At 63.7% G+C, this 115343-nt stretch carries 95 protein-coding genes, 2 tRNA genes and 3 pseudogenes (2 of these 100 only partly in view); 43 read left to right on the top strand and 57 right to left on the bottom strand.

Features of this window, described 5'->3' with window-relative positions:
* The 17 genes and pseudogenes from KI242_RS03305 to KI242_RS03225 form a co-directional block, all read left to right on the top strand.
* Positions 1-1484, top strand: partial view of a TonB-dependent receptor gene (locus KI242_RS03305; RefSeq protein WP_212805898.1) — the 3' portion only. It extends 646 nt beyond the left edge of the window; only the last 1484 of its 2130 coding nucleotides appear in the window; the start codon falls outside the window, past its left edge; its stop codon occupies positions 1482-1484.
* A 41-nt stretch (positions 1485-1525) separates the two neighbouring features.
* Positions 1526-2314, top strand: coding sequence for an ABC transporter ATP-binding protein (locus tag KI242_RS03300; protein WP_011059013.1), 789 nt, complete (start codon positions 1526-1528; stop codon positions 2312-2314).
* Positions 2311-3270 (top strand): ABC transporter substrate-binding protein, encoded by a 960-nt coding sequence (locus tag KI242_RS03295; protein WP_015633976.1) that lies wholly within the window; start codon positions 2311-2313, stop codon positions 3268-3270. The genes KI242_RS03300 and KI242_RS03295 overlap by 4 nt, the downstream gene beginning before the upstream one ends.
* Entirely contained in the window at positions 3267-4277 is a 1011-nt protein-coding gene (locus KI242_RS03290) for an iron ABC transporter permease (protein WP_011059011.1), read from the top strand. The genes KI242_RS03295 and KI242_RS03290 overlap by 4 nt, the downstream gene beginning before the upstream one ends.
* Positions 4278-4426: 149 nt before the next feature.
* A complete protein-coding gene (locus KI242_RS03285) occupies positions 4427-4726 on the top strand; it encodes a hypothetical protein (RefSeq protein ID WP_015633974.1) in 300 nt (99 codons plus the stop codon).
* A gap of 225 nt (positions 4727-4951) precedes the next feature.
* Entirely contained in the window at positions 4952-6217 is a 1266-nt protein-coding gene (gene urtA / locus KI242_RS03280) for an urea ABC transporter substrate-binding protein (RefSeq protein ID WP_019094029.1), read from the top strand.
* 147 nt (positions 6218-6364) lie between these two features.
* Positions 6365-7867 carry an urea ABC transporter permease subunit UrtB gene (gene urtB, locus KI242_RS03275; RefSeq protein ID WP_011059008.1) on the top strand — a complete coding sequence of 501 codons (1503 nt, stop codon included), beginning with the start codon at positions 6365-6367 and terminating at the stop codon, positions 7865-7867.
* Positions 7867-8946 carry an urea ABC transporter permease subunit UrtC gene (urtC, locus tag KI242_RS03270; RefSeq protein ID WP_011059007.1) on the top strand — a complete coding sequence of 360 codons (1080 nt, stop codon included), beginning with the start codon at positions 7867-7869 and terminating at the stop codon, positions 8944-8946. The genes urtB and urtC overlap by 1 nt, the downstream gene beginning before the upstream one ends.
* The gene (gene urtD, locus KI242_RS03265; protein ID WP_011059006.1) at positions 8943-9803 is read left to right on the top strand and encodes an urea ABC transporter ATP-binding protein UrtD; all 861 of its coding nucleotides are present in this window, start codon (positions 8943-8945) and stop codon (positions 9801-9803) included. The genes urtC and urtD overlap by 4 nt, the downstream gene beginning before the upstream one ends.
* A 103-nt stretch (positions 9804-9906) precedes the next feature.
* Positions 9907-10604: pseudogene (gene urtE / locus KI242_RS03260) on the top strand (urea ABC transporter ATP-binding subunit UrtE).
* Positions 10605-10634: 30 nt separating this feature from the next.
* The gene (locus KI242_RS03255; RefSeq protein ID WP_015633968.1) at positions 10635-11474 is read left to right on the top strand and encodes an urease accessory protein UreD; all 840 of its coding nucleotides are present in this window, start codon (positions 10635-10637) and stop codon (positions 11472-11474) included.
* A 57-nt stretch (positions 11475-11531) separates the two neighbouring features.
* Entirely contained in the window at positions 11532-11834 is a 303-nt protein-coding gene (ureA, locus tag KI242_RS03250) for an urease subunit gamma (RefSeq protein WP_011059003.1), read from the top strand.
* 9 nt (positions 11835-11843) lie between these two features.
* Positions 11844-12377: a GNAT family N-acetyltransferase gene (locus KI242_RS03245; RefSeq protein ID WP_011059002.1), complete on the top strand. Its 534-nt coding sequence runs from the start codon at positions 11844-11846 to the stop codon at positions 12375-12377.
* A 7-nt stretch (positions 12378-12384) separates the two neighbouring features.
* Entirely contained in the window at positions 12385-12918 is a 534-nt protein-coding gene (locus KI242_RS03240) for a GNAT family N-acetyltransferase (protein ID WP_011059001.1), read from the top strand.
* Positions 12915-13220 carry an urease subunit beta gene (locus tag KI242_RS03235; RefSeq protein ID WP_011059000.1) on the top strand — a complete coding sequence of 102 codons (306 nt, stop codon included), beginning with the start codon at positions 12915-12917 and terminating at the stop codon, positions 13218-13220. The genes KI242_RS03240 and KI242_RS03235 overlap by 4 nt, the downstream gene beginning before the upstream one ends.
* A 108-nt stretch (positions 13221-13328) precedes the next feature.
* Complete coding sequence (gene ureC, locus KI242_RS03230; protein ID WP_011058999.1) at positions 13329-15029, top strand: urease subunit alpha; 1701 nt, start codon at positions 13329-13331, stop codon at positions 15027-15029.
* A gap of 98 nt (positions 15030-15127) precedes the next feature.
* Positions 15128-16261, top strand: a complete 1134-nt coding sequence (locus tag KI242_RS03225) for a HAMP domain-containing sensor histidine kinase (protein WP_053148822.1) — start codon at positions 15128-15130, stop codon at positions 16259-16261.
* A gap of 87 nt (positions 16262-16348) precedes the next feature.
* Here KI242_RS03225 and KI242_RS03220 read toward each other — a convergent pair whose 3' ends face one another.
* Positions 16349-16651, bottom strand: a complete 303-nt coding sequence (locus KI242_RS03220) for a chaperone modulator CbpM (protein WP_011058997.1) — start codon at positions 16649-16651, stop codon at positions 16349-16351.
* A 23-nt stretch (positions 16652-16674) separates the two neighbouring features.
* A complete protein-coding gene (locus KI242_RS03215; RefSeq protein WP_011058996.1) occupies positions 16675-17616 on the bottom strand; it encodes a DnaJ C-terminal domain-containing protein in 942 nt (313 codons plus the stop codon).
* A gap of 297 nt (positions 17617-17913) precedes the next feature.
* Here KI242_RS03215 and KI242_RS03210 point away from each other — a divergent pair, with 297 nt between their 5' ends.
* Positions 17914-19179: an Hsp70 family protein gene (locus KI242_RS03210; protein ID WP_212805897.1), complete on the top strand. Its 1266-nt coding sequence runs from the start codon at positions 17914-17916 to the stop codon at positions 19177-19179.
* A 66-nt stretch (positions 19180-19245) separates the two neighbouring features.
* On the opposite strand, the gene KI242_RS03205 is transcribed toward KI242_RS03210, so the two are convergent.
* The 8 genes and pseudogenes from KI242_RS03205 to KI242_RS03170 form a co-directional block, all read right to left on the bottom strand.
* On the bottom strand, positions 19246-20256 hold the full coding sequence (locus KI242_RS03205) for a membrane protein (RefSeq protein WP_011058994.1): 1011 nt from the start codon (positions 20254-20256) through the stop codon (positions 19246-19248).
* A 125-nt stretch (positions 20257-20381) separates the two neighbouring features.
* A complete protein-coding gene (locus KI242_RS03200) occupies positions 20382-20564 on the bottom strand; it encodes a hypothetical protein (RefSeq protein ID WP_172621738.1) in 183 nt (60 codons plus the stop codon).
* Between the two features lie 8 nt (positions 20565-20572).
* Complete coding sequence (locus KI242_RS03195) at positions 20573-21040, bottom strand: hypothetical protein (protein WP_212805896.1); 468 nt, start codon at positions 21038-21040, stop codon at positions 20573-20575.
* Between the two features lie 71 nt (positions 21041-21111).
* Positions 21112-21849 (bottom strand): hypothetical protein, encoded by a 738-nt coding sequence (locus KI242_RS03190; protein ID WP_244868162.1) that lies wholly within the window; start codon positions 21847-21849, stop codon positions 21112-21114.
* 95 nt (positions 21850-21944) lie between these two features.
* The gene (locus KI242_RS03185) at positions 21945-31583 is read right to left on the bottom strand and encodes a hemagglutinin repeat-containing protein (RefSeq protein ID WP_244868161.1); all 9639 of its coding nucleotides are present in this window, start codon (positions 31581-31583) and stop codon (positions 21945-21947) included.
* Positions 31584-31603: 20 nt separating this feature from the next.
* Positions 31604-33306, bottom strand: a pseudogene (locus tag KI242_RS03180) (ShlB/FhaC/HecB family hemolysin secretion/activation protein).
* Positions 33307-33551: 245 nt separating this feature from the next.
* Positions 33552-33851 (bottom strand): PsiF family protein, encoded by a 300-nt coding sequence (locus KI242_RS03175; RefSeq protein ID WP_011058988.1) that lies wholly within the window; start codon positions 33849-33851, stop codon positions 33552-33554.
* A 71-nt stretch (positions 33852-33922) separates the two neighbouring features.
* Positions 33923-34711 (bottom strand): helix-turn-helix domain-containing protein, encoded by a 789-nt coding sequence (locus tag KI242_RS03170; protein WP_011058987.1) that lies wholly within the window; start codon positions 34709-34711, stop codon positions 33923-33925.
* A 96-nt stretch (positions 34712-34807) separates the two neighbouring features.
* On the opposite strand from KI242_RS03170, the gene KI242_RS03165 reads away from it, so the two are divergent.
* Positions 34808-35713, top strand: a complete 906-nt coding sequence (locus KI242_RS03165) for a DMT family transporter (RefSeq protein ID WP_212805894.1) — start codon at positions 34808-34810, stop codon at positions 35711-35713.
* Between the two features lie 2 nt (positions 35714-35715).
* Here the strand turns inward: KI242_RS03165 and KI242_RS03160 are convergent, their stop codons facing one another.
* From KI242_RS03160 to KI242_RS03150, 3 genes are all read right to left on the bottom strand, one after another.
* Entirely contained in the window at positions 35716-36606 is an 891-nt protein-coding gene (locus tag KI242_RS03160; RefSeq protein WP_212805893.1) for a triacylglycerol lipase, read from the bottom strand.
* 120 nt (positions 36607-36726) lie between these two features.
* The gene (locus KI242_RS03155; RefSeq protein WP_011058984.1) at positions 36727-37032 is read right to left on the bottom strand and encodes a multidrug efflux SMR transporter; all 306 of its coding nucleotides are present in this window, start codon (positions 37030-37032) and stop codon (positions 36727-36729) included.
* A gap of 12 nt (positions 37033-37044) precedes the next feature.
* The gene (locus KI242_RS03150) at positions 37045-37683 is read right to left on the bottom strand and encodes an NAD(P)H-dependent oxidoreductase (protein WP_015633958.1); all 639 of its coding nucleotides are present in this window, start codon (positions 37681-37683) and stop codon (positions 37045-37047) included.
* 125 nt (positions 37684-37808) lie between these two features.
* Here KI242_RS03150 and KI242_RS03145 point away from each other — a divergent pair, with 125 nt between their 5' ends.
* Positions 37809-38732 (top strand): LysR substrate-binding domain-containing protein, encoded by a 924-nt coding sequence (locus KI242_RS03145; RefSeq protein ID WP_162470465.1) that lies wholly within the window; start codon positions 37809-37811, stop codon positions 38730-38732.
* 110 nt (positions 38733-38842) lie between these two features.
* Positions 38843-39373 carry a ferritin-like domain-containing protein gene (locus KI242_RS03140; RefSeq protein WP_015633957.1) on the top strand — a complete coding sequence of 177 codons (531 nt, stop codon included), beginning with the start codon at positions 38843-38845 and terminating at the stop codon, positions 39371-39373.
* 66 nt (positions 39374-39439) lie between these two features.
* On the opposite strand, the gene KI242_RS03135 is transcribed toward KI242_RS03140, so the two are convergent.
* Positions 39440-41515 carry an AsmA family protein gene (locus KI242_RS03135; protein ID WP_125062439.1) on the bottom strand — a complete coding sequence of 692 codons (2076 nt, stop codon included), beginning with the start codon at positions 41513-41515 and terminating at the stop codon, positions 39440-39442.
* Positions 41516-41900: 385 nt separating this feature from the next.
* Between KI242_RS03135 and KI242_RS03130 the strand changes: the two genes are divergently transcribed.
* The 7 genes from KI242_RS03130 to KI242_RS03100 all read left to right on the top strand — a co-directional run bounded on the left by KI242_RS03130 (position 41901) and on the right by KI242_RS03100 (position 47164).
* On the top strand, positions 41901-42368 hold the full coding sequence (locus KI242_RS03130; protein ID WP_011058979.1) for a hypothetical protein: 468 nt from the start codon (positions 41901-41903) through the stop codon (positions 42366-42368).
* Between the two features lie 168 nt (positions 42369-42536).
* Complete coding sequence (locus KI242_RS03125; RefSeq protein ID WP_011058978.1) at positions 42537-43169, top strand: TetR family transcriptional regulator; 633 nt, start codon at positions 42537-42539, stop codon at positions 43167-43169.
* 280 nt (positions 43170-43449) lie between these two features.
* Positions 43450-43950 (top strand): urease accessory protein UreE, encoded by a 501-nt coding sequence (gene ureE, locus KI242_RS03120; RefSeq protein WP_011058977.1) that lies wholly within the window; start codon positions 43450-43452, stop codon positions 43948-43950.
* The gene (locus tag KI242_RS03115; protein WP_053148798.1) at positions 43947-44621 is read left to right on the top strand and encodes an urease accessory protein UreF; all 675 of its coding nucleotides are present in this window, start codon (positions 43947-43949) and stop codon (positions 44619-44621) included. Before ureE ends, KI242_RS03115 begins: the two co-directional genes overlap by 4 nt.
* Positions 44622-44630: 9 nt before the next feature.
* Complete coding sequence (gene ureG / locus KI242_RS03110; RefSeq protein WP_212805892.1) at positions 44631-45245, top strand: urease accessory protein UreG; 615 nt, start codon at positions 44631-44633, stop codon at positions 45243-45245.
* Between the two features lie 38 nt (positions 45246-45283).
* Positions 45284-45856 (top strand): HupE/UreJ family protein, encoded by a 573-nt coding sequence (locus tag KI242_RS03105; RefSeq protein ID WP_015633953.1) that lies wholly within the window; start codon positions 45284-45286, stop codon positions 45854-45856.
* 168 nt (positions 45857-46024) lie between these two features.
* The gene (locus KI242_RS03100) at positions 46025-47164 is read left to right on the top strand and encodes an AGE family epimerase/isomerase (RefSeq protein WP_053148795.1); all 1140 of its coding nucleotides are present in this window, start codon (positions 46025-46027) and stop codon (positions 47162-47164) included.
* Between the two features lie 73 nt (positions 47165-47237).
* Here KI242_RS03100 and KI242_RS03095 read toward each other — a convergent pair whose 3' ends face one another.
* From KI242_RS03095 to KI242_RS03055, 9 genes are all read right to left on the bottom strand, one after another.
* The gene (locus tag KI242_RS03095; protein ID WP_011058972.1) at positions 47238-48143 is read right to left on the bottom strand and encodes a cation diffusion facilitator family transporter; all 906 of its coding nucleotides are present in this window, start codon (positions 48141-48143) and stop codon (positions 47238-47240) included.
* A 247-nt stretch (positions 48144-48390) separates the two neighbouring features.
* Positions 48391-49158: an SDR family oxidoreductase gene (locus tag KI242_RS03090; protein WP_041115482.1), complete on the bottom strand. Its 768-nt coding sequence runs from the start codon at positions 49156-49158 to the stop codon at positions 48391-48393.
* 872 nt (positions 49159-50030) lie between these two features.
* Positions 50031-50747, bottom strand: a complete 717-nt coding sequence (locus KI242_RS03085) for an ABC transporter ATP-binding protein (RefSeq protein WP_011058970.1) — start codon at positions 50745-50747, stop codon at positions 50031-50033.
* The gene (locus tag KI242_RS03080; RefSeq protein ID WP_011058969.1) at positions 50744-51616 is read right to left on the bottom strand and encodes an ATP-binding cassette domain-containing protein; all 873 of its coding nucleotides are present in this window, start codon (positions 51614-51616) and stop codon (positions 50744-50746) included. The genes KI242_RS03085 and KI242_RS03080 overlap by 4 nt, the downstream gene beginning before the upstream one ends.
* A complete protein-coding gene (gene livM, locus KI242_RS03075; RefSeq protein ID WP_015633950.1) occupies positions 51613-52908 on the bottom strand; it encodes a high-affinity branched-chain amino acid ABC transporter permease LivM in 1296 nt (431 codons plus the stop codon). Before livM ends, KI242_RS03080 begins: the two co-directional genes overlap by 4 nt.
* A gap of 2 nt (positions 52909-52910) precedes the next feature.
* Complete coding sequence (locus KI242_RS03070; RefSeq protein WP_011058967.1) at positions 52911-53825, bottom strand: branched-chain amino acid ABC transporter permease; 915 nt, start codon at positions 53823-53825, stop codon at positions 52911-52913.
* A gap of 161 nt (positions 53826-53986) precedes the next feature.
* Positions 53987-55123, bottom strand: coding sequence for a branched-chain amino acid ABC transporter substrate-binding protein (locus tag KI242_RS03065; protein ID WP_011058966.1), 1137 nt, complete (start codon positions 55121-55123; stop codon positions 53987-53989).
* A 364-nt stretch (positions 55124-55487) separates the two neighbouring features.
* Positions 55488-56771, bottom strand: coding sequence for an FAD-binding oxidoreductase (locus KI242_RS03060; protein WP_053148791.1), 1284 nt, complete (start codon positions 56769-56771; stop codon positions 55488-55490).
* Between the two features lie 113 nt (positions 56772-56884).
* Positions 56885-58375, bottom strand: coding sequence for an aldehyde dehydrogenase family protein (locus KI242_RS03055; RefSeq protein ID WP_011058964.1), 1491 nt, complete (start codon positions 58373-58375; stop codon positions 56885-56887).
* Positions 58376-58545: 170 nt separating this feature from the next.
* Between KI242_RS03055 and KI242_RS03050 the strand changes: the two genes are divergently transcribed.
* The 3 genes from KI242_RS03050 to nadE all read left to right on the top strand — a co-directional run bounded on the left by KI242_RS03050 (position 58546) and on the right by nadE (position 61696).
* The gene (locus KI242_RS03050) at positions 58546-59448 is read left to right on the top strand and encodes a LysR family transcriptional regulator (protein WP_015633948.1); all 903 of its coding nucleotides are present in this window, start codon (positions 58546-58548) and stop codon (positions 59446-59448) included.
* A 202-nt stretch (positions 59449-59650) separates the two neighbouring features.
* A complete protein-coding gene (gene pncB, locus KI242_RS03045) occupies positions 59651-60865 on the top strand; it encodes a nicotinate phosphoribosyltransferase (protein ID WP_015633947.1) in 1215 nt (404 codons plus the stop codon).
* Between the two features lie 3 nt (positions 60866-60868).
* The gene (gene nadE, locus KI242_RS03040; protein WP_015633946.1) at positions 60869-61696 is read left to right on the top strand and encodes an ammonia-dependent NAD(+) synthetase; all 828 of its coding nucleotides are present in this window, start codon (positions 60869-60871) and stop codon (positions 61694-61696) included.
* A gap of 153 nt (positions 61697-61849) precedes the next feature.
* Here nadE and azu read toward each other — a convergent pair whose 3' ends face one another.
* Complete coding sequence (azu, locus tag KI242_RS03035) at positions 61850-62296, bottom strand: azurin (protein ID WP_011058960.1); 447 nt, start codon at positions 62294-62296, stop codon at positions 61850-61852.
* A 351-nt stretch (positions 62297-62647) separates the two neighbouring features.
* Between azu and KI242_RS03030 the strand changes: the two genes are divergently transcribed.
* Complete coding sequence (locus KI242_RS03030) at positions 62648-63235, top strand: TIGR00730 family Rossman fold protein (RefSeq protein WP_011058959.1); 588 nt, start codon at positions 62648-62650, stop codon at positions 63233-63235.
* A gap of 68 nt (positions 63236-63303) precedes the next feature.
* Positions 63304-63480, top strand: coding sequence for a hypothetical protein (locus KI242_RS03025; RefSeq protein WP_011058958.1), 177 nt, complete (start codon positions 63304-63306; stop codon positions 63478-63480).
* A gap of 109 nt (positions 63481-63589) precedes the next feature.
* Here the strand turns inward: KI242_RS03025 and KI242_RS03020 are convergent, their stop codons facing one another.
* From KI242_RS03020 to rnr, 13 genes and pseudogenes are all read right to left on the bottom strand, one after another.
* On the bottom strand, positions 63590-64480 hold the full coding sequence (locus KI242_RS03020) for a transglutaminase family protein (RefSeq protein WP_011058957.1): 891 nt from the start codon (positions 64478-64480) through the stop codon (positions 63590-63592).
* Positions 64480-66966: a circularly permuted type 2 ATP-grasp protein gene (locus KI242_RS03015; protein WP_053148784.1), complete on the bottom strand. Its 2487-nt coding sequence runs from the start codon at positions 66964-66966 to the stop codon at positions 64480-64482. The genes KI242_RS03020 and KI242_RS03015 overlap by 1 nt, the downstream gene beginning before the upstream one ends.
* A gap of 87 nt (positions 66967-67053) precedes the next feature.
* Positions 67054-70329: a transglutaminase family protein gene (locus KI242_RS03010; protein WP_212805891.1), complete on the bottom strand. Its 3276-nt coding sequence runs from the start codon at positions 70327-70329 to the stop codon at positions 67054-67056.
* 171 nt (positions 70330-70500) lie between these two features.
* Complete coding sequence (locus KI242_RS03005) at positions 70501-70950, bottom strand: hypothetical protein (RefSeq protein WP_011058954.1); 450 nt, start codon at positions 70948-70950, stop codon at positions 70501-70503.
* Positions 70947-71879, bottom strand: coding sequence for a hypothetical protein (locus tag KI242_RS03000; protein ID WP_011058953.1), 933 nt, complete (start codon positions 71877-71879; stop codon positions 70947-70949). Before KI242_RS03000 ends, KI242_RS03005 begins: the two co-directional genes overlap by 4 nt.
* Before the next feature lie 181 nt (positions 71880-72060).
* Positions 72061-74357 (bottom strand): annotated as a pseudogene (locus KI242_RS02995) (YgiQ family radical SAM protein).
* A 180-nt stretch (positions 74358-74537) separates the two neighbouring features.
* A complete protein-coding gene (gene dnaB / locus KI242_RS02990; protein ID WP_011058951.1) occupies positions 74538-75935 on the bottom strand; it encodes a replicative DNA helicase in 1398 nt (465 codons plus the stop codon).
* 124 nt (positions 75936-76059) lie between these two features.
* On the bottom strand, positions 76060-76506 hold the full coding sequence (gene rplI, locus KI242_RS02985) for a 50S ribosomal protein L9 (protein WP_007921484.1): 447 nt from the start codon (positions 76504-76506) through the stop codon (positions 76060-76062).
* A 21-nt stretch (positions 76507-76527) separates the two neighbouring features.
* On the bottom strand, positions 76528-77427 hold the full coding sequence (locus KI242_RS02980) for a hypothetical protein (protein WP_011058950.1): 900 nt from the start codon (positions 77425-77427) through the stop codon (positions 76528-76530).
* 36 nt (positions 77428-77463) lie between these two features.
* Complete coding sequence (gene rpsR, locus KI242_RS02975) at positions 77464-77694, bottom strand: 30S ribosomal protein S18 (RefSeq protein ID WP_002551829.1); 231 nt, start codon at positions 77692-77694, stop codon at positions 77464-77466.
* A 28-nt stretch (positions 77695-77722) separates the two neighbouring features.
* Entirely contained in the window at positions 77723-78148 is a 426-nt protein-coding gene (gene rpsF, locus KI242_RS02970; protein WP_011058949.1) for a 30S ribosomal protein S6, read from the bottom strand.
* Between the two features lie 250 nt (positions 78149-78398).
* Positions 78399-79166: a 23S rRNA (guanosine(2251)-2'-O)-methyltransferase RlmB gene (gene rlmB, locus KI242_RS02965; protein WP_015633942.1), complete on the bottom strand. Its 768-nt coding sequence runs from the start codon at positions 79164-79166 to the stop codon at positions 78399-78401.
* Positions 79163-81790, bottom strand: coding sequence for a ribonuclease R (rnr, locus tag KI242_RS02960; protein ID WP_015633941.1), 2628 nt, complete (start codon positions 81788-81790; stop codon positions 79163-79165). Before rnr ends, rlmB begins: the two co-directional genes overlap by 4 nt.
* Positions 81791-82016: 226 nt before the next feature.
* Between rnr and KI242_RS02955 the strand changes: the two genes are divergently transcribed.
* From KI242_RS02955 to KI242_RS02940, 4 genes are all read left to right on the top strand, one after another.
* Positions 82017-82103: transfer RNA gene (locus tag KI242_RS02955), tRNA-Leu, on the top strand.
* Between the two features lie 165 nt (positions 82104-82268).
* Positions 82269-82355 (top strand) — tRNA-Leu (locus KI242_RS02950).
* Positions 82356-82540: 185 nt separating this feature from the next.
* Positions 82541-83566: an extracellular solute-binding protein gene (locus tag KI242_RS02945; protein ID WP_019093050.1), complete on the top strand. Its 1026-nt coding sequence runs from the start codon at positions 82541-82543 to the stop codon at positions 83564-83566.
* Positions 83566-85131: an iron ABC transporter permease gene (locus tag KI242_RS02940; RefSeq protein WP_011058945.1), complete on the top strand. Its 1566-nt coding sequence runs from the start codon at positions 83566-83568 to the stop codon at positions 85129-85131. Before KI242_RS02945 ends, KI242_RS02940 begins: the two co-directional genes overlap by 1 nt.
* Positions 85132-85188: 57 nt before the next feature.
* Here KI242_RS02940 and KI242_RS02935 read toward each other — a convergent pair whose 3' ends face one another.
* From KI242_RS02935 to KI242_RS02880, 12 genes are all read right to left on the bottom strand, one after another.
* A complete protein-coding gene (locus KI242_RS02935) occupies positions 85189-87123 on the bottom strand; it encodes a methyl-accepting chemotaxis protein (RefSeq protein WP_011058944.1) in 1935 nt (644 codons plus the stop codon).
* Positions 87124-87262: 139 nt separating this feature from the next.
* Positions 87263-88555 (bottom strand): adenylosuccinate synthase, encoded by a 1293-nt coding sequence (locus KI242_RS02930; protein WP_011058943.1) that lies wholly within the window; start codon positions 88553-88555, stop codon positions 87263-87265.
* Between the two features lie 54 nt (positions 88556-88609).
* The gene (locus tag KI242_RS02925; RefSeq protein WP_011058942.1) at positions 88610-89797 is read right to left on the bottom strand and encodes an ATP phosphoribosyltransferase regulatory subunit; all 1188 of its coding nucleotides are present in this window, start codon (positions 89795-89797) and stop codon (positions 88610-88612) included.
* A gap of 292 nt (positions 89798-90089) precedes the next feature.
* Complete coding sequence (gene hflC, locus KI242_RS02920) at positions 90090-90959, bottom strand: protease modulator HflC (protein ID WP_011058941.1); 870 nt, start codon at positions 90957-90959, stop codon at positions 90090-90092.
* A complete protein-coding gene (gene hflK / locus KI242_RS02915) occupies positions 90959-92137 on the bottom strand; it encodes an FtsH protease activity modulator HflK (protein WP_011058940.1) in 1179 nt (392 codons plus the stop codon). The genes hflC and hflK overlap by 1 nt, the downstream gene beginning before the upstream one ends.
* Before the next feature lie 96 nt (positions 92138-92233).
* Positions 92234-93535 carry a ribosome rescue GTPase HflX gene (hflX, locus tag KI242_RS02910; RefSeq protein ID WP_011058939.1) on the bottom strand — a complete coding sequence of 434 codons (1302 nt, stop codon included), beginning with the start codon at positions 93533-93535 and terminating at the stop codon, positions 92234-92236.
* 12 nt (positions 93536-93547) lie between these two features.
* Positions 93548-93808, bottom strand: a complete 261-nt coding sequence (gene hfq, locus KI242_RS02905; RefSeq protein WP_007921378.1) for an RNA chaperone Hfq — start codon at positions 93806-93808, stop codon at positions 93548-93550.
* 92 nt (positions 93809-93900) lie between these two features.
* A complete protein-coding gene (gene miaA / locus KI242_RS02900) occupies positions 93901-94872 on the bottom strand; it encodes a tRNA (adenosine(37)-N6)-dimethylallyltransferase MiaA (protein WP_011058938.1) in 972 nt (323 codons plus the stop codon).
* Positions 94872-96782 (bottom strand): DNA mismatch repair endonuclease MutL, encoded by a 1911-nt coding sequence (gene mutL / locus KI242_RS02895; protein ID WP_015633938.1) that lies wholly within the window; start codon positions 96780-96782, stop codon positions 94872-94874. The genes miaA and mutL overlap by 1 nt, the downstream gene beginning before the upstream one ends.
* Entirely contained in the window at positions 96779-98206 is a 1428-nt protein-coding gene (locus KI242_RS02890; RefSeq protein WP_197731927.1) for an N-acetylmuramoyl-L-alanine amidase, read from the bottom strand. The genes mutL and KI242_RS02890 overlap by 4 nt, the downstream gene beginning before the upstream one ends.
* A gap of 3 nt (positions 98207-98209) precedes the next feature.
* A complete protein-coding gene (gene tsaE / locus KI242_RS02885) occupies positions 98210-98680 on the bottom strand; it encodes a tRNA (adenosine(37)-N6)-threonylcarbamoyltransferase complex ATPase subunit type 1 TsaE (RefSeq protein WP_015633937.1) in 471 nt (156 codons plus the stop codon).
* Complete coding sequence (locus tag KI242_RS02880) at positions 98668-99528, bottom strand: NAD(P)H-hydrate dehydratase (RefSeq protein ID WP_011058934.1); 861 nt, start codon at positions 99526-99528, stop codon at positions 98668-98670. The genes tsaE and KI242_RS02880 overlap by 13 nt, the downstream gene beginning before the upstream one ends.
* Positions 99529-99591: 63 nt before the next feature.
* Here KI242_RS02880 and queG point away from each other — a divergent pair, with 63 nt between their 5' ends.
* Positions 99592-100671, top strand: coding sequence for a tRNA epoxyqueuosine(34) reductase QueG (gene queG, locus KI242_RS02875; RefSeq protein ID WP_011058933.1), 1080 nt, complete (start codon positions 99592-99594; stop codon positions 100669-100671).
* On the opposite strand, the gene KI242_RS02870 is transcribed toward queG, so the two are convergent.
* Positions 100653-101267 carry a trimeric intracellular cation channel family protein gene (locus KI242_RS02870; protein WP_169893104.1) on the bottom strand — a complete coding sequence of 205 codons (615 nt, stop codon included), beginning with the start codon at positions 101265-101267 and terminating at the stop codon, positions 100653-100655. The two genes, queG and KI242_RS02870, sit on opposite strands and share 19 nt — an antisense overlap.
* A 117-nt stretch (positions 101268-101384) precedes the next feature.
* Positions 101385-101927 carry an oligoribonuclease gene (orn, locus tag KI242_RS02865; RefSeq protein ID WP_011058931.1) on the bottom strand — a complete coding sequence of 181 codons (543 nt, stop codon included), beginning with the start codon at positions 101925-101927 and terminating at the stop codon, positions 101385-101387.
* A gap of 108 nt (positions 101928-102035) precedes the next feature.
* Between orn and rsgA the strand changes: the two genes are divergently transcribed.
* Complete coding sequence (gene rsgA / locus KI242_RS02860) at positions 102036-103067, top strand: small ribosomal subunit biogenesis GTPase RsgA (RefSeq protein WP_011058930.1); 1032 nt, start codon at positions 102036-102038, stop codon at positions 103065-103067.
* A gap of 52 nt (positions 103068-103119) precedes the next feature.
* On the opposite strand, the gene motB is transcribed toward rsgA, so the two are convergent.
* Together motB and motA are read right to left on the bottom strand one after the other, a co-directional pair.
* A complete protein-coding gene (motB, locus tag KI242_RS02855; protein ID WP_212805890.1) occupies positions 103120-104214 on the bottom strand; it encodes a flagellar motor protein MotB in 1095 nt (364 codons plus the stop codon).
* Between the two features lie 3 nt (positions 104215-104217).
* Positions 104218-105069, bottom strand: coding sequence for a flagellar motor stator protein MotA (gene motA, locus KI242_RS02850; RefSeq protein ID WP_011058928.1), 852 nt, complete (start codon positions 105067-105069; stop codon positions 104218-104220).
* 166 nt (positions 105070-105235) lie between these two features.
* On the opposite strand from motA, the gene KI242_RS02845 reads away from it, so the two are divergent.
* The 3 genes from KI242_RS02845 to asd are packed head-to-tail and all read left to right on the top strand — an operon-like array spanning position 105236 to position 108512.
* Complete coding sequence (locus tag KI242_RS02845) at positions 105236-106774, top strand: HDOD domain-containing protein (protein WP_212805889.1); 1539 nt, start codon at positions 105236-105238, stop codon at positions 106772-106774.
* A gap of 43 nt (positions 106775-106817) precedes the next feature.
* Positions 106818-107633: a thiosulfate sulfurtransferase gene (gene rhdA, locus KI242_RS02840; protein WP_015633933.1), complete on the top strand. Its 816-nt coding sequence runs from the start codon at positions 106818-106820 to the stop codon at positions 107631-107633.
* A gap of 18 nt (positions 107634-107651) precedes the next feature.
* Positions 107652-108512 carry an archaetidylserine decarboxylase gene (asd, locus tag KI242_RS02835; protein WP_015633932.1) on the top strand — a complete coding sequence of 287 codons (861 nt, stop codon included), beginning with the start codon at positions 107652-107654 and terminating at the stop codon, positions 108510-108512.
* A gap of 71 nt (positions 108513-108583) precedes the next feature.
* Here the strand turns inward: asd and serB are convergent, their stop codons facing one another.
* Positions 108584-109798: a phosphoserine phosphatase SerB gene (gene serB / locus KI242_RS02830; protein ID WP_015633931.1), complete on the bottom strand. Its 1215-nt coding sequence runs from the start codon at positions 109796-109798 to the stop codon at positions 108584-108586.
* A 133-nt stretch (positions 109799-109931) separates the two neighbouring features.
* On the opposite strand from serB, the gene KI242_RS02825 reads away from it, so the two are divergent.
* Entirely contained in the window at positions 109932-111458 is a 1527-nt protein-coding gene (locus tag KI242_RS02825; protein ID WP_015633930.1) for an AhpA/YtjB family protein, read from the top strand.
* A gap of 229 nt (positions 111459-111687) precedes the next feature.
* Here the strand turns inward: KI242_RS02825 and KI242_RS02820 are convergent, their stop codons facing one another.
* From KI242_RS02820 to KI242_RS02810, 3 genes are all read right to left on the bottom strand, one after another.
* Entirely contained in the window at positions 111688-112398 is a 711-nt protein-coding gene (locus KI242_RS02820; RefSeq protein WP_041115443.1) for an ABC-type transport auxiliary lipoprotein family protein, read from the bottom strand.
* A 179-nt stretch (positions 112399-112577) separates the two neighbouring features.
* Complete coding sequence (gene parC / locus KI242_RS02815) at positions 112578-114836, bottom strand: DNA topoisomerase IV subunit A (protein ID WP_011058921.1); 2259 nt, start codon at positions 114834-114836, stop codon at positions 112578-112580.
* A 7-nt stretch (positions 114837-114843) separates the two neighbouring features.
* A protein-coding gene (locus KI242_RS02810; protein ID WP_011058920.1) for a TIGR02281 family clan AA aspartic protease crosses the window boundary here: on the bottom strand, positions 114844-115343 show its 3' portion. It continues 22 nt past the right edge of the window; 500 of the gene's 522 nt are visible here — the last part of the coding sequence; its start codon lies beyond the right edge, outside the window; the stop codon is at positions 114844-114846.

Raw genomic sequence — 115343 nt, 5'->3', positions numbered from 1 at the left:
ACGGCTGGATCGACCGGGGCGATTCCTCCGGCGACTTCGTCAGCGCTGCCCTGCGCTGGCAGGCCCGTGACGACCTGGCCTTCACCCTGGCCCACGACTACGGCGACCAGAACCCGATGAACTACTTCGGCACGCCGCTGATCGACGGGCGTTTACACAAGAGCCTGCGGGACAAGAACTACAACGTCGGCAACGACAAGCAGCACTACAACGACCAGTGGACCCGCCTGACCAGCCAATGGCAGATTTCCGACAACCTCAGCGCCAGCAACGAGCTGTACTACCTCAAGGCCCAGCGCCGCTGGCAGAACGCCGAGAGCTACAACTTCAACAGCCTGGGCCGGCAACTGACCCGCAGCGGCAACTTCGGCATCGGTCACCAGCAGGAACAGGTCGGCGACCGCCAGACCTTCACCTTCAAGCACTCGCTGCTGGGCCTCGACAGCCAGACCCTGACCGGGGTCGACTACAACCGCATCCGCTTCCACATGAAGAGCAACTCGCCCTTCATCGACAGCTTCAGCAACGGTCAGCCGGTGGACCTGTACCACCCGGCCCCGGGCGACTTCGCCAGCGACAGCCCCTACCGCGACCAGTTCAAGACCACCACCAGGCAGATGTCGGTGTTCGCCGAAAACCGCCTGCAGCTCAGCGAGCGCTGGTCCCTGGTGAGCGGTGTGCGCCGCGACTACGTGCATATTGATCGCGATGACTTGAAGGACGACAGCCGAAGCGACAAGACCCTGACCGGTAACAACTGGAAGGCCGGGCTGGTGTTTGCGGTGACCCCGGACACCTCCCTCTATGGCCAGTACTCCACCAGCACCGACGGTGTCGGCGGGCTGATTTCCCTGAGCAAGAGCCAGCAGCAATTCGACCTCTCCAGCGCCAGGCAGACCGAGATCGGCCTCAAGCAGATGTTCTGGGACCAGCGCGGCGAATGGACCCTGGCGGCCTACCACATCGTCAAGAAGAAGCTGCTGACCGATGTCCCGGGCGACCCGGACCTGAAACAGCAGGTGGGCCAGCAATCCTCCAACGGCCTGGAAGCCAGCCTGGACCTGCAACTGCCCCGCGCCTGGCAACTGCAGGCCAACGCCGCCATCGTTCGCGCCCGGTACGACGACTTCCAGCAGGACGTCGACGGTGTGCAGGTCTCCCGCGACGGCAAGCGCCCGGTGGACGTGCCCCGGCGCACCGCCAACCTGTGGCTGAGCAAGGCCCTCGACGATGACCTGCGGGCCGGCGCCGGAGTGCGCTACGTAGACGCACGCTACGCCGACATGGCCAACCGGAATCAGTTGCCCAGCTACACCGTGGTGGATGCCGCGCTGTCGTGGAAAGCCCTGCCCAGCACCACCCTGGGCCTGCAATTGAACAACCTGTTTGACCGCCAGTACGCGCAAAGCCAATACAATGACGGCCAGCAATGGATACTCGGCGAGCCGCGCTCGTTCTTCGTCACCGCTGACTACACCTTTTAACCTCACCTGCGGCCACCGCGCGGGGACCACACGGATACGGCATGACCTCGCTGAACCTCACCAACCTGGCCTGGACACCCTTGGGCCAGGGCCACTGCCACCACCAGTTCCAACTGCGTGAGGCCAGCCTGCAGGTGGCGGCCGGCGAGTTCGTCGGCCTGATCGGGCCCAACGGCAGCGGCAAGACCAGCCTGTTGCGCTGCGCCTATCGCTTCAGCAAGCCGCAGCAGGGCGAGGTGCAGCTTGAGCATCAGAATGTGTGGAAGCAGTCGCCGCGCTGGTGCGCGCAACGCATCGCCGTGGTCCTCCAGGAGTTTCCCGACGCCTTCGGCCTGACCGTGCAGGAGGTGGTCGCCATGGGCCGCACCCCGCACAAGGGCCTGTTCGACGGCGACACCCAGGACGACCGGCGCATCGCCCGCGAGGCCCTGGAATCGGTGGGCCTGCTGGGCTTCGAGGATCACGCCTTCGCCACCCTGTCCGGCGGTGAGAAACAGCGGGTGATCCTGGCCCGCGCCCTGGCCCAGCAACCCCAGTTGCTGATCCTCGACGAGCCCACCAACCACCTCGACCCGCGCTACCAGCTGGAGTTGCTGCAGCGGGTCAAGCGCCTGGGCATCGGTACCCTGGCGAGCATCCACGACCTGAACCTGGCCGCAGCCTTCTGCGACCGCCTGTATGTCCTCGACCATGGGCGCATCGTCGCCAGCGGCACGCCCGGCGAGGTGCTCACCGTCGAGTTGCTGCGCAACGTCTTCGGCGTCGAGGCGCTGATCGACGCCCATCCCCTGTCCGGCTACCCACGAATCACCTGGATCACCCAACCATGACCTTGCGCTCCCTGCTTCGCTCCAGCCTGCTCCTGGCCCTGTCTCTGGGGGCCGCCCAGGCCTTCGCCGAGGCCACCCATTACCCGCTGACCATCACCAGCTGCAACCGCGAAGTGACCTTCAAGCAAGCGCCGAAACACGCCCTCAGCCATGACATCAACATGACCCAGATGATGCTCGCCCTGGGGCTCAAGCCACGCATGGTGGGCTACAGCGGGATCAGCGGCTGGAAGGCCGTGACCCCGCAGATGAGCGCCCTGCTCGACGGCCTGCCGGAACTGGCGGCCAAGTACCCGTCGGTGGAAACCCTGCTCAATGCCAACGTCGACTTCTTTTTCGCCGGCTGGGACTACGGCATGCGCGTGGGCGGCGACCTCACGCCCCAGACCCTGGCGCCGCTGGGGATCAACGTCTACGAGCTGACCGAGTCCTGCGCCTTCGTGATGAAGCGCCCGGCCGCCAGCCTCGAGGACACCTACACCGACCTGCGTAACCTCGGGCGGATCTTCGACGTGCAGGATCGCGCCAACGCCCTGATCGCCCGGATGCAGGAGCAGGTGGCCCAGGTACAGAAGGACCTGCCCAGGGACAAGCCGCGGGTATTCCTCTATGACAGCGGCGAAGACCGGGCCATGACCTCGGGCCGCCTGGGCATGCCCCAGGCCCTGATCGACGCGGCCGGCGGGCGCAATATCCTCGATGACGTCGACGCCAGCTGGACCCGGGTCAACTGGGAAACCGTGGTCGAGCGCAACCCGCAGGTGATCGTGATCGTCGACTACAGCGAAGTCAGCGCCGAGCAGAAGCAGCAGTTCCTGCTGAACAACAAGGCCCTGCAAGGAGTCGATGCGATCAAGAACCAGCGCTTCATCGTCATCCCCTATGTGCAGGCCACGCCGGGCATCGACAACGTGCTGGCGGTGGAAACCCTGGCCAAGGGTTTCCACGGCGAATGACCAGTCCCCGCTATGCCGCACTGTTGATGGCCCTGGGCGCCCTGCTGCTGGCGTCCTGCGTGGTGTCCCTGGGCTTTGGCCCGGCGCGGGTGCCGGTGGAGGTGGTGGGGCGCATTCTGTTGCACAAGGCCCTGGGCCTGGGCGTTGTGGACTGGAGCCCGGGCCAGGAGCACATCGTCTGGCTGATCCGCGTGCCGCGCATGCTCCTGGGGGCCCTGGTGGGTGCCGGGCTGGCACTGATCGGCGCGGTGCTGCAGGCGGTGACCCGCAACCCGCTGGCCGACCCGCACCTGCTGGGGGTGACCTCCGGCGCCACCCTCGGTGCGGTGATCGTGGTGCTGCACCTGGGCCAGGTCATCGGGCTTTTGACCCTGCCCCTGGCGGCCTTTGTCGGCGCCCTGCTGAGCATGGCGCTGGTGCTGGGGATCGCCGCCCGCAACGGCCGCCTCGACAGCGACCGGCTGTTGCTGTGCGGGGTGGCGGTGTCGTTCGTGATGATGGCCGCGGCCAACCTGCTGCTGTTCATGGGCGACCACCGCGCCAGCTCCGCAGTGATGTTCTGGATGCTCGGCGGCCTGGGCCTGGCGCGCTGGGAACTGCTGGCGATCCCCGCCGCCAGCGTGCTGCTGGGGCTGGTGTTGCTGCTGGGCATGGCGCGCCCGCTGAACGCCCTGATGGCCGGCGAGCAGACCGCCGTGACCCTGGGGCTGAACGCGCGCAATGTGCGCCTGAAGGTGTTCCTGATTGCCTCGCTGATGACCGGAGTGCTGGTGTCCATCAGCGGCTCCATCGGTTTTGTCGGGCTGATGGTGCCGCACATTGCCCGGCGCCTGGTGGGCGCCGAACACCGCCGGCTGCTGCCGGTGTGCGTACTGCTGGGCAGCGTGTTCCTGGTCTGGGTGGATGTGGCTGCGCGCACCCTGATCGCCCCCGAGGACCTGCCCATCGGCGTGGCCACCGCGGCCATCGGCGGGGTGTTCTTCATCGGCCTGATGCGCCGCCGCTGACTGTGCCCGCCTCTGTAGGAGCCGGCTGGCCAGCGAAGGCGCCCGTGAGCCTTGTGCAAGGTTCAAGGGCCTCTTCGCTGGCCAGCCAGCTCCTACAATCGTCGCCCTTGCTTTAAGATCGCGCGCTTGGATCTCTCAGGATGAGTCTCATGTTCAGAACCGCGCTCCTGGCCTTGCTGCTCGGCACCTCCCTTGGCGCCGTGGCCGACACCTCTGTCGACGTCTCGAAAATCTACGGCAACATCCAGATCGTCAACAGCTTCCCCGACTACAAGGTCAAGGTGGTGAACTCCTTCCCCGACCTGAAGGTGAAGCAGGTCAACTCCTTTGCCGACGCGCCGGGCAAGTGGAAGATCGTCAACAGTTTTCCCGACTACAAGATCCAGATCGTCGACTCCTTTCCCGACTTCACCATCAAATATGTCGATTCCTTCCCGGGCGTGAACTGAAGCCACGCCCAGGCCACGGCTGCCGCCCAGCGGCAGCACCACAATGACGCACCCCGGCGCACCAGCCCCTTGCCCAAGCCTCGTCTTGGGGCATCACCTCCCCCGCCCGCGCCGTTAAAGCGACGTTTTCATGCCTTGCGCCGACTCGGCACACCCCTTGCAAAACAGCCCTTCAGCAGTCCGCATCTACCACCTGAAAAATCAAGAGTTCATGGAGATCGCACAATGAAGCGTCGTAGTTTGCTCAAGGCTTTCACTCTCACGGCAAGCATTGCCGCGATGGGCATGACCTGGACCGTCCAGGCCGCCGAAACCATCAAGGTGGGGATCCTGCACTCGCTGTCGGGCACCATGGCGATCTCCGAAACGTCCCTCAAGGACATGGCGCTGATGACCATCGACGAAATCAACGCCAAGGGCGGGGTCAACGGCAAGCTGCTGGAACCGGTGGTGGTGGACCCGGCCTCGAACTGGCCGCTGTTCGCCGAGAAGGGCCGCCAGTTGCTGACCCAGGACAAGGTGGCGGTGGTATTCGGCTGCTGGACCTCGGTGTCGCGCAAGTCGGTGCTGCCGGTGTTCGAGGAGCTCAACGGCCTGCTGTTCTACCCGGTGCAGTACGAAGGCGAAGAGATGTCGCCCAACGTCTTCTACACCGGCGCCGCGCCGAACCAGCAGGCGATCCCGGCGGTGGAATACCTGATGAGCGAGGACGGCGGCAGCGCCAAGCGCTTCTTCCTCCTGGGCACCGACTACGTCTACCCGCGCACCACCAACAAGATCCTGCGTTCGTTCCTGCACTCCAAGGGCGTGGCCGACAAGGACATCGAAGAGGTCTACACCCCGTTCGGCCACAGCGACTATCAAACCATCGTCGCCAACATCAAGAAGTTCTCCGCCGGTGGCAAGACTGCGGTGATCTCCACGGTCAACGGTGACTCCAACGTGCCCTTCTACAAGGAACTGGCCAACCAGGGCCTGAAAGCCACCGACGTGCCGGTGGTGGCCTTCTCGGTGGGCGAGGAAGAACTGCGCGGCATCGACACCAAGCCCCTGGTGGGCAACCTCGCGGCCTGGAACTACTTCGAGTCGGTGGATAACCCGGTGAACCAGAAGTTCGTCGCCGCCTGGAAGGCCTACGCCAAGGCCAAGAACCTGCCGGGCGCGGACAAGGCGGTGACCAACGACCCGATGGAAGCCACCTACGTCGGCATCCACATGTGGGCCCAGGCGGTGGAGAAAGCCAAGTCCACCGATGTCGACAAGGTTCGCGAGGCCCTGGCCGGGCAGACCTTCGCCGCCCCTTCGGGCTACACCCTGACCATGGACAAGACCAATCACCATCTGCACAAGCCGGTGATGATCGGCGAGATCCAGCCCGACGGTCAGTTCAACGTGGTCTGGCAGACCGAAGGCCCGATCCGTGCCCAGCCCTGGAGCCCGTTCATCCCGGGCAACGACAAGAAGCCGGACTACGCGGTCAAGAGCAACTGATCCGAACCTGACGCCTTCCCCGTAGGAGCGAGCTTGCTCGCGACGAGGTCCGCAGGACCTCCAACGAAAACCGCCCGGCTGGCCGCTGCGCGGATCGCGAGCGAGCTCGCTCCTACAGGTTATCCGGGCGCTTTCAAGGACACCGATATGCCCACTGCCCTCTACCGTTTGATCCTCGCCGGCCTGCTGTTACTGCCATGGACGGCCCAGGCCGGGGATGCCGAAGACTTCGTCGCCGGCAACTCCGGCGAGCAGGCCCGGCTCCTGGAAACCTGGGCCGCGCAGCCCGACCCGGCGCGCCTGGAACTGCTCAACGCCCTGCAGCAGGGCCAGTTGAACATCGCCGGCGAAAGTAGAACCCTGCGCCTGAACAACCGCCTGCGGGGCCTGATCGACAGCGCCCTGGCCAGCCACCAGTTGCTCGCCAGCGACGCCAACAGCCGTCTGGCCGCCGCCCGCCAACTGCAGAAAAGCGCCAAGCCGGCGCAACTGAAATTCCTCGATGCCCGACTGGCCGCCGAGCAAGCCCCGGACGTGCACGATGCCCTGAGCCTGGCCCTGGCCAACCTGCAACTGGTGGACAGCGACCCGGCGGTGCGCCTGGCCGCCGTGCGCCTGCTGGGGGAAACCGGCGACCCGCTGGCCCGTACCCGCCTCGAAGGCCTGCTCGAACCCGGGGTCGAAGCCGATGCCGCGGTACGCACCGCGGCCGAAACCAGCCTGGCCCAGGTCAAGCGCAAGCTGCTGGTGGGCGAAGTGCTGGGCCAGGCCTTCAGCGGCCTGTCCCTGGGTTCGATCCTGTTGCTGGCGGCCCTGGGGCTGGCCATCACCTTCGGCCTGCTGGGGGTGATCAACATGGCCCACGGCGAGATGCTGATGCTCGGCGCCTACGCCACCTATGTGGTGCAGTTGCTGTTCCAGCGCTACGCCCCGCAGGCCATCGAGTACTACCCGCTGCTGGCACTGCCGGTGGCGTTCTTCGTCACCGCCGGGATCGGCATGGCCCTGGAGCGCACGGTGATCCGCCACCTCTACGGCCGGCCCCTGGAAACCCTGCTGGCCACCTGGGGCATCAGCCTGATGCTGATCCAGCTGGTGCGCCTGCTGTTCGGCGCGCAGAACGTCGAAGTGGCGAACCCGGCCTGGCTCTCCGGCGGCATCCAGGTGCTGCCCAACCTGGTACTGCCCTACAACCGCATCGTGATCATCGCCTTCGCGCTGTTTGTCGTGGTGCTCACCTGGCTGCTGCTGAACAAGACCCGCCTGGGCCTGAACGTGCGCGCGGTGACCCAGAACCGCAACATGGCCGCCTGCTGCGGCGTGCCCACCGGGCGCGTGGACATGCTCGCCTTCGGCCTCGGCTCGGGCATTGCGGGCCTGGGCGGCGTGGCCCTGAGCCAGATCGGCAACGTCGGCCCGGACCTGGGCCAGAGCTACATCATCGACTCGTTCCTGGTGGTGGTACTCGGCGGGGTCGGGCAACTGGCCGGCAGCGTGCTGGCGGCCTTCGGCCTGGGGGTGGCGAACAAGATCCTCGAACCGCAGATCGGCGCCGTGCTCGGCAAGATCCTGATCCTTGCGCTGATCATTCTGTTTATCCAGAAACGCCCGCAGGGACTCTTCGCACTGAAAGGACGGGTGATCGACTGATGAATCAACCACTGCTCATTACCGCCACCCAGAAAGCCGGGCCCAGGGTCACGATCACCGTCGGGGCGTTGCTGCTCCTGGTGCTGCTGGCCCTGCCGCTGCTGTCGCTGCTACCGGCGGACAACCCGCTGCAGGTCTCGGCCTACACCCTGACCCTGGTGGGCAAGATCCTCTGCTACGCCATCGTCGCCCTGGCCCTGGATCTGGTCTGGGGCTACGCCGGGCTGCTGTCCCTGGGCCACGGCCTGTTCTTCGCCCTGGGCGGCTACGCCATGGGCATGTACCTGATGCGCCAGGCCGCCGGGGATGGTCTGCCGGCCTTCATGACCTTCCTTTCCTGGAGCGAACTGCCCTGGTACTGGGCCGGCACCGAGCATTTCCTCTGGGCCCTGTGCCTGGTGGTGCTGGCCCCGGGGCTGCTGGCCCTGGTGTTCGGCTTCTTCGCCTTCCGCTCGCGGATCAAGGGCGTGTACTTCTCGATCATGACCCAGGCCCTGACCTTCGCCGGGATGCTGCTGTTCTTTCGCAACGAGACCGGCTTTGGCGGCAACAACGGCTTTACCAACTTCCGCAGCATCCTGGGCTTCGGCATCACCGAACCGGGCACCCGGGCGGTGCTGTTCCTGGCCACGGTGGCGCTGCTGGTGGGCAGCCTGTACCTGGGCTGGCGCCTGGCCCGAAGCAAGTTCGGCCGGGTGCTGACGGCCCTGCGCGACGCCGAGAACCGCCTGATGTTCTGCGGCTACGACCCGCGCGGCTTCAAGCTTTTCGTCTGGGTCCTGAGCGCCGTGCTGTGCGGCCTGGCCGGGGCCCTGTACGTGCCCCAGGTGGGCATCATCAACCCCAGCGAAATGTCCCCCACCAACTCCATCGAGGCCGCCGTGTGGGTCGCCCTGGGCGGGCGCGGCACGCTGATCGGCCCGCTGCTGGGGGCCGGTGTGGTCAACGGCATGAAGAGCTGGTTCACCGTGGCCTTTCCCGAATACTGGCTGTTCTTCCTCGGTGCGCTGTTCATCGTCGTGACCCTGTACCTGCCCAAGGGCGTGATCGGCCTGCTGAACAAACGAGGTGAACAATGAGAGTCACAGCAACGGCGGACTTCATGCTCGAACCCATTCTCGACACCAACAAGGACGCCGGCACCAGCCGCGACGCCATCGGCCTTGGCCACGCCGCCGGCAAGGGCCTCAACACCCGCCACGGCACCATCCTGACCCTGGAGGACATCAGCGTCAGCTTCGATGGTTTCAAGGCCCTCAACGACCTCAACCTGTACATCGGTGTCGGCGAGTTGCGCTGCATCATCGGCCCCAATGGCGCCGGCAAGACCACCCTGATGGACGTGATCACCGGCAAGACCCGCCCCTCCCGGGGCAAGGCCTGGTTCGGCGAAACCCTGGACCTGACCCTGATGAGCGAAGTGCAGATCGCCCAGGCCGGGATCGGCCGCAAGTTCCAGAAACCCACGGTGTTCGAGGCCCTGAGCGTGTTCGAGAACCTGGAGCTGGCGCAGAAGACCGACAAGTCGGTGTGGGCCAGCCTCGGGGCACGCTTGAGCACAGAACAGCAGGACCGCATCGCCCAGGTGCTGGAGACCATTCGCCTGAGCCCTTCGGCTCAACGCCAGGCGGGCCTGCTGTCCCACGGCCAGAAGCAGTTTCTGGAGATCGGCATGCTGCTGATGCAGGACCCGCAACTGCTGTTGCTGGACGAACCGGTGGCGGGTATGACCGACGCCGAGACCGAATTTACCGCCGAGCTGTTCAAGACCCTGGCGGGCAAGCACTCGCTGATGGTGGTGGAACACGACATGGGCTTTGTCGGCTCGATTGCCGACCACGTCACCGTGCTGCACCAAGGCAGCGTGCTGGCCGAAGGCTCCCTGGAACAGGTGCAGGAAAACGAACGGGTGATCGAGGTTTACCTCGGCCGTTAGCGCAACCGCCGTTCGCCGGCAAGCCGGCTCCTACCCCTCCCGCAGGAGCTGGCTGGCCAGCGAAGACCGCCCCGCAATCCCCACAAAACTCGAGTACCCGACCATGCTCCAAGTCGACCAGTTGCACCAATACTACGGCGGTAGCCACATCCTGCGCGGCCTGAGCTTCGAGGCCCGGATCGGTGAAGTCACCTGCCTGCTGGGGCGCAACGGCGTGGGCAAGACCACCCTGCTCAAGTGCCTGATGGGCCTGCTGCCGGCCAAGGAGGGCGCGGTCAACTGGGAGGGCCGGGGCATCACCGGCTACAAGCCCCATCAGCGCGTCCACGCCGGGATCGCCTACGTGCCCCAGGGCCGGGAAATCTTCGGCCGCCTGACCGTGGAGGAAAACCTGCTGATGGGCCTGTCCCGCTTCCCCGGCTCCCAGGCCAAGGAAGTGCCGGCCTTCATCTACGAACTGTTCCCGGTGCTGTTGCAGATGAAGCAGCGCCGTGGCGGCGATCTCTCCGGCGGCCAGCAGCAACAACTGGCCATCGGCCGGGCCCTGGCCAGCCGCCCGCGCCTGCTGATCCTCGATGAGCCCACCGAAGGCATCCAGCCCTCGGTGATCAAGGAGATCGGCGCGGTGATCAGCAAGCTCGCGGCCCGGGGCGACATGGCGATCCTGCTGGTGGAGCAGTTCTACGACTTTGCCGCCGAACTGGCCGACCAGTACCTGGTGATGTCCCGGGGGAAATCATCCAGCAGGGCCGCGGCGAAAATATGCAGGCCGAGGGTGTACGCGGCCTGGTTACGATCTAATCTGTAGCCTCCTAACGATAACGACCCAGCATGAACCTACCTGCCGCCACCGCCCTGTTCACTCCCAGCTGGCACGCCGAACTGGAGCTGGCCTATGCCCGTTGCGGCGCCACCACGCGCCCGGTGCTGCGCCGCCACCTGGGCCCGCTGCGGGTGCAGAAGCACCTGTATGCCGAAGGCCCCGAGGTTTGCCAGCACATCATCGTCCACCCGCCCGGCGGCATTGCCGGCGGTGATCGGCTGGCCATCAGCGCCCGGGTCGACAGCGGGGCCTGGGCCCAGTTGACCAGCCCCGGGGCGGCCAAGTGGTATCGCGCCACCGGCCCGGCCAGCCAGGCCCTGAACCTGCAGGTAGCGCCGGGCGCGACCCTGGAGTGGCTGCCCCAGGAAACCATCGTCTTCAGCGCTGCCCAGGCCGAGCTCACGACCCGCATCGAATTGCAGGGCGATGCCCGGCTGTTCTACTGGGACATCATTGCCCTGGGGCGCCCGGCCAGTGGCGAGCGGTTCGAGCAGGGCCATTTCCAGGCCCACCTGGACCTGTACCGCGACGGCCGGCCGCTGTGGCATGAACGCCAGCGCATCGGCGGTGGCGACGGCCTGCTGGATTCCCCCATCGGCCTGGATGGCCAGCCGGTGTTCGCCACCTTGCTGGTGACCGGTGAAATCGACAGCGAACTGCTGGAACGCTGTCGCGCCCTGGCACACCCGGTACGCGGCGACCTGAGCCAACTGCCGGGCCTGCTGGTGGCCCGCTGCCTGGCCAGCGAAGCTCTGCAGGCCCGGGCCTGGCTGATCGAGCTGTGGCGCCTGCTGCGCCCGGCGCTGCTGGGCCGCGAAGCCAGGCCACCCAGAATCTGGAACACCTGACCCGCATGCCCTTTTCCACTGCACCTTTTTCTACTGCCTGACAACGGATTGACCACGATGGATCTGACCCCACGCGAAAAAGACAAGCTGCTGATCTTCACCGCCGGCCTGGTGGCCGAGCGGCGACTGGCCCGCGGCCTCAAGCTCAACTACCCGGAAACCATGGCCTATATCTCCGCGGCGCTGCTCGAAGGCGCCCGGGACGGGCAGACCGTGGCCGAACTGATGCACTACGGCACCACCCTGCTCAGCCGCGAGCAGGTGATGGAAGGCATCCCGGAGATGATCCCGGACATCCAGGTGGAAGCCACCTTTCCCGACGGCACCAAGCTGGTCACCGTTCACCAACCCATCGCTTGAGGCCGTGCCATGACCTATCGCATCCGCGATGCCCTGCATGCCGACCTGCCGGCGATCCGCGACATCTACAACGACGCCGTGCTCAACACCACGGCGATCTGGAACGAGCAACCGGTAGACCTGGGCAACCGCCAGGCCTGGTTCAGCGCACGCCAGGCCCAGGGCTATCCGATCCTGGTGATCATCAACGCCGAGGAGCAGGTGCTCGGCTACGCTTCCTTCGGCGACTGGCGGCCTTTCGACGGCTTCCGCCACACCGTGGAACATTCGGTCTATGTGCGCAGCGACCAGCGCGGCAACGGCCTGGGCCCGCAGTTGATGGCGGTGCTGCTGGAGCGCGCCCGGGGCTGTGGCAAGCACGTGATGGTGGCCGCCATCGAGAGCGGCAACAGCGCCTCGGTCCGTCTGCATGAGCGCCTGGGGTTCATCAGCACCGGGCAGATGCCTCAGGTGGGCACCAAGTTCGGGCGCTGGCTGGACCTGACCTTCATGCAGCTGATTCTCAACCCCGGGGCGCAACCGCCCGCCCCGCACAAGGAGTGAAATCTCGATGAACGCCGCCCAACTGCGCCTTGTCCATGGAGAAAGCTTTGCCCATTACCGTCAGGGACTGATCGAGTTGCTGCTGGACTCGGTGCAGCACGGTGCGTCCATCGGCTTCATGGCCGATCTCGACGACAGCCAGGCCCGCAGCTACCTCAGCAGCGTGCAGGCCGGGGTCGAGGACGGCAGCCTGCTGTTGTGGGTGGTGGTACGCGACGAGAAAGTCCTGGCCAGCGTGCAACTGGCCCTGTGCATGAAGGCCAACGGGCGCAACCGCGCCGAGGTGCAGAAGCTCCAGGTCCTGCACAGCGCCCGCCGCCGCGGCCTGGGCCAGCAGTTGATGAATGCCCTGGAACAGGCCGCCCGCCAGCACAAGCGCGGGCTGCTGTACCTGGACACGGAGGCCGGCTCCGCGGCGGAAGAGTTCTACCGCGCCCTGGGCTATACCCGGGTCGGCGAACTGCCCAACTACTGCCAGAGCCCGGACGGCACCTATACCGCCACCGCCATCTACTTCAAGACCCTGGGACAACCCCTATGATTCCTGGCCAATACCAGATCCAGCCCGGCGAGATCGAACTCAACGCCGGGCGCCGCACCCTGCGCCTGAACGTATCCAACAGCGGCGACCGGCCAATCCAGGTCGGCTCCCACTACCACTTCTTCGAAACCAACGACGCCTTGACCTTCGACCGAGCCGCCAGCCGCGGCATGCGCCTGAACATCGCCGCCGGCACCGCGGTGCGCTTCGAACCGGGCCAGACCCGGGAAGTGGAACTGGTGGAACTGGCCGGCAAGCGCCGGGTATTCGGCTTCGCCGGGCGGATCATGGGCGACCTCTGATCCCTCGACCCTACGCACGTAGGAGCCAGCTTGCCGGCGAATGCGGTCTTTCGGGCCCCTTCGCCGGCAAGCCGGCTCCTGCAAGACCTGTTTTTGTAAGGAGCTGCGATGAAGATTTCCCGTGAAGCCTACGCGGACATGTTCGGCCCCACCGTGGGCGACAAGGTGCGGCTGGCCGACACCGAGCTGTGGATCGAAGTGGAGAAGGATTTCACCACCTACGGTGAAGAAGTGAAGTTCGGCGGCGGCAAGGTGATCCGTGACGGTATGGGCCAGAGCCAGTTGCTGGCCGCCGAGGTGGTGGACACCCTGATCACCAACGCCCTGATCATCGACCACTGGGGCATCGTCAAGGCCGACGTCGGCCTCAAGGACGGGCGCATCGCCGCCATAGGCAAGGCCGGCAATCCGGACATCCAGCCCGACGTGAACATCGCCATCGGCGCCAGCACCGAGGTCATCGCCGGTGAGGGCATGATCCTCACCGCCGGCGGCATCGATACCCATATCCACTTCATCTGCCCGCAGCAGATCGAAGAGGCGCTGATGAGCGGCGTCACCACCATGATCGGTGGCGGCACGGGACCTGCCACCGGGACCAACGCCACCACCTGCACCTCCGGGCCCTGGCACATGGCGCGCATGCTCCAGGCGGCGGACGCCTTCGCCATGAACATCGGCTTTACCGGCAAGGGCAACGCCAGCCTGCCCGAGCCGCTGATCGAACAGGTCAAGGCCGGGGCCATCGGCCTCAAGCTGCACGAGGACTGGGGCAGCACCCCGGCCAGCATCGACAACTGCCTGAGCGTGGCCGATGAGTACGACGTGCAGGTGGCGATCCACACCGACACCCTCAATGAATCGGGCTTCGTCGAAACCACCCTGGGCGCCTTCAAGGGCCGCACCATCCATACCTACCACACCGAAGGCGCCGGCGGCGGCCATGCCCCGGACATCATCAAGGCCTGCGGCCTGGCCAATGTGCTGCCCAGCTCCACCAACCCGACCCGGCCCTTCACCCGCAACACCATCGACGAACACCTGGACATGCTGATGGTCTGCCATCACCTGGACCCGAGCATCGCCGAGGACGTGGCCTTCGCCGAAAGCCGCATCCGCCGGGAGACCATTGCCGCCGAGGACATCCTCCACGACCTGGGCGCGTTCTCGATGATCAGTTCCGACAGCCAGGCCATGGGCCGGGTCGGCGAAGTGGTGACCCGCACCTGGCAGACCGCCGACAAGATGCACAAGCAGCGCGGTCCGCTGCCGGGAGACGGCCCGGGCAACAGCAACTTCCGGGTCAAGCGCTACATTGCCAAGTACACCATCAACCCGGCGATCACCCACGGCATCAGCCATGAGGTGGGCTCCGTCGAAGTGGGCAAGTGGGCCGACCTGGTGCTCTGGCGCCCGGCGTTCTTCGGGGTCAAGCCGACCCTGATCCTCAAGGGCGGGGCCATTGCCGCCAGCCTGATGGGCGACGCCAACGCCTCGATCCCGACCCCGCAGCCGGTGCACTACCGGCCGATGTTCGCCAGCTTCGGCGGCAGCCGTCACGCCACCAGCCTGACCTTCATCAGCCAGGCGGCACTGGAGGCCGGGGTGCCGGAGCAGTTGGGGCTGAAAAAACGCATCGCCGTGGTCAAGGGCTGTCGCAACGTGCAGAAAACCGACCTGATCCACAACGACTACCTGCCGGATATCGAAGTCGACCCGCAGACCTATCAGGTCAAGGCTGATGGCGTCCTGCTGTGGTGCGAACCGGCGGACGTGCTGCCCATGGCCCAGCGCTACTTCCTGTTCTAGGGCCGGTCCACCACTGGGCAGAGTGGCTGCTGAAATGTTCGATTAGGCGCTAAGATGCGTCTCGGTTTTCCACTCACTGCCCAGTAAGGTGCCCGGCTATGCGCCTGTCCGATTTTATCGTGCAGCACGTTGATCGAATCGTTGATGAATGGGAACAATTTGCCAGGAGCCTCGCCCAGGACTCCCTGACCCGCACGGACCTGCGTGACCACGCGCGCTCCATCCTGCTGGCCGCCGCCCGGGATATGTGCACCGCCCAGAGCCCCGGGGAACAAAGGGCCAAGGCCAAGGGCGAAGGCCCGGAAAAAACCCCCAGCCTGGATGCCGCGGCCGCCAGCCATGGCGAGCTGCGCCATCACGTGGGTTTTGACCTGGTGCAGATGACCTCGGAATTCCGCCACCTGCGAGCCTGCGTGATCCGCCTGTGGGTGGCCAGCCTGCAGACACCGGACCTGGCCTACCTGCAGGACATGATCCGTTTCAACGAAGCCATTGATGAAGCCCTGGCCGAGTCCACCGCGGCCTATGCCGAACAGGTCAGCCGCTCGCGGGATATCTTCCTGGCAATTCTTGGCCACGACCTGCGGGCGCCGTTGCAGGCAGTGAGCATGTCCACTGAAATGCTGGCACGCAAAGTCGCCCTGGACGGCGACGCCCAGGCCTTCGTTTCACGTATCAAGAGCGGCACCCGGCACATGGGCGCCATGGTCAGCGACCTGCTGGAGTTCGTGCGCAGCCGCCTGGGCAGCAGCCTGCCCATCGAACCTGCGCCCATGGACCTGGCCAGCGCGGCCAAGGCGGCCATGGACGAAGCCTGCGCCGGGCAGCCCGATTGCACCCCGCTGATGAGCTTCGAGGGCGACAGCCATGGCATCTGGGACCGCGGGCGCATCGAGCAGATGCTGCAGAACCTGATCGGCAACGCCCTGCAGCACGGCAACAACCGCCGCACCGTGACCGTGACCATCACCGGTGGCGCGGAACAGGTGCTGTTGACCGTGCACAACTACGGCACGCCGATCCCCCCGGAGGCCCTGGGCACCCTGTTCGACCCGTTGGTGCGCAGCGTCGACGAAGAACTGGGCAACCCCAGCACCAGCCTTGGCCTGGGGTTGTTCATCGTCAAGGAAGTGGTGGTTGCCCACCAGGGCAGCATCGAAGTCAGCTCCAACGCCAGCGATGGCACCACCTTCACCGTGGTCCTGCCGCGCGTCTCCCGCGCCACCCCGTAGGAGCTGGCTTGCCAGCGAAGGCGCCAGCACAAGCGACGCAAGGCTCAAGGGCCTCTTCGCCGGCAAGCCGGCTCCTACAGGGGGCGGTCAGTCCACCAGCAGGCGGCCCAGGCGCTGTTTGAGCATCTGGTTCTCGGCGCGCAGTTGCCGCACTTCGTCCAGCAGGTCCAGGGCCAGGGCCACGCCTTCCCATTCCAGGTCCAGGTCGCGGCGCAACTTCGCCGCGCGCTTGGCCAGGGACAGCTCATAGTCGTTGAAGCGCCAGTCCTTGGGCGCCCGGCCCTGAGGTTCGAGGATGCCGTGCTCGACGATTTCGATCACGTAGGCCGCCGACAGGTCGGCCACTTCACAGAACTCTTCCATGTCCAGCTGAACGATCAGGGTGCTCATGATCAGCGCCTCCTAGTGTCGAATCAGAAATTTTCCCGGGGGTCGAACGCTGCCTTCTTCGCCAGCTCCTGCCACAAGGCCTTGACGTCGTCGCCCGCCTGCTTGGGCATGACCGCCTTGAGTTGCACGAACAGGTAGCCGCGCTGGCCGGCCTTGTTCAGCAGGCCATGGCCCTTGGCGCGCATGCGCTGGCCATTCTGGCTGCCGGCCGGAACCTTGAGGTTGATCTTGCCGGTCAGGGTCGGTACCGCGACCTCGGTCCCCAGCGCCAGCTCCCAGGGGGCCAGTGGCAGGGTGATGATCAGGTTCTCGCCTTCGACATCGAACTTGGGATGCGGCGCGAAGCGAATGGTCAGGTACAGGTCGCCATTCGCGCCGCCGCCCACGCCCGGCGCGCCCTGGCCCTTGAGGCGGATGCGCTCGCCGTCGGTGACACCTGCCGGAATCTTCACGTTCAGGCTCTTGCTGGTGTTGCTGACGTGTTGGCCATTGGCGTTGTACTGCGGCACCTGGAAGCTGATCTTCTTCGACTCGGTGGACAGGGTTTCTTCAAGAAAGATCGGCAGTTCCATTTCCACATCCTGTCCACGACGACCGCTGCTGCGGCGCTGCTCCGGGCCGCCGAATCCTGGCCCCCGGTTACCAAAGATCGAACTGAAGAAGTCCGAGAAATCGCCACCGTCCTCGCCGCCGCCAAAACCGCCACGGCTCTGCCAGCCCGGCGGGCCCTGGAAGGGCTGGCCATGCTGGCCGTACTTGCGCAGGTCGTCGTACTCGGCGCGCTTGTCCGCGCTCTTCAGCGCTTCATAGGCTTCCGAAGCATCCTTGAACTTGGCCTCGGCATCCTTTTCCTTACTGACGTCGGGGTGGTACTTGCGCGCCAGCTTGCGATAGGCGGCCTTGATCGCCTTGTCGTCCGCTGTCGGCTCCACGCCGAGAATCTTGTAATAGTCTTTGAAGTCCATCGAGGGAATCACCATCCGTTATCAAAGTCGCGCGGCGTGCAGCACAGCATGCTCGGTCTGGCAGCATGAGAATTGATCAATCTCAATCCTCTGACTGAACGGCGCATCAGAAGTTTATCGGCAGCCGCGGGCGGATCTTGTGATCCCAGGTGGCTGCTCGGCCCATGCCTGCAAGTTTGGGGGTCAAGGATAGTCTTTCAAGGCACAACAGGTAGTGATTTAGCAGATAGTCGGCCTTTGCAACGCGCAAGGACTGGCGTACGCTGCGCGGCCGTTTTTTTCACCGGACCCAAAGACATGAACAACGCCACCCCGGCCCGTGCCTGCGGCATTGACTTCGGTACCTCCAACTCCACCGTCGGCTGGCTGCGCCCCGGCGAGGAGACGCTGATCGCCCTGGAGGACGACAAGATCACCCTGCCTTCGGTGGTGTTCTTCAATATCGAGGAGCGCCGTCCGGTATACGGCCGCCTGGCGTTGCACGAATACCTGGAAGGCTACGAAGGCCGGCTGATGCGCTCGCTGAAAAGCCTGCTGGGCTCCAAGCTGATCAAGCACGACACCAGCGTGCTGGGCACCGCGATGCCCTTCAAGGACCTGCTGGGGCTGTTCATCGGCCAGTTGAAGAGCCGCGCCGAAGCCGCCGCCGGTCGCGAGTTCGAAGAAGTGGTGCTCGGGCGCCCGGTGTTCTTCGTCGATGACGACGCCGCCGCCGACCAGGAAGCCGAAGACACCCTGGTGGAAGTGGCCCGCAAGATCGGTTTCAAGGAAGTGTCCTTCCAGTACGAGCCCATTGCCGCGGCCTTCGACTACGAATCCACCATCGAGCGCGAGGAACTGGTACTGATCGTCGACATCGGCGGTGGTACCTCGGACTTCTCCCTAGTGCGCCTGTCCCCCGAGCGCCGTGGCGTCGACAACCGGCATGACGACATCCTCGCCACCGGCGGCGTGCACGTCGGCGGTACCGACTTCGACAAGCAACTGAGCCTCCAGGGCGTGATGCCGCTGTTCGGTTACGGCAGCCGGATGAAGAGCGGCGCCTACATGCCCACCAGCCACCACATGAACCTGGCGACCTGGCACACCATCAACTCGGTGTACTCGCAAAAATCCCAGCTGGCCCTGGGCAGCATGCGCTATGACATCGAGGACACCGGCGGCATCGACCGTCTGTTCAAGCTGATCGAACAGCGCGCCGGGCACTGGCTGGCCATGGAAGTGGAAGAGACCAAGATCCAGCTGACCCACGCAGAGAACCGCCTGGTAGCCCTGGACCGAATCGAGCGCGACCTCAGTGTCGACCTGAGCCGGGCCTTGTTCGAAACCTCCATCGACGGCCTGCTGGAGCGCATCCGTACCAGCGTCAGCCAATTGCTGAGCGACGCCAATGTCGGTGTAGGTCAGGTCGATACGGTGTTCTTCACCGGCGGTTCCAGCGGCATTCCGGCGCTGCGCCAGAGCGTGGCGGCGATGCTGCCCAATGCCCGGCATGTGGAAGGCAATATCTTCGGCAGCATCGGCAGCGGCCTGGCCATCGAGGCCAAGAAGCGTTACGGCTGAAACAGCTTCGCCGGCCCGCCGGCTCCTACAAGGTTCTGTAGGAGCCGGCGGGCCGGCGAACAAGGTTCACACCAATCCCGCCAGCTTCAACTCGCTCTTCAGGTACGCGTAATAGATCGGCCCCGCCACCACCCCGGGCAGGCCGAAGGCGGCCTCGAACACCAGCATCGCCAGCAGCAGCTCCCAGGACTTGGCACTGATCTGCCCGCCAACGATCCGCGCGTTGAGGAAGTATTCCAGCTTGTGGATAAAGATCAGGTAGCCCAGCGCCGCCACCGCCACCCAGATCGACAGCGACAGGCCGACGATGGTGATCAGTGTGTTGGAAATCAGGTTGCCGATCACCGGCAGCAGGCCCAGCAGGAAGGTCAGCACGATCAGGGTCTTGGTCAGCGGCAGCTTGACCCCGAACAGCGGCAGGATCAGCGCCAGGAAGATCCCGGTGAAGAAGGTGTTGAGCAGGGAGATCTTGATCTGGGCGAAGACGATGTTGCGAAACGCCTGGACCAGCAGGTGCAGACGGTCGAACAGCGCCGCCGCCAGAGGCTTGCGCTTGGTCAGGTCGGGGACCCGCTGCAGGGCAATGATCGCCCCCAGGACCATGCCGATCAGCAGGGTCACGAACATGTGCGCCGCGTCCTTGCCTACCAGTTGCAACTCGCTCAGGTGCTTGCTGGCCCAGGCACCGATGGCAGCCTGGAACTCGGCGGCGCTGGCCGGCAGGTAGGAATCGAGGAACGGCGGCAACTGGCCCCGGGCCTTGTCCACCACCACCATGAACTTGCCCAGCGAGGCACCCGGGTTCTCCGCCTCATGCAGCAGGAAACTGATGGCCCCGGCGAACAGTAGGGTCAGCAGGCTGACCACCAGGGTGCCCAGCAAGGCCACCGCCAGCCAGCGCGCACGCCGGCCTTCGATCAGCCGCTGCAGTTGCGGGGTGAGCATGTTGACCAGCTCGAACACCAGCAACCCGGCCAGCAGGCTGGGCAGCAGACGCAGGGGCAAGGCCAGCAACAGGCCACCGAAGATAATGATCCAACTGATGAACAACAGATGACGCTGTGAAAACGCTGGCATATAGCCTCAAGACAGACAGCGGGGAAAAGACCGGCAGTCTGCCAGCCTTCACCCCTGAGGAATAGTGGCAGGCGCCGTGAGGACGCGGGCTTACAGGGTACTGGAGTGTTGTGACAGGCGAAGGTTCAGTCGGCTTTGGCCCCGGGCGCCGGGGCCGAAAGGTCGGGCAGCGGCACGTCGTAGCCGCAGTAGTGCAGGCGAGAGCCCAGGCGCTGGTTTTCGTAAACCAGAGAGGGCGCCGTGCAACTGCTGATGCCTCCCAGACAACCACTGGCCAGGGCAATCCCCATGGCACCGCGGATACTCACAGACACCTTCACTTTTTGTATTTGCTGATAAACGAATACCTGATGCCCGCTGCTTCGACGATGCTGCGCATTTCCTGCTCTTGCCCAGGTTCGCCGACAAAGAACAGCCAGACCCGAGGAAAGCGCTGACCACTCAGTGCACCGCCGACAATCGCCTTGTCCAGTGCCGGGTTGGCCCCGAACATCAGGAACCTACCGTTGGGGCTTTGGGAAACCTTGGCGAACATGTCACGCACATTGAAGCGTTCAACACCCCCGCCGGCCACAATCACTAGACGATCAGGAAGCTGCCCATGGCTGTTGATCTGCGTGACAAGCTGTTGCAAATCCTGGTGCTCACCCTGTGCCGAGCCACCGCTGTCCCTCTGCACCACATCAGCGACCTCAGACAGGACCTGATCATGATCCTTGGATAGCGGTTGAGAAGCACAACCACTCAAGAGCAGCAACGTCGCAATCCATGCCCAGGTATTCATAAACATATCCTTATGTACTGTCGGCTAACGGGCTTGTCAGCAAACACCCTCCTTAGAGCAGGCCCGAAGGTTCAAGGTGAAGGCGCCTTGAGATCGGGCAGCGGCACATCGTAGCCGCAGTAGTGCAGGCGGGTCAGGGTCAGGCGCTTGTCGGGGTAGTCGCTGCCCCAGGCACTTCCCCGGTCATAACGAGCCTTGCCGCGGGCACAAGCAGCCTGGAGCCGGTTTTGTGCCTGAGCCAGAGCCGAAGGTGCCAGACGCTTGATCTGCAAGCTGGCAAAGAACGGCAGGATAAAGGTCCGATCCAGATCGTAACCCTTGGCGCCCAAAGCCAGACGTTGCCCGGCATGTACATAGAACGGTTGAGTAAGGCCGCTTTCCCCTTCCCAGCACCAATACCTGACCTCATCCTCCCAGAGCCCCACTGCAGCCCCCTGCCAGTGCTCATAGAAGCGCAGGCACTGGTAGCCACCCCGGGTGACCCAATCCACTTCACGGGGTTTGGCACCACTGCCGGGCAAAGCCAATGCAGCCAGCTTGCCCTGGAGAAAGGCGTCGTGGGGATACATCAGCCCATAACCCTCACCGTCGAGAAAACTGCTGACCTTCATGTACAGCGAAGACGCCGATACCTGGACATCGCCATAGGCGAAGGTCCCCTCGGTAGCGACAGACAGGCTGTCGCTGATTCTGTCGTAGTAGAAACCGCCCATGAGCGTACCGCATTCTGTGTGCCGGAACGGTTCAGGCAGGTCGAAGGAGAAACGCTGGGGCAAGGTCACCCGCTTGGCCCCTTCGCTACACAACATGCGCTGCTCGGTGCGTCGCTCCTGCGGCTTGGCGGGGAGGTTCAGGCATCCCCCGAGCAGCAATGCCAGCCCCACCACCAAACTTGGACTCCCCCTCATCTGCGGATAGTGTCCTTGCCATTGGCATCGATGAACGTAGGTTCAATGTACCGGGGATTCTTCTTGAACTGGTCCTGCAGCGCATTGGGCGCATCACCGCACATGCCCTTGGCAACACACAGGTAGTTCGAGTGCGGGCTATCCACTCCCGTCAACGAGGTGCTGGTCGCCAGCGAACCGAAGAAACGAGCCACCGGGTCGGACGAGTGCGTGAAGTTCTGCCCCAGCAGATCCGACACGGTATCGGTGACCGGCAACATGCCGAAAAAGGTCTTCGACCCCGGACGGTTGACCTGGAAGAAGGCGCCGTTGCCGATATCGAATCCGGCGGCATCGGCGGCTTCAAAGAAGCTCTTGGAACCCACTGGGGCGCCCGACAACTGGATGCTCCCGACCTGGCCATTGAGGTTGAAATCCAGGCCGGAAATCGCCCGGTAGGTCAACAGACCGCCCTGGCTGTGGCCGGCAACGTCCAGCTTGTACTCATCCTTGATCCCGGCCTGGAAGAAATCGTGCAGCTGCTGGGCGTTACCAGAGCGTACCGTCCCGCCCAGCGCCACATCCCACAGCGACTCGACCAAGTCGCCGAGAATCCCGTGCTCGGGGTTGTAGGCCTGCATGAAGGAATCGGAGCCGGTCTGCATTGCACCGTTGACCAATGCCGCCATCAGCGAGTTCTGGATGCCGTTGGTGAACACTGCACCATCACCATCGGGACGCTCGATCTCCATCAGCTTCTGCACGTTCTCGATCATCGGTTTGCCGGACAACGGGTCCACCTTGATGGTCTTGCCGTCGGACTCGTACTGGTACTTGGTCTCCACCCGATAGAAGCGCATGTCACCCGTGATCAAGGCCGGCACTTGGGTGATCAGGCCACCATGGTTCTCGACGCCGGGCATGATGCCACCGGTGTACTTGCCAGCCTTGTCGAGCACGGTTTCCAGGAGCCCGGGAATCCAGGCCAGCGGCAGCAACGACGGGTTGTCGGCCACCACCTGGTCCGCCGCCTTACTCAGGTCGCCAAACTGGGTGAAGATACCCGAGGCATTCTTGCCATAGTTCTTCATCCCCTCCTTCCACTGGTTCAGGGTCTGAATCGGGTGGTTCACCGACTCCAGGGACGACTGCGAGACATACAGGTCGGTACGCTTTTCCTTGTCCTTGGTGATTTCATAGGCCAGGGACACATCGCGGTTCAGGCCTGCAGTGGAGTCGGCGCCAGTCTTGGCGTCGTTGCGCACGGTGATGGTGCCCGCGCCCACTGTGGCGCGCACTTCCTGCTCGCGCTCCTTGCGGTAGTCATAGCCGCTGACGCTCCAGCCGGACGCCCCGGTCTTGCCCTTGCCTTCCTGGCTCTTGTCCGTGGTGAAGGCCACGTCCTTGCCGCCGGTGGCCTTGGCGCCATCGCCGCCGCCCCAGCCAAAGGTGCCGCCCGCATTGACGTAGTAGCTGTGCTCCTTGTCCTGGCCGGAGATATCGCGGAAGCCCAGGGTGCCGGTGTCCAGCTTGAGGTTGCCGTTGTCGGCGGCGACCAGCGCGCCGTCGAGCTGGGTGTGCTTCTCGGTGCGGATGTCCACCCCGTTCTTGCCGGTGATGCTGGTCTGCTCCTGGACCCAGTTGGTCTTGCCGGTGGTCTTGCCCATGCCCAGGGAACCGCTGACGCTGCCACCGCCGCCCAGGCCGATGCTCACGGTGACACTGGCATCCATTTCCTTGCCGCTGACCTTGCCGGTGTCCGGCACCGAGGACACGGTCAGGTCACCGCCAACCCGGCCGATGACCTCACCACCGCGCAGGGTGGCGCCGGCGATGGTGGTGTCCTTGCCACTGCTGAAGCGCAGCTGGTCGCCGGCTACCAGATTGGCGTTCTGCTGCCGCTGGTTGTCCCGGTCCAACTGGCCCTTGCCCATGTCGACGCTGGCGTAGACCGAGATGAAGTCCTTGCCGCCCACGGCCAGGCCCACTTCACCACCGCCGCTGTGGCGGTTGGACTCGCTGCTGGAATCGTTCTGCGCGGCGCGGATGGTCAGGTCGTTACCGGCGCCCAGGTCGATATCGCGCCCGGCCTGGACCTGGGTTCCGATCAGGGTCAGGTTGTTGCGCGCCTCAAGGCTGACATCACGCCCGGCGAGGAATACCGACGGGGTGTTGGTGCCCTGGTTCATCTGCTCGCTGGCCACACCGTTGCTGCCGCCGATACCGGCACGGGCGCTACCGCCGCCGCTCTGGCCATTGATGCCGCCCTGGCTGCGGGCGGTCTTGCTCTCTTCGGAAACCGAACCGCGGGCCACATCCACATTGATGTCACGGCCCACCAGGGTGATGTCGCGCCCGGCGTCGAACTGACCACCGCGAATGTTGATGTCATTGCCGGCCACGGCGCTGATATCCCGACCGGCCCCCAGGCTGGCAGGGCTGTTGCTGTGCACTTCCTGGCGCGAGCTGCTGGACTGGCTGGCCGTACCGAAATGGGTCGCGGTGGTCGGGCCCGAGGTGAACTGGTTGATCGCATCCACGGTGCTGAGCACGCTGGAGGCCTTGCTGGTGTTGTCCTCGCCTTTGCCGGTGCCCTTGAGGGCGTCCATGGTGTTGCCGTAGTTGTGGCTGACATTGACCGTCAGGCCATTGCGGTCACGGCTCTTGCTGCGCTCCTCGATCGAGGTTTCCTTGCCCGCGTCGATGCTGATATCGCGCCCGGCCTGCAGGTTGATATCACGCCCGGCATCCACTCGCGAGCCTTCCAGGGTCAGGTCACGTCCGGCCTTGATGGTTGCATCCTGCCCGGCCAGCAACTGGCTCGGCGCCACGGTCTGCTCGGCATTGCGCGATTTCTGCTTGAGGCCTTCGCTGCCCAGGAACGCGGTGACTCCATTGCGATCGCTCTCCAGGGACAGCCCCACATGCTTCTCGGACTTCCAGTTGCTCTGGTCCGAGCTGTTGCTGCCGGCCAGGACGTTGATGTCGCGTCCCGCCCCCACATTCAGGTTGCGCTCGGCCGCGGCCGTGCTGCCGATCATGTTGACGTCACGGGATGCCTGCAGGGTGGTGTCACGCCCGCCACTGACCACGCTGCCGACACTCTGGGATTGAATGTTTTCCTGGCCGGATTTCTTCGAGGAGGCAATCGAAGTGAAACTGCCGGAACTGGAGAACCCCACCTTGCTCTTGTACTTGTCGCTCTGGCTGCTGGAGGTGTTGGCCGCGTCCATCAGGTTGATGTCGCCGTTCTTGTCGATCAGCCCGGCGCGCACTTCGGCATCGCGCTTGGCTTCGATGGAACTGGCCGAAAGGTTGACGTTGGTCCCGGATATCACCACCGCGTCATTGCCGGCACTCAGCTCGCTGCCCACCTGGGTGGTGCTGCTGGAGGTGCGGCTGTTGCCGCTCTTGCTCAGGCCGAAGCTGCCTTTCTTCTTCTGGCTGTAGGCGCTGTCCTGCTGCTCCTGGGCCGAGACCAGGCTGACGTCCCGGGTAGCGCCCACCAGCAGGTCGTTGCCGGCCTTGAGCTGGCTGCCGACCACGGTGACGTCGCGTCCGCCGTTGAGGCTGATACGGCCGTCCTTGTCCTGGCTGACGTTGACCATCAGGTCGTGCCCGGCGCTGATCTCGGAAGCCACGTTGGTGGTGGAGGAATCGGCGCTGCGGGTGGTCTTGCTCTTGCCCCAGGAACCTTTCTTCTTCTGGTAGAAGGTCGAGGATTGCTCGTCCTGGGCCGAAGCGATGACGATGTCGCGCTTGGCATTGAGGGACAGGTCGTTACCGGCGCTGACCTGGCTCGCTACCACCGCCAGGTCGCGCCCGGCATTGAGTTCCAGGTTGCCGCCGGTGGTCACGCTGGAGCCCAGGGTCTGCACCGTGTCGTTGGTCACCAGGCCGCGACGGATCGCGCTCTGGGTGAAGGTGTGGTCCTGCACCGCCAGCAGGTCGATGTCGCGACCGGCGCTGAGCTTGGCATCGCCGGCACTGGCGAGCTGGCCGAGGTTGGTCAGGTCGCGACCGGCGCTGAGGTCCAGCTGCTGGCGCGCGGTGATCTGGCTGCCCTGGTCGAGGATGGTGCGATTGCCCGAGCCGTAGCCGACGGCCACTGCGGTGCGGTCGTTGATGATGTCGCCCTTGATCGAGGTGACGCTGACCTGGTTGCCGCGGATTTCCCCGGCCAGGGCGTTGCGCACGCTGTCCTGGGCCATCAGGCTGACCCGCTCGTTGGCCTCGATCAGGCCGCCCTGGTAGAGGCTGCCGCCAGCATTCACGCTCAGGTCGTTGCTGGCCCGCAGGGTACCGACGTTGGTCAGGTCGCCGCCGGCGATCAGGGTCATGTCGCGCCCCTGTATCAGGCTGCCACCGCGCAGGTTGCGGGTTTCCGCCTGGGCCAGGTAGAGCACCGGCACCAGCACTTTCTCACCCTGCACTTCGCGGGTTTCCATCCACACGATGTCATGGGTCAGCGAGGCCACCTGGGCCGGGGTCAGGGACACGCCGATGCTCAGGTTCAACTGGTCCTTGGAAGCGATGGCGTTGTCCATCAGGTAGCGGTACTGGTCGTAGTCGCTGGTCAGCCCGGCCGCCAGGAAGCGCTGGCCGGTCTGGGCCAGCACTGCGTCGCGAATCAGCCGGGTCTCGTACAGGCCGTCGCCCAGGCGGCGCCAGGTCTGGTCGGTGTTGTAGTTGAGGTTGCCGAGCATGTAGTCCGAGCTCATGAAGCGCGACAGGTCGGTGAAGGTCGGGTTGGTCTCGATCAGGTAGCGGCCCTGGGGGTTCTGGCTCTTGACGAACAGGCCGTACTCGCCCTGAGGCACGCGGAAGCTCGACAGCGAGGTCGGGTCCACGGCGGCGAACGGCACGCCGGAGAAATCCACCGGGACGAAGCTGACCTGGGTGGTGCCGTCGGCGCCGACCTTCTCGATGCGTTGTACATCCTTGGCCACCTGGTTGGCCGCCGCGGAGCTCTGGGCATTGACCGTGATCACCTGGCCGCCCACCTGGGCCAGGTTGTTCTGCAGCGTCTGCCCGGTGAGCTGGGCGCGGCTCTGTTCGCTCTGCACGCCGTTTTCAAGGGTGCCGCTGACCTGCAGGTGCAGGCGCTGGCCGGCCTGCAGGGTGGAGGCGTAGGCGCTCTGGGAACCCGGGGTGATCACCGTGTGGCTGGCGGGTTCGTAGATCGGGTACTGGGTCACCACGGTCGGCAGCGGGTCCTGCTGGCCCGGCGCGCGATTGGCGTTGGCGGCGTTCCAGGCGATGGTGGCGCGCTCGGCGGCGCGGAACGCGCCCTTGGAAACCCCGTGCAGGAAATAGCTGATGCTCTCGACCCGTTTGTTCAGGGTCAGGCCCCGGTTGTACAGGTTGTTGGCGGTGATGGAGACATCGCGGTTGGCGGCGATCAGGCTCTGGTCGTTTTCCACCGTATCGGCATTGATGGTCAGGTCACGGTTGGACACCAGGCGGGCGCCAGCGGAGTGCTCGCCCATGGTGCCTTCGTAGGTGGTGTTAACGATGTAAGTGGCGGTGTGGTAATCGCCGGAACAGTCGGTGCAGTTGATCACGATATTGCGCTGGGTGATGGTTTCGCCGACCTGGTAATGGTCCATGGCGTTTTGCAGCAACGCCACGTTGAGGTTCATGTCGCCCTCGCTTTCGATGGTTCCGGAGCGGTTGCTCAGCAGGGCCGCGCGGCCCCCGTCGAGGGCGGCGAAGCTGAGGTTGCCGGCGCTGTAGATGTCGCCGTAGCTGTTGGCCAGGCCGTTGCCCCGCAGGAGCATGTCGCCGCCGCTGTAGATCAGGGTGTCGGCCGAGGTGGTGATGCCGTTGCTGGAGCGCAGCTGCATCTGCCCCAGGGCGCCCAGGGTGCCGCGGTTGTTGATCTGCCCCGCCGACACGTAGAGGTTCTGGCTGGCGATCAGCCGGCCCAGGTTGTCCAGGGTGCCGCGCAGGTTCAGCTCGGTGTCGCCGCCGCTGGCGATACGACCGCCGTTCTGGTTGAGGTCGCTGGCGCCCACCGTGAGCTTGCCCCGGGACGACAGCAGGCCGCTGTTGTTCAGGTTGCCCCCCAGGTCCAGGGTCAGGTAGCCGTCACTGGCCAGTTCCCCGGCGTTGTTCAGGGTCGCGGCGCCCACCCGCAGGCCGCTGGCGCTGGCGATACGGTCGCCGGCACTGAGGTTGAGATCGCCGCCGGTGCTCAGGTCCAGGGCGCCGTTGAGCTGCATCAGCCCGCTGCGGTCCACCCAGCCGATGTCCCAGTCGCCCCGGCCCAGGCCGGTGATGCGCCCCTGGAGGCCCGAGAGCCCGCCCAGGTCGAGTTTGAACAGGCCGTTGCCAGCGTGCTCGATGCTGCCGCCGACGTTGTTCAGGTTGCCCGCATTCAGGCTGAAGGCGTTGGAGCCCAGGGCCAGGCTACCGCCCTGGTTGTACAGGCTGCCGCCCAGGCTGATCCGGCTTTGCTCCCCGCCTACGGCGCGGATTCGCCCGCCGGCGCTGTTGTCCAGGTTGCCGCCCACCAGCAGCAGCGAGCCGGCCGACTCCACCAGGCCGCCCTGGTTGTAGAGGTTGGCCGCGGTGGTCAGGTCCAACTGCTGGGCGCTGATTTCGCCACCCCAGCGGTTGTCCAGGGTCTGTCCGGAAGTGCTGAGCAGGCCGTTGGCGTAGAGCTTGCCTGCCTGGTTGGTGAGGCGATCCACCACCAGCTTCAGGTTGCCGGCCTGGCTGCTGATCAAGCCGGCCTTGCCGTTCAGGGCACTGTTATCCACAGCCCCGGCCGTCACCGCCAGGGTCGCGCCCTGCAGGGTGCCGCCACGGTTGTCCAGGCTGCCCTGGCCCAGGGTGACTTCACCATGGCCGCCCTGGGCCAGGATCATCCCTTCGGCGTTGTTCAGGCCCCCGGCCACCAGGTTCAGGCCATCGCTGCCAGCGAGCAGTTGCCCCTGGCGGTTGTCCAGCGCGCCGCCATCGACCTCCAGGTGCTTGCCCTTGAGGGTGCCGCCCTGGTTGTCGAGACGGGCCAGCTGGGTGACCTTGAGTGCCTGGTCACCGGCGTCGATGACCCCGGCGCTGTTGTTCAATACGCCGTTGTTGAGGGCCACATGCAGCCCCCCGGTCTTGGCCACCACTGCGCCCCTGGCGCTGTTGTCCAGGCCCGCGGCGTTGATCCCGACGCTCTCGCCGAGGATCACCCCGCCACTGTTGTTCAGTTGGCCGCCGTTGACTTGCAGATGCCCGTCGCTTTGCAGGCGCCCCTGGCTGTTGAGCAACTGCCCCGGGGTGGCGCCGTCGGCAGTCAAGGTCAGCAGCAAGCCGTCGCTGCCCGCCGCCAGCAGGCCTGCGCCCTGGTTGTCCAGGCGCTGGGTGCTCAGGCTCAGGCGGTCGCCCACCAGTTGCCCGCCACGGTTGTCCAAAAGGCCGTTGTTGGTCAGCAGCAATTGATTGCCCACCACCACGCCGCCCTGGTTGTTCAGGCTGCCGGAGCCGATCTGCACATCGCCGTTCTTGGCCTGCAAATGGCCCAGGGCGTTGTTCAGATGCTGCTTGACCGTCAGGGTCAGCTGGCCGGCTTCGGCGCTGAGTACCCCGCCCTGGTTCTGGCTGAGGCTGTCGAGGTTGGCAGTCAGTACGTTGCCGATCACCTGGCCCTGGTTGTTGGCCAGGTCCCGGGCTTCCAGCAGCAGGTTGTCCTTGCCTTGCAGCAGGCCGCCCTGGTTGTCGATGTCCGCGGTGTGCAGCTCAAGCCCGGTGGCATCCACCGTGCCGCCCTGGTTATCGAGCTTGCCACTGCTGGTGAGGGTCAGCTGCGGAGCAACCAGGGTGCCAGCGCGGTTATCCACGCTGGCGGACTTGAGGCTGAGCAGCGATGTGGCCTGGAGCTTGCCACCCGCATTGATCAGGTCCTGGGCGAGGCTCACCTGCAACTCGCCCTTCTCGGCGCTGACCAGGCCCTTCTGGCTGTTGTCCAGGCGAGTGCCAGTGATCTTGATCTGGTCGGCCAGCAGCTTGCCGCCCTGGTTGAGCAACTCTGCGCCCTGGGTTTCCAGCAGGGTCTGGGCCTGGAGCTGGCCACCGTTGTTGTTCAACTGCTCGCTGACCTTGAAGGTGGCGCTACCCTGGCTGGCCCCGATCAGGCCCTGCTGGTTGTCCAGCCGCCCGGCGCTGATCTCTACCCGGTCGGCAATCATCGAGCCTTTCTGGTTGCTCACTTCGCGGGCCTTGAGGGTCAGGTCGGCGCCCGCCACTTCCAGGCGCCCGCCGTTGTTGTTCAGGCTATCCAGAGTGAGCGTCGCGGCCTGCTGCTCGCCAAAGCGGATCAGGCCGCCCAGGTTGGCGATGGCCGGGGTGGTCAGCACCAGCTCGTGCTGTGCCAGCACCCGAGCCTGTGCGCCCTGGTTGACCAGGCGCGCGGTCTTGACCTCGACCTTGGGCCCCTGAATCACCCCGTTCTGGTTGTTCAGGGCCTGGCGCGCGGTCAGCTCCAGGTTGCGGCTGGCCAGTACGTTGCCGCGGTTCTCCAGGGTGCCGGCGGTCAGCTTGACCTCGCCGTGATCGTTGCGGCTGTTGTCGGTGTTGACTCCGGCTTCGATGATGCCGTGGTTGACCACCTGCGCGGCGTCCACCACCTGGACCCGGTCCCGGGCCGCCAGGCTGGTCTGCACCTGGATCTGCTCGGCGGCCTGCAGGGTCGCCTCGGTGCCGGCGTAGGCCTTGCCCTTGAGCTCGATGCTCTGGGCCTTGATGGCGATGGCCTGGTTGGCGCCCATGCCGGCGACCGTGACCTTGCCGTTGGCGTCGATCTGGATATCACCGGTGCTGGCCGCCATTTCCCCGGACATGTTCACCCCCACGCCCTTTTCCGTGCCCACCAGGCGGATCGCCCCGGCGTACATGCCGCCCAGGGCCGAGCTGTCGATGGCCAGTTCCGGCTTGGCGCTGGCGTCGGCATCCCGGGCCGTGACACTCAGGTCATCGGCCTTGACGTCGTTGCGCCCGGTGATGACGTTGAGCTTCTTGGCGTACAGGTCGGCATTGAGCTTGGTACTGCGGGTGATCAGGTCGAACTGGTCGATGTTGCTGGCGTTGAGGCCGGCGCCTTCGATGCTGATGTCGCCGCCATCGACCTGGAAGCGATCGAGTTTCTGCCCTTCGATCACCGGCTTGCCGGTGGTCAGGGTGGCCCGTGGGGTGTTGATGAAGCCGCAGCCGTTGCAGGTGATGCCATGAGGGTTGGCGACGATCACCCGGGCCGACTGCCCGGCCACTTCGGTATAGCCCGCCAGCTTGCTGCGATTGCTGCCGGTGACTTCGTTGAGAATGACCTGGGCCGCCTGCCCCTTGAGGTTGGGGTTGCCCATGATGTAGCCGCCCAGCTGAGTGTTCTGGGTCGAGCCGGTACCGTTATTGAGGATCAGGCCGTTGCTGCCGACGTTGTATTCGCTGAACTTGTTGTGGGACAAGCCGGCGCCGTTGGCGGCGTTGATGTTGACGATGGGTACGCCATTGCCGGCCGCGCCGATGGTGGCGTTGCCCCCCGCGGCCGGGTCCAGGGCCAGGCCTGCGGCCACGCTGACGATCGGGTTGAGAAACAGGATCCCCGACAACGACAGGGCAATGCATTGGGCAAAAGGCTTGCGTACGTCCATGTGCGAATCATCCATTCAATAACGTTGCGGGCGAGTCAGAAGAACAGGTCTACCCGGAAGTACACCGGGTGCTCTCGCCTCTCGATAATTGCCGGTCGCTCCAGGGAGCGTGCGAAGCTGACGGATGCAGCCAGGTACTGGCCGCGGGCATTGAGTTCCAGGGCATTGCCGCTCATGCGGCCGCGGGCATCGTGGTTGTAGCGATCGCCCTTGATCACCCCCACGTCATACGCAAAGGCCATGCCGTATTCCTGGACAAAAGGCTGCAACGCCGGCCAGGTCACCGCACGGCGCCAGCGCAGTTGGTTGCGCCAGTAGCCGCCGCTGTTGCCGGACAGGGTCTGGTCCTGGAAGCCACGCACCGAGTTGAGGCCGCCGAGGCTGATGCGCTGGGGGCTGAAGAGCACGTCCTCGCTGCGCTGCCCGGTGGCCAGGCTGTCGAAGCTGAAGTTTTCGTTCCACAGGCGAAAGGGCTGCAGGTAGCTCAGGGTCAGGCTGTATTTGTTGTAACGGGCCACCGGCTCGCTGCCATGGGGATTGCCGCTGCCCTGGGCATCCAGGGCGCCGATGCCCTGCTGCCAGCCAATGTCGGCGTTGACCAGGGCATTGCCGATGCGCCGCCCATGGTTGAAGCCCAGCTGGCTTTCGGTGATGCGGTTGCTGGAAACGTCGATCAGGTTGTCATCGAGGTAGTTGCGCGTGCGCAACTGGCTCAGGCCCAGGCTCATGCCGGTCTTGCTCAGGTTGTCGCGGTGCAGCACCCGTTCGGCGCGCAACTGCTGGTTCTTGCTTTCGCCGTCCATGGTGAAGTCGAAGCCGGTGCTGTCATTGCGGGTGCGGTAGTAGCTCTGGCTGTAGGAATAACTGAGGGTCCACCAGCCCCAGGGCAGGCTGTAGAACAGGCTCTGGTTGTCGGAGTGGCGCCAGCGGTCACTGACCGTGTCCTGATTGGCCCGCAGGCTGAGCTGGTCTGCCAGGCCCAGGGGGCTGTCCCAGTCCAGGCCGAGGCCGGCCTGCTGCTCGCCGGTGCTGTTGTCGCCGCTGTTGTTGCGGGTGGCCGATACCCGCCAGGGCTTCAGACGCTGGCCCTTGAGTCCGACACGGCTGTCGCCCAGTTTCTCTCCCGGGGCCAGTTCCAGTTCCACCTGGCGCGAAGGCAAGCGAGTCAGCTGGTCCACCAGTTGCTCCAGCTCCCGCAGGTTGAGCACCTCGCCGGTGGTGCCGGGAAAGGCCATGGCCAGTTCCCGCGAGCTGGCCAGGGCGGAACTGTCCAGGCTCTCCAGGCGGCCTTCGACCACCACGATGGTCAGTTGCCCCGAGGCCAGTTCCTGGGCCGGCAGGTAGGCCCGGGTGGTGACATAGCCCTGCTGCAGGTAGTGATGGGTGATGGCCTTGAGCAGGGTGTTGATCTGCGTCACCGACAGGCACTGGTCGCGATAGGGCGCCACCAGGCGCTCGCGATCGGCAGCGGAAAGATGATCGGCACCCTTGAGAATCACGGTCTTGATGGTGAAGCAGCGCTGCTCGCCCGGTTGCAGGGCAGGCTCGGGGGCAAGGTCTTGCCGGGGAGTTGCTGGAGTTCGTCGAGGCGCTTCTGCTGCTCTTGCAGCAACTGCTGCTGGCGATCCCGAATCAGGTCGCGATCACCCGGCGTCTGCAGCGGCGCGGCGCTGAGCGCGAGCGAAGCAGACAAAGCACAAAACGCTACTACAGGCCTGAACAAGCCAAAACGCGACATGCTTTCCATTCCCTAGAATCACGGATTTTGGCTGGCCAAACGTCCGCGTGGTGCGTCCCGGCACCTGTTTTCGAAGGGAACAAAGTGTAAATGTAAAAAAATTTACATAACAAAAAAGCGACGAGCGGTAGCTGCCAGACCTATCTCATTGAAAGCTAATGGTTTACGTGCTGCGAAACTCTGAAAAACCGATGCAGGCCAAGGTCCTGTAGCGCGCGCGATACCTCGGCCCCATCGATTCAGGCTCATTTCTTCTTCAGGCAATCACTCATGAACGCCTTGCGCGCATCGCCCTTGAGCGCCTGGGTGGTGGCCGTGGCGTTGCAGGTCTTCATTCTTTCCTGAGGCGTGGACGGGGTAGCCGCAGCTGCCGGGGCCGCCTTGAGGCAAGTGCTCATGAAGGCTTTGCGCTCATCGCCCTTTAGGGTCTTGGCGGTGGCCTCGGCATTGCAGGTGGTCATCTTGTTCTGCTGGGCGGTGGCGGCAAAACCCTGGGAGCACAGCAGCAGGCCCACCATCAACAACGGAATACGCAACATCTTCATGGAGTTTTCTCCTTGTCACCGCACCGACGGGCACGGCCTCCAGCGCAGTGTAGACAAAGCCTGTTACACCTTCACCTGTTCTGCAGGCCGGCCCGGCGATACTGCTCCGGCGTGCTGCCAGCCTGGCGCTGGAACATCGCGATAAACGCCGAGGCGCTGCTGTAGCCCATGTCGAAGGCGATTTCCTGGATGCTGCGCGAGCTCTCCAGGGCCTCGATGGAGGCCAGGAAACGCTGGCGCTGGCGCCATTCGCCAAAACTCATGCCCAATTCGCGCACGAACTGCCGGGCCAGGGTCCGCTCGCTGACATGGGCCAGCCCCGCCCAGTGGGCCAAAGGCTGGTTGTTGCCCGGTTCGGCCTGCAGGGCCTGGAGCACCCGCAGCAGGTCGGGGCTGCTGGCGTAGGGCAGGTAACAGGTATGCACCGGCGCCTGGCGCAACTGGTCCAGCAGCACCTGGGCCAGGCGCTGGTCGGCCTCGCCCTCGGGGATCTGCACGTCACGGGCGGCGAAGTCCTTGAGGATCGCCTTGAGGATCTCGCTGATGGCCAGGGTACTGCCCCCGGCCGGCAACTCGGCACACAGCTCCGGGGCCAGCAGTACGGCGCGGTAGTTGATCGGCTGCGCGGTGTAGAAACTGTGGGGCGTCTGTGGCGGCACCCACACCGCATATTGCGGCGGCGACATGAAACGCTGGCCGGCAATCTCCATGTGCATCACGCCGTGGGCCGAATACTCCAGGCAGCCCCAGGGGTGGCGATGCTCCAGGGCATGGCTGTGGGCGGCGAAGTCGGCATAGCGGAAGTACACCGGCGCGGGCAGCCCGTGGAAATCCAGGAGATCGATGTGTTTTTTGCTCATGCTGTCCGGATGTCGGGGCGGGTTGTCCGGTTCGCAGTATAGGCATTGATCCGGACAAGAGGATAATCAGCCTTCATCAACTGTCTGGTTGTCTCCATGCAATACGCTTATCCACTGCTGGCCATCTTTATCTGGGCCGGCAATACCGTGATCAACAAACTCGCCGTGGGCGCGATCTTTCCCGCGGAGATCGGCTTCTATCGCTGGTTGCTGGCGGGCCTGCTGTTCACCCCCTTCATGCTCAAGCCGGTGATCAAGCACTGGCCGGAGGTCCGCCCCAACCTCTGGCGCATCGCCATTCTCGGCGTGCTGGGCATGGCGGTGTACCAGAGCCTGGCCTACTTCGCCGCCAGCCTGACCTCGGCCACCAACATGGGCATCATCCTTTCGCTGATGCCGCTGATGTCCCTGGCCATGGCCATCGCGGCCCTGGGCCAGCGCCTGACTGCCGGAGCCCTGGTGGGCGCCGTGCTGTCCTTCGCCGGGGTGCTGGTGGTGGTGTCCTCCGGCAGCCTGGCCGCGCTGCTGCAACACGGGGTCAACCTGGGGGACGCGATGATGCTGGTGGCCACCCTGGCCTACGCCATCTACAGCACCCTGCTGAAGAAATGGCAGCTGCGCCTGCCGCCGCTGGTGCTGTTGTATCTGCAGGTGCTGGTGGCGGTCGTGGTGCTGCTACCGTTGTTCCTGGCTTCGCCGAAGGCAGGCCCGACTCTGCAGAACATTCCGCTGGTGCTCTATGCCTGCCTGTTGGCTTCGATGCTCGCGCCCTTGGCCTGGATGCAGGCGGTGGTGCGCCTGGGGCCAAGCCGGACCACGCTGTTTTTCAATCTGCTGCCGTTGATCACGGCGCTGATTGCGGCAGTGGTGCTGCATGAGCAGTTGGCCTGGTTCCATTTGGTGGGTGGCTTGCTGACCTTGGGCGGGGTGATTCTCTCGGAACGCTGGACCACCGTGCTGGGACCGCTCGCCGGCAAGCCGGCTTCTGCCGGGCAACGCTGAGATCAGAGGCCGGCGGCCTTGAGGCGCCGGGCATGTTCGACGAACAGGCGGATCGGCTCAGCGCCCTTGCCCACCAGCCCCAGGGACTGATTGACGATATCGAAATGGTCCAGCGGGTAATCATCGCCAATGACCTGCCCCAGGTGCGAGCTGTAGCGCCCCACCATGCCGTCGCACTGGCCGGCTTCACGGACGAAGGTGCGGGCGAACAGCCGGCAACTGCGGTTGGTGCCGTCGAACAGGTTACGCCCGCGGTTGGTCTTGCCCGGCTGCAAAATGCCGGACCAGGAGTAGTAGTGCACACCGTTGACCTGCGCCGGCCCTTGCCCGCCCCATTCCTGCGGCAACCCCTGGGGGTACTGGCGGTTGAACAGGGCCACGCCCTCGGTGGTCAGGGACTGGTGCGAAGCATGGATATCCACCGGCTGCTTCGGTCCGCGATAGCCGGTTTCCAGCAACCGCATCAGGCTTGAAATCCCCCTTAGCAGCAGGCTCAGCACTCGCCCCCGCAGGCTATGGGCGGGTGAATGCCGTTGCAGATAATCCGCCAGCTCGGAGCCATGGTTGGGCCCCGCCACCGACGTTACCGAGGCCACCCAGTCCGGGCGCTTGGCGGCGGCGTAGCGCGCGGTGAGCGCGCCCTGGCTGTGGCCGATCAGGTTGACTCGGGCGGCGCCGGTCTCGGCCATGATCCGCTGGATCTGCGCCAGCAACTGCTCACCGCGCACCTCGCTGGAATTGAGCGGCGAGACCTGCACCGCGATCACCTGCGCCCCGCCCCGGCGCAAGGCCGGAATGATCCCGTACCAGTAGGGGTACAGCAGCAGGCGGACAAAGCCGAGCATGCCGGGCACCAGGACCAGGGGGTAACGGGTGGCAAGCTCTTGGGACATGCGGCGACATCCTTGTGCGAAGGCAGCGGGGCTGGCTGAAAGCTAGACCATAACCGAGGCCGTCGTCAGCCCCCATGACGCTTTGGCGACAAACCGGTGACAGCCCGTTTCTCCCGGCAGCTACTTCAGCCCGGCCACCCCCGCCACGATCAGCCCCACCGACACCAGCTTGACCGCCGTCAGGCTTTCTCCCAGCAGCAGGCAGCCCAGCAGCACCGTGCCCAGGGAACCGATGGCGGTCCAGATCGGGTAGGCCACGCTCACCGGCAACTCGCGCATGGCCAGGGTCAGGAAATAGATCCCGCCCACCGCCGCGACCACCGTCAGCAGCGACGGCCAGGGCCGGGTAAAGCCCTCGGCGTACTTCATGCCCATGGCGAACGTGACCTCGAAGGCCGCCGCCAGCAGCAGGAACATCCAGGCCATGGCGCCGCCCCCTCAGAAACTCTGCGCCAGGGCCAGCAGGCGCTGCTGGGCTTCGCCACAGGACTGCGCGAATCGCTCGGGCGCCGACTCCTCGCCTTCCGCCGCAACCACGGTGACGTCTTCGATACCGATAAAACCCAGGGCCGTGCGCAACCAGCGGTCCGCGTGGTTCATCGCTTCATGCTCGCCCCCCGGGCCAAAGCCGCCCCCGCCGCGGCTGGTAACGATCAACACCTTCTTGCCCTGCACCAGGGGCTGGTACTGGGCCACGCCGTTGTCCTGATGGGTGTTGAAGGTCAGCCCCAGGCGCACGATGTGATCGACCCAGGCCTTGATCCCGCTGGGCACGCTGAAGTTGTGCATTGGCGCCGAGATCACCAGGCGCTGATGGCCAAGCAACTCCGCCACCAGTTCGTCGCTCAGGGCCAGGTCGGCCTGCATCGACAGAGGCCGCGCCTCGGGCTGTGGATAAAACGCGGCGGCGATAAAGGCTTCGCTGACGTGGGGCAAGGCACCCCGGCCAACCTCGCGCCGGGTCAACCGCCCCTGGGGATTGGCCGCTTGCCAGGCCTGGAGGAAGGCGTCGGCCAGGCGCCGGCTGTGGGAACGCTCGCCCCGTGGGCTACCGTGGATCGCAAGAACTGTACTCATCTCATCTGCCTCAGAGGGGTTGCTGATGGCGGCCTTGAAACCAAGGCCGGTCCGCGCTAAAGCTAAGAGCACAGCCGCACTGCAACAAATGAACAGAATTTCTTCCAGATGAATTTATCTCAGCCATGGAGCACTCAATGTTCGCCCACCTGCCCCTCACCGCCCTGCGCACTTTCGAGTCCGCCGCGCGCCTGCTGAGTTTCAAGGCCGCCGCCGAGGACCTGTCGGTGACGCCCACCGCGGTGTCGCACCAGATCCGCAGCCTGGAGCACTGGCTGGGGGTGGCGCTGTTCGAACGACTGCCGCGCCAGGTGCGCCTGACCGAGCCCGGCCAGCGCTTGTTTCACAGCTTGCACGGTGCTCTTTTGGAAGTGACCCAGAGTGTCGATACGCTGCGGCCCACACCCAGCAATGCCCAACTGACCGTTTCCACCACCGCGGCCTTTGCCGCCCTGTGGCTGGTACCGCGGCTGGGGCGCTTCTATGCCCGGCACCCCGGCATCAGCCTGCGCCTGGATACCCAATGCGAGGTGGTGGACCTGCAACAGGACGCCAGCATCGACGTGGCGATCCGCTACAGCCAGGAGGGCTACCTGGACCTGCACGGCCTGTGCCTGTTCGACGAACGTTTCGCAGTCTACGGCTCGCCCCAGCAGGTGGCCCTGGCCCGCCAGCAGGCACCGACCCTGATCAGCGTGCACTGGCGCAACTCCCGGCTGTATGCCGACGGTTGGCAGGCCTGGTGCGCCCAGGCCGGGGAAAGCTGGTTCGATGACGCGCCGCTGATCCGCTCCTACGACGAGGAACAGTACGCCCTGCAAGCGGCCATTGCCGGCCAGGGCCTGGTCCTGGCCAGCGACATCCTGGTGTCCCAGAGCGTGGCCAGCGGCCTGCTGCAGCCCTACCGACCCGAAGTCCAGGTGGACGGCGCCGGCTACAGCGCCCTGTGCGTGCCCGGCCGCGAGCGCCATCCGCCGGTGCGCGCCTTTCTTCAATGGCTGCAGCAGGAATCATTGCTGGCCGGGCACCCGCCACTGGCACGCAGTTGACCGCCGGGCACATCCGATAAAACTTTTTGCCGCCGCCGCGACTCACAACCAAGGTAGCGATCAGGCCAACAGAGCCTGGCGTAAATCGGATTAGCCTCCAGGAGATCGAGATGAGCGACATGCATTTGTCTGATGTGAACACCCTGCGCGAACGGGCCCGCCAACACGTGGAAAACGGAGCCGTGACCGAGGGCTACAACGCCGATCGCGAGGAGATACTGCGCCTGCTCAACGAGTCGCTGGCCACCGAGCTGGTCTGTGTGTTGCGCTACAAGCGCCACTACTTCATGGCCAACGGGATCAAGGCCAGCGTCGCCGCCAGCGAGTTCCTCGAACACGCCACCCAGGAAGCCGAGCACGCCGACAAACTGGCCGAGCGCATCGTCCAGCTCGGTGGCGAACCGGAGTTCAACCCCGACCTGCTGTCCAAGCACTCCCATGCCCAGTACGTGGCCGGCAACACCTTGAAGGAAATGGTCTACGAAGACCTAGTGGCGGAGCGCATCGCGGTCGACAGCTACCGCGAGATCATCCAGTACATCGGTGACAAGGACCCCACCACCCGCCGCCTGTTCGAAGAGATCCTGGCCCAGGAAGAAGAACACGCCGACGACATGGCAGACATCCTCAACGACCTGTAACGCCCTCTCCCCCAAGCCCGCCCTGCCTGCAGCGGCGGGCTTTTTTCTGGCCGCGCGCCCAGGCCCTTAATGAGTCGGTTTCACCGTCACCGGTGCCTTGCCCGAGCGCATCTGCTGCAACAGCGGCGCGCACTGGTTGGGCTCATCGCCGCTGGGCGCCACCAGCGCCAGCAGCCCCGCCGCCGGCCCGGCGATCACCCCCAGGGCCACCATGCCGGCACCGCGCAGTACCAGGGGCACGGCCTTGACCCCGGCACTGGGCTGGATGAACTTGCCCTGTACATAAAGCGGCGAGCGCAGGGAGAACAGGCGCAGGCCCTTGGATTCCGGAGTGATGGTCAGGTCCAGTTGCTCGCTGGCCATATTGGCGGTGCCATCGATGTAGATGATGGCGTTCTCGGTGTCGAAGACGAACAGCCGGGAAGTCGCCAGGCCGCTCTTGATGCCGAAGTCGGCCGCCGCGCAATTGATCTTCACTTCCTTGTCGCCAAACATCTTGCCGACCACATAGTTGCCGACGTTGAGCCCGGCGATTTCCATCAGGCTGCGGCTGATGGCGCCATCGTTGATCAGCATCTTCAGGTCACCGTTGGCGCTGCCCAGCAGGGCCGCCACCGAGTTGCCGCGACCGGCGATGTCGGCATCGCCATTGAGCTCGCCAAAGCTGGTCTTCATCGGTTCGAAGGTGGGGAACAGTTGCTTGAGCTTGAAATTGCGCGCCGTCAGCCTGGCCCGGCCCTCCAGCGGCGTGGTGTGGCCGTTGAGGCGGATCTGGGCGTCGAGCTTGCCGCCGGCCACGCCGAAGCGCAGGGGCTCCAGGCTGAGCTGGCCGTCGTTGAGCACCAGGTGGGTGTACAGATCGGTGAACGGCAGCTCGGCGCTGTGGACGATGCGCTTGCCGGTGAATTCCACATCGGCGTCCATGTCCCGCCAGCGCTCGGTGCGGAACTCTTCCACCGGCAGCACCTTGTCCGCCGGCTGCTTGCTCTCGCCGCCCCGGGCCTTCTGCTTGGCGTTGGAGTCGGCGCCGATCAGCGGCGCCAGGTCGCTCATCAGCAACTGGTTGGACACCAGCGCGCCACTGAGTTTGGGCCGTGGCTGGCTGGCCACGTAGGTCAGGTTGCCGTGGATGTCGCTGTCGCCGATCTTGCCGTTGAAGTCCTGGTAACTGAAGGTCGCGCCCGCCGGATCGTGCAGCTTGGCGGTCAGGTGGCCGTCGGTGGAATAGGGCGGCGAATCCGGCAGGGTCACCCCGGTCAGCGGGTAGAGGTTGCCCAGGCTGGTGCCCGCCAGCTTCAGGCGCAGGTCCAGGGCGCCGAGGTTCAGCGGGTCGGTCAGGCTGCCGCGCAGCTCCACCTTGGTGTCGCCGATCTGCGCCTGGGCCTGCAGCGGAAACGGCTTGCGGGAATCCTGCAAGGCCAGCAGGCCGCCGATCTTGCCGGTGCCGGCGAGCTTCTGCCCGTGATACTGGCCCTTGACCTTGAGGGCGAAGGCATAGGCCTGGGCCTCGGCGCCTTTCTCGGCCACCTTCTTCGCTTCACTTTCACCGACGATATCGCTGAACGGGATCGGCTTGCCGAGCAGTTCCACCTGCAGGTCCAGCTGGGTCTTCAGGCTCTGGTCATCGAGGGTCACGTGGCCCTTGTCGAAACCGATGGCACCGATGTCCACCGTCCAGTTGGACGGTTCGGCGTTCGGGTCCTTGGGGTCGAACTTGAAAGTCCAGTTGGCGCGCCCATCGGCCAGGCGCTGCAACGCGGCGTCGGGCTCGGTGAGGTCGATGCGCGGAATGCTCACCCGTTGCGCCAGCAGGGCCAGAGGCGAAATGCGCAGCTCAACCCGCTTGAGGCTGACCATCTCCGGCGCCTTGGACCAGTCCGGGTTGCCCAGGGTCAGGTCCTGGGCCACCACGTGAGGCCAGGGCACCCAGGCCCGCCAGCCACCTTCGTCAGGTTCGCGTTGCCAGACCACCGACAAATCGCCATTGATCGCGAAGGGCCGGTGCAACTCCTCGGAGACCTTGGCATTGAGCGTGGGTTTGATCCGGTTCCAATCGAAGAACGCGATCACCAGTACCAGCACCGCCAGTAGCAGGATCAGGCCAGTGATGGACCAGGCGAGAATTTTACGAGTGCGCGTCATTGCACGAGGCTCCTGAAGACAACTGAGCGCCCAACCACGACGCATCGATGAACTGCCGATGGAAAAATCACCGGCCATGAAAACTACGACTGACAAAGCCCGCGCAGGTTTAATCCGGCTACCCGATCCGCTGAAAAAACCTGCTTTCCTGATCACTCGGACAGCTTTGTGTTACCTCGAGCCGCCCCTCCCTGAAGCGGCAGTGAGTCGAAAATACCCACCCTGGTGCAAAAGCAATCGGCGTTAACGCCCGAGCTAGAGCCTTCGCGGCAAACAATCAATTCCGTTGATTATTACCATTGTGTTTATGAACTTTTATATCGATTTAGCGGCGGTAACATTAGCTCCGTACCCAATTTATCGCCCTACCAAGGAGCAACCCATCATGAAACGCCAACTTTTACTGAGCCTCGCCTTATCTGTTCTGGCTGCCAACGCCTTCGCCCTGCCAGCTGCTGAACAAGCCACCCCACAGGTCAAGGCCAGCCACAGCGTGTTCACCCAGACCCTGGCCGAAGGCGGTTCGGATCGCCTGATCGAACGCAACAAAGTCGCTGCCGACGGTTATGACCGTACTCCACAAGGCCAGAGCGTTGCCGAAGACGGCTATGATCGCACCCCTCAAGGCCAGAACGTTGCCGAAGATGGCTACGACCGTACACCTCAAGGCCAGAACGTCGCCGAAGATGGCTACGACCGCACCCCACAAGGTCAAAACGTAGCTGAAGGCGGCCGTGATCGCCTGGAAGAGAAAGGCCTGGTGGAAGATGGCTACAGCCGTACACCTCAAGGTCAGACCGTTGCCGAAGGCGGTGCTGATCGCCTGGCCGAACGTCATCAAGCTGCGAGCTGAGGCCATGCTGGCCCTGGAAAAAAGCCCGATCCCTGGATCGGGCTTTGACTTTTATAGCAGCTGCATTTTTCCCCCTGCCTCTCCCGCCTGTCTCTGACAGCAGTTCGACTCCGGCAAAGTTGATTTGCTAGAGTGCGCCGCTCCCATTGAGCAAAGAACGCCCCGCCGATGCTGCCCCGCGCCGAACAGAAGCAACAGACCCGCAACGCCCTGATGGATGCCGCCCGGCACCTGATGGAGTGTGGCCGTGGGTTTGGCAGCCTGAGCCTGCGGGAAGTGGCAAAAGCCGCGGGTATCGTGCCCACCGGTTTCTACCGGCACTTCAGCGACATGGACCAACTGGGCCTGGAACTGGTCAGCGAAGTCGGCCAGACCTTTCGCGAAACCATCCGCCTGGTGCGCCACAATGAATTCGTCATGGGCGGCATCATCGATGCCTCGGTACGCATCTTCCTCGATGTAGTGGAAGCCAAGCGCTCGCAGTTCCTGTTTCTGGCCCGAGAGCAGTACGGCGGCTCACTGCCGGTTCGCCAGGCCATCGCCACCTTGCGCGAGAACATCAGTTCGGACCTCGCCGCCGACCTCACCCTGATGCCCAAGCTCCAGCACCTGGACGCCGCCGATCTCAGCGTCATGGCCGACCTGATCGTCAAAAGCGTGTTCGCCACCCTGCCCGACATCATCGATCCCCCGGCCCAGGCCCTGCCCGAACACCTCACGCCCCAGGCCAAGATCACCCAGCAACTGCGCTTCATCTTCATCGGCCTCAAGCACTGGCAAGGCCTGGGCAGCACCGAGTAACTCGCCCGCACCGCTCCCCCTTCACACTATGCGCCCCGCTCTGGGCTGCGCGTTTGCGCCTGCCTGCCCGCCGGGCACCGGATTGCAGCAAAAACATTTCCCGCGCACCAACTCAGTGCTATAAATCAGCTCAGCGCATCAATTTGTAACAAGATGAAACAAGGTTTTGCCCCTTTTTCAGGCGCAGTTCCGGCATCGAGAAAGGGTTTTTCCTCTCCACCGAGTGATTGGCAAGGCCCTTGCTCTGGCTTGTGCATCGCTCATAGCTGGAAGCTTTCCGATGCTGGTGATCCACCGCAGAACCACTCCCCAAGCCACCTGGTCCGCCGAACTGCACCTGACTTACGAGGCCCGCAGCAAAAGCCGCCTGCGCTGTTTCAGTGCCGCCGGTGAAGACGTCGGCCTGTTTCTGGAGCGGGGCCAGCCACCGCTGCACGATGGGGAGTTCCTGGAGGCCGAGGACGGGCGCATCGTCAAGGTCTGCGCCCGCCCGGAAGCCCTGCTGCACGTCACCTGCCGCAACGCCTTCGAACTGACCCGCGCCGCCTATCACCTGGGCAACCGCCACGTGGCCCTGCAGGTGGGTGACGGCTGGCTGCGCCTGCTGGACGACTATGTGCTCAAGGCCATGCTCGAACAGCTGGGGGCCAGCACCGCGCCCCTTGAGGCACCGTTCCAGCCCGAGCATGGCGCCTATGGCGGCGGCCACCATCATTCGCGCCACGGCGATGAAGACTTCAACTATCCGCCGCGCCTGCACCAGTTCGGCGTCCGCCCATGAACCCGGCCTGGGCCCTGCTGCGCCTGGCCAGCCCGCAGTTGCCGATTGGCGGCTACAGCTATTCCCAGGGCCTGGAAATGGCCGTGGAGCAGCAGCGGGTAAATGATCAGGCCAGCGCCCGCCGCTGGATCAGCGATCAACTGCTGCTGAACCTGGCACGCTTCGAAGCACCGCTGCTGCTCGCCCACTGCCAGGCCGCAGCCGACCAGGACTGGGCCCGCTTGCAGCAGTTGAGCGAGGAACATCGGGCCAGCCGCGAAACCCGCGAGCTTTACCAGGAAAGCCGGCAGATGGGTTATTCCCTCAAGCAACTGCTGGAGGGTTTGCCGGAACTGGACAGCGATGCCAGGGAACTGCTGACGCACCAGGACGAACCACACCTGGCCCTGGGCTGGGCCCTGGCGGCACGGGCCTGGGGCATCAGCCCGGCGGACGCCCTGGCCGCCTGGCTGTGGAGCTGGCTGGAGAACCAGCTGGCGGTGCTGATGAAGACCCTGCCCCTGGGCCAGCAGGCCGCCCAGCGCCTGACCAGCGAGCTGCTGCCACTGTTGCAGCAAGCCCAGCACAACGCCGCGAACTTTGACCCCAACCATCATGGCAGCGCCGCTTTCGGCCTGTCCCTGGCGAGCATGGCCCACGAGCGCCAGTACAGCCGCCTGTTCCGTTCCTAGGAGAAACTCATGAACGCACAACCTCTGCGCGTCGGCATCGGCGGCCCGGTGGGCTCCGGTAAAACCGCCCTGACCCTGGCCCTGTGCCTGGCCCTGCGCGAGCGCTACAACCTGGCGGTGGTGACCAACGATATCTACACCCGTGAAGACGCCGACTTCCTGGTACGCAATGAGGCCCTGGCGCCGGAACGGATCATCGGCGTGGAAACCGGCGGCTGCCCGCACACCGCGATCCGCGAAGACGCCTCGATCAATCTGGAAGCGGTAGACCAGTTGAGCCGGCGCTTTCCCGGGCTCGACCTGATCCTGGTGGAGTCCGGCGGCGACAACCTCTCGGCCACCTTCAGCCCCGAACTCTCCGATCTGACCATCTATGTGATCGACGTTTCCGCCGGTGACAAGCTGCCGCGCAAGGGCGGTCCGGGCATCTGCAAATCCGACCTGCTGGTGATCAACAAGATCGACCTGGCGCCGCTGGTGGGAGCCTCCCTGGAGATGATGAACAGCGATACCCAGCGCATGCGCGGCGGCAAGCCGTTCGTCTTCAGCAACCAGAAAACCGGCCAGGGCCTGGCGGACATCATCGCCTTCATCGAACGCCAGGGCCTGCTCACCGCTGCCTGATCCCCGAACCCAATCCGCTCAACAAGGAAAGCCACTCCATGACCCTAAAACGCATCCTCGGGGCCCTGGCCCTGCTGCTGACCCCGGCCCTGGCCTTCGCCCACCCGGGCCATGGCGACAACGGCCTGATGGCCGGTATCAGCCACCCCATCAGCGGCCTCGACCACCTGCTGGCCATGCTCGCTGTCGGCCTGTGGGCCGCCCAGCAGCAAGGCGCCGCGCGCTGGGCGCTGCCTTGCACCTTCGTCGGCACCATGCTGATCGGTGGTGTGCTGGGCTTCGAGGGCCTGGAGTTGCCGGCCCTGGAAAGCGGCATCGCCGCCTCGGTATTGGCCCTGGGCCTGGCCGTGGCCCTGGCCGTGCGCCCGCCCCTGAGCCTGGCGATTGCCGCCACCGCGCTGTTTGCCCTGTTCCATGGCGTGGCCCACGGCCTGGAACTGCCGGACATGTCCAGCCCTTGGGCCTATGCCGCCGGTTTTGTGGCGGCCACTGCGGCCCTGCATGCCGCCGGCTATGCCGTGGTACGGGTACTGCCTCAGGCGGCAGCGCCGCTGGTGCGCCTGGCCGGTGCGGCCTCGGCCGCTACGGGCGTCTGGTTGCTGGCAGGCTGATCCCTGCTTCATCTGCAGGAGCCGGCGTGCCGGCGAAGGCGGTCCTGCGGGCCTCCTTCGCTGGCAAGCCAGCTCCTGCCAGCAGGTCGTGCTCGGCGGGCAAGCCGCCTTGTGGGGCTTCTCTGGTAACATGTCGCGCATTCAAAACTGCCGTGACGACGCCAGCCAATGCCCGATGTATCCCGCTCCGCCACCTCGCCTGAATCGAGCGCTCTGTTCAACGCCATGCAGCAGCATTTCCACAAGGTGATAGTGCCGCTGTGGCAAGGCCCGGGCTGGAATCCGCAGTTGGCGCTGCCCTATGAGGCGCTGGACGCCGAGCATCGGCCGCTGCCGCCGCAGCGCTATCGAGCCATGGCCTGTGCCCGGCAGTTGTATCTGTTCTCCCAATTGATCGGCGATGCCGCCGCGCCCTTTGCCCAGGAGCGCGCCGCCGCGCTGTTCCGCTCGCTGCAGCGGCACTTTCACGACGCCGAGCACGGCGGCTGGTTCTACAGCATCGACCCCGAAGGCGCGCCGCTGGATAGGCGCAAGGACCTCTACACCCACGCCTTCATCCTCTTCGCCTGCGCTCACTACTGGGCCAAGGTCCGCGAGCCGTTGGTGGAGTCGGTGCTCAACGCCGCCCTGGAAGTGGTAGCCCAGCGCTTCGCCCGCGGCGACGGGCTCTACGAAGCCAGCCTCGCCGAGGACTGGTCCATATTGGGTTCGGGGCCGCTGCAAAATCCACTGATGCACCTGGCCGAAGCCTTTCTCGCGATCCTGGCCGTACGCGAGGACGCTGCGGTGCAAGCCGCGTTGCTGGACCTGTGCCAGGCCATGCAGCAGCAGTTCATCGACCCCCAGCACGGGGTGATGATGGAGAAGCCCCTGGGAGCTGTGGATAACTGGTTCGAGCCGGGGCACCAGTTCGAGTGGTACTTCCTGCTGGCCTCGTCACAGTTACTGCGCGGCAGCGCCCTGCACGCTTGCGTGGAACGAGCCTTCGCCTTTACCGAGCAACTGGGAGTCGAGCCCGAGAGCGGCGCCGTGTGCGCCATGCTCGAACTGCCGCCCCGAGCCGGCGTCAAGGACGCCACCCAGCGCATCTGGGCCCAGGCCGAATACCTGCGTGCCCTGACCTTGCGCCCGGCTGGCCAGGCGCCCTTGCTGCGTCAGCTAAAAGCGCTGCAAGCGCATTTCCTGCATGCAGGGGGCTGGAATGAATGCCTGGATGCCAACGGCGCGGTCAGCCGGCGGGATATGCCCTCGACCACGCCTTATCACCTGGCGACCTGCTATCGCGGGCTGGCGGAATATTTTGCCTGAGGCCCTTGGCCGGCAAGCCGGCTCCTACGCGGTGTTGTAGGAGCCGGCTTGCCGGCGAAACAGGCGCCGCCCCTCAAGCGATCCACTTGCGATCCCCGGTAAAGCTGATGGTCAGCCAGCGCGCTGCGTCGGCCTCTCCCAACTGGCTGGAAATCTCCTCGCGCAAGCGGTCCAGAGTCGCCACATCCTGCAGCGGATAGTGCGCCGGCAAGACGATATGGATCTCGATAAACCGCGCCCGACCGTGCTTCTGCACGTAGCTGATGTAGTCGTCGAAACCATGGGCGGCCTTGGCCTGCTCCATCACATTGCGGACCTTTTCGTCCAACTGGTCCGGGGCGATCCCCAGCACATCACGCAGGGCCGGGCGCAGGATCTTCAGCGCCGGCGGCAACATGCTCAGGGCCAGCAGGATCAGGATCGCCGGGTCGACATACACCGCCCACTGGCCGTGCCCGTACTGCTTGAGCAGCAAGGCGATGATGAAGCTCACCAGCAGCCCCACCGATAGCATCGCGTCCACCAGCCAGCTGATGTTGTCGAACTGGATCAGCGACGACTTGAGCTTGCGGTTACGCCGGCGCACGTAGAAGAAGTAGGCGAACTCCGCCACGGCGAAAAACGCTGCATAGAAAATCACCAGCCCCAGCTCGACCTCGCGGCCACCGTTGATGATGCCGAACACCCCATTGAGGAAGGCGTAGATGGCGATCAGCATCAGGAAGCTGCCTTCGATCAGCAGCACCATGGGTTCCAGGTGCCAGAAGCCGAACTGGAAACGGTGGTTGCTTTCCTTGGCGATCAGCTTGGCGGTGATCAGCATCAGGACCTTGATGAAGGTGGCGATCAGCGAAAAAAATCCATCGAACAGGATGGATTGGGCGCCAGAAACAAAACCCGTGACGATACCGGCGATCGCCACGGCGAACATCAGTACGGTCGATTGTTTGAGCAGAGCCTGCTCACCTCGGTTACTCACGATTCCTCCTATCGAACTTCAAAAACGCCGCCTCGTGTGAGGCAGCGGCGAAATTTCTGGCGGGAATTCTAACCTGTCAGGGCTGACCACAAGCTGAAACGAATCAGCTTATGTGTATCCGAGTACAACTGTAGCCGCTGCCGAGCGATGGCGAGGCTGCGACCGCCTCCGCAGGAGGCGCAAGATCTTGCGGGCGCTGGAGGGCCCTGCGGCCCTGTCGCAGCCTGCGGCAGCGGCTACAGGGGGCTCATGACTTGGCGTTGCGTTCGATGGCGAAACCGGCCCAGGTCTGGCTCACAGGCATCAGCTCCAGGCTGTTGATGTTGACGTGTGCCGGGGTATTGAGCACCCAGAAAATGGTGTCGGCGATGTCCTCGGGCTGGATTGGCTCGGCCCCGGCGTAGGTGGCGTCGTAGCGTGCCTGGTCACCGGCGAAGCGCACCAGGGAGAACTCGCTTTCGCACAGCCCCGGCTCGATGTTGGTGACGCGCACGCCGGTGCCCTGCAGGTCGCAGCGCAGGTTCAGGGAGAACTGTTTGACGAAGGCCTTGCTCGCGCCATAGACGTGGCTGCCCGGGTACGGGTAGTTGCCGGCGATGGAGCCCAGGTTGACGATGCCTGCGCCGCGGCCATGGGCGATCAACCGTGGCAGCAGCAGGCGGGTGCTGTACATCAGGCCCTTGATGTTGGTGTCGACCATGGTGTCCCAGTCATCCAGGTCGCACTTGGGCGCCGGGTCCACGCCCAGGGCCAGGCCGGCGTTGTTGATCAGCCCGCGCAGCTTGCTGAACGAAGGCGGCAACTGGGCGATGGCCTCTTCCATAGCCTTGCGGTCGCGCACATCGAGCACCAGGCCATGCACCTCGGTCTGTTTGGACAGCTCCGCGCACAGGGCGCTGAGGCGCTCCTCGCGGCGGCCGGTCAGTACCAGGGACCAGCCGGCTGCGGCAAAGCGCCGGGCGCAGGCTTCGCCAAAACCGGAAGTCGCGCCCGTAATGAACAGTGTGGAAGTCATGGTGTTCTCCTTGCTGGGTGGCGAGCCGCCGTTTCGATAAAAAACGCTTCGCAGCATGCCCGGGCCGGCTCCTACCGGCAACCGCGCCGTTGGCCGTAAAGAGCCGCAAGCGGTGAGCGCGCCCGATGCTCGCTGTACAAAAAACACTCACCAGGCGCCAAGCCACGGGTTACATGGCCTGCAGCCATGTGCACGCACCTTATCCACAGGCCGGTCCACAGTCTTTGGGGGCAAGTGCAAAGGGCTGAAAGCCGCTATCCACAGGGCCTGCGCGGGTCCAGCAGAAGTTTTTTGCTTGACCCGGACCGCGGGTCCATGCAGCCGGCCCGGGCAAAGATGACCGCACGGTCAAGGTTGACAAGGCCAGAGGCCAGTAACTACGCCGCTCAGAGCCGTCTTTCCAGAGTTTAATCACAGACTTATCCACAGGCTTATTCCAACCCTTTTCCAGGTACAGCTGCGACAATAAAAAGGTTGACAAGCGCACCTTCAGCTCCCATAAAAAGCACCGATCAAAAAACAACCAATCGCCTGCAAGCCACGTGGTTAAAGGCCTGCAGCCAGCTACACCCACGTTACCCACAGCCCGCTCCACAGCAAACGGGGACAAGTCAAAACAGTGGAAAAACAACTGTTTGCAGCGTCTTTATGCCGCGTTAAAGCAGCTTGCCAGGAATGTTTTCCACAATTACCGGACACAGGCTTGGTGCAGGCGCAAAGCGCCAGTCGGCGCTCGGTGAAATCAGAAAGGCGGTCAGGCGGCCCCCTTCGCTGGCAAGCCAGCGCCTACAGGGGAGGACGGGATGGGGTGGGCATAACAATGCCCCGGCGGCGCGGGCCGGCGGGGCATGCTTTATCCACAGAGCGGACGGTCAGTGGCCGCCCAGGTAAGCGTTGCGCACCTCCTCGTTGACCAGCAGTTCCTTGCCGGTGCCGCTCAGGCGGATCTCGCCGTTGACCATCACGTAGGCGCGGTCCGAGAGCTTCAGCGCGTGGTTGGCGTTCTGCTCCACCAGGAAGATGGTCATGCCGGTGGCCGCCAACTCCCTCAAGGTGGCGAAGATCTGCTTCACCACGATCGGCGCCAGGCCCAGGCTCGGCTCATCCAGCAGCAGCAACTTGGGCCGGCTCATCAATGCCCGGGCAATGGCCAGCATCTGCTGCTCGCCGCCAGACATGGTCATGGCCCGCTGGGTACGCCGTTCCTTGAGGCGGGGAAACAGCTCGAACATGCGCTGCATGTCCTCATTGGCGTACTTGTCGCCAATGGGGATGGTGCCCATCAGCAGGTTTTCCTCCACGGTCATGTCGGGGAACACCCGACGCCCTTCCGGGGACTGGGCGATACCGTTGGAGGCGATGTAGTGGGACGACTTGTGGGTGATGTCCACACCGCGATAGAGAATCTGCCCGGACTCCGCCCGGGGCTGGCCGAAGATCGACATCAGCAGGGTCGACTTGCCGGCGCCGTTGGAGCCGATCAGGCTCACGGTTTCCCCTTCGTTGATGTGCAGCGAGACTTTCTTCAGGGCCTGGATCGGGCCGTAGTACACGTCCAGGTCCTTGAGTTCGAGGATAGGTTGAGTCATGCCAGCTCCTCTTCGTCGGCACCCAGGTAGGCGGCAATCACTTTCGGATCATTGCGGATCGCCTCCGGGCCGCCCTCGGCGATCACGTTGCCGTGGTCGAGCACCACGATGTGGTCGGAAATACTCATCACCATGCCCATGTCGTGTTCGATCAGCACCACGGTCAGGTCGTGCTCGTCGCGCAGCAGCCGGATCATTGCGCTCAGCGCCTCGGTTTCCTGGGGGTTGAGGCCGGCGGCCGGCTCGTCGAGGCAGATGATCTGCGGCCGGGTGCACATGGCCCGGGCGATCTCCAGGCGCCGTTGCTGGCCGTAGGACAACTCGCCGGCCAGGCGGTTGGCGCAGTCCACCAGGTCCACCACCTCCAGCCAGTAGAAGGCATGGTCCAGGGCGGCGCTTTCCGCCTTGCGGTAGCCCTTGGTGTTGAGGATGCCCGCCAGCAGGTTGCGGTTGACCCACATGTGCTGGGCCACCAGCAAGTTTTCCACCACGGACATTTCCTTGAACAGGCGAATGTTCTGGAAGGTCCGCGCCAGGCCGGCGCGGTTCACCAGGTGGGTGCCGCCGAACATCTTGTAGTACAGGCGGCTGGCGAAGCTTTTCGGCGAGACGAAGTCGGTGGCGCGAAAGGGCTCGCCCAGGAGCTTGATGACGTTGGTCTGCCGGCCCCGGGTATTGAGCTCGATGCGCCCGCCGGAGGCCTTGTAGAAGCCGGTCAGGCAGTTGAACACCGTGGTCTTGCCGGCGCCGTTGGGGCCGATCAGGGCGAAGATCGAGTTGCGCTTGACCTTCAGGCTGACGTCGCTGAGGGCCTTGATGCCACCGAAGTGCATCATCAGGTTTTCGACCGAAAGAATGTATTCGCTCATGGCGCGTTCCCCTCAGTCAGAGCACCTTTGCGTGGAGTGACGCCAGTACGGCTGATGCGGATCAGCCCTCGCGGTCGCCAGATCATCATCAACACCATGAGAATGCCGAACAGCAGCACCCGGTACTCGGAGAAGCTGCGCAGCAACTCCGGCGCCACAGTCAGCACGAAGGCCGCGATCACCACGCCCACCGTCGAGCCCATGCCCCCCAGCACCACGATGGCCAGGATCAGCGCCGATTCGAAGAAGGTGAACGACGACGGGTTGACGAAGCCCTGGTAGCTGGCGAAGAACACCCCGGCCAGGCCGGCGGTGGAAGCACCGATGGTGAAGGCCGAGAGTTTGACCAGCACATGGTTCAGGCCCATGGCGCGGCAGGCGATCTCGTCTTCACGCAGGGCTTCCCAGGCCCGCCCCACGGGCATGCGGGTCAGCCGGTGCTTGATGTAGAGCACCAGCAGCACCACCAGGAACAGCACGATGTAGATGAACAGGAACTTCAGGTTGGGGTTGTATTCCAGGCCGAAGAACTCATGAAACGGCACCCCGCCGTCCTTGGCCTTGCGGCCGAACTCCAGGCCCAGGAAAGTCGGCGACGGTACCGGCATGCCGTTGGGGCCACCGGTGAAGGACAGCCAGTTATTGAGCACCAGGCGGATGATCTCGCCAAAGCCCAGGGTCACGATGGCCAGGTAGTCGCCGTGCATCCTCAGCACCGGGAAGCCCAATATGCACCCCGCCAGGGCCGCGGCAATCGCCGCCAGGGGCAGCACGCTCCAGAAGCCCAGGCCCAGGTACTGGTAGCCCAGGGCCAGGCCGTAGGCGCCGATGGCGTAGAACGCCACGTAGCCCAGGTCCAGCAGGCCCGCCAGCCCCACCACGATGTTCAGCCCCAGGCCCAGCAGTACGTATATCAACCCGAGAATGACCACGGTCAGCAGGTACTTGTTGGCGAAGAACGGAAACACGATGGCGATCACGATCAGGGCCGGGATGATCCAGCGCAGCCGCGACTTGTAGTCCGGCGCCAGCACATGCACGCCGGAGCCGGTGCTTTCAAAGCCCTGGAGAATCTTCAGGCCCTTGGGGGTTTGCAGGAACAGGCTCAGGGCCAGCCGGCCGGCCATGACAATGGCTACCAGCCAGGCCACGCGAGTCGGCTGCAGGTTGAAACTGTAGCCATCGAGCACCACACCCACGATGGGGCCAAACACGATCAGCGAGATCAGCCCGGCCAGCACGGCGTCGATGACGCTCTTTTTGATATCAATCGGTTTATTGGCAGCAGACATACTTACACCTTCGCCACGAGTGGGCGACCCAGCAGGCCTTGGGGACGGAAGATCAGGATCAGCACCAGCAGCGAGAAACTGAACACGTCTTTGTAGTCGGAGTTGATCAAGCCGGAGAACAGCGACTCGGAGATGCCGAGGATGATCCCGCCGAGCATCGCCCCAGGCAGCGAGCCGATGCCGCCGAGTACCGCCGCGGTGAACGCCTTGATGCCGATGACGAAGCCGGCATAGAAGTCGAACGTGCCGTAGTTCATGGTGATCAGCACCCCGGCCAGGGCCGCCATGGCCGCGCCGATGACGAACACGTAGGAGATCACCCGGTCGGTGTTGATGCCGAGGATCGACGCCATCTTGCGGTCTTGCTGGGTGGCCCGGCACATACGCCCGAGCTTGGTGTACTTGATGATGTAGGTGAGCAGTGCCATGCCGGCGAACGCCGCCACCAGGATGAAGATCTTGGTGTAGGTGAGCTGCACGAAGCCTGTGCCGATATCGACTTTCCAGGCCCCGGCCAGCAGGGTCGGAACCCCTTGCTGCTTGGCACCCTGGCTGATCTGCGCGTAGTTCTGCAGGATCAGCGAAATGCCGATGGCGCTGATCAGCGGCGCCAGGCGGGTGGAGTTGCGCAGGGGTTTGTAGGCCACGCGCTCGATGACCCAGCCATAGATCCCTGTCACCACGACGGTGAAGATCAGCGTGCCGAGAATGAGTAGCGGGAAGGATTCAATGCCGAAATAGGCCAGCAGAGCCAGACTGATTGCCGCGAGGTAGGCGGAAATCATGTAAACCTCGCCGTGGGCGAAGTTGATCATGCCGATGATGCCATAGACCATTGTGTAGCCGATGGCGATCAGACCGTAGACGGACCCGAGGGTCAGCCCATTGATCAGTTGCTGCAGGAAAATACCATCCATAACGCAATCTCACGGACTTGAGAGACTGCACAGGCCGTCGACGCCGGACAGGGATCACCCGTCTGCGCAACACGTCCGTTGTGCAGCTCTACGAGAAAAGGCAAGTACTGCACGAGCAGGGACCGGTACCAGGGGGTGGTACCGGCCCGTTCGGACTCATGTCACTTCTGTTTTTCCAGCTGGTGGTACTTGCCGTCCTTGTCCCACTGATAGACCACGTAGTCGGAAACCTTGAGGTCACCCTTGGCGTCCCAGGACTTCTCGCCCATCACGGTTTTCACCGGATTGGCCTTGAGCCATTTGGCCGCATCTTCGCCCTTGTTGGACTTGGCGCCGCCGAAGCCGGCCGCCAGGGCCTGGATCGAGGCATAAGCGTACAGGGTATAGCCCTCTGGCTCGGTGCCGGCCTTGCGGAAGGCATCCACCACAGCCTTGCTGTCTGGCAGCAGGCGCGGGTCGGCGCCGAAGGTCATGTACACGCCGTCAACGTATTGCGGGCCACCGGCGGTGGTCACCAATTCGTCGGTAACGATGCCGTCGTCGGACATGAACTTCACGTCCTTCAGGCCCTGCTCGCGCAGTTGGCGTACCAGCGGACCGGCTTCCGGATGCAGGCCGCCGAAGTACACCACGTCGGCGCCGGCGGCGCGGATCTTGGTCACCACGGCGCTGAAGTCTTTCTCGCCACGGGTCAGGCCCTCGTACAGCACCGGGGTCACGCCGCGCTTGGTCAACTGTGCCTTGGTGGCATCCGCCAGGCCCTGGCCGTAGGTGTCCTTGTCGTGCAGCACCACGACTTTCTTGCCCTTGAGCACATCGATGATGTAGTCACCGGCGACGATGCCCTGCTGGTCGTCACGCCCGCACATGCGGAACATCGCGGAGAGGCCACGCTCGGTGACCTGGGGGTTGGTGGAGCCCGGGGTGATGGCAATCACACCGGCGTCGCTGTACACCTCGGAAGCCGGAATGGTCGACGAGGAGCAGAAGTGCCCGACCACGCCGGCCACCTTGTCCTGGTCCACCAGGCGGTTGGCCACTGCCACCGCCTGCTTGGGTTCACAGGCGTCATCGCCCTTGACCAGGACGATCTTCTCGCCATTGACCCCGCCCTTGGCGTTGATCTCGTCAGCCGCTGCCTGTGCACCCTTCATGTACTGCTCGCCAAATGCCGCGTTGGCGCCTGTCATGGGACCCGCTACACCGATCTTCAGGTCGGCTTGAGCAAACGCAGAAACACCCAGCGCAGTTGCCACTGCGAGGGCCAGAAAGCCTTTCTTGTAAAACGTCTGGGACATGAGGTGGTGCTCCAAGGTTTTTTTAGTTGGCACTGCGACTTCACTAAGGTTGCTCAGAGCAAGCGCCGTGCCAGTGGTTTTTTATTCTGAAAAAAGTCGCTGTCTTATTGTTATTTCGACTGTTTCGAGCCCTTTTTTATTGGGCGTGCAACCGTCTAAACCGCGGAAGGTGAAACCCTGCTTTTTAATGGGCGCAACCCATGCGTGCCATCATTGCAACCGCGACACAATTCAACGTGCAACCCTGCTGTAACAGCTCGCGTCACCGAACTGCACACTGCTGGTGCGAGACTGCTACGAGCCGCACCATTACAGGCTAGTCGCTGCATCGAAAAGCGTCGTCGGCCGCCCACTATTTCCTTGTTCAGATCACAATTCGCAGGCACTGGCCCGCGTGGTAGAGGGAGAAGCCGGCTTCGTACAGGCAACTGCGCAAGCCCACGCCGGCCAGGGGCTGCATGGCTGCGAAGGGGATCGGCAGGGCCTGGGGGTCGCCGTTGCACAGGTAGTCGGCGAAGGCCTTGCCCACCACGGTTCCGGTGGTCACGCCCCGGCCGTTGTAACCGGTGACAGCCACCAGGCCCGGGGCCGGCTCGAACAGGCGCATCAGGTGGTCGGGGGTGAAGGCGATGCAGCCGGTCCAGGTGCATTCCCACTCCACCGGCTTGAGGTACGGGAAGTAATGCTGCTGTACGCGGTCGGCCCAGGCCTTGAGGAACCACAAGGGCTTCTGGCTGCCATTGCCCAGGCTGCCCAGCAACAGGCGGCCCTCGGCATCCCGGCGGATGCTGCTGAGCACCTGTCGGGTATCCCAGGAGCCCTGGCCCCCGGGCAGGATCTGCTGCGCCGCTTCTTCGGTCAGGGGCGCGGAAGCCACCTGGTAGTAGTAGCCGGGGAAGAAGTTGCGCCGCAGCTCGGTCCAGTCGCCTTCGGTGTAGGCGTTGGAGGCGATCACCACCTGCTCGGCCAGCACCGAGCCCTGCTCGGTCTGCACCGACCAGCGCTGGCCCTGGCGCTCCAGGCGGGTGACCGGGGAATGGTCGAACAGACGCCCGCCCAATTCCGTCGCCGCCCTGGCCAGGCCGCTGACGTAAGCCATGGGGTTGAGGGTTCCCGCCCGCCGGTCGAGCAGGGCCGCGGCAATCTTGCGAGTGCCGGTGGCCGCCTCGCACGCCGCGCCGGTCAGCAACTCCACGGGGGCCCCGCGACGTTTCCACTGTTCTTCACGGCTGCGCAGATCGGCCTCACCCCGGGCGTTGTGGGCCATGTGCAAAGTGCCTTCGCGGCGCAGCTGGCAATCGATGTGGTACTTGTCCACCAGGCTGAACACCAATGACGGCGCCGCGCCGAGCATGCGGTTGAGCTGGCTGCCCACCTGCTCGCCGAAACCGGCCTCGATCTCGTCCGGCGGGATCCACATGCCGGCGTTCACCAGCCCGACGTTGCGCCCTGAACCGCCGTGCCCCGCGCGATGGGCTTCGACCACACAGACCCGCTTGCCCTGCTCCAGCAAATGCACGGCGGCCGACAGCCCGGTGAAGCCGGCGCCGATGATGCACACATCCGCCGTCAGCTCGCCCTTGAGCGGCGCCCTGTCAGGCCGTTGCGGAGTGAGTGTTTCCCACAGACATTGTTCTTGTAGCGCCATTGCCAGACTCCGAAATCAACGAACCACAGACGCTGAAACGCACTTGCCGCTGTTCGCCAGCAAGCTGGCTCCTACAAACCTCCCCGTAGGAGCGAGCGTGCTCGCGAAAAGACTCAATCGAAGGTGATGCCCTGGGCCAGCGGCAGCTCCCGGGAGTAGTTGACGGTGTTGGTCTGGCGCCGCATGTAGCCGCGCCAGGCATCGGAGCCGGATTCGCGACCGCCGCCGGTTTCCTTCTCGCCGCCGAAGGCGCCGCCGATCTCTGCGCCGCTGGGGCCGATGTTGACGTTGGCGATGCCGCAGTCGCTGCCCACCGCCGACATGAACTGCTCGGCTTCACGCACGTCGGTGGTGAAGATGCAGGACGACAGGCCCTGAGGCACGGCGTTGTTCAGGCGCAGCGCTTCTTCGAAGTCGTTGTAGCCGATCACATAGAGGATCGGCGCGAAGGTTTCGCTGCACACCACCTCGCTCTGCTCGGGCATTTCGACGATGGCCGGCGACACGTAGTAGGCGTTGGGGAACTGGTCCTGCAACTGGCGCTGGCCGCCGAAGACCCGGCCGCCCTCGCTCAGGGCCTGCTCCAGGGCATCCTGCATGGCCTCGAAACTGTGCTTGTCGATCAGCGGGCCGATCAGGTTGCCTTCCAGCGGATGGCCGATGCGCACCTTGGAATAGGCCGTCTTGAGGCGGCTGATGATTTCCTCTTTCACCGACTCGTGGGCAATCAGGCGACGCAGGGTGGTGCAACGCTGGCCGGCGGTACCCACGGCGCTGAACAGGATGGCGCGCACCGCCATGTCCAGGTCGGCGCTGGGGCCGAGAATCATGGCATTGTTGCCCCCCAGTTCGAGAATGCTGCGGGCAAAACGCGCGGCCACCTTGGGCGCCACTTCACGGCCCATGCGGGTGCTGCCAGTGGCGCTGATCAGGGCCACTCGTGGATCGTCCACCAGGGCGGCGCCAGCGTCGCGGCCACCGATGATCACCTGGCTCAGGTACTCGGGAGCGTCCTGGAAATTCTTCAGCACGCGCTCCAGCAGTGCCTGGCAAGCCAGGGCGGTGAGCGGGGTCTTTTCCGAGGGTTTCCAGATCACCGGGTTGCCGCAGACCAGCGCCAGGGTGGTGTTCCAGGCCCAGACCGCTACCGGGAAGTTGAAGGCGCTGATCACCCCGACAACCCCCAGGGGATGCCAGGTTTCACGCATGTGATGGCCCGGGCGCTCGGAGGCGATGGTCAGGCCGTAGAGCTGGCGCGACAGGCCGACGGCGAAGTCGCAGATGTCGATCATTTCCTGCACTTCCCCCAGGCCTTCCTGGGTGATCTTGCCGGCTTCCCAGGACACCAGCTCCCCCAGGTCGGCCTTGTACTCGCGCAGCACCTCGCCGAATTGCCGCACCAGCTCACCGCGACGGGGTGCCGGCACCTTGCGCCACAGGGCGAATGCATGCTCTGCGCGACTGACCTGCTGCTCCACCTCGGCGGCGCCCTGCCAGTTCACCGCGGCGATCCGGCTGCCGTCGATGGGCGAGTGCACAGGCTGGGTGCCCGACTGGTACAGGGCCGGGTTGACACCCAGACGATCAAGCAATGCGGCAACCATGGGGTTACTCCTTACAGATGAAAGCGAAAGAACCAGGCCGCTGCGACGGCCATCAAGGCTAGTAGTTGTAGCTGGCCCGAGACTTGCCAACAAACGACCTTTAAGCGAGATATCATTCCGTTTATTCATGCTGAGCCGCTCGCTGGCACCCATAAGAACAAGGACCACCCATGCTCAACAAACGCTACTTGCCGTCGATCACCGCCCTGCAGTGCTTCGAGGCCGTGACCCGGCACCTGAGCTTCACCCGTGCGGCCGAAGAGCTCAACCTGACCCAGAGCGCGGTGAGCAAGCAAGTGGCGCAACTGGAAGAGCTGCTGCAACACCTGCTGTTTCGTCGGGTACGGCGGCGCCTGCAACTGACTCCGGCCGGCGACCTGTACCTGGTGGAGGTGCGCAAGATCCTCACCCAGGTGGAGATGTCTACCCATTACCTGCGTTCCTACGGCGGCGAGACCGAAGTCCTACGAGTCTCCACGCCTTACACTTTTGGCGCCCGCTGGCTGGTGCCGCGCCTCAAGGGCTGGCGACTGCGCCACCCGCACATCCACCTGGACCTGTGCAATGAGCAAGAGCCTGACGAACTGCTCCAGGGCCATGCCGACCTGGCCTTCTACTTTGGCCAGGGTTCACGCCCCGGCACCGAGAGCCTGAAGCTGTTCAGCGAAGAGCTGGTGGCGGTCTGCGCCCCTGACAGCCTGCCCGCCGAGCCCTTGACCGACCCCAGGCAACTCACTGAACTGGTGCTGTTGCAGAACGCTTCACGGCCCCAGGGCTGGCACGAATGGTTCGACCAACAGGGCTACCAGACCGAGCACAGCTACCACGGCCCACGCTTCGAAACCTTCTATATGTGCATTCGTGCGGCCCAGGTCGGCTGCGGGGTCGCCCTGCTGCCACGTTTTCTGGTGGAAGAAGAACTGGCTGAAGGCAAGCTGGTGATCGCCTGGGAATACGCCATGCCCAGCCAGGACGCCTATTACCTGGCCTACCCCGAACACTCGGCGGAAGTGCCCAAGGTCCGGGACTTCGTGCGCTGGATGCTCGAACACAACGACTCGCCCCTCCCGTAGGAGCCGGTTTGCCGGCGATGGGGCCCTTGAGCCCTGCTCAAGACTGAAGATCCGTTCGCTGGCAAGCCAGCTCCTACGGCCGGAGAATGGCCCGCCACAAAAAACACTGGCAAAGCGCTGCGCGTCTATGCGCCACTAGCGCCTTCATTGAAAGAGCTGAATGCCGCACTTGTCCGTCGCGGCCAGCATGGAGATTCCCGTTATGAGCGAGAGTGTGTTTGCCGATCGCATCGTGCAGAACCTGCTCGACACCGACTTCTACAAACTGACCATGATGCAGGCGGTGCTGCACAACTACCCCAACGTCGAGGTGGAATGGGAGTTTCGTTGCCGTAACAGCGAGGACCTGCGGCCCTATCTGGCAGAGATCCGCTACCAGTTCGAGCGCCTGGCGGAACTGAGCCTGAGCGCCGACCAGCTGGGCTTTCTCGAACGAATCAGCTTCCTCAAGCCGGATTTCCTGCGCTTTCTCGGGCTGTTTCGCTTCAACCTGCGCTACGTGCATACCGGCATCGAGGACGGCGAGCTGTTTATCCGCCTGCGCGGCCCCTGGCTGCACGTGATCCTGTTCGAAGTGCCGATGCTGGCCATCATCAGCGAGGTGCGCAACCGCTACCGCTATCGCGAGATCCAGCTGGTCCAGGCCCGCGAGCAGCTGTACCGCAAGTTCGACTGGCTGACCGCCAACGCCAGCAGCGAAGAACTTTCCGAGCTGCAAGTGGCGGATTTCGGCACCCGCCGACGCTTTTCCTACCGAGTCCAGGAAGAAGTAGTGAACGTGCTCAAGCACGATTTCCCCGGACGTTTTGTCGGCACCAGCAACGTGCACCTGTCCCGGGAACTGAACATGAAACCCCTGGGCACCATGGCCCACGAATGGATCATGGCCCACCAGCAACTGGGGCCGCGGCTGATCGACAGCCAGATCGCCGCCCTCGACTGCTGGGTCCGCGAATACCGTGGCTTGCTGGGCATCGCCCTGACGGATTGCATCACCACCGATGCTTTCCTCGGCGATTTCGACCTGTTCTTCGCCAAGCTGTTCGACGGCCTGCGCCACGACTCCGGCGACCCGATCCTCTGGGCGGAAAAGGCCATCGCCCACTACCACAAGCTGGGCATCGATCCGATGAGCAAGACCCTGGTGTTCTCCGACAGCCTGAGCCTGCCGCGCGCCCTGGAAATATTCCGTGCGCTGCGGGGGCGGATCAATGTCAGCTTCGGCATCGGCACCAACCTGACCTGTGACATTCCCGGTGTCGAGCCGATGAGCATCGTGCTTAAAATGGCTGCCTGCAATGGCCAGCCCGTCGCCAAGATCTCCGATGAAGCGGGCAAGACCCATTGCAAGGATCCGAACTTCGTCGCTTACTTGCGCCACGTTTTCCAAGTACCTGCCCAACCTGGCAAGGAGTGAATCATGCAAGCCGTACAGCGTGAGATTGCGCAGCAGCTCAAGGTCCAAGCACCTTTTCCCGACCACGCCGCCCTTGAGGCAGAAATCGCCCGGCGCATCCGCTTCATCCAGGACTGCCTGGTCAATTCCGGGCTCAAGTCCCTGGTGCTGGGTATCAGCGGCGGTGTCGACTCCCTGACCGCCGGCCTGCTGGCCCAACGGGCGATGCGTGAATTGCGCGAACGCAGCGGGGACGATGGCTACCGCTTCATTGCCGTGCGCCTGCCCTATGAGACCCAGTTCGACGAACACGATGCCCAGGCCTCGGTGGACTTCATCAACCCTGACGAACGCCACACCGTGAACATCGGCCCGGCGGTCAGGGCCCTGGCCAACGAAGTGGCGGCCTTCGAGGGGCAGCACGCCGTGTCCCGGGATTTCGTCCTCGGCAACACCAAGGCGCGGATGCGCATGGTGGCCCAGTACACCATCGCCGGCGCCGCCCATGGCCTGGTGATAGGTACCGACCACGCCGCCGAAGCGGTGATGGGTTTCTTTACCAAGTTCGGTGACGGCGCCTGCGACCTGGCGCCCCTGAGCGGCCTGGTGAAAAACCAAGTGCGCTCCATTGCCCGCCACTTCGGTGCCCCGGAATCCCTGGTGGAAAAAGTCCCTACCGCTGACCTCGAAGACCTGTCGCCGGGCAAGCCGGACGAAGCGTCCCACGGCGTCACCTACGCCGAGATCGACGCCTTCCTGCATGGCCAGCCGGTACGTGAGGAAGCCTTCAAGATCATCTGCGACACCTACCGCAAGACCCATCACAAACGCGTCATGCCCTTCGCCCCATGACCCGCCTCGCTCTGTAGGTGCCGGCTTGCCGGCGAAAAGGCCGCTTGTGCTGCACAAGGCTCGAGGGCCTCTTCGCGGGCAAGCCCGCTCCTACGGATGCACACAAAAAAAGCGCCCCTGGGGGCGCTTTCTTGTTGCAGCCGGGCCTGATGCTTACTTCAGGACCACAGCGCCTTTCATCATCGAGTTGTGGCCTGGGAACGAGCAGAAGAACTGGTAGCTTTCGCCAGCGGTCAGCTTCGATACGTCGAAGGTCACCGAATCTTTCTCGCCGGCACCGATGATCTTGGTGTGGGCGATGACGCGGGTGTCGCCTTCCTTCAGGTAGCTCTTGTCGATGCCGGCGGCCATGCCGTCGGTGGCGATGCCAGCCATGTCTGCGGTCTTGCTCAGTACCCAGTTGTGGCCCATGACGTTCTTCGGCAGGCTGCCGGAGTGGGTCAGGTTCACGGTGAAGGTCTTGCAGCTCTTGTCGATGGTGATTTCCTTAGTGTTGAAGGACATCTGGTCGGTAGAGTCGACATCGACCTTGCATTCGGCGGCCATCAGTTGGCTGCTGGCCAGTGTCAACAGGGATACCGCAACGAGTTTGGCAAACATGGTGAATCTCCAAGGCAGGGTTAACAAAATCCATCTGAATCCATGGGACGGAAGACTGCCTGAATTTCTCGCAAGTTCCTATGATTTGCATCAAAAAATTGTATACAACTCTCTGCTATCGACCTGATCAAGACAATCAACCGGCCAGCGGCATGGCACGCTTCTAGAATCACGCCATCGTCCCTGATCGGAGTCACCCTCATGCCGTTGAACAGCCTGTTTCGCAGCTTGCTCGCCGCCTACGCCTGTGGCGCCAGCGGTACCCATGAAACCCCGCAACGGGAGGTTTAATACTTGGAGCGAGGCCGGCGAGCCTTTACTCTGAGGCCATCAATGACCTCGGAGTAAGGCATGTCGTTAACTTCTGTCTGTGTATTCTGTGGCGCCAGCACCGGCGCCAACCCTCTCTATCGTGAAGCCGCCCAGGCCCTGGGCCGGGCCATCGCCGAGCGTAGGCTGACCCTGGTGTATGGCGGCGGCGCGGTAGGGCTGATGGGCATCGTCGCCGACGCGGCCCTGGCGGCCGGGGGCGAAGTCATCGGGATCATTCCGCAAAGCCTGAAGGACAAGGAAATCGGCCATCGCGGCCTGACCCGCCTGGAAGTGGTGGACGGCATGCACGCCCGCAAGGCGCGCATGGCCGAGCTCAGCGACGCCTTCATCGCCCTGCCCGGCGGCCTGGGAACCCTGGAAGAACTGTTCGAAGTCTGGACCTGGGGCCAGTTGGGCTACCACCACAAGCCGCTCGGCCTGCTGGAAGTGAATGGCTTCTACGAAAAACTCAGCGGTTTTCTCGATCATATCGTCGGCGAAGGCTTCGTCCGTGCCCCGCACCGTGACATGCTGCAAATGAGCGAGTCGCCGGCCGGCCTGCTGGATGCGCTGGACGCCTGGCAACCGACGGTCCCGGACAAATGGGCCGAAGGCAAACCCAGCTAACCACCCGGCCCCGATAACAGGCAGAATACGCGCCGCTCAACCTCACCTTCGACCCCAGAGGATCGCCCATGGCCAAACCCAACTACTCCTTCGCCAAACGTCAACGTGACTTGGCCAAGGAACAGAAGAAAGAGGAAAAGCTGCAACGCAAGAAAGCCGCCGCTGAAGAAACCAGCGCACTGAACCCGGATGCAGAAGGTGAAGTGAGCGTCGACGACGCCGAGCCCGAGGCCCCCCAGGCCTGACCTGCCCCGTAGGAGCTGGCTGGCCAGCGAAAGCGCTCTCCAGCCCTACGCAATATCCGCAGGCCCCATCGCTGGCAAGCCGGCTCCTGCAAGGTCGGAGATGGCAGTGTCATGCCAGGGGCATGACGGTGACCCGAACATCCGGGTCATGGCTGCCCCCTCCCAGAATCACCCCACGCAACGGCGACACATCGGAAAAATCCCGGCCCCAGGCCAGGGTGATGTGCTCCAGCGCCGGCTGCACGTTGTTGGTCGGGTCGAAATCCACCCAGCCCAGCACCGGGCAAAACACTGAAACCCAGGCATGGGAAGCATCGGCGCCGATCAGCCGCGGCTGCCCCGGCGGTGGCTGGGTCAGCAGGTAGCCACTGACATAGCGCGCCGCCAGCCCTCGCGAGCGCAGGCAGGCCAGCATCAGGTGGGCGAAGTCCTGGCACACCCCGCGCCGACGTTCCAGCACCTCCACCAGCGGCGTCGCCACCTGGGTGGCTTCGGCGTCGAAAGTGAACTCACTGAAGATCTTCTCCATCAACGCCTGGGCGCCCTGCAACAGCGGCCGCCCCGGTACGAAGCAACTGGCGCAGAACTCGACAAAACTCTGCTTCAGATGCACATAAGGCGATTCGAAACGGTAGCGACAGGCTTCCAGCAACGCCTCGGACAAGGGCTGGCCACTGTAGGTCAGGGCGCCGCGGGCGGCATCCCAGGGCAGTGACGCGGCAAAATCCAGCGCCGGCCGCTCCAGCACCTCGACACTGAGCTGGGCATTGACCAGCAATTCGTCATGGGGCCGCTCGAAGGCCAGGCGGGTCAGCGGGTTGCCGAATACATCCTGCTCGTCACGACGGCTGGTAGGGTCGGGGCTGATCAGCAATTGCCGCTCGCTGCACAGTTGCCAGGCACAGGCCCGGGGCCACAGGTGCGCCAGTTGCTGGGCCAGGGACACCGGGCTGTCGTAGCGGTAGTGGGTGTCGTGGAACACCTGGTAGCGCGCGCTCATCAGACCGACACCGTTTGCTGGCTGACATCATCCACATGGGCGAAATGCCGCAGCGCCAGGCGGTCCGAAACCTGCCCGCTGACCTCGGCGATCTCCTGCAGCAGGTCCGCCAGGCCCTCCACTGCGGCGCGCACACTGGTCTCGCCGAACAGCGAGTTCTCCAGGCAGCCCAGGTCGAAATGCGCCAGGCGCTCCACCAGCCGCGGCAGCGCCAGCTCGCGGGGCACGCCGAAATCATCGTTGAGGCGCTTGAGGGTGCGGGTCACCAGCTTGAGCTGGAACAACACGGCGTGGGGGTTCTGTTCATCCAGCAGCAACAGGTCGAGGACCGGAATCAACTGCGCCACCGCCAGGTAGCGCGACCGGTAGGTGATGCTGCTGTTACCCAGCTCCAGCAGCCAGTCCAGGCCGGCCTGGTCGAAGGCCGCGGTGCCCCGCAGGAAGGCCGCGAGGCTGCTGCTGAGGAACTGCAGGCGCTCGATGCGCCGGCCAATCATCAGGAAGCGCCAGCCTTCGTCGCGGGTCATGTCGTCCAGGGCGAACCCGGAGAGCGCCGCCAGGGACATCACCAGGCGGTTGAGAAAATCCAGCAGTTCGGCGAAATCCGGCTCCGGAGTGTCCAGCTCCTGGGCCTCGCGCTGCAGCTCCACCAGGGCCTGCCAGTTTTCCCGGGACAGCTTGCCGCGTACCTGGGAAGCCGCCCACTGCAAGCGTTGCAGGTTGGAGCGCAGGCTGAAGGACCAGTCCTCACCCAACAGGGCCGCCAGCAGGCGCTCGGGCAGCTCGCCCTCATCCGGCAGCAGCATCAGGCTTTCTCCCAGGTCCACCGCGGCCAGCAAGGCTTGCGGGTCATCGCCGTCGACATAGCGCGCCAGCATGATCCGCAGCAGCCGCGCACTGTCGTCACAGCGCTCGCAATAACGGCCGAACCAGAACAGGTTTTCCACCACCCGCGACGGCAGGTAGGGATCGCGGCGCACCAGGTCATACACGCCGATGGTGCGCTGGGCCTTCCACTGCTCGCCGCTGGGCGCCCGCTCCCCCAGCACCCAGGTGTCCTTGCTGGCGCCACCGCGCTGCATCGACACCACTTCGGCACCGGCCTGGGCAGCGACCCGGGTCAGGCCTCCGGGCAGCACCCGGTAGCCGTCCTCGCTGGCCACCGCGTACACCCGCATGCCGATGGCACGGGGCTGCAGCTGCCCGTTCTCGGCCTGCCAGACCGGCGCCTGGGACAGTTGCGGCAATTCCTGGGCGACATAGGCATAGGGCCGCGCCCGCATGCGCTCAGCCAATTGCCGGCGTTGCTCGGGGTCCAGGTCGCGGCCCAGCACCGGGGTGAAGCTCTGGGAAGCGAAGGCCGGCTTGACCAGCAGATCCGGGAGTTTTTCCAGGGCCTGCTGCAACACCGGGGCCTCGCCGCACCACCAGGTAGCGATGGACGGCAGAAGCAGTTCCTCGCCCAGCAGAAACTGGCTGATCTTCGGCAGGAAGCCCAGCAGGCCGGGGGACTCCAGCACCCCGCTGCCCAGGGCGTTGGCCACCAGCACCCGGCCCTGGCGCACCGCGTCCAGCAGCCCGGGAACCCCCAGAGCCGAGTCGGTGCGCAACTCCAGCGGATCGCAGAAATCGTCGTCCAGGCGACGCATGATGGCGTGCACCCGGCGCAGGCCGCTGAGAGTCTTGAGGTACACCGTGGCATCACGCACGGTCAGGTCGCCGCCCTCCACCAGCGGGTAGCCAAGCTGTCGCGCCAGGTACAGGTGCTCGAAATAGCTCTCGTTGAACCGCCCTGGCGTCAGCAGCACCACCAGCGGCGCTTCGCTGTCCCGGGGTGCCTGGCGGGCCAGGGTTTCCTGCAGGGTGCGGAAGAACCCGGCCAGGTGCTGCACTTGCAGGTCGCGGTACAGGTCGGGGAACGCCCGGGACACGCTCATGCGGTTCTCCAGGGCATAGCCGGCCCCGGAGGGCGCCTGGGTACGGTCGGCGGTGACCCACCAGCGCCCGTCCGGGCTGCGTGCCAGGTCCACGGCATACAGGTGCAGGAAGGTCTGTTCCGGCGGGCAGATGCCCTGGCACGGCCAGAGGAAATTGTTGTGGCCGAACACCAGTTCCGCCGGCAGCAGCCCTTCGCGGATCAACCGCTGCGGGCCATACAGGTCCGCCAGCACGGCATTGAGCAGGCGAGCGCGCTGGGCGATTCCGGTGGACAGCAACTGCCATTCATCCGCCGCGATCACATGGGGCAACAGGTCCAGTTCCCAGGGCCGGTCGGCGCCCTTGGGGTCGGCATAGACGTTGTAGGTGACGCCGTTCTCGTGGATCTGCCGGGTCAGCAGCGCCTGGCGCTGGGCCAGTTGACCGGGGCTGCTGCGCTGCAACTGTTCCAGCAGCCGCTGCCAGTGCGCCCGGACCTGGCCCTGGTCATCCAGCAACTCGTGGTAGGTACCCGCCGTCAGCGGGTAACGGTCTAGCAAGTCAGGCATGGAACACTCGGCAGACGGCAGGGAAAGTCAGATTAACGCACCGCCATGACGCCCGGATATGGCTATCTCACAGGCGTCGCAGGTGGATTAGAAGCGTCGCAAATCCAGGGTCAGCGGCAACTCGGCATTGATCACCACTGGCGGCACCTCCAGGCTTCCCGGGCTATGGCCAAGGCGGAAGAAGCGCGCCATGCGCCGGCTTTCCGCCTCGTTGGCATTCACCGGCAGGCTGTCGTAATTACGCCCGCCGGGGTGGGCCACATGGTATTGGCAGCCGCCCAGGGAGCGCTGCATCCAGGTATCGAGCAGGTCGAACACCAGCGGTGCATGCACCGGGATAGTGGGTTGCAGGCAATTGGCCGGCTGCCAGGCGCGGTAACGTACCCCGGCGACAAACTCGCCGACCCGCCCAGTGGGATGCAGGGGCAGCGCCACGCCATTGCAGGTCAGCACGTGGCGCTCGGGTACCAGGCCGCCGACCTTGACCTGCAGGCGCTCCAGGGAAGAGTCGACATAACGCACCGTGCCGCCCGCCGCGCCCTCCTCCCCCAGCACATGCCAGGGCTCCAGGGCCTGGCGCAGTTCCAGCTCGATGCCACTGACGGCGTAATCGCCGACCTTGGGAAAGCGGAACTCCAGGTGCGCGGCAAACCATTCGGCCCGCAGCGGGTAGCCGGCGGCATTCAGCTCTACCAACACATCAGCGAAATCCTGTTCGATAAAGTGCGGCAACAGAAAACGATCGTGCAGTTCGGTGCCCCAGCGCGCCAATCGGGCCGGTGCGTAAGGCTCGCGCCAGAAGCGCGCCACCAGCGCCCGCAGCAGCAACTGCTGGGCCAGGCTCATGCGCGCATGGGGCGGCATTTCAAAGGCCCGCAGCTCCAGCAGGCCAAGGCGCCCAGTGGCGCCATCCGGCGAATACAGCTTATCGATGCAGAACTCGGCGCGATGGGTGTTGCCGGTGACATCGATCAACAGGTTGCGCAGCAGGCGGTCCACCAACCAGGGCGCGCACTCCTGGCCGGGAGCCGGCATCTGCGCGAAGGCAATCTCCAGCTCGTACAGCGCGTCATTGCGTGCCTCGTCGACCCTCGGTGCCTGGGACGTGGGGCCGATGAACAACCCGGAAAACAGGTAGGACAGCGACGGGTGGTTGTGCCAGTAACTGATCAGGCTGCGCAGCAGGTCGGGGCGCCGCAGGAACGGCGAGTCGGCCGGGGTGGCTCCGCCAAGGACAAAATGGTTGCCGCCACCGGTGCCGGTGTGGCGCCCATCGATCATGAACTTCTCGCTGGTCAGGCGCGTCTGCCGGGCCTGCTCATAGAGAAACTCGGTGCGCTCCACCAACTCGTCCCAACTGACCGAGGGCTGCACGTTGACTTCAATCACCCCCGGATCCGGGGTCACCCGGAAGTTGCACAAGCGAGGGTCCGCCGGCGGCTCGTAGCCCTCCAGCAAGACCGGGCAGCGCAGCTCCTCGGCCGTGGCCTCGATCACGCTGACCAGTTGCAGGTAATCCTCCAGACGCTCCAGGGGCGGCATGAACAGGTACAACCGCCCCTCGCGCGCCTCGGCGCAGAGCGCGGTACGGGTCAGCCAGTCGGCGGACTCGTCCACCTGGGGCACCCGCTCGTCCGCCACTGCCGGCTCATCAATCGCTGCCAGCTGAGCCGCGCCCGCCAGTTCGGGAAAATCCTGGTTCGGATCGGTGGCGTGAATGAACGGATACTCCGCCGCCGTCACCCAGGGCTGGGACGCCAGGGGCAAGCGATAGCCCAGGGGCGAATCACCCGGTACCAGCCGGCAATGGTTATCGCGCAGGTACCAGCGCCCGCTCTGCCACTGGTCGCCCTTGGCGGTACGGGCCAAGGGCAGGACCTGGCCGATGACCTTGTCCAGCCCCTGGCTGAAAACCTTGCGCAGGCGCTGCCGCTCCAGGGCATCCTCCAGCCGCGAATCCTCGGCGCTGACATTCAGCGGCAGGCTGCCTTCGCGCCACAGGTAGTAGAAATTGTCCTCGTAGGCGGGAAACACAAAACGCGCAGGCAGCTTCAGACGCTCGGCGACACTGGCCAGAAAACGTCCGGCCAACAGCGCATCGGCGGCGTAATCTTCATGCTCGTCGGCAATCAGCGCGTTGTTGCGCCATACCGGTACACCGTCGCGACGCCAGTGGCAATTCAGCGACCAGCGCGGCAGTTGCTCTCCCGGGTACCACTTGCCCTGGCCGAAGTGCACCAGGCCCTGGGGTGCATAGTGCTGGCGCAGGCGCTGGAACAGCTCGCCGGCCAGGCGGCGCTTGTTCGCCCCCAGGGCTGCCGTGTTCCACTCCGGGCCATCGGGATCGTCGATGGCGACGAAAGTCGGTTCGCCACCCATGGTCAGGCGCACATCCGCCTCCAGCAGGTCGACATCGATCTGCCGGCCCAGGGCCTGGATCGCCAGCCATTGCTCATCGGTGTAGGGCTTGGTCACCCGGGGCGCTTCCCAGATGCGCTCCACACTCATCTCATGGCTGAATTCGCATTCGCAGGGCTCCACCAGCCCGGTGATGGGCGCTGCTGAAGAGGGGTCGGGGCTGCAGGCCAGGGGAATATGCCCTTCCCCGGCGAACAGCCCGGACGTGGCATCCAGGCCGATCCAGCCGGCGCCCGGCAGGTACACCTCGCACCAGGCATGCAGGTCGGTGAAGTCCACCTCGGTGCCGGAGGGGCCATCCAGGGATTTGACGTCCGCCGTCAGCTGGATCAGGTAGCCGGAGACAAAGCGCGCCGCCAACCCCAGGTTGCGCAGCAATTGCACCAGCAGCCAGGCCGAGTCCCGGCAGGAGCCGGAGGCGTTGAGCAGGGTCTGCTCCGGAGTCTGCACCCCGGGCTCCATGCGGATCAGGTAGGCGATGTCGGCACTCAACCGCTGGTTCAGGCCCACCAGGAAATCCACCGCCGGCAGCGGTGAGCGCGAAATGGCGTCCAGGTAAGCCTGGAACCTCGGCGTCAGGGGCAGGGTTTCCAGGTAGGGCGCCAGCTCGCGCTGTTCATCGGCGACATAAGCGAAGGGAATCTGCTCGGCGTAGGGCTCGAGGAAGAAATCGAACGGGTTGAACACCGCCATTTCCGCCAGCAGGTCGACTTCGATCCGCAGCTCGCTGGTTTTTTCCGGGAACACCAGGCGCGCCAGGTAATTGCCCTGCGGGTCCTGCTGCCAATTGATGAAATGCTGCTCGGGCTGGACCTTCAGCGCATAGGAGAGAATTCGCGTGCGGCTGTGGGCCGCCGGGCGCAGGCGAACGATCTGCGGGCCCAGTTCGACGGCGCGGTCGTAGCGATAGTGCGTGACATGGTGCAATGCGACATGAATCGACACGGCGTGCCTCCTGCGAGCCTGAACGGTGGGAGAACCTGCGCAAGACTTATGCCAGCGCGCAAGTCCATGGGGTTGTTCAGCGACCCTGGGCAGTACAGCACCAAAACCGCGCAATCGATGCATCCCGGTGCAGGCAATTGCACATAAATGCGCCAGAAGGCAGGCGACGAATCAGCCGCGCTTGCGCTGCTGCTTGAAGCGCTGGCGCTGCTGGCGGATCTGCAGCAGCCGTTCGCGCATTTCCCGGTGCCGCTTGCTGTTGAGCAGCAACAGCCCGAGCAGCGGCAGCAACACGCCGAACAGGTACACCCCCTGGTGCGGGTGATACTGAAACATCGGCACCACCCCAAGCAGGCAGGCGACAAAGTAGCCGGCCACCAACCATACCGCGCGGGAAATGCCACGCACTATCAGCAGGTTGCCCAGCACCAGCAGCGGGATCAGTACCAACAGGCCAAACAGCAGGTATTCGTCGCGCTGGGGCGGTGCCATGGCGCGCCAATAAGTGGTGCCGGCCAGGGACAGCAGGAGCGAGGCACTGAAGCAGCCCAGCAGCACGGTGAGCATGAAGGTCGGGAAATAACGTACCAGGAAGTCTCTCATGCGGCCGCCATCTATCACTCGTCGAACTCCTCGTAGAGCCCCACCGCAAGGGTTTTCACCTGGCCAAGATTGCCGGAGCTGATACTCCCGCTGGTACTCAGGGCAGCGCCCAGAGCATCCTGCATCTGGGTCAGGGTGGCGTGGCGGATCTGCGTCGACGAATAGCGCCTGGGCAACGCACCGGCACGCTGTTGCAGCTTCAGCAGCTTGGAGGTCAGGCTCGGGTCCCGCAGGGTCAACAGTTCCTTGGTCAGCTTGGCCCGTTCCTGGCGGTTGAGGCCCTTGAGCAACTGCATCCAGCTTTTGCCGGTGTTCGCCGCCTTGCTGGCCTTGAGCAGCCTGAGCGTGGTCAGCGCCGAACCGCCGACACCCACCAGGGAAATGCCATCGAGAATCGGCGTGACTATGTTGTACCACTCGGCATCGTCCATGCGGTCGTTGGCCGCCGGGTCCTGGATCTCGTTGATCACCCGCGCGCCGCCAATCACGCACTGAGCGGTGCCGGCCATCGCCGCCGAGGCCCCAAGCGCTACCACCCAGACACTGGCACCGGCGGTGAAGGGCACGGCGATGCTGCCGCTGAACACCACCAGCCAGCCGATCACTGCGGCCGTGCAGGCCAGGGTGGTGTTGAAGGATTCAGTGGCCAGCCGCGATTCGCGCGGGTTGTTCTTCACCTGGTCGACGAACTGCTGGGGCGCTATGTAGCGCTTGGCTTCGCGCAAGATCACCCGCTTGGGCACAATGCTGCAGATCGGCCTGAATTCGCGCAGGGTCACGACATTGAAGTCGGCATCGATGTACACCACCCCGGCACCGGCAATCGAGGGATCGGTGTCGATGGCGGCAAACAGACGCGGCAGGTTGATCTGGCTTTCGATCCGTTGGCGGGCAAGAACCTGGGTCAGGCTGAGGTCCCTGATCACTCCGTCTAGTGGGCTGGTCACGCGGTTCATCCTTGGTCTGACGATGTGAATCTGCCTGGTAGCCATGAGCCAGCCAGGCATCGCGGCAATGCAAGCCCGGCAACCTTAACAAAGCCCTGACCGTTTGTTGCTCGCCCGCCGGTAAAAAAATCGATCTCCATAAAAGCAAAACGCCAGCTCGGTGGCTGGCGTTTTGTGGGGTTTAGCGCGGTACTACCGGCTTGCGGGTCGGCTTCTTGCCTTTGCCCTTGGCCGCATCGGCGCGCTCCTTGGCCGCCTGCTTGTTGCGGGCAAACGCCGCAGCCTTGGCCTGTTCGCGCTTGTCCCAGGCATTGCCGCCGTCGCTGCCGCGAGGAGGTAGCCCGGTGTGCTGGGTAAGGATCTTGGTTTCCTTGGCCACCTTGTGGCTGCCGGCCGGTGTCGAATTCTTGCGACGGGCACTCTGGTAGCTGTCGGTAGCCGGCTGGTGGGTCGGAATCAGCTGGTTCTTGCCCGGACCGATCAGGTCGCCACGGCCCATGCGCAGCAGAGCCTCGCGCAGCATCGGCCAGCCCTTCGGATCGTGGTAGCGCAGGAACGCCTTGTGCAGGCGGCGCTGCTCCTCGCTCTTGACGATGGTCACGCCGTCGCTCTTGTAGGTGACCTTGCGCAGCGGGTTCTTGCCCGAGTGGTACATGGCCGTGGCGGTGGCCATCGGCGACGGGTAGAACGCCTGTACCTGGTCTGCGCGAAAGCCGTTGCCCTTGAGCCACAGGGCCAGGTTCATCATGTCTTCATCGGTGGTGCCCGGGTGGGCGGCGATGAAGTACGGAATCAGGTACTGCTCCTTGCCCGCTTCCTTGGAGTATTTCTCGAACATCCGCTTGAAGCGGTCGTAGGTGCCAATGCCCGGCTTCATCATCTGATTGAGCGGACCTTCCTCGGTGTGTTCCGGGGCGATCTTCAGGTAGCCGCCTACGTGGTGGGTCACCAGCTCCTTGACGTATTCCGGCGACTCGACCGCGAGGTCGTAGCGCAGGCCGGAAGCGATGAGGATCTTCTTCACCCCGGGCAAGGCACGGGCGCTGCGATACAGCTGGATCAGCGACGAATGGTCGGTGTTCAGGTTCGGACAGATGCCGGGGAACACGCAGGACGGCTTGCGGCACGCGGATTCGATTTCCGGGCTCTTGCAGGCGATGCGGTACATGTTCGCGGTCGGGCCGCCGAGGTCGGAAATGACCCCGGTAAAACCTGGAACCTTGTCGCGAATTTCTTCGATCTCGCGAATGATCGACTCTTCGGAACGGTTCTGGATGATCCGCCCTTCGTGCTCGGTGATGGAGCAGAAAGTACAACCGCCGAAGCAGCCGCGCATGATGTTCACCGAGAAGCGGATCATGTCGTAGGCCGGGATCTTTTCCTTGCCATAGGCCGGGTGCGGAATGCGCTGATAAGGCATGCCGAACACGTAGTCCATTTCCTCGGTGGTCATGGGAATGGGCGGCGGGTTGAACCACACGTCCACGTCGCCATGTTTCTGCACCAGGGCGCGGGCGTTACCCGGGTTGGTTTCCAGGTGCAGCACACGGTTGGCGTGGGCGTACAGGACCGGGTCGTTGCGCACCTTCTCCATGGACGGCAGGCGGATCACGGTCTTGTCCCGGGTCATGCGCGGGCTGGCAAGGATCTGCACCACCTTGGCTTCCTGGGGATCGTCCACCGGGCCCTTTTCCTGCTCGATGGCGCAGGCCTGGGTGTCCTGGGTATTGACGTAGGGGTTGATGATCTTGTCGATCTTGCCCGGGCGGTCGATACGGGTGGAGTCCACTTCGTACCAGTCCTTGGGCGTGTCGCGGCGGATGAAGGCGGTGCCGCGCACGTCGGTGATGTCTTCGATCTTGTGGCCGTAGGACAGGCGCTGGGCCACTTCGACAATGGCTCGCTCGGCGTTGCCGTACAGCAGGATATCGGCGCTGGCGTCGATCAGGATCGAGTTGCGCACCCGGTCCTGCCAGTAGTCGTAGTGGGCGATGCGGCGCAGGGACGCCTCAATGCCGCCGAGAACGATGGGCACGTGCTTGTAGGCTTCCTTGCAGCGCTGGCTGTAGACCAGGCTCGCACGATCCGGGCGTTTGCCCGCCAGGCCACCGGGGTGTAGGCGTCGTCGGAGCGGATTTTCTTGTCGGCGGTGTAGCGGTTGATCATCGAGTCCATGTTGCCGGCGGCGACACCGAAGAACAGGTTCGGCTCGCCGAGCTTCATGAAGTCGTCTTTGGACTGCCAGTTGGGCTGGGCGATGATCCCGACGCGAAAGCCCTGGGACTCCAGCAGCCGGCCGATGATCGCCATGCCGAACGACGGGTGATCGACGTAGGCATCACCGGTGACGATGATGATGTCGCAGGAATCCCAGCCGAGCTGATCCATCTCCTCCCTGCTCATGGGCAGGAATGGTGCTGGCCCGAAACATTCGGCCCAGTACTTGGGATAGTCAAATAACGGCTTGGCTGCTTGCATGTCGATGACCGGTGTTGGCTTGGATAGGGACGCGTTGATTCACAGGGAAATTCGCGGGCGCGGAATATAGCACAAAAAATAACCAATTCCGACCGTTATGGTCGGAATTCGGTGCAGCCGATTCGCCGGCGAGCCGGCTCCTACAGGCGCCGGCAGGCGGATGGCCGGCGAACGGGCGGGTTATTCGTCGTCGTCGAAGTTGTAGCTGCCCGGGGCGAGGTTCTCGAAGCGGGTGTACTTGCCGATGAACGCCAGGCGGATAAAGCCGATGGGGCCGTTCCGCTGCTTGCCGATGATGATCTCGGCAATGCCCTTGTGCTCGGTTTCCGGGTGATACACCTCGTCCCGGTAGACGAACATGATCACGTCGGCGTCCTGCTCGATCGCTCCGGATTCCCGCAAGTCGGAGTTCACCGGGCGCTTGTTGGGACGTTGTTCCAGGGAGCGGTTGAGCTGGGACAGGGCCACTACCGGGCAGTTGAACTCCTTGGCCAGGGCCTTCAGGGACCGGGAAATCTCGGAAATCTCGTTGGTCCGGTTGTCGCCGCTGGAGCCTGGAATCTGCATGAGCTGCAGGTAGTCGATCATGATCATGGCGATATCGCCGTGCTCACGCACCAGGCGCCGGGTCCGCGCACGCATCTCCGAAGGGCTGATGCCCGCGGTGTCGTCGATGAACAGCTTGCGGTCGTTGAGCAGGTTGACCGCCGAGGTCAGGCGTGGCCAGTCGTCGTCTTCCAGCTGGCCGGAACGGACCTTGGTCTGGTCGATGCGGCCCAGGGAGGAGAGCATACGCATGATCAGCGATTCACCTGGCATCTCCAGGGAGTACACCAGCACCGCCTTGTCGCTGCGCAGTACCGCGTTCTCCACCAGGTTCATGGCGAAGGTGGTCTTACCCATGGACGGACGGCCGGCGACGATGATCAAGTCGGCCGGCTGCAGGCCGCTGGTCTTCTCGTCGAGATCGGTATAGCCGGTGGACAGGCCGGTGATGGCGTTGTCCGTGTTGAACAGGGTATCGATGCGGTCGATGGCCTTGGTCAGCAGTTCGTTGACCCCCACCGGGCCGCCGGTCTTGGGCCGCGCTTCGGCGATCTGGAAGATCTGCCGCTCGGCCTCGTCGAGAATCTCTTCGGCGGTGCGCCCTTCCGGGTTGAAGGCACTGTCGGCGATCTCGGTGCTGATGCCGATCAGCTGGCGCAGGGTTGCCCGCTGGCGAACGATCTGCGCATAGGCCTTGATGTTGGCCACCGACGGAGTGTTCTTCGCCAGCTCACCCAGGTAGCCCAGGCCGCCGACCTGCGAAGTCTGGCCTTCCTTGTCCAGTTGCTCGGACAGGGTGACCACGTCGATGGGCATGTTCTGGTCGGCCAGCTTGGCGATGGCGCGGAAGATCAAACGGTGGTCATGCCGGTAGAAATCGCCGTCGGACACTTGATCCAACACGCGTTCCCAGGCGTTGTTGTCCAGCATCAGACCACCGAGCACGGCCTGTTCGGCCTCGATGGAGTGCGGCGGCACCTTCAGGGCAGCGGTTTGCAGATCGTATTGCTCGGGAGCGGAGATATCGTTCATGGCCACTTGGAATTCGGGGGATGAAAATCAGGATCAGCAGAAAGACAAAGGGCACGACCTGTAAACAGGATCGTGCCCGATGTTAACCGTCAGCCACACAAGGTGCCAGACGATTTGGTACTGCTTAAGCAGCCACCACGACAACGCGTACGGTTGCTTCAACTTCAGCGTGCAGGTGCACGGCTACGTCGAATTCACCTACGTTGCGGATGGTGCCGTTCGGCAGACGAACTTCGCTTTTTGCCACTTCAACGCCCGAGGCGGTCAGTGCATCAGCGATGTCGTGGGTGCCGATCGAACCGAACAGCTTGCCTTCGTCACCGGCGGTGGCAGTGATGGTCACTTCCAGCTCAGCCAGTTGCGCAGCGCGAGTTTCGGCAGAAGCCTTCTTCTCTGCAGCCAGTTTTTCCAGCTCGGCACGACGCGCTTCGAACGCAGCCAGGTTGGCAGCGGTAGCAGCGGTGGCTTTGCCGAAAGGCAGCAGGTAGTTACGGCCGTAACCAGCCTTAACGTTTACCTTATCGCCCAGGTTGCCCAGGTTGGCGATTTTTTCCAGCAGGATCAGTTCCATTTGGTAATAACCTCTTAACTTTTAACCTTCACCGTTCGCAGAGCCGTTATCAGCGTCTTTCGGCGCCAAACGACCGCGAAAATCAACCAGACTGTCGACAATGGCCAGGACCACGAGCAACGGATAGATCAGCTGCATGAACGGCAACAGCGTGACGTACAACCCCACCAGCCAGAACCTGGCCAGTCGCCCTTGTGCCACCAGCCCGTGAATCAGGGCCAGCCCGGCAAAAGCCAGCGGGACACTGCACATCGGCGTCAGCATGGCCAGTTGAGGTCCGAAGTTCGGCCCCACCAGCATGCACGCCAGCAGCAACATCGCTGGCCCAAGAGGGATTCTGATGGCGCGAAACTCGCGACCAAAACCACCCGGGTTATACAACACAGCCTGCCAGTAACGCCCAAGAATCAGGCTCAGCACGCTGATGGCTTGCAACAGGGCCGCTATCAGGCCGGTCAGGATCGGTGCAATCAGCGTGGCAAGACGAGCTCGCTCTTCAACCGATAGCTGCTGGTAGACCTCACCCAAGGCCATCGGCAGGATTTTTATCAATTCCTGTGACAGCGCTTCGATCTGAGGGCGGAAAGCCGCACCCAGGACTCCAGCAAACACCAACCCCATCGCTATGCTGACCAGCAGCACGCGGCTCCAGGACTCGCTTGCGCGCAAAACCAACGCAAGACTCGAAGAACCCAGCAGCACCAGAAGTGCCCGCGGGTCATCGAACGTCAGCCACCAGAGCAAAGCTGGCAGCACTCCCAGAGCGAGGACGCCAAGGGCATCCTTCAATCCGCGCCGCAGAAGCACCAGGCTCCCGGCGGCAGCACCCAACCAATACAACAACGGCAATGCCGAACAGCCAGCCACTACCAGAGTGGCCTGCATACGACCGCGCATGATGAACTCAGCTAAGGCGCGCATGCATTCAATCCCTTACTACTTGTCGACTGCCCGATCTCAGCGGCCGTGGCTGTCGGTGTAGGCCAGCAGGGCCAGGAAGCGGGCGCGCTTGATAGCGGTGGCCAGCTGACGCTGATAACGAGCTTTGGTACCGGTGATGCGGCTTGGAACGATTTTGCCGGTCTCGGATACGTAGGCTTTCAGAGTGTTGAGATCTTTGTAATCGATCTCTTTCACGTCTTCAGCGGTGAAGCGGCAGAATTTACGACGACGGAAGAAACGTGCCATGTAATTGGCTCCTCAAAAGGTCCGTGGATTACTCGTCAGCGTTATCGCTGGCGTCGCTGTTGTCGCTGTCATCGCCATCGGCGCTGTCAGCATGCTCAGGACGGTCACGACGCTCACGGCGCTCACTGCGGTTTTCTTCAGCCTTGAGCATCTCGGATTGGCCAGTGATGGCTTCTTCGCGACGGATGACCAGGTTACGGATCACAGCATCGTTGTAACGGAAGTTGTCTTCCAGCTCAGCCAGGGCTTTACCGGTGCACTCAACGTTCAGCATCACGTAGTGAGCCTTGTGAACATTGTTGATTGCGTAGGCCAGTTGACGACGGCCCCAGTCTTCCAGACGGTGGATTTTGCCGCCGTCTTCTTCGATCAGCTTGGTGTAACGCTCAACCATGCCGCCGACTTGCTCGCTTTGATCCGGGTGGACCAAAAAGATGATTTCGTAATGACGCATGAATGCTCCTTACGGGTTGTAGCCTGCCGCCTATAAGCGGTCAGACAAGGAGTGAATGACACTGGTGTGTCTTGCCTGGTAGTAGGCACATATGCGCCTGCCGTCACGGCAAGGGGCGCAATTGTAGAGAAGGGGGAACAGCGGCGCAAGGCAATTGGTGATTATTTGAACAACCACCTGCGGGAGCCGGCGTGCCGACGATGGACGGCAGCACGCGCCTCGCCGGCAAGCCGGCTCCTGCAACTGCGGGTCAGGCTTTCTTGGCGCCGGCCTTGGCCTTGGCACCGCGCTGGCGCATGGCTTCGAACAGGCACACGCCAGTGGCCACGGAGACGTTGAGGCTGCTGACGCTGCCGGCCATCGGCAGGCGTACCAGGTAGTCGCAGTGCTCGCGGGTCAGGCGACGCATGCCCTTGCCTTCGGCCCCCATGATGATGATGGTCGGGCCGGTCAGGTCCTGGTCGTACAGTTCCTGTTCGGCCTCGCCGGCGGTGCCGACGATCCACAGCCCACGCTGCTGGAGCTTCTCCAGGGTGCGGGCCAGGTTGGTCACGGCTACCAGCGGAATCACTTCGGCGGCGCCGCACGCCACTTTGCGCACGGTCGGAGTCAGGGTCGCCGACTTGTCCTTGGGCACCAGCACTGCCAGGGCACCGGCCGCATCGGCAGTACGCAGGCAGGCCCCGAGGTTGTGCGGGTCGGTCACACCGTCCAGCACCAGCAGCAACGGCGCGCCTTCGGTACGGTCCAGCAGCTCGTCGAGCATGGCCTCGCCCCACACCTGGCTCGGGCTGACTTCCGCCACTACGCCCTGGTGCACGCCTTCAACCCATGCGTCCATCTCACGACGCTCGGCCTGGCCAACCGAAACACGGTTCTGCGCAGCCAGGTCCACCAGCACCTGAACCCGTGGATCACTGCGCCCTTCAGCCAACCAGATCTGCTTGACCCGCTTGGGATGGTGACGCAGCAACGCTTCTACGGCATGCACGCCGTAGATCTTTTCCAACTGACTCATGACTTGGCCTTAGGTTTGCGCGCCCCGCCGCTTTTAGCGCCGGAAGCGGAGCCCGCCTTGGGCGGACCTTTACGATGTTTGCTCGGCTTGGCGGGCTTTTCGCCAGCGCGCGAGGGCGCCGGCTTACCGGACTTTCCCGCAGACGTCGCTTTACCACCGCCCTTGGCTTCGGCCAGCAGCGCCCGCTTCATTTCACGGCTTTTGCGCACTTCGGCGTTTTTCGCTGCAGCGTCGCTTGGACGATAAGCCTCGACCGCCTTTTCCTTGGCGGAGCTGCGACGCCCCGCCTTGGCTGGAGCCGGCTCTTCCACGACCTTGCTGGCAGGTACGTCCGCGGCGCCACGCTTCTTGCGGCCGATCGGTGCGTTGATGGTCTTCTCGGCCATTTCGAAATCGATCTTGCGCTCGTCCAGGTCGACGCGCATGACCCGCACTTCCACAGTATCGCCCAGGCGGAAGCTGCGACCGGTGCGTTCGCCCGCCAGGCGGTGATGCACAGGGTCGAAGTGGTAGTAGTCCCCCGGCAAGGCGGTGACGTGCACCAGGCCCTCGACGTAGATGTCGGTCAACTCGACGAACAGGCCGAAACCGGTCACCGCGGTGATCACACCCGGGAAGGACTCGCCCACACGATCCTTCATGAACTCGCACTTGAGCCAATTCACTACGTCCCGCGTAGCCTCATCGGCACGACGCTCGCTCATCGAGCACTGCTCGCCGAGCTGCTCCAGGGTCGCTTCGTCGTACGGATAGATACGCGCCTTCGGAATGGTCATCGCCCCGGCGCGACGCACGTGCGGCGTGTCCTGCTTGGAGTGGATGACGCTGCGGATGGCCCGATGGGTCAACAGGTCCGGGTAGCGACGGATCGGCGAGGTGAAGTGGGTATAGGCTTCGTAATTCAGACCGAAGTGGCCCTGGTTATCAGCGCTGTACACCGCCTGGCTCAGGGAGCGCAGCATCACGGTCTGGATCAGGTGGTAATCCGGACGGTCCTTGATGGTTTCCAGCAATGCCTGGTAGTCCTTCGGCGTCGGGCCATCCTTGCCCTTATGCAGGGACAGGCCCAGCTCGCCGAGGAAGGCGCGCAGTTTTTCCAGACGCTCCGGCGGCGGACCATCGTGCACCCGGTACAGGGCCGGAATCTCGTGCTTCTTGAGGAACTCGGCGGTGGCCACGTTGGCCGCCAGCATGCATTCCTCGATCAGCTTGTGCGCATCATTGCGTGTAGTCGGACGAATTTCGGCGATCTTGCGCTCGGAACCGAAGATGATCCGGGTTTCCTGGGTCTCGAAGTCGATGGCGCCCCGGGTATGACGAGCCCCCAGCAAGACCTTGTACAGCGCATACAGCTGCTTCAGGTGCGGCAGGACATCGCCGTATTCACCGCGCAACTGCTTGGCTTCGCTGGTTTTCGGCTGCTCGAGCATGGTGCTGACCTTGTTGTAGGTCAGACGCGCCTTGGAGTGGATCACCGCTTCGTAGAACTGGTAATCGGTCATCTCGCCGGACTTGGAGATGGTCATCTCGCAAACCATGGCCAGGCGATCGACTTTCGGGTTCAGCGAGCACAGGCCGTTGGACAGTTGCTCGGGCAGCATCGGGATCACCCGCTCGGGGAAGTAGACCGAGTTGCCGCGCACCTGGGCTTCGGCATCCAGAGCCGAACCGATCTTCACGTAACTGGAGACGTCGGCAATCGCCACATACAGCTTCCAGCCACCACCAAACAGGCGCAGCTTGCCGGGCTTGGCTTCGCAGAAAACAGCGTCGTCGAAGTCGCGGGCGTCTTCGCCGTCGATGGTGACGAAAGGCAGATCACGCAGATCGATGCGCTTCTCTTTGTCCTTCTCTTCCACTTCGGGCTTGAGCTTGCCGGCTTCCTTGAGCACCGCCTCTGGCCAGACATGAGGAATATCGTAGGTGCGCAGGGCAACGTCGATTTCCATGCCCGGTGCCATGTAGTTGCCCACCACTTCCACCACATCACCTTGCGGCTGGAAGCGCGGCGTCGGCCAGTGAGTGATCTTCACTTCGACGAACTGACCGATCTTGGCATTGGCATTGCGCCCCGGCGTTACCAGCACTTCCTGCTGGATCTTCGGGTTGTCTGCCACCACGAAACCGATGCCACCTTCTTCGAAGTAGCGACCGACGATGCTTTCATGGGCACGGGACACCACTTCGACGATCACGCCTTCGCGACGGCCGCGGCGATCCAGGCCGGAAACCCGGGCCAGGGCGCGGTCGCCATCGAATACCAGGCGCATTTGCGCCGGGCTCATGAACAGGTCGTCGCTACCGTCATCCGGCACCAGGAAGCCGAAGCCGTCGCGGTGACCGCTGATACGGCCGAGAATCAGGTCGAGCTTGTCCACCGGCGCATAGGTGCCGCGGCGGGTATAGATCAGTTGAGCGTCGCGCTCCATGGCGCGCAGGCGGCGGCGCAGGGCTTCCAGCTGGTCTTCCGTGGTCAGACCGAACTCTTCGACCAACTGCTCGCGACTAGCAGGCGAACCCCGGTCAGCAAGGTGCTGAAGGATGAGTTCGCGGCTAGGAATAGGGTTTTCGTATTTTTCCGCTTCACGAGCGGCCTCGGGATCGAGGGACTGCCAATCGGCCATTAGATAAATTTCACCTTGTCTATATGCGGGTTAGTTTGGCATACGCGTATTGAAACGGGAAATTTCAGGCTCAGACAACCTGGGAATAATCCTCGCCATCGCCTCAGAAACATCGTCACGCATACCGCCGGAGACTTTTTTCAAACTTTTTTGAAATCTGGGGTTTACAGCTCAAAAGAGCCTCCGTATAGTGCGCGCCATCGACGACGGAGACGTCAGCGATACTGCCCAGATGGTGAAATTGGTAGACACGCCAGCTTCAGGTGCTGGTGGCCGCAAGGCCGTGGAAGTTCGAGTCTTCTTCTGGGCACCAATTCAAGAGCTTGAGATTAGATCAGTTTCAAGGCTCGAACAAAAACCCGCGAAAGCGGGTTTTTGCATTCTAAGTGTTTGATTTAATAAAACCAAAACAGGGGTTTACAGATCAAAACGCTGTCCGTATAGTGCGCTCCATCGACACGACGACGACGTCGATACTGCCCAGATGGTGAAATTGGTAGACACGCCAGCTTCAGGTGCTGGTGACCGCAAGGTCGTGGAAGTTCGAGTCTTCTTCTGGGCACCAATTCAAAACTTGAGAGCATCGCTTTCAAGTCTCACAAAAACCCGCGAAAGCGGGTTTTTGCGTTTCTGCCCCCTGATATTTCCCCGCGCCATCGCCTTCCTCCGCATCCGCAAAGCGCACATGAGAAACGATATCGTTTATGATTGTTACAAGTTTTTGCGGCACTACAGTGAGGAAACCTGCGAATGATGTTCAGAAATACCCTCCTTCCAACATCCCTTCTGCGTGGCTTGACCATCACTTTGCTGGGGCTGACCCTGGCATCCCCCTTCACCCAGGCAGCCGATCCGGTTTCCCTGACCCTGTACAACGGTCAGCACAAGGAAGTCGGCGACGCGGTAGCCAAGGCTTTCGAAGCCAAGACCGGCATCCATGTGAATGTCCGCAAGGGCAGCAGCAATCAACTGGCCAGCCAGGTTGTCGAAGAAGGCGACCGCTCCCCCGCTGATGTGATCTACACCGAAGAATCCCCTCCCCTGAACAAACTCGGCGAGCAGGGCCTGCTGGCCCAGACCGACACCACGACCCTGGCCGTACTGCCCAAGGAATATGTTGCGGGCAACGGCACCTGGATCGGTGTCACCGCGCGCGTACGAGTCGTCGCCTTCAACCCGAAACTGATCGACGAAAAAGACCTGCCCAAGTCGGTGATGGAATTTTCCCAGCCGCAGTGGCAAGGCAAGGTTGGCTTCGTGCCCACCAGTGGCGCCTTCCAGGAACAGGCCGTGGCCATCATCAAGATGCACGGCAGGGATGCTGCCGAAGAATGGCTGACCGGCCTGCGGGCTTTCGGCAAGGTCTACAGCAACAACATGGTGGCCCTCAAAGCCGTGGAAAACGGCGAAGTGGCCACGGTCCTGGTGAACAACTACTACTGGTTTGCCCTGCAACGGGAAAAAGGCCAGCTCGACTCAAAACTGCACTACTTCACGGGCGGCGACGTCGGCGGCCTGATCACCGTGTCCAGCGCAGCCGTACTCAAGTCCAGCAAGCATCCGAAAGAGGCCCAGCAGCTTCTGGCCTACATGGCCAGCGAAGAAGGCCAGCGGGTGATTACCCAGACCACGGCCGAGTACCCGCTGCATAAAGGCATGCAGTCCGATCGTGGACTCAAGCCCTTCAATGAACTGGAAGCCCCGAAGGTGACCCCAGCCGATCTCGGCAATGCCGAGGAAGCCCTGGACCTGGAACGTGACGTCGGCCTGAACTGATGAATCCATCGCCATCCGCTTCCGCCTTGCGCACCACCTTCGTGCCGAGGCGCAAGCGGCCTTCGATCTGGCTACTGCTGCCAGTCCTGCTACTGGTCTGCCTGAGCCTGTTGCCACTGTTATATGTCGGCCTCAAGGCCTGGCAGGCCGGCTGGGCTGAAGCCCTGCACCTGCTGTGGCGCCCCTATGTGTTGCGCCTGCTGAGCAATACCCTGCTGCTGATGCTCGGCGTGACCCTTGCCTGCGCCGTGCTCGGCCTGTCCCTGGCCTGGCTGCTGGAACGCAGCGATTTGCCGGGAAGGCGGATCTGGGGCGTGGTGCTGTGCTTGCCCTTCGCCGTACCGGCCTTTGTCAGCAGCTTCACTTGGGTATCCCTGAGCGCCGGGTTCGAAGGACTGGGCGGCGCGATCCTGGTGATGACCCTGTCCAAATACCCGCTGGTGTTCCTGCCGGTGGCGGCCACCCTGCGTAATCTCGACCCCTCCCTGGAGGAATCGGCGCGGACCCTGGGGCAAAATCGCTGGGGCGTGTTCTTCAAGATAACCCTGCCCTTGCTCTGGCCTTCATTGCTGGCCGGCTCGCTGCTGATTGCCCTGCATATGCTGGTGGAGTTCGGCGCCCTGTCGATCATCGGCCTGCAGACCTTCACCACCGCCATCTACCAGCAATTCGAGCTGGAGTTCAGCAATGCCAACGCCGCCATGCTGTCGGCCGTGTTGCTGGCGCTGTGCCTGCTGCTGCTGGGGCTGGAACTGCGCGTCCGTGGCAAGGGCCGCCATGTACGCACCGGCCAGGGCGCAGCCAGGCACGCCGAACAGGTACGCCTGGGGCGCTGGAGCATCGGCGGACAGCTTTACTGCCTGATGCTGGCGCTGATCGGCAGCGGTGTCCCCCTGGGCATGCTTGCCTATTGGCTGGCCGTCGGTTCATCGGCAGCCTTCCCCGTCGCGGCAATCAGCGAAGCATTGCTGTCTTCACTGGCCCTGTCCCTGGGCGGCGCCGGCCTGTGCCTGGTGCTGGCAGTGCCGGTGGGCCTGCTGGTGGTGCGCTACAAGGGGCGCCTGGCCATCTGGGCAGAGCGCCTGCCCTATCTGCTGCATGCCCTGCCAGGGCTGGTGATCGCCCTGACCCTGGTGTATTTCGCGCTGCACTATGTGCCGGTGCTGTACCAGACCTCGGCGCTGCTGCTGATTGCCTATGCCCTGCTGTTCCTGCCCCTGGCCCAGGCGCCGATCCGCACCGCGCTGAACAAGGCCGCGCCACAGCTGGAAGAAGCAGCAAGAACCCTCGGCGCATCGTCGTTCAGCGCCTTTTGCCGAGTGACCCTGCCGATCATCTTCCCGGCGCTGGGCGCGGCTTTCGCCCTGGTCTTTCTGGATGCGATGAAGGAACTGACAGCGACCCTGCTGCTCAGCCCAACCGGGCTCAACACCCTGGCCACAGAAGTGTGGGCGCATACGGCGAATGTGGAGTTTGCAGCGGCGGCACCTTATGCGGCGCTGTTGATACTGGTGTCAGGGCTACCGGTCTATCTGCTGACAACGCGGATGTATTTGAGTCGCTGAGAGGTGGCAAGCCGGCTCCTGCAGTAAGGTGGCAGGAGCCAGCTTGCCGGCCAGGCATCAGGCGCGGAACTGACCGAGGCTGGCCTTGAGCTGCGCCGCCAGGCTGTCCAGTACCTTGCCGCTGGCGGTGGTTTCTACCACGGCCTGAGCCGCTCGCTCGGCCTGGGCATGGATGGTTTCCACCCGCCCACGCACCGCCTGCGCGCCCTGCGCCTGATGGGCCGCAGCCTGGGTGGCCAGGCCAATCGCGGCGTGCACCTGCTCTACCGAAGACTGCACCGATTGTTGCAGGCGAGCACTGTCGCGCAGCACCAGCAAGCCCTCGCTGGCCTGACGCCCGGCCTGACCGATAGCCGCTACGGCCTCCCGCGCCCCCTGCTGCAGGGCACCGATATGAGCCTGGATATCGCCAGTGGAGCTTTGCGTCTTGCTGGCCAGGGCCCGTACCTCATCCGCCACCACGGCAAATCCGCGCCCGGTCTCGCCGGCGCGCGCGGCCTCGATCGCAGCGTTCAATGCCAGCAGGTTGGTTTGCTCGGCAATGCCATGGATCACCGTCAGCACCACCTCGATCTGCTCGCTCTGCTGGGCCAGGCGCTCGATCACCTTGGCCCCGGTATCCACTTGCCCCGCCAGCGCCTCGATCAGGCTGCCGACCTGCTCGGAGGTGCGGGTAGTCTCGTCCGTCGCCTGACGAATCTCCACCACCTGCTGCAGTGCGGCCTGCATCGCCTGGCTTTCCGCCTGGGCTTCATCGGCCATCTGCGACAACGCCCGCAGGCTCTCTGCCACCTCATCACGCTGCGCTTCGGCTGCGGCATCAGCCCCGGCATTACGCTGGCTCATGGCGCCGATCTCGACGCCTGTGCGCTGGGCCACATCCCCCGCTTCCCGCACGATGGGCTGCAACTTATCCACAAAGCGATTCACCGCCGAGGCCATGTCGCCAATCTCATCATTGCTGTTGAGCGGCACACGCTTGGTCAGGTCACCTTCGCCCGCTGCCAGGTCATTGAGCGCAGCGATCAGCAAATGCAGCTTGCTCACCACGCGACGCCCCAGCACCACTGCCAGCAACAGCAGCAGGGCCAGGCCAACCAGCGCCAGGCCGACGCCGATCTGCCAGCGCAAGGTGGCCGCCGCCTCCTGCACCGTGCTCGCGGTATTGGCCTGCATCTGTGCCGCCGTCCCCTGGGCCGACTGCAAGCGCGAGCGCATGGCCGCCGAGCTGTCGGCAGAAGCTCCCTTGAGGCTGTCGCCAACCAACTGATCGCTGCTGGCAATCAAGGCACTGAAACGCTGATCCAGGGCGGCGATATCGGCCTCCACCGACGCGGTGGAGACTCCCATCAGCACCTTGCCGATTTCCACGCCATTGGGATTGATCGAGGCTTCAAGGTAGTACACCGAAGGATCGTTCTTCGCTGCATCCAGGACTTTGTCCAGCGCCCGGTCGCCCTTGCCCTTTTCCAGCAGCGCCTTGTTGATCGGGTTTTCACGATTCAGGTAGCGGGTCAGGTGCTCTCCCGCCGCATCGTCATAAACCACGAACAACACATTGGGGTTGCGCTGAGCCCGTCGGGCGAACTCGGACAAGGTCGGCACATCACTGTCCCACATGGCGCGAGGCGCCACGGAGGCCAGCAACTGAGCCATGTCATTGGCAGAGTCCTTCAGGTCCTTCTCCAGCGCTGCACGCAGCTGTACCTGTTCTTCCTTGAGACGCGAAGACAGGCCGGCCGTGAGGCGTTGGCGGGTACTGCTGGAAAGACTCTCCAGACTGGAGGTGACTTCTTTGCCCGCCTGCTCGAGCTCGCCAGCCAATTTCTGGCTGTCGCCGCCCAGGCGCGAAGCCAGATCCGCCTCGAGGGCAGTCACTGTGCTCCGAGTCAGGGCAACCGCTACCAGCACTTGCACCAAAAGGGCGATACCGAGAGTAACGAACACAGGCCGTAGTAAACGGCTTTGTAACAGTGAGAGAACGGCCGACACAGGAAATCCCTCTACTTTTGACGCCATTATTCTGATGGCACTCTAGAAGTGGATTTCACAGCAAGGGTCGTGCCGCGTGGCAGGCAGAAACGACAAAGGGCCCGATTAAGGGCCCTTTGTTTTTTACATCAACGACTTATCAAGCGAACGGATGACGCAGAACGATGGTCTCGTTGCGGTCCGGGCCTGTCGAAATAATGTCGATCGGCGCGCCGACCAACTCTTCGATGCGCTTGATGTAGGCCTGGGCGGCGGCAGGCAGCTCTTCCAGGGTCTTGGCACCCAGAGTCGACTCGCTCCAGCCCGGCATCTGCTCGTACACCGGCTCCAGGCCGATGTAGCTGTCGGCGTCGGTTGGCGCGTCGATGACTGCACCATCCTGGTTCTTGTAGCCGACACAGATATTGATGGTTTCCAGGCCGTCCAGAACGTCCAGCTTGGTCAGGCACAGGCCCGAGATGCTGTTGACGTCGATGGCGCGACGCAGGATCACGGCATCGAACCAGCCGCAGCGACGAGCGCGGCCGGTGGTGGCGCCGAACTCATGACCACGCTTGGCCAGGAAAGCGCCGATGTCGTCGAACAGCTCGGTCGGGAACGGGCCCGAGCCTACGCGAGTGGTATAGGCCTTGGTGATGCCCAGGATGTAGTCCAGGTACATCGGACCCACGCCCGAACCGGTGGCGATACCACCAGCAGTGGTGTTGGAGCTGGTGACGTACGGGTAGGTGCCGTGGTCGATGTCCAGCAACGAACCCTGGGCGCCTTCGAACATGATGTCCTTGCCGGCGCGGCGCAGCTGGTGCAGCTCGGCAGTCACGTCGAGCATCATCGGCTTGAGCAGTTCGGCGTACTCCATGCACTCGTCCAGGGTCTTCTGGAAGTCGATGGCCGGCTCTTTGTAGTAATTCACCAGAACGAAGTTGTGGTAGTCCAGCAGCTCGCCCAGCTTGGCGGCGAAACGCTCGCGGTGGAACAGATCGCCGATGCGCAGGCCACGACGTGCAACCTTGTCTTCGTAAGCCGGGCCGATGCCGCGGCCGGTGGTACCGATCTTCTGCTCGCCACGGGCTTTCTCGCGGGCCTGGTCCAGGGCCACGTGATAGGACAGGATCAGCGGGCAGGACGGGCTGATACGCAGGCGCTCGCGCACCGGCACACCCTTCTCTTCCAGCTTGACGATTTCACGCATCAAGGCATCCGGAGCTACCACCACACCGTTACCGATCAGGCACTGCACGCCTTCGCGCAGCACACCGGACGGAATCAGGTGCAGGACGGTCTTCTCACCGTCGATCACCAGGGTGTGGCCAGCGTTGTGGCCACCTTGGTAGCGCACTACGGCGGCGGCATGTTCGGTCAGCAGATCAACGATCTTGCCTTTGCCCTCATCACCCCATTGGGTGCCCAGGACTACGACATTCTTACCCATAACACTTGTCCTCATTCGCGCAAACTTGGTGCCGGCAGCCGCCGGCAGGAAAACTCAAGAAGCCAGCGGCAATACTTGCCAAAGCCCATTCTGCTGAATCAATTGCCGGTCGCAGTCCGCTTCACGGGCGGCGGCCAAAGGCTGCCCAGGCAAGGCCTGAACCACACGCTGACCCTCACTGCGCAAGCGGCAGACGGTCTGCCAGAGTGCCGCGTCAGTGTTGTCTGGCATCCAGATACCGCCAGACGGTAGCTCGACTTCAGCACGCCCCAGGGTCACCAGGGTTTTCAAATCGGTGGAGAAACCAGTCGCGGGACGGGCACGCCCGAAATCCGCGCCGATGTCATCGTAGCGCCCGCCCTGGGCGATGGATTGGCCCACGCCTGGAACAAATACCGCGAACACCACACCGGTGTGGTAGTGATAGCCGCGCAACTCGCCAAGGTCGAAATACAGCGGCAAGTCCGGGAACCGCACGGACAGGCGCTCGGCAATGGTCAGCAATTCATCCAGCGCCAGCAGCACAGACGTCGGCGCACCGGCCAGGCGACGGCGGGCATCGCCCAGCACTTCGCGGCTGCCGCACAGGTCCACCAGGGAGCGCAGCATGTCCGCCAAGTCGGCCGGCAGGCCTTCCGTCAGGCTGATGACCTCGTCGATCGCCTTGCGTTGCAGGGCATCGAACAGTTGCTGTTCAACAGCACCGGACAAGCCGGCGGCCTGTGCCAGGCCACGGTAGATGCCAACATGTCCCAGATCCATGTGCACATCGGGCACGTCGGCCAGTTGCAGCATGGCCAGCATCAGGCTGATGACTTCAACGTCGCTGCTCGGGCTGGCATCGCCATACAACTCGGCCCCCAGCTGGATCGGGCTGCGCGAGGACGACAAGGCACGCGGCTGCGCATGCAGCACACTGCCGGCGTAGCACAGGCGGCTCGGCCCTTCGCGGCGCAGGGTGTGGGCATCAATACGCGCCACCTGCGGCGTGATGTCGGCCCGAAACCCCATCTGCCGGCCCGACTGCGGGTCGATGACCTTGAAGGTACGCAGATCCAGATCCTGGCCTGCACCTGTCAACAGGGATTCCAGGTATTCGATATGGGGAGTGACGACGAACTCGTAACCCCAACTCTGAAACAGATCCAACACCTGACGACGCGCCACTTCGATGCGCGCCGCTTCCGGCGGCAATACTTCTTCGATGCCATCTGGCAGCAGCCAGCGGTCTACCGTTGCCATTACGCCATTCCCCTATGATCCGGGCGGCAAGCCTGGGGCCAGCCTTAGAGTGAAGCAGAAAACAGTCGCATCCGACGCGAGCTCAGCCGGACAGGCAGCCAGGAATCAGCTGTACAGACCATTTTCCTCGAAAAATCTTGCCGGACTCTTGAACGAGCCACGGCCAATCAAAGATGCAGACGCAAAAAAGCCGGGAATTTCCCGGCTGCCGCATCATACACCCGTTTTCCCAAAGGATCACCCCGCGAGGCGTTTTAGCCGCCCGGCGGGGTGCTCCAGGGTCAGGGCCTGATCAAGGCTTGGACTTTTCCAGGTAGTGGAAGAAGTCGCTGCTTGGGTCCAGAACCATGACGTCGGATTTGTTCGCGAAGCTTTCACGGTAGGCACGCAGGCTACGGTAGAACGCGTAGAACTCCTGGTCCTGGCCGTAGGCCTTGGCATAGATCGCCGCTGCCTGGGCATCACCGTCACCGCGAGCCTCTTCAGACTCCCGATAGGCTTCAGCCAACAGCACGCGACGCTGACGATCGGCATCGGCACGGATGCCTTCCGCCAGTTCGTTACCTTTGGCCCGGTGCTCGCGAGCCTCACGCTCACGCTCGGTGCTCATGCGCTCGAACACGCTGCGGTTCACTTCCTTGGGCAGGTCGATGGCCTTGACCCGGACATCGACCACTTCGATACCCAGCTCCTTTTCCGCCATCTTGTTCAGCGACGCCGTGATATCCGCCATCAGCGCGTCACGCTCACCGGAAACCACTTCGTGCAGGGTGCGCTTACCGAACTGGTCACGCAGGCCCGACTCCAGGCGACGGGAAAGACGCTCGTCGGCAATCTGCTTGAGGCCGGAAGTCGCGGTGTAGAAACGCTCGGCATCCTTCACCCGCCACTTGGCGTAGGCATCCACCATCACGGCTTTCTTTTCCAGGGTCAGGAAGCGCTGCGTCGGTGCATCCAGGGTCATCAGGCGTGCGTCGAACTTACGCACCTGGTTCACGTAGGGCACTTTCACATGCAGGCCAGGCTGGACATCCGCCTGAACCACACGACCGAACTGCAGCAACACCGCACGCTCGGTCTGAGCGACGATGTAGAAGCTGTTCCAGGCAACCACCGCCACGACAACGCCCACGATCAGGGCGATCAGCGATTTATTGCTCATCAGCGAGTCTCCCTAGAGCGCGTCTGCTGCTGTTGCTGCATATGGTCAGCCGCCGCGCGCGCATTCGCTTCATTGCTGGCCGCCGACGCTGCGCCCGTTACCGGAGCACTGCCGCTACGACCACTGTCGATCATCTTGTCCAGCGGCAGATAGAGCAGATTGTTCTGCCCGCCCTTGCTGCCAGTCACCAACACCTTGCTGGTGTTGCTGAAGACTTCCTGCATGGTGTCCAGGTACAGGCGCTGACGGGTGACCTCAGGAGCCTTGCGGTACTCGGCAACCAGTTTGGTGAAGCGATCTGCCTCACCCTTGGCCCGGGATACCACTTCGTCACGGTAACCGTTGGCATCCTCGAGGATGCGCTGGGCCTGACCACGGGCTTCCGGCACAACGCCGTTGGCATAGGTTTCAGCCTGGTTGCGCGAACGCTGTTCATCTTCACGGGCACGGATCACGTCATCGAAGGCTTCCTGTACTTCACGCGGTGCCGCTGCGCTCTGTACGTTCACCTGGGTCACGGTGATACCGGTGCGATAGTTGTCCAGGAAGCGTTGCAGACGCTCCTTGATCTCACTGGCCATCAATTCACGACCTTCGGTCAGCACCTGGTCCATGGCGGTGGAACCCACCACGTGGCGCAGGGCGCTGTCGGTCGCATGCTGCAGGCTGATTTCCGGCTGATCGACGTTCAGCACGAAATCCTGCAGGTTGCTGATCTTGTACTGCACGGTCAGCGGCACTTCGACGATGTTCTCGTCCTCGGTGAGCATCTGGCCCTGCTTGGTGTAGGCACGCTCGCGCGTGACGTTTTCCATGTACTTGCGATCGATCGGCGGGAAGTAGATGTTCAGACCCGGGCCGACGGTTTCGTAGTATTTGCCGAAGCGCAGCACTACGGCCTGCTCCTGCTCGTCTACTACATACACCGCGCTGTACAGCCACACGGCAGCCAGCACGACAAGACCGATACCCAGCAGGCCGAAACCACCGCCCTTGCCGGAACTACCGCCGTCATCACCACGTTTCTTACCACCACCGAACAACCCATTCAGGCTTTCCTGCAGCTTACGGAAGGCCTCGTCGAGATCTGGTGGCCCCTTGCGATCGCCATTATTGCGGCGCTTACCACCCCAAGGGTCCTGATTATTCGAGTTGCCACCCGGCTCATTCCAAGCCATAGCGCTCTCCATCTGATAAAGCAAAGACGCACCCACGGCGCGCCGACCAATGCTACAGAATGCCTGCTACAGCGGCACAACCGCTTGCCCAGGCTTTTATTGCAAAGTGTGTTGCTCGATGAATTCCGACGGCTGCATGCCTTCGCGACTGACCAGCCGGTTCAACTCGGCCCGTGGCAGGCGAACAGCAAGCAAGCTGACACCTTCGTCGTCGTGATCTTCTTTCTGCACAGCGTTCAACTGGAAAAACTGTGCTCGCAGTCGAGCAAAACGCTGAGGCAAGCGCAAGGTGCCTACAAACAAATCTTCACCCAGCAGCTCGGCGATGGCCTGCTTGAGCAGATCCAGCCCCTGGCCATCACGGGCCGACAGCCAGACCCGCTGCGGCTTGCCGTCGGGGTCGCGCTGGATCTGCGGCTCCACACCCTCGAGCAAATCGAGTTTGTTATAGACCTCCAGGATCGGCAAGTCTTGAGCCCCGATCTCCCCCAGCACCACCATCACCTGCTCGATCTGCGCCATGCGCTCGGGCTCATGGGCATCGATCACATGCAGCAGCAAATCGGAGTTGCTCGATTCTTCGAGGGTAGCCCGAAACGCCTCCACCAACTTGTGCGGCAAGTGGCGAATGAACCCCACGGTATCGGCCAGCACAATCGGCCCCAGGTCATCCAGCTCAAGCCGGCGCAGGGTGGGGTCGAGGGTGGCGAACAATTGGTCGGCAGCGAAAACATCGGACGCAGTGACCGCATTGAACAGCGTGGACTTGCCGGCGTTGGTGTAGCCCACCAGGGACACTGAAGGGATATCCGCACGCTTGCGGCCACGACGGGCCTGCTCACGCTGGCTGCGAACCTTCTCCAGGCGCGCCTTGATCTGCCGCAGACGCACTCGCAACAGGCGCCGGTCGGTTTCCAGCTGGGTTTCACCGGGCCCGCGCAGACCGATACCGCCTTTCTGCCGTTCAAGGTGAGTCCAGCCACGAACCAGACGGGTGCTCATGTGCTCAAGCTGGGCCAGTTCAACCTGGAGCTTGCCTTCATGGGTGCGCGCGCGCTGAGCGAAGATATCGAGAATCAGACCCGTGCGGTCGATCACGCGACACTCGAATACACGTTCGAGGTTACGTTCCTGACTGGGTGTGAGGATGTGATTGAAAATCACCAGGTCTACCTGTTCGGCTTTGACCAGGTCGCGTAACTCCTCGACCTTGCCGCTGCCAACCAGGTATTTGGCGGTTGGCCGATGACGCGGCACGCTAACAAACGCGACGGTCTCGGCGCCGGCCGATAATGCCAGCTCCTGAAACTCCTGCGGATCTTCGCGCGCCTCAGGGTCCTGACCATCCAAGTGAACGAGAATGGCCCGTTCACCACCACCGTGGCGCTCAAAGAACAAAGGAGACTCCTATCAGGCGTTACCTGGCTCAGCGTCACCCTGTTCGGATTCGGAAGCGCTAGGCAGGCGAATCGGGCGAACTGGAACCACTGTCGAGATAGCGTGCTTGTAAACCATTTGGCTGACGGTGTTCTTCAGCAGGATGACGAACTGGTCGAAAGACTCGATCGTACCTTGCAGCTTGATCCCGTTGACCAGATAGATGGAAACCCCAACCTTCTCTTTACGCAATGTATTCAAGTAAGGGTCTTGTAGCGAATGCCCTTTTGACATGTGCCGCACTCCTTTAAGGATCAATAATAAAAATCAGAAAACAGATGGCCAAAGCCGTCACACCCCCAAGGATAGACGGCAATTGCAAGGACTCAGCTCAATATGGAGATCGTCCCCAAGTATTTCAAGGCGCGTGGCAGATTGTCGCAATCCAGGCTGTCCAACCATTGCAGGTCAGCCCAACTACGTAACCAGGTGAACTGGCGTTTCGCCAATTGGCGCGTGGCAATGATGCCCCGTTCCTGCATTTCGGCTGACGTCAGCTTGCCATCCAGATGATCCCAGACTTGGCGGTAGCCCACTGCACGTATAGACGGCAACCCGGCATGCAGGTCACTTCTGGAACGCAGAGCTACGACCTCGTCAATGAATCCCTGTTCCAACATTTGTGTGAATCTTTGTGCAATACGCTGGTGCAGTACCTGGCGATTCGCCGGAGCGATGGCCAGATTGGCGACAGTATAGGGCAATTGACTGCGTCCCGATGCGCCTGCTTCAGTACTTTGCGCCAATTGACGCTGGCGATGGGCGGTCATTGTCAGGCCACTGACCCGATAGACCTCAAGCGCCCGGGTCAGACGCTGGGGGTCGTTGGGGTGGATCCGCGCCGCCGACTCGGGGTCCACCGCCGCCAGCTGGTCGTGCAGGGCCTGCCAGCCAAGACGTGCAGCCTCCTCCTCCAGCTCGGCACGTACCTGCGGATCCGCCGCGGGCATGTCCGCCAGGCCTTCAAGCAGCGCCTTGTAATACAGCATGGTGCCGCCCACCAACAGCGGGATCTTGCCCCGGGCGGTGATATCGGCCATGGCCGCCAGCGCATCGGTACGGAAATCCGCCGCCGAGTAGCTCTCGGCAGGGTCGAGAATATCGATCAGGCGATGGGGAAACTGCGCCAGCAGTTCCCTGGAAGGCTTCGCGGTGCCAATGTCCATGCCGCGGTAGACCAGCGCCGAGTCGACACTGATCAGCTCGCAAGGCAGCACCTTGGTCAGTTCGATGGCCAGATCGGTCTTGCCCGCAGCGGTCGGGCCCATCAGGAAAATCGCTGGAGGAAGCTGGGTCATCAACGGCCGCGCAGAAAGAGTTTGTCCAGATCGTCCAGGCCCATTTGGGTCCAGGTCGGTCGACCGTGGTTGCATTGGCCACTGCGCTCGGTGTTTTCCATGTCCCGCAGCAAGGCGTTCATTTCCGGCAGGGCCAGGCGTCGATTGGCGCGGATCGCGCCGTGGCAGGCCATGGTGCCGAGCAGCTCATTGAGGTGGGCCTGGATCCGGTCACTGGTGCCGTACTCCATCAGGTCCGCCAGTACGTCGTGCACCAGGCGATTGGCTTCCGCCTGCTTCAACAATGCCGGGATCTGGCGGATCGCCAGGGATTCCGGGCCCAGGCGCTGCAGCTCGAAGCCCAGGCGCTGAAACCAGCTCATGTGTTCTTCAGCGCAATCGGCCTCACGCTGGCTGACGGCAATCGACTCCGGCACCAGCAGCGGCTGGCCGCTCAGGCCTTCGCTGGCCATGGCCACCTTCAAGCGCTCGTACATGATCCGCTCGTGAGCCGCGTGCATGTCCACCAGCACCAGACCCAGGGCGTTTTCCGCCAGGATGTAGATCCCCTTGAGCTGGGCCAGGGCATAGCCCAGGGGTGGAATGTCCTCCTGGCCGTCCGGCAAAGCCGCCGCCGGCGCCCCCGGCAACGGGGCAAAGAACTCGCGGTACACGCCCTGGCTCTCGGCGGCCGGCAACACTGGCTGTGGCCGTGGCGTGTACTGATATTGATAGCCACTGCCGGCTCCCGCGCCCGGCGCATTGAAGTTCGGCTGGGATTGGGGCTGCTCCAGAGCCAGGTTCGCGGCCAGGCGCATCTCACCCTGAGGCCCGAACTCACCGGCCTCGATACCTGTCGGGCGCACGATGCCGGCGACCGCCGCCGGCGCCGCCAACTGATCCTCGGGCCGCACATCACCCAGGGCCCGGTGCAAGGTGCCATAAAGGAAGTCGTGCACCATGCGCCCGTCACGGAAACGCACTTCGTGCTTGGTCGGGTGCACGTTGACGTCGACCACCGACGGGTCGACTTCGAAAAACAGAACAAAGGTCGGGTGTCGACCGTTGAACAGAACATCGCGATAAGCCTGGCGTACCGCGTGAGCCACCAGCTTGTCCCGTACTGCGCGACCGTTGACGTAGAAGTACTGCAGGTCCGCCTGGCTGCGGGAGAAGGTCGGCAAGCCCACCCAGCCCCACAGATGCAAGCCGTTGCGCTCGACCTCGATGGGCAACGCCTGCTCCAGGAAGCCCGAACCGCACACCGCTGCCACACGACGGGCACGAGCGGCGTCGTCCTTGGCCTCGTGCAGGCTGAGGATGCTCTTGCCGTTGTGCCGCAAGTGGAAGGCCACGTCGAAACGCGCCAGGGCCAGGCGCTTGATCACTTCCTGCAGGTGATCAAACTCGGTCTTTTCCGCCTTGAGGAACTTGCGTCGTGCCGGCGTATTGAAGAACAGATCGCGAACTTCCACCGAAGTGCCTACCGGGTGCGCCGCCGGCTGCACCCTTGGTGCCATGTCCCGGCCTTCGGTTTCCACCTGCCAGGCTTGCTCGGCATCCCGGGTACGGGACGTGAGGGTCAGGCGCGCCACGGAGCTGATGGAAGCCAGGGCCTCGCCGCGAAACCCCAGGCTCATCACCCGCTCCAGGTCTTCAAGGTCGCGGATCTTGCTGGTGGCGTGCCGGGCCAGGGCCAGCGGCAAGTCGTCGGAGGAAATACCGCTACCGTCGTCACGTACCCGCAGCAGCTTGACCCCGGCCTGCTCCACATCCACATCGATGCGCTTGGCGCCAGAGTCCAGGCTGTTTTCCAACAGCTCCTTGATCACCGAAGCCGGGCGCTCGACCACCTCGCCCGCGGCAATCTGGTTGGCCAGGCGCGGGCTGAGCAGCTCGATGCGCGCGCTACTGATTACCGATTCACTCATTCCTTGGCCGCCAGTTCTGTACCGGGGATGGTCAACACCTGCCCCACTTTCAATTCATCGCTTTTCAGGTTGTTGGCACTGCGTAGCGTGGCCGCGGAGACCTGATAGCGCACGGCGATCATGGCCAGGGTTTCCCCCGGATTGACCCGGTGATCACGCGGCCCCTGGGCGATCTTCCCGGAATCGCGCAGCCAGGCAATATAGGTGCCCGGTGGCGGGTTCTGCTGGAAGAACTGCCGCACGCCGCTGCTGATGGAACGCGCCAGGGCCTGCTGATGGCTGGCGGTGGCCAGCTTCGAGGCCTCGTTGGAGTTGGAGATAAAGCCGGTTTCCACCAGGATCGACGGAATATCCGGGGATTTGAGCACCATGAACCCGGCCTGCTCCACCCGCTGTTTGTGCAACGGAGTCACCCGGCCGATGTTGTTCAGGACTTTCTGCCCGACATTCAGACTGGAGGTCAGGGACGCTGTCATCGACAGGTCCAGCAGCACCCCGGCCAGCATCCGGTCCTTGTCATCCAGGCTGACGTTGCCAGCCCCGCCGATCAGGTCGGAACGGTTCTCGCTGTCCGCCAGCCAGCGCGCGGTTTCCGACGTGGCACCACGTTCAGACAAGGCAAACACCGATGCGCCAAAGGCCGCGGCCGAAGGCGCAGCGTCGGCGTGGATCGAGACGAACAGGTCGGCGCCCTTCTTGCGGGCGATCTCGGTACGACCGCGCAATGGAATGAAGTAGTCGCCAGTACGGGTCAGCTCGGCGCGGAAACCCTTGAGGCCATTGACCTGACGCTGCAATTCGCGAGCAATGGCCAGCACCACGTCTTTTTCATGCTGCCCGCGGGAGCCGGAGGCACCCGGGTCTTCGCCGCCGTGGCCGGCATCGATCACCACAATGATGTCGCGCTTGCCCGCCGGGGCTGGCGGCAGCTTGATCGCCGGCTCCGCCGGAGTGACGGGCACTGCTGGGACAGTGGCCACAGTAGGTGGCGGCGCAGTAGGTGGTGCGGCGTCAGCCGGGTTGTCGAACAGATCGACCACCAGGCGATTGCCGTACTGAGCGTTGGGCGCCAGGGTGAAACTCTTCGGCGTGACGGCCTTTTTCAGGTCGATGACCACCCGCAGGTCACTGGGCGTGCGCTGTGCCGAGCGCATGGCGGTAATCGGTGTATTGGCCGTGGCGACGTTCAGCGGACCGCCAAGGGTCGCGCCATTGATATCGATCACCAGACGATCCGGGGCCGTCAGGGTAAAGACGCTGTGCTGAACCGGGCCGGACAGGTCGAATACCAGTCGCGTGTTATCCGGTGCCCGCCACAGGCGGACGCTGCGAACCTGTGTAGCGGCCACAGCATCGACGGCCAATGCCGTAAGCAACAGTCCTACGACAGCAACCAACGCGCGAATGCGCATACCTAACCCCATCAATTATTTGAATTCCAACGCCAAAGCGGCACACCAGGACTCGCCACGCGAGCCTTGAGACAACAGATGCACAGAACGCCCATTGTTATGCGGGGTAATGGTAATGGTCAGGTCAGGCTTTGGCAAAAAGCCTGCACCACGCTGGGGCCACTCCAGCAGGCACAGAGCATCGCCCTCGAAGTAGTCGCGAATCCCCAGGAACTCCAGCTCCTCAGGATCCACCAGGCGGTACAGGTCGAAGTGGAAAGCCCGCACCGAGCCGATCTCGTACGGTTCGACCAGGGTAAAGGTCGGGCTCTTCACTGCCCCCGCGTGCCCCAGGCCACGGATGATCCCTCGCGACAAGGTGGTTTTGCCCGCTCCCAGGTCACCCTCGAGGAAGATCACCCCCACGCCTTGGGTCACCTGGGCAATACGTGCACCAAATTCCACCATGGCCTGTTCGTCGGCCAGAAAAAGGGTTAACTCAGACACGGTGATTGTTCCTCCAACAACTGACGAATGGCTGGAATCAGATCACTGGCCGCCAGCCCTCGGCCCAATTTGCCTTGCTGCTCGCCCGCGCTGGCATGCAGCCAGACCGCCAGGCAGGCGGCATCGAATGCCGACAAGCCTTGCGCCAGCAAGGCGCCGATCAGGCCAGCCAGCACATCACCCAAGCCTGCCGTGGCCATCGCCGGATGCCCTACGTCACAGCGGGCCAGTCGCCCATCGGCAGTGGCGATCAGGCTACCGGCCCCCTTGAGCACCGCAACCGCTGCGTATTTTTTGCTCAACGCCAGGGCCGCTGCAGGGCGATCCGCCTGCACCTCGGCGCTGGAGATACCCAGCAGCCGCGCCGCCTCTCCCGGATGGGGAGTGATGACACTCGCGGCAGGCAGTTGCAGCCCGCCCTCGGCCAGCAGGTTCAAGGCATCGGCATCCCACACCTGGGGCAACGGCGCATTGGCCGCCGCCGACAGCAGACTGCGCCCCCAGGCGCCCTGCCCCAACCCCGGCCCGACCACCAGCACCGTGGCCCGAGCCAGCAACCCCATCAACTGGTTGGCCGAATGAGTGCCCTGGGTCATGACCTCAGGCAAGCGCGCCGCAGCGGCAGCCACATGCTCACTGCGGGTCGCCAGGGACACCAGCCCCGCGCCACTGCGCAAGGCACTTTCCGCACTCAGCAAGGCGGCGCCGGCAAAACCTCGATCGCCCCCAATCAGCAACAGGTGGCCGAACTGACCCTTGTGGGCATCGCGAAGTCGTCCATTCAGATGTGGCAAATGGCCAGAAGTCAGCAACTGAACGTCAGGTAGAGGGTGTTTTGTCTGCGGCATGCGTCTTCGAGCTCCGATGTCTGGCAGAATTATACGCACCTCAGCCCCGGTTTCTCTCGCCTCATGCCCGCTATTACCCAGGATCTTCCCGCTCTCGCCCAATCGATCAAGGACTGGGGCCGCGAACTGGGCTTTCAACAAGTCGGCATCAGCGGCCTGGACTTGGCCGAGCATGAGCAGCACCTGGAACGCTGGCTCGCCGCCGGCTACCACGGCGAGATGGAATACATGGGCGCCCACGGCAGCAAACGCTCCCATCCCGACCAGTTGGTGCCTGGCACCCTGCGGGTGGTTTCGCTGCGCATGGACTACCTGCCCGGCGACACCCAGATGGCCCAGCGCCTGGCCCAGCCTTCCAAGGCCTATGTTTCGCGCTATGCCCTGGGGCGCGATTATCACAAGCTGATCCGCAAGCGCGTACAGCAACTGGCCGAGCGCATCCAGCAAGCCATCGGCCCCTTTGGCTACCGCGCCTTCGTCGATAGCGCTCCGGTGCTGGAAAAAGCCATCGCCGAACAGGCCGGGCTCGGCTGGATCGGCAAGAACACCCTGGTGCTGAATCGCAAAGCCGGCAGCTACTTCTTCCTCAGTGAACTGTTCGTCGACCTGCCCCTGCCGGTGGACGCGCCCCACGCCACGGAACACTGCGGCCGCTGCACCGCCTGCCTGGACATCTGCCCGACCAACGCCTTCGTCGGCCCCTATGTGCTGGATGCCCGACGTTGTATTTCCTACCTGACCATCGAGCTCAAAAGCGCCATCCCCGAAGACCTGCGCCCGCTGATCGGCAACCGGGTATTCGGCTGCGATGACTGCCAGATCGTCTGCCCCTGGAATCGCTTCGCCCGCTCAACGGCCGAGGGCGACTTCAAGCCCCGGCACAACCTGGACAATGCCGAACTGGCAGAGCTGTTCATGTGGGACGAGGACAAATTCCTCAGCAATACCGAAGGTTCACCCTTGCGCCGCGCCGGCTACGAGCGCTGGCTACGCAACCTGGCGGTGGGCCTGGGCAACGCACCCTCTAGCATTCCGGTGCTGGAAGCCCTCAAGGCCCGCCAGGACTACCCCTCGGAACTGGTTCGCGAACATGTGCAATGGGCCCTGGACCAGCACGCCAACCGTCAGTGTTCGTCGTTGTAGACGAACTTGGGCATTTCCCAGTGAAAACGGATCGCCAGCAGGCGCAATAGAAAGCCGCCGAACAGGGTGACCAGGATCGACTGCTCGCTGGGCAGTTGCAGGTAGATGCACAGCATGTAGCACCAGGCCGCGGCGAATGACACGCTGGCGTACAACTCGCGGCGAAAGATCAGCGGGATATCGTTGCAGAAGATGTCCCTGAGGATGCCGCCAAAGACCCCGGTGATCACCCCGCTGACTGAAGCCACCAGCATGCCGTGGCCCATTTCCAGGGCAGTCATGCAGCCGATCAGGGTAAAGGCCACCAGGCCCACGGCGTCGAGCACCAGAAACAGCGAGCGCAGGTGACGCATCAAGGGCGCGATGAAGATCGTCACCAACGCCGCCACCGACGTCAGCACCAGGTATTCCGGGTGCTTGACCCAGGTCAGCGGGTAGTGGCCCAGCAGCACATCACGCACCGAACCGCCGCCGAGTGCGGTGACGCAGGCAATCAGCACCACACCGAACCAGTCCATGCCGCGCCGGCCGGCAGACAGGGCGCCGGTCATGGCTTCGGCGGTAATGGCAATCAGATAAAGCATCAACAGCATGATGGCGGTCCTTGCAGGAAGGCGCGCAGTCTACTCAGTTGAAGCGGGCACCAAAAGGGGGCGGGTACGGGCGCCGAGTCGCAGCGGGCGCCCGTTCGCCGGCAAGCCGGCGCCTGCGGGTCAGAACTTGATGAAGTGCTTGCGGTAGTGCTGGAGCTCGGCGATGGACTCGCGAATATCGTCCAGGGCCAGGTGGGTGCTGCCTTTCTTGAAGCTGTCGCGCACGTCCGGCGCCCAGCGGGCGGCCAGTTCCTTGAGGGTCGAGACGTCCAGGTTGCGGTAGTGGAAGTAGCTTTCCAGAGCCTTCATGTGGCGGTACAGGAAGCGCCGGTCCTGGCAGATGCTGTTGCCGCAGATCGGCGATTTGCCCTTGGGTACCCACTGCTCCAGGAAGGCAATGGTCTGGGCTTCTGCTTCGGCCATGCTGATGCGGCTTTCGCGAACCCGCTGGGTCAGACCGGAACCGCCGTGCTGGCGGGTGTTCCATTCATCCATGCCGGCGAGGATCTCGTCGCTCTGGTGGATGGCGATGACCGGTCCTTCAGCCAAGGTGTTGAGGTTGCTGTCAGTGACAATGGTGGCCATCTCGATGATGACGTCGGTGTCAGGGTTCAGACCGGTCATTTCCAGGTCGATCCAAATCAGGTTCTGCGGGTTTTGCATGGGTGGGCTCCTCGGCGTAGTTGCGCAGTTTAGCCTAGAGGGCCTGCCCGGCGTGCTAAACTCGCCGCCGTTTTACCTATCCGCCGTAATTATCGACACGGAACACCAATGGCCAAACGCCAGCTCAATCGCCGCCAAAACTGGCGCATCGAAAAGATCCAGGGTGAGCGCGCCGCCCGCGCCGCCAAACGCGAGTCCTCTGCCGTCGAGGCGCTGGAAGGTGGCGACCTGGGCCCGGAACAGACCGGCCTGGTCATCGCCCACTTCGGCGTCCAGGTCGAAGTCGAGGCTCGCGAAGGCGAAACGGCCGGCCAGGTGTTCCGCTGCTACCTGCGGGCCAACCTGCCGGCCCTGGTGACCGGCGACCAGGTGGTCTGGCGCGCCGGCAACCAGGGCATCGGGGTGATCGTCGCGCAACTGCCGCGCAGCACCGAGCTGTGCCGCCCGGACAGCCGCGGCCAGCTCAAGCCGGTGGCCGCCAACGTCGACATGATCGTGATCGTGTTTGCGCCCATGCCCGAGCCCCACGCCAACCTGATCGACCGCTACCTGGTAGCCGCCGAGCATGCTGGAATCCGGCCGTTGCTGCTGCTGAACAAGGCCGACCTGATCGATGAGCAGAACGCCCCTGCGCTCAACGCCCTGCTCGCGGTCTACCGTCAGCTGGGCTACCCGCTGCTGGAGGTCTCGGCTCATCACGGCGACGGCATGGAGCAGTTGCAAGCCCTGCTGGACGGGCGCATCAGTGTATTCGTCGGCCAGTCGGGGGTGGGCAAGTCGTCCCTGGTCAACAGCCTGCTGCCGGAAGTCGAAACCCGCGTCGGCCCGCTGTCGGAGTTCTCCGGCCAGGGCACTCACACCACCACGACCGCGCGCCTGTTCCACTTCCCCGGTGGCGGTGAGCTGATCGACTCCCCCGGTATCCGTGAGTTCGGCCTCGGCCATGTCAGCCGCGCCGATGTCGAGGCCGGGTTCATCGAGTTCAATGACTTGCTGGGCACCTGCCGCTTCCGCGATTGCAAGCACGATCGCGAGCCGGGCTGTGCCTTGCTCAAGGCCCTGGAAGACGGGCGCATCCAGCAGCAACGGATGAACAGCTACCGCTCGATCCTCGCCAGCCTGCCAGACAACAGTTACTGATTGACCTGACCCAGATACGACAAGGCCGCGATCTTCGCGGCCTTGTCGTTTGTCACTTCGCCGTGCCCGGCGTAGCGGGCGGCGCCACCGGAGCAGTGGGAGCCGGAGCCGAAGACTGGCCCGCCGCACCCTGCTCGTCCATCTTCAACACACCGTCCTCGAAGATATTCATACGTTGACGCACCTCGTGCGCCGGCAGCGGTTCGCTACCGGGCGGCAAGGCATTCGGGTCGGCTGCCGCCCCCGGTACTTCACCGGGAGCACCGCTACCCTGGGTCGGTACCGGAGCATTGGGATCGGTCTGCTCACCCTCGATGGCACGCTGGGCCTTCTTGGTCAGCACGACGATATCGATACGCCGGTTGACCGGGTTGAACGGGTCCTTGCGATCGAATAGCGCCGACGAAGCAAAGCCCACCACACGCGCGACTTGCGGATCAGGATAACCACCCGCCACCAGCGCCCGACGCGCAGCGTTGGCCCGGTTGGCCGACAGTTCCCAGTTGCCGAAGTCGCCAGTGCCCGAATAGGGCTTGGCGTCGGTGTGACCGCTGATGCTGATCTTGTTCGGCACGGTCTTGATGGTGTCGGCCATGGCCAGCAGGATGTCTTCGAAATACGGCTTCAGACGTGCACTGCCAGAGTCGAACATCGGCCGGTTCTCGGCGTCCATGATCTGGATCCGCAGGCCGTCCGGGGTGATCTCGAAGAGGATCTGGTCCTTGAACTTCTGCAGTTGCGGGTTCTCTTCAACCTTGTTCTGCAACTCTTGCAACAGCAACTCGAGACGCTCGCGCTCGACCTGCTCGGCCATGCCCTCCACCTGGTCGGCATCCACCGTGACCTTGTCCGGTTGTGGCTGGGACTTGATCTCGGGGTTGAGGGTGTTGTCCGGCGCCAGCTCAGGGGAGCCGCCCAGGTCGATGATGTAGGGCGTACCGCTTTCCGAGAAGCCGATCGGGTCCTTGAAGTAACCGGCGATGGCGATCTTCTGTTCCGGGGTGGCCGTGGACAGCAGCCACAGCACCAGGAAGAACGCCATCATCGCCGTGGCGAAGTCGGCGAAGGCGATTTTCCAGGCGCCCCCGTGATGTCCGCCAGCGAAGCGCTTGACGCGCTTGATGATAATCGGCTGATTATTTTCCATGACTTAGCGACCGCGAACCGCTTGTTCCAGCTCGGCGAAGCTAGGACGGTGCGCCGGGTACAGAACCTTGCGCCCGAACTCCACGGCCAGGGACGGCGGCATGCCAGAAGCCGAGGCCACCAGCGACGCCTTGATGGCTTCGTAGACGTTCAGTTCTTCCTTGGCGTCGTGGGCCAGGGAGTGGGCCAGCGGGCCGAAGAAGCCATAGGCCGCGAGAATACCGAAGAAGGTACCCACCAGCGCCGCACCTACGTGCAGGCCGATGGACTTCTGGTCGCCATCGCCCAGGGAGGCCATGGTCACCACGATCCCCAATACCGCCGCGACGATACCGAAACCGGGCATGCCGTCGGCAATCCCGTTGACCGCATGGGATGGATGCTCAAGGTCTTCCTTGAGGCTGAACAGCTCCATGTCGAACAGGCCTTCCAGCTCGTGGGGAGCCATGTTGCCGGAGGACATGATGCGCAGATAGTCACAGACGAAGGCGGTCATGCGTTCATCTTTGAGCACCGCCGGGTACTTGGCGAAAATCGGGCTGGCCGCGGCGTCCTCGATATCGCCTTCGATGGCCATCATGCCTTCGCGACGACTCTTGTTGAGGATCTCGTAGATCAGGCCCAGCACTTCCAGGTAGAAGGTGTGGGTGAAGCGCGAGCTGAACATGCCCAGGGATTTCTTGACGACGTGCATCGTCATGTAGCCCGGGTTGGCCTGGAGGAATGCGCCAAAGGCTGCGCCGCCGATGATCAGCACTTCGAAAGGCTGGATCAGTGCCGCGATTTTGCCGTGGGAAAGCACGTATCCGCCGAGCACGCTCGCGAATACGACGATGATGCCGATAATTTTAGCCATAGGTAGGGGAGTACTTATTGAGTCGGGTTCAAGGTCATATTCGGAAGTTCTTAAAACTCTTCTTCTACTTATCGGCAAAACTGCGCCAGACTATAGCCAGTTAAGGCGAAAAGCCAGTTTGGCCCGCTCTGGGCGTGTTCACAGCAGACGATGATTGCGCCCGACCATGTCTAATGAAACCAGCGTCCCACATTCTCCGCCCGCCTCTCTCGACGCCTGGGTAAAGCTCCTCAATGGCGTGCGCCTGCCGGTGCCCCAGGCCAGCCATGACCGGGTCTGCCGCGCCATCGCCAACAACCGCAGCTCGCTGCGGGAGATTGTCGATCTGATGCAAAACAGCCCGGCACTGGCCTTGAGCGTGATCCGCGAAGCCAACCGGCATTCCCACGGCAGCATGAGCGAACCGGCGGAAAACCTGGAGATCGCGGTCAATCGACTGGGCCTCAAGCGTACCGAGGAGTTGCTCGAGCAACTGCCGACGCTGCCTGAAGAGCAGATCCCCCAGGCATTGCGCCAGTTCCAGCTGATCAGCCAGCACGCCAGCCAGCAAGCCAATGGCTTCTTTGCCGGACGCCTGGCGCGACTCTGGCAGGACATCCACTGGGGCAGCCTGCTGTTTCTCTCGCCGCTGTGGGCCATGGCCCTGGTCTATCCCAAGCTGCTGGAAGAGTGGGAACTGCGGGTCATCTACAAGCACGAATCCGCACACGACGTTGAACTGCAACTGTTCGAAGTGCGACTGATGGAAATGTGCCAGGCCCTGGTCCTGGCCTGGCACCTGCCGATCTGGGTCCAGCAGGGCTATCGCCTGCTGACCCAGGAGCAGCACCTGCTGGCCAAGGTCATGCTGATTGCCCGCGACAGCGACAACCCGCTGCGCCAGCAACAACGCCTGGACGCTGAACCGGACCTGCGGCGCTGGCTGAACCAGCCGGCCAACACTGTGTTGCTGGCCAACGGCCTGGCGCTGGCGGCGCAACAGTCCTGGAACAGCCCCCATGGCCGGCGCTGGCAGAACCTTACCGCTCTTTATCTGCAGATCCCCCTGGACCAGGTCCAGCAACAGTTGCACCAACAGGCCGTACAAAGCGCCCGCAACGACACCCAGCCCGATCTCTGGCACCCGGCCCAGGCCCTGCTCTGGCCCTGGGATGCCCGACGCCTGCATCACGGCGAACAACCAGCCCCGGCGCCCACCGCACTGGAACTGGCCAAGTGGCGCAAGCTCTGCGGCGAACTGTTGCTGGACCCCAGCCCCTTTACCAACGCCGTGCACCTTACCGGCTTTGCCCGGGATGCCCTGGCGGCGTGCGGCATGCATCGGGTCATGCTGCTGATGGTCGATCGCAGCCTGAGCCACCTGCGAGTGCAACAGCTTTACGGCATGCCCAGGGAAGCGGCCAGCCTGACCCTGCAGGCCAAGCAGAGCCCGCTGTTGCAACGCCTGCTGGAAAAATCCGCGCAGATCCGCCTGACCCCGGCCAACCGGGCCCAGTTCGCCCCTCACCTGCCAAGCTCGCTGCGCCAGCTGTTTCGCGGCGAACACCTGCTGATCCGCTCACTGTCGTGCAATGGCCGGGTACTGATGCTGGCGATCGCCGACCAGGGCGGCGTGCCGTTCTCGGAAATCAGCGTCCAGGCCTTCGGCAAGACCGCCCAGTGCATCGAAAAAGCCTTGCACAGCTTTACCAACCGCAGCCAATGACGCTTGCGCTACAATCCTTCCCTTTGCGCCCTGGGGACCTGACATGTCTGACTTCTCTGGCTTGCCGCTGGTCATTGAACCGAGCGACCTGCTCGCCCGCCTGAACGCCCGCGAACTGATCCTGGTCGACCTGACCAGCGCTGCCCGCTATGCAACCGGGCATATTCCCGGGGCGCGCTTCGTCGACCCCAAGCGCACTCAGCTGGGCCAGGCGCCGGCTCCCGGGCTGCTGCCGCCGCAAGCGGCGCTTGAAACGCTGTTCGGCGAACTCGGGCACAACCCGGACGCGGTCTATGTGGTCTACGACGATGAAGGCGGTGGCTGGGCCGGACGCTTCATCTGGCTGCTGGACGTGATCGGCCACCACCGCTACCACTACCTCGACGGCGGCCTGCCGGCCTGGCTGGCGGAAGGCCTGCCCGTGTCTACCGAAGTGCCGGCCGCGGTCGGCGGCCCCGTGGCGCTGGCCCTGCATGACGAGCCCACCGCCACCCGCGAATACCTGCAAAGCCGTCTCGGCGCGGCGGACCTGGTGATCTGGGACGCCCGCGGACCGCTGGAGTACTCCGGCGAAAAAGTCCTGGCAGCCAAGGGCGGGCATATCCCCGGCGCGGTGAATTTCGAATGGACCGCCGGCATGGATCAGGCACGCCACCTGCGCATCCGCCGCGACATGCCACAGATCCTTGCGGACCTGGGCATCAGCAAAGACAAAGAAGTGATCACCCACTGCCAGACCCACCATCGCTCCGGCTTCACCTATCTGGTGGCCAAGGCGCTGGGCTACCCACGGGTCAAGGGCTACGCCGGTTCCTGGGGCGAATGGGGCAATCATCCCGATACGCCCGTAGAGATTTAAGGTTTTTAAGGACACCCAATGAAAAAGCGTTTGTTCATCATCAGCCAGTACCTGCTGCCTCATCACCTGCTGTCGCGCCTGGCCGGCTGCATTGCCGAGTGCCGCGTGCGCTGGTTCAAGAATGCCTTCACCCGCTGGTTCGCCAAGCAGTATCAAGTGGATATGTCCGAGGCCCAGGTCGAGGACGTGACCGCCTACGAGCACTTCAACGCCTTCTTCACCCGCGCCCTCAAAGACGGCGCGCGGCCGCTGGACCCGACCCCGGGCGCGGTGCTCAGCCCTGCCGACGGCGCGGTCAGCCAACTGGGCCCGATCGAACACGGCCGAGTGTTCCAGGCCAAGGGCCACAGCTACAGCGTGCTGGAACTGCTGGGCGGTGACCCGGCCCTGGCACAGCCGTTCATGGGCGGCGACTTTGCCACCATCTACCTCTCCCCCAAGGACTACCACCGGGTGCACATGCCCCTGGCCGGCACCCTGCGGGAAATGGTCTATGTGCCGGGCCGGATCTTCTCGGTCAACCAGACTACCGCTGAAAACGTACCCGAGCTGTTCGCACGCAACGAGCGCGTGGTGTGCATCTTCGATACCGAGCGCGGCCCGATGGCGCTGGTGCTGGTGGGCGCGATGATCGTCGCTTCGATCGAAACCGTCTGGGCCGGCCTGGTAACGCCGCCCAAGCGCGAACTCAAGACCGTGCGCTACGACGAAGCCGCCCGCGCTCCGATCCACCTGGAGAAAGGCGCCGAAATGGGCCGCTTCAAGCTGGGCTCCACGGCCATCGTGCTGTTTGGCCCGGACCAGGTGCAGTGGGCCCAAGAGCTGGCTGCCGGCTCGCCCGTGCGGATGGGCCAGGGCCTGGGCCTGCCCAAGGCTTGAGGCCTGAATGCCGGACATAAAAAACGCCGCTGATCAGCGGCGTTTTTTATGAGCGGGGATTTTCCGGCGGCTCAGAGTTGCCCGTCGCGGTCACGGAACCCCAGCAGGTACAGCACGCCATCCAGGCCCAGGGTCGAGATCGCCTGCTTGGCCGACTGCTTGACCAGCGGCTTAGCGCGGAATGCCACGCCCAGGCCGGCAATGCCGAGCATCGGCAAATCGTTGGCGCCATCGCCGACAGCGATGGTCTGCTCCAGGCGCAGGCCTTCCTTGTGCGCCAGCTCACGTAGCAGATCGGCCTTGCGCTGGGCGTCGACAATCGGCTCCACCGCCACGCCAGTGACCTTGCCGTCCACCACTTCCAGCTCGTTGGCGAACACGTAGTCGATACCCAGCTTGGCTTGCAGCTGCTTGGCAAAGTAGGTGAAGCCGCCGGAGAGGATCGCGGTCTTGTAGCCCAGGCGCTTGAGCTCGGCGAACAGGGTTTCGGCGCCCTCGGTCAGGCGCAGGGAGGCGCCGATGGCGTCCAGCACATTGACGTCCAGGCCCTTGAGTAGCGCCAGGCGCTCCTTGAAACTGGCGCGGAAGTCCAGCTCGCCGGCCATCGCCCGCTCGGTGATTTCCGCGACCCGATCGCCGACACCGGCCGCCTTGGCCAGCTCGTCGATGACTTCGGCCTCGATCAGCGTCGAATCCATGTCGAACACCGCCAGGCGCCGGTTACGGCGGAACAGCGAGTCTTCCTGGAACGCGATATCGACGTTCAGCTCCTGGGCCACGCTGAGGAACTCGGCCCGCAGGGCTTGCGGATCGGCGGCTTCGCCACGTACCGAGAACTCGATGCAGCCCTTGCCCTGGTCGGCTGGCATGTCCAGGGGCATGCGCCCGGACAGGCGATCGATATGGTCGATGTTCAGGCCGTACTTGGCGGTGATGGAGCTCACGCGCTGCAACTGTTCGGCGGTAACCTTGCGCGTCAGCAGGGTCACGATATGGCGCTTCTTGCCCTGCCCGGCGACCCACTGCTGGTAATCCTGCTCGGACACCGGCGTGAAGCGCACCTGCTGGTCGAGCTTGTAGGCGGTGAACAGGATGTCCTTGAGCACCGACGAGCTCTGCTCGTTGCTGGGAATTTCAACCAGGATGCCGAACGACAAGGTGTCGTGGATCACCGCCTGACCGATGTCGAGAATGTTCACACCACCCTGGGCCAGAACGCCGGTAATGGCCGCAGTCAGACCGGGACGATCTTCGCCGGTGATGTTTATCAGGACAATTTCGCGCAAGGCGCACCCCCGAGGTGGAAAAAAAGCGCATTCTACCCACTTTCGGTGACCATCGGGCACAGCCAGCGCTTTGCCGGTCTAGGGCCTGTCGCTATACTGCGCGTCAACTTCACGGACAAAAGAGCCGAGCTCAGTGAACCGGCCCACGCCAGTTAAAACCGATAACTTCTTCCTGCTGATCTTCCGTGCACTGCGCCACCGCCGTGTGCCGATTGCATTGCGCATTGCCAGCCATAACGTGATCCTGGTCGCCCTGGCCCTGGTGATCTATGCCGGCGTGATGGGCCTGCAGTTCAAGCAAGCCATGCACGAACAAGCCGACGCCCTGGGTCAGAGCCTGACCACCCAGACCGCCACCTCGGCCACCGAGCTGCTGGTGTCCAACGACATCCTCAGCCTCAATGTCCTGCTCAACAATCTGACCAAGAACCCGCTGGTGGCCCACGCGGCCATCTACAGCGTGGACAACCGCATCCTCGCCGAGGCCGGCCAGCGCCCCAAGAGCAGCCTGCTGGGTGAAACCGAGGGCGTGTACCAGACCAAGATCACCTTCCAGGACGTGACCGCGGGCAACCTGCGAATCAGCCTGGACATGGCGCAATTCCAGCAGCCGATGACCATCAGCCTGCAAAGCATGGGCATCCTCAGCGCCATCCTGCTGGCCCTGGCCCTGGCCTTGAGCCTGCGCCTGGGGCGGCACATCTCGACTCCGCTGCTGCAACTGCGAGTCTGGCTGCGTGACCTGGACGAACACACTCCCGCCACCCAGCGCCAGGACGAAATCGGCGATCTGGCGCGTCAGCTGCATGCCCGCCTGGTGCCGGAAAAACCCGAACCGGCACCGCAGCCCGAGGCTGAAGTGCAAGACGACGAGGACGATGAGCCGGCATTCGAAGTGCGCAACCTGCGGGACCCGAGCTTCGACGAAAGCGCTCCGGTAGCAGGCCTGAAGCCTGCACCCCGGCACCTGGTTCACGCCGAAGAAGATGAACTGGACGAGGAAGACCCCTTCGCCGACCTGCGGGACAGCTCATCGACGCCTGCTGCCAAGCCACAACCGCAACCACAGGTTCCGGCCCAGCCCCAGCACAGTGCGGTACTCGCGGTGCAACTCGGTGCCCAGGAGCAACTGCGACGCCTGCCCCGCGCCCGCCTGATGGAACTGCTGGAACGCTACCGCGATTGCCTCGACCAGGCCGCCTCGCTGTACCAGAGCGAACTGCATACCCTGAACGATGGCAGCACGCTGATGCTGTTCCACAGCGAAGACAGCGGTGACGACTACCTGACCAACGCCATCTGCTGCGGCGAGTTGCTGCGCGCCCTGGGCCATGCCCTGCAGATCGAAGTGGCGGACAGCGGCATCACCCTGCAACTGCAACTGGGCCTGACCCTGGGCGACGAACTGTTCGGCCTGAGCCAGATCGACCTGCTGCTCACCGAAACCGCTCAGGATGCCCTGGCCCTGTCCCAGCACAGCCGCAACCTGCTGCTGGTGGAGCGCAAGGTCAATGACGACCCGCTGCTGCGCCAGCGGGCACGTATTCGCCCGATCGCCAGCCCGGAAGGTGCCTGCTGCGTGGAACGCCTGATGGAGCCCTACCCGTCGATGCTGGAGCGGCAACTGGCACGCATGCATGAAACACGGGCCAAGCTGTAAGGCTGACCCGCACAAAAAGAAGCCCGCCCAGTGCGGGCTTTTTCATGAGCTTTGTGTAGCCGCTGGCGCAGCCTGCGACAAGCCCCGCAGGGGCTTCAACGCTGGTGATATCGCTGCGTGCCTGCGGCCTGCTCGCAGCCTTCGGCAGCGGCTACAGGAGATTGCGTTGGCCAGAGCCAGAAACGACAAGGCCCGCTGTTGGGCGGGCCTTGTCTCGCGGCGTGTCAACTCAGAACCTGAACACTTCCATATCCGTGCGGATCGGCGTGGCCATCGGGATCTTCGGTTGCTTTTCCTGCCCGGCAGGCTTGGGCGCAGGAGCCGGGGCCGCCTTGCGTGGCACCTCCGCCACCGCCGGCTGATTGGCCAGAGGCTTGAGGGCACCCGACAACTGTTCCGCCAGACGCTGCAACAGCACGCCCTGGGCCTGGACCTGGGACGCCGTGGTTCCCGCGTGCTGCTCCTGCAGATGAACGATGCGGTTGTCCCGCACCTGGCCACGACGGTCGATCAGGCGCCATTGCGCATCCAGCACCGCCGGCTGCGACTTGCCTGAATCCAGGCGAGTGATCGACAGCAGCACCTGGACATCCGGAGTGAAGCCGCTGGTGGCCGGAGCCAATACAACCCGCTGGCTGTCGAGATGACCGGCCACCTGGCGCAACAGCAACTGGTCGATGTCCGAAGACAGGCTGCCGGCCCAGCGACCATCAGTGGAGGCCTGCAGGCTGCCATCATCCTGACGCTGCAGGAGGGTTTCACGTTGCAGGTAGTCGGCGATCAGCACCGGCCCCAGCAATACCGACATGCCGGCACTGGCCGGCTGAGCTGGACTTCCGCTGTCCAGCTGATACAGCGACACCGGCTGGTGTACGCTGCAACCCGCCAGGCCAAGAACGCCGGCGAGCAAGAAAACAAGAGGAAGGCGCAGAGCAGTCATCATCCCATCCAGGTGGCGGCCACAAGGCTAGCCACAGTGTAAATACTCAAAAAAACCTGAATAACGCCCGGCCACGCCAGCGTTTGAAAGCGCATATCATCCGTGAATATGCGCCCTGACTCCAGTGTTGTAGCGTCGATCCTGCGCTTAAATCGCAGATCGAACGCTCTAGCCCGCCCTTAACTGAGAGGCTCTACCAACAACGCATCCACCCGCTGGAAGCCGCGAGGCAGTTTGTTGCCACGGCGCCCGCGCTCGCCTTTGTAGTGCTCCAGATCGTCAGCCTTGAGCGACAAGGTGCGCTTGCCAGCCTGCAGCACCAGGGTCGCGCCGTCCGGCAGCACCGCGATATCGGTGACGTACTCTTCGCGGCTGGCCACGCGCTCACCGGGAATGCCGATGATCTTGTTGCCCTTGCCCTTGCCCAGCTGCGGCAGGTCGCTGATCTTGAACACCAGCAGGCGCCCTTCGGTGGTCACCGAAGCCAGCCAGTTCTGTTCACGATCGGCCACTGGCCGCGGCGCCAGCACCTTGGCATTGTTCGGCAGGCTCAACAGCGCCTTGCCTGCCTTGTTCTTGGCCTGCAGGTCCTCGCCCTTGACCACGAAGCCGTAGCCGGCGTCAGAAGCGATCACATACAAGGCATCGTCATCCGGCAGCAGCACGCATTCGAACGTCGCACCCGGCGGCGGCGTCAGACGGCCGGTCAGCGGCTCGCCCTGACCCCGGGCCGATGGCAGCGTATGGGCCGCCACCGAGTAACTGCGCCCGGTGGAGTCGATGAACACCGCGAACTGGTTGGAACGCCCGGGCGCGGCGGTCTTGTAGCCATCGCCGGCCTTGTAGGACAGACCAGTGGCGTCAATATCATGCCCCTTGGCGCAACGCACCCAGCCTTTTTCCGACAGAACGATAGTCACCGGCTCGGTAGGCATCAGCTCGTTTTCCGACAGCGCCTTGGCCTCGGCCCGGGCGACGATCGGCGAACGGCGGTCATCGCCGTAGGTTTCTGCGTCTTGCAGCAACTCGGTGCGCACCAGCTTCTTCAGTTTGGCTTCGCTGTTGAGCAAGGCTTGCAGCTTGGCCTGCTCCTTGAGCAACTCATCCTGTTCGGCGCGCAGCTTCATCTCTTCCAGACGCGCCAATTGGCGCAGGCGCGTGTCGAGGATGTAGTCGGCCTGGATTTCACTCAGGGCGAAACGCTCGATCAGCTTGGCCCGTGGATGCTCCTCGGTACGGATGATGTGGATCACTTCATCCAGGTTGAGGTAGGCAATCAGCAAACCGTCCAACAGATGCAGGCGACGCTCGACCTTGTCCAGGCGGAACTGCAGCCGGCGACGCACGGTGGTGACCCGGAACTCCAGCCACTCCACCAGCAGGGCCCGCAGGTTCTTCAACTGCGGCTTGCCGTCCAGGCCAATGATGTTGATGTTGACCCGGTAGGTGGATTCCAGCTCGGTGGTGGCGAACAGGTGCTGCATCAACTCATCGGCGTCGACCCGGTTGGAGCGCGGGATGATCACGATGCGGCACGGGTTCTCATGGTCCGACTCGTCACGCAGGTCGGCCACCATCGGCAGCTTCTTGGCCTGCATCTGGCCGGCGATCTGTTCCAGCACCTTGGCCCCGGAGACCTGGTGCGGCAGCGCGGTGACGATGATGTCGCCGTCCTCGACCCGGTACACGGCGCGCATGCGCACCGAGCCACGGCCGGTTTCGTAGATCTTCAGCAGGTCGGCACGCGGGGTGATGATCTCGGCTTCGGTGGGGTAGTCCGGGCCCTGGATATGCTCGCAGAGCTGCTCGACCGTGGCCTTGGGCTCATCCAGCAAACGCACGCAGGCCGAAGCCACTTCCCGCAGGTTGTGCGGCGGCACGTCGGTGGCCATGCCCACGGCGATGCCGGTGGTGCCATTGAGCAGGATGTTCGGCAGGCGTGCCGGCAGTACCAGCGGCTCCTGCAGCGTGCCGTCGAAGTTCGGCCCCCAGTCCGCAGTGCCCTGGCCCAGTTCGCTGAGCAGCACTTCGGAATAGCGCGACAGGCGCGCCTCGGTGTAACGCATGGCAGCGAAGGACTTGGGATCGTCCGGCGCACCCCAGTTGCCCTGGCCGTCCACCAGCGTGTAGCGGTAGCTGAACGGCTGGGCCATCAGCACCATGGCCTCATAACAGGCCGAATCGCCGTGCGGGTGGAACTTGCCGAGCACGTCACCCACGGTACGCGCGGATTTCTTGTGCTTGGAATCGGCATCCAGCCCCAGCTCACTCATGGCGTAGACGATACGCCGCTGTACCGGTTTCAGGCCGTCGCCGATATGCGGCAGAGCACGGTCCATGATCACGTACATGGAGTAGTTGAGGTAGGCATTTTCGGTGAAGTCAGCCAGTGACCGGCGTTCTACGCCATCCAGGCTGAGATCAAGGGAGTCGCTCATGCGGGCCTCATTGGTTCGTAGTCTGGCGCAGCAGCATGCTGCCGCCGCGCTGAGTAAATTCAAGTTTTTTCAAAGCGCTCATGCCCAGCAGAACCTGGTCGCCGTCGAGCCCCGGCGCCACCAGCGCGGCCACGTCCCGCAGCACGATATCCCCCAGCTGCAGGAGTTCGATACGGGTCCGATAACCTTCGCTGCGCCCATTGGCCGTGCTCAGGGTGACCGGCGCACCGCGCTCCAGGCCCAGACGTTCAGCGAGATCCGCAGGTACCGAGACATCGGTGGCCCCGGTGTCGAGCATGAATTGCACCGGCCGCCCGTTGATATGGCCGCTGGCGACGAAATGCCCCTGGCGATTGCCCGCCAGTTGCACTTCGATGTAACCCTCATGTTGTTGCGAACTGACGACAGTGTTGGGGTTCTCCTGGTGCGCTTCCCAGTCGGCAAAGAACCGCGTGGCCAGGAACAGCGCCGCCGCCCAGGCCATGATCAGCATCACCCGCCCGGCAC

The sequence above is a fragment of the Pseudomonas sp. Eqa60 genome, from assembly GCF_018326405.1.
Classification (GTDB): Bacteria; Pseudomonadota; Gammaproteobacteria; order Pseudomonadales; family Pseudomonadaceae; genus Aquipseudomonas; species Aquipseudomonas protegens.
The sequence above is the reverse complement of the archived record's forward strand: the minus strand, read 5'-3'. Positions and strand labels throughout refer to the sequence as shown.

Coding starts and splice junctions, on each gene's coding strand:
- KI242_RS02890 (WP_197731927.1), bottom strand. CDS start 98,206: ATGGGGTTAGGTATGCGCATTCGCGCGTTGGTTGCTGTCGTAGGACTG.
- KI242_RS03295 (WP_015633976.1), top strand. CDS start 2,311: ATGACCTTGCGCTCCCTGCTTCGCTCCAGCCTGCTCCTGGCCCTGTCT.
- KI242_RS03290 (WP_011059011.1), top strand. CDS start 3,267: ATGACCAGTCCCCGCTATGCCGCACTGTTGATGGCCCTGGGCGCCCTG.
- KI242_RS03130 (WP_011058979.1), top strand. CDS start 41,901: ATGAAACGCCAACTTTTACTGAGCCTCGCCTTATCTGTTCTGGCTGCC.
- pncB (WP_015633947.1), top strand. CDS start 59,651: ATGAGCGAGAGTGTGTTTGCCGATCGCATCGTGCAGAACCTGCTCGAC.
- rhdA (WP_015633933.1), top strand. CDS start 106,818: ATGTCTGACTTCTCTGGCTTGCCGCTGGTCATTGAACCGAGCGACCTG.
- KI242_RS03025 (WP_011058958.1), top strand. CDS start 63,304: ATGGCCAAACCCAACTACTCCTTCGCCAAACGTCAACGTGACTTGGCC.
- KI242_RS02930 (WP_011058943.1), bottom strand. CDS start 88,555: ATGGGTAAGAATGTCGTAGTCCTGGGCACCCAATGGGGTGATGAGGGC.
- KI242_RS03060 (WP_053148791.1), bottom strand. CDS start 56,771: ATGGCGCTACAAGAACAATGTCTGTGGGAAACACTCACTCCGCAACGG.
- asd (WP_015633932.1), top strand. CDS start 107,652: ATGAAAAAGCGTTTGTTCATCATCAGCCAGTACCTGCTGCCTCATCAC.
- rlmB (WP_015633942.1), bottom strand. CDS start 79,166: ATGAGTCAGTTGGAAAAGATCTACGGCGTGCATGCCGTAGAAGCGTTG.
- urtA (WP_019094029.1), top strand. CDS start 4,952: ATGAAGCGTCGTAGTTTGCTCAAGGCTTTCACTCTCACGGCAAGCATT.
- rnr (WP_015633941.1), bottom strand. CDS start 81,790: ATGGCCGATTGGCAGTCCCTCGATCCCGAGGCCGCTCGTGAAGCGGAA.
- ureE (WP_011058977.1), top strand. CDS start 43,450: ATGCTGGTGATCCACCGCAGAACCACTCCCCAAGCCACCTGGTCCGCC.
- KI242_RS03105 (WP_015633953.1), top strand. CDS start 45,284: ATGACCCTAAAACGCATCCTCGGGGCCCTGGCCCTGCTGCTGACCCCG.
- KI242_RS03220 (WP_011058997.1), bottom strand. CDS start 16,651: ATGAGCACCCTGATCGTTCAGCTGGACATGGAAGAGTTCTGTGAAGTG.
- KI242_RS03155 (WP_011058984.1), bottom strand. CDS start 37,032: ATGGCCTGGATGTTCCTGCTGCTGGCGGCGGCCTTCGAGGTCACGTTC.
- KI242_RS03055 (WP_011058964.1), bottom strand. CDS start 58,375: ATGGTTGCCGCATTGCTTGATCGTCTGGGTGTCAACCCGGCCCTGTAC.
- KI242_RS03165 (WP_212805894.1), top strand. CDS start 34,808: ATGCAATACGCTTATCCACTGCTGGCCATCTTTATCTGGGCCGGCAAT.
- KI242_RS03050 (WP_015633948.1), top strand. CDS start 58,546: ATGCTCAACAAACGCTACTTGCCGTCGATCACCGCCCTGCAGTGCTTC.
- KI242_RS03255 (WP_015633968.1), top strand. CDS start 10,635: ATGAACCTACCTGCCGCCACCGCCCTGTTCACTCCCAGCTGGCACGCC.
- KI242_RS03285 (WP_015633974.1), top strand. CDS start 4,427: ATGTTCAGAACCGCGCTCCTGGCCTTGCTGCTCGGCACCTCCCTTGGC.
- motB (WP_212805890.1), bottom strand. CDS start 104,214: ATGGAAAATAATCAGCCGATTATCATCAAGCGCGTCAAGCGCTTCGCT.
- ureC (WP_011058999.1), top strand. CDS start 13,329: ATGAAGATTTCCCGTGAAGCCTACGCGGACATGTTCGGCCCCACCGTG.
- KI242_RS03185 (WP_244868161.1), bottom strand. CDS start 31,583: ATGGATGATTCGCACATGGACGTACGCAAGCCTTTTGCCCAATGCATT.
- mutL (WP_015633938.1), bottom strand. CDS start 96,782: ATGAGTGAATCGGTAATCAGTAGCGCGCGCATCGAGCTGCTCAGCCCG.
- KI242_RS03030 (WP_011058959.1), top strand. CDS start 62,648: ATGTCGTTAACTTCTGTCTGTGTATTCTGTGGCGCCAGCACCGGCGCC.
- KI242_RS03175 (WP_011058988.1), bottom strand. CDS start 33,851: ATGAAGATGTTGCGTATTCCGTTGTTGATGGTGGGCCTGCTGCTGTGC.
- KI242_RS03190 (WP_244868162.1), bottom strand. CDS start 21,849: ATGTTGTGTAGCGAAGGGGCCAAGCGGGTGACCTTGCCCCAGCGTTTC.
- KI242_RS03170 (WP_011058987.1), bottom strand. CDS start 34,711: ATGAGCAAAAAACACATCGATCTCCTGGATTTCCACGGGCTGCCCGCG.
- KI242_RS02925 (WP_011058942.1), bottom strand. CDS start 89,797: ATGGCAACGGTAGACCGCTGGCTGCTGCCAGATGGCATCGAAGAAGTA.
- KI242_RS03150 (WP_015633958.1), bottom strand. CDS start 37,683: ATGAGTACAGTTCTTGCGATCCACGGTAGCCCACGGGGCGAGCGTTCC.
- KI242_RS02945 (WP_019093050.1), top strand. CDS start 82,541: ATGATGTTCAGAAATACCCTCCTTCCAACATCCCTTCTGCGTGGCTTG.
- dnaB (WP_011058951.1), bottom strand. CDS start 75,935: ATGAACGATATCTCCGCTCCCGAGCAATACGATCTGCAAACCGCTGCC.
- KI242_RS03135 (WP_125062439.1), bottom strand. CDS start 41,515: ATGACGCGCACTCGTAAAATTCTCGCCTGGTCCATCACTGGCCTGATC.
- KI242_RS03140 (WP_015633957.1), top strand. CDS start 38,843: ATGAGCGACATGCATTTGTCTGATGTGAACACCCTGCGCGAACGGGCC.
- KI242_RS03125 (WP_011058978.1), top strand. CDS start 42,537: ATGCTGCCCCGCGCCGAACAGAAGCAACAGACCCGCAACGCCCTGATG.
- ureA (WP_011059003.1), top strand. CDS start 11,532: ATGGATCTGACCCCACGCGAAAAAGACAAGCTGCTGATCTTCACCGCC.
- rpsF (WP_011058949.1), bottom strand. CDS start 78,148: ATGCGTCATTACGAAATCATCTTTTTGGTCCACCCGGATCAAAGCGAG.
- KI242_RS03225 (WP_053148822.1), top strand. CDS start 15,128: ATGCGCCTGTCCGATTTTATCGTGCAGCACGTTGATCGAATCGTTGAT.
- KI242_RS03195 (WP_212805896.1), bottom strand. CDS start 21,040: ATGAATACCTGGGCATGGATTGCGACGTTGCTGCTCTTGAGTGGTTGT.
- azu (WP_011058960.1), bottom strand. CDS start 62,296: ATGTTTGCCAAACTCGTTGCGGTATCCCTGTTGACACTGGCCAGCAGC.
- KI242_RS03090 (WP_041115482.1), bottom strand. CDS start 49,158: ATGACTTCCACACTGTTCATTACGGGCGCGACTTCCGGTTTTGGCGAA.
- hfq (WP_007921378.1), bottom strand. CDS start 93,808: ATGTCAAAAGGGCATTCGCTACAAGACCCTTACTTGAATACATTGCGT.
- KI242_RS03160 (WP_212805893.1), bottom strand. CDS start 36,606: ATGTCCCAAGAGCTTGCCACCCGTTACCCCCTGGTCCTGGTGCCCGGC.
- KI242_RS02940 (WP_011058945.1), top strand. CDS start 83,566: ATGAATCCATCGCCATCCGCTTCCGCCTTGCGCACCACCTTCGTGCCG.
- miaA (WP_011058938.1), bottom strand. CDS start 94,872: ATGACCCAGCTTCCTCCAGCGATTTTCCTGATGGGCCCGACCGCTGCG.
- KI242_RS02880 (WP_011058934.1), bottom strand. CDS start 99,528: ATGCCGCAGACAAAACACCCTCTACCTGACGTTCAGTTGCTGACTTCT.
- KI242_RS03240 (WP_011059001.1), top strand. CDS start 12,385: ATGAACGCCGCCCAACTGCGCCTTGTCCATGGAGAAAGCTTTGCCCAT.
- KI242_RS03245 (WP_011059002.1), top strand. CDS start 11,844: ATGACCTATCGCATCCGCGATGCCCTGCATGCCGACCTGCCGGCGATC.
- KI242_RS03235 (WP_011059000.1), top strand. CDS start 12,915: ATGATTCCTGGCCAATACCAGATCCAGCCCGGCGAGATCGAACTCAAC.
- KI242_RS03015 (WP_053148784.1), bottom strand. CDS start 66,966: ATGCCTGACTTGCTAGACCGTTACCCGCTGACGGCGGGTACCTACCAC.
- hflK (WP_011058940.1), bottom strand. CDS start 92,137: ATGGCTTGGAATGAGCCGGGTGGCAACTCGAATAATCAGGACCCTTGG.
- livM (WP_015633950.1), bottom strand. CDS start 52,908: ATGTCTGCTGCCAATAAACCGATTGATATCAAAAAGAGCGTCATCGAC.
- urtD (WP_011059006.1), top strand. CDS start 8,943: ATGAGAGTCACAGCAACGGCGGACTTCATGCTCGAACCCATTCTCGAC.
- KI242_RS03065 (WP_011058966.1), bottom strand. CDS start 55,123: ATGTCCCAGACGTTTTACAAGAAAGGCTTTCTGGCCCTCGCAGTGGCA.
- ureG (WP_212805892.1), top strand. CDS start 44,631: ATGAACGCACAACCTCTGCGCGTCGGCATCGGCGGCCCGGTGGGCTCC.
- queG (WP_011058933.1), top strand. CDS start 99,592: ATGCCCGCTATTACCCAGGATCTTCCCGCTCTCGCCCAATCGATCAAG.
- rplI (WP_007921484.1), bottom strand. CDS start 76,506: ATGGAACTGATCCTGCTGGAAAAAATCGCCAACCTGGGCAACCTGGGC.
- KI242_RS03115 (WP_053148798.1), top strand. CDS start 43,947: ATGAACCCGGCCTGGGCCCTGCTGCGCCTGGCCAGCCCGCAGTTGCCG.
- KI242_RS03100 (WP_053148795.1), top strand. CDS start 46,025: ATGCCCGATGTATCCCGCTCCGCCACCTCGCCTGAATCGAGCGCTCTG.
- KI242_RS03215 (WP_011058996.1), bottom strand. CDS start 17,616: ATGGACTTCAAAGACTATTACAAGATTCTCGGCGTGGAGCCGACAGCG.
- urtB (WP_011059008.1), top strand. CDS start 6,365: ATGCCCACTGCCCTCTACCGTTTGATCCTCGCCGGCCTGCTGTTACTG.
- KI242_RS03300 (WP_011059013.1), top strand. CDS start 1,526: ATGACCTCGCTGAACCTCACCAACCTGGCCTGGACACCCTTGGGCCAG.
- orn (WP_011058931.1), bottom strand. CDS start 101,927: ATGCAAAACCCGCAGAACCTGATTTGGATCGACCTGGAAATGACCGGT.
- KI242_RS03080 (WP_011058969.1), bottom strand. CDS start 51,616: ATGAGCGAATACATTCTTTCGGTCGAAAACCTGATGATGCACTTCGGT.
- rsgA (WP_011058930.1), top strand. CDS start 102,036: ATGGCCAAACGCCAGCTCAATCGCCGCCAAAACTGGCGCATCGAAAAG.
- parC (WP_011058921.1), bottom strand. CDS start 114,836: ATGAGCGACTCCCTTGATCTCAGCCTGGATGGCGTAGAACGCCGGTCA.
- nadE (WP_015633946.1), top strand. CDS start 60,869: ATGCAAGCCGTACAGCGTGAGATTGCGCAGCAGCTCAAGGTCCAAGCA.
- rpsR (WP_002551829.1), bottom strand. CDS start 77,694: ATGGCACGTTTCTTCCGTCGTCGTAAATTCTGCCGCTTCACCGCTGAA.
- KI242_RS03070 (WP_011058967.1), bottom strand. CDS start 53,825: ATGGATGGTATTTTCCTGCAGCAACTGATCAATGGGCTGACCCTCGGG.
- KI242_RS02980 (WP_011058950.1), bottom strand. CDS start 77,427: ATGCGCGCCTTAGCTGAGTTCATCATGCGCGGTCGTATGCAGGCCACT.
- KI242_RS03020 (WP_011058957.1), bottom strand. CDS start 64,480: ATGAGCGCGCGCTACCAGGTGTTCCACGACACCCACTACCGCTACGAC.
- KI242_RS03205 (WP_011058994.1), bottom strand. CDS start 20,256: ATGCCAGCGTTTTCACAGCGTCATCTGTTGTTCATCAGTTGGATCATT.
- hflC (WP_011058941.1), bottom strand. CDS start 90,959: ATGAGCAATAAATCGCTGATCGCCCTGATCGTGGGCGTTGTCGTGGCG.
- KI242_RS03210 (WP_212805897.1), top strand. CDS start 17,914: ATGAACAACGCCACCCCGGCCCGTGCCTGCGGCATTGACTTCGGTACC.
- KI242_RS02820 (WP_041115443.1), bottom strand. CDS start 112,398: ATGACTGCTCTGCGCCTTCCTCTTGTTTTCTTGCTCGCCGGCGTTCTT.
- KI242_RS03085 (WP_011058970.1), bottom strand. CDS start 50,747: ATGACTCAACCTATCCTCGAACTCAAGGACCTGGACGTGTACTACGGC.
- KI242_RS03145 (WP_162470465.1), top strand. CDS start 37,809: ATGGAGCACTCAATGTTCGCCCACCTGCCCCTCACCGCCCTGCGCACT.
- motA (WP_011058928.1), bottom strand. CDS start 105,069: ATGGCTAAAATTATCGGCATCATCGTCGTATTCGCGAGCGTGCTCGGC.
- KI242_RS02845 (WP_212805889.1), top strand. CDS start 105,236: ATGTCTAATGAAACCAGCGTCCCACATTCTCCGCCCGCCTCTCTCGAC.
- urtC (WP_011059007.1), top strand. CDS start 7,867: ATGAATCAACCACTGCTCATTACCGCCACCCAGAAAGCCGGGCCCAGG.